Raw genomic sequence first — 114,892 nt, forward strand, 5'->3', positions numbered from 1 at the left:
TAGAGAATAATCACGTTGGGTGCGTTTGAACTCAGTCATCATCACGTTCTCCGGATTTAAGTCAGGAACGTGTCAACGCTATTCAGGACGGGTCACCTGAAATAATAAAGCCCGCCGAAGCGAGCCTTAAGAGACACAGTCCCGTTAGATGGGCCATGTGCTATTAAGCGTTATTGATGTGTTACGTGAATCTGTTCGCGTATTAATCTATTTGATAGATCGATTGAGTGTAATCGATCGGTAAAATCGACCATGCCAGGCTCGGACACAACAAAACCCCAGGTTGGTTTACTTCTTTGCAGTCTTTTCTCTCCATCGCTTCCAAAATCCATACTCTTGTCTGATACTGCTCTCCCTGGCAGCCATTCCGTGCTTAGTCGTCGGAGGGTTAGCAATAATGCTATCCAGTGATTCTCCAGCATCAAGACGTGCATAAATCTTGTAATCCGCAGCATCCGGATTATTTGGCTCTTTTTTTCCAACACTCATAGATACTCCTGCATTACATCCTCTCGTTCTGCGATGCCATGTCGAATTTCCTTCGACTGAGGATCAGATCGGTATGCTAAACGACAAAATTCCGACCACACTGCCCCCCTGACCAATACAAAGAGACGAAAAGCCGCTTAGTTACATATAGATATAGGCATCATTTATAATTAATGCATTGATTTAATCGGTTTCTCGACTTTCTTTGAAGCAAACGCTTAGAGGATAATCAGGGGGTTAGGAAAAGTGCCCTATGGACATTAAGGGACTATAAAGGACTTTTTAACGCCCCCAAATACGCCATCACGTCAAAACGCCCTCGATATTGGCTCACGCGCAAAACGTGCTGACATTCGTCTCCGTAATCCGTACCATACACGCCACACATTCGCTGATTCGCTATTGACCGGTCAGCGCGAGACAGGTCTTTTATCGCAAATCAAATGGACGGGAAGACGCTGTGTTTGGCCTGAACTTCCATTTAGATTTTTGAGTAACCATTAAATGCAACAAAATCAAGAAATTAGCCAAAAAGAAAAATACAATCTGAACAAGTTACAGAAGCGTCTGCGTCGCAACGTGGGCGAAGCCATCGCTGACTTCAACATGATTGAAGACGGCGACCGTATTATGGTTTGTCTGTCCGGTGGTAAAGACAGCTACACCATGCTGGAAATTTTGCGCAACCTGCAGCAGAGCGCCCCTATCAGCTTCAGCCTGGTAGCGGTAAACCTCGACCAGAAACAGCCGGGTTTCCCGGAGCACATTCTGCCAGAGTATCTGGAAAAGCTGGGCGTCGAGTACAAGATTGTCGAAGAGAACACCTACGGCATCGTTAAAGAGAAGATCCCGGAAGGGAAAACCACCTGCTCACTCTGCTCGCGTCTGCGCCGCGGTATTCTGTATCGTACCGCCACGGAGCTGGGTGCAACCAAGATAGCGCTCGGCCACCACCGTGACGATATACTGCAGACGCTGTTCCTGAACATGTTCTACGGCGGCAAAATGAAAGGCATGCCGCCGAAGCTGATGAGCGACGACGGCAAGCATATCGTTATTCGCCCGCTGGCCTACTGCCGTGAAAAAGATATCGAACGTTTTTCTGAAGCGAAAGGCTTCCCAATAATCCCATGCAACCTGTGTGGCTCACAGCCAAACCTGCAGCGTCAGGTGATTGCGGATATGCTGCGCGACTGGGATAAACGCTACCCGGGCCGCATCGAGACCATGTTTAGCGCTATGCAGAACGTGGTGCCATCACACCTGAGCGATATCAACCTGTTCGATTTCAAAGGGCTGACTCACGGTGGTGAAGTGATTGACGGTGGCGATCTGGCGTTTGACCGGGAAGAGATTCCGTTACAGCCAGTAGGCTGGCAGCCGGAAGAAGAAGATGGTCAGTTGGATGAGCTGCGTCTGAACGTAGTCGAAGTGAAGTAATTAGCTTGTCGCGTCTCAGGCCCGCACCTGAGACGCGTTATTCTGCGGTTATTTCAGCAGACGCACTCGGCACGCCTTGCCTTTGATTTTCCCTTTCTGCAGCAGTTTCCACGCCTGATGCGCTACGCCTTCGCGTACTGCCACGTAAACGTGCGCCGGATGAACATCGATTTTACCGATATCCGCCCCGACCAGCCCGACATCACCGGTTAACGCACCCAGCACGTCGCCCGCACGCATTTTGGCTTTCTTACCGCCGTCGATGCAAAGGGTCATCATTTCTGGCTCCAGCGGCACAACACGGGCTTTGCCCGGCTCCGCTACCCAGTTGAGTTTAATTTGCAGCATTTCGGCGAGAATATTGGCGCGCTGCGCCTCTTCCGGTGCGCAGAAGCTGATGGCCAGGCCGCTGTTCCCGGCGCGTGCGGTACGACCGATGCGGTGTACGTGCACTTCCGGATCCCACGCCAGTTCGTAGTTCACCACCATCGCCAGCGATTTAATATCCAGACCACGAGCGGCAACGTCGGTCGCCACCAGAATACGCGCGCTGCCGTTAGCAAAGCGCACCAGCGTCTGGTCGCGGTCGCGCTGTTCGAGGTCGCCGTGCAGCACAATAGTGCTCTGACCAGCCGCATTCAGTTCCTCAAAGACCGCCTGGCAATCTTTTTTGGTGTTACAGAACACCACGCAGGACGCGGGCTGATGCTGGCTCAGCAGTTGCTGCAACAGGGCGATTTTACCGTGACGCGGCACGTCGAAGAACTGCTGCTCAACGGCCGGCAGTGCGTCGACTGAGTCAATTTCGATGGTTTCCGGCGAGCGCTGTACACGACCGCTAATGGCGGCGATTGCCTCCGGCCAGGTGGCGGAGAACAGCAGCGTCTGGCGAGAGGCAGGCGCAAAGCGAATGACTTCGTCGATGGCGTCGCTGAAGCCCATATCGAGCATCCGGTCCGCTTCGTCCATCACCAGCGTTTGCAGCGCATCCAGAGAGATGGTGCCCTTTTGCAGGTGGTCAAGCAGACGACCCGGCGTCGCCACAATAATATGCGGCGCATGCTGCAAAGAGTCACGTTGAGCGCCAAACGGTTGGCCGCCACACAGCGTCAGCACTTTAATGTTCGGCAGGTAACGGGCCAGGCGGCGAATCTCACCGGCGACCTGGTCAGCCAACTCACGAGTGGGGCACAGCACCAGCGATTGCGTCTGATACAGGCCAGCATCCACGTGCTGAAGCAGGCCAAGGCCAAATGCTGCTGTTTTACCGCTGCCGGTTTTTGCCTGCACCCGCACGTCCTTGCCCGCAAGGATGGCCGGCAGCGATGCCGCCTGTACCGGAGTCATAGAGAGATAGCCCAGATCGTTGAGGTTTTCGAGCTGGGAGGCGGGCAGGATGTTCAGGGAGGCAAAAGCGGTCACGGTGTAGTTCTCACGAATTAGGGGCTGACGTTCAGCAGGCGCGTATCCTCGCAGATCTCGCCGCGGGATGCGACAACTAATCAACGAGTGTAGTCAGGGTAGCGGAAAAAAAGACAAAAAAAAGCCGACTATTCTCAGCCGGCGTCGTACGAATCAATTGTGCTATGCAGTAATTCAAAAAAAGGAAGTAAGACAATATGGAGCGCAACGCCCATCGCTTGACGTTGCATTCACCTGCAGGGACGATATTGCCTCGATTGGGGTGCTGGTTTATTGACCTCGCTCAAGTTAAGTCGCGTTATTGGCGCTGAATGGAATAAAAAAGATGACTTTTTACAACCATTTACTGCGATGTAACCACCACGTAACACCACCAATGAGTACCACCAGCATAATACAGAAGAGGGAGAAGCCCAGATGCGATCCGCCGCCGGGAATACCTCCAAGGTTTACCCCAAACAGCCCGGTCAGGAAAGTGCTGGGTAAAAATACCATCGCCATCAGCGACATGGTGTAGGTGCGCCGCGAGAGCGACTCCTGCATCATCTGCGCAATTTCATCGGTCATTACCGCCGTCCGCGCAATGCAGCCATCGATCTCATCCAACCCACGACCCAGGCGATCGGCAATATCCTGCATCCGGCGGCGCTGGTCATCGGTCATCCACGATAAGCGTTCGCTGGAGAGCCGGGCATAGACATCCCGTTGCGGTGCCATATAGCGACGCATCACAATCAGCTGTTTACGCAGTAGCGCCAGGAAGCCACGCGGCGGCACCTCCTGCTCAAGCAGGCTATCTTCCAGATCGATAATCTTGTCGTGCAGTTGTTCGATAAATTCACTGGCGTGGTCGGTCAGCGCGTCGCAAACATCTACCAGCCAGGAACCGCAGTCCGTCGGCCCACTGCCGTCCTGAAGATCGCTGACCACATCATCCAGTGCCAGCACTTTTCTCTGCCGCGTGGAGACGATCATGCGTTCATCTATATAGAGCCGCATTGCTACCAATTGATCGGGGCGTTCGTCGGTGCTGCCATTGATGCAGCGCAGCGTGATTAGCGTCCCTTCGCCTAAGCGGCTGACGCGCGGGCGCAGACTTTCGCCGGATAGCGCGTCGCGGACCGTGTTAGGCAACAACGGCGTGGTTGCCAACCATTGCGCGCTGTCGGGGTGGGTGTAGTTCATGTGTAGCCAGCACGGGTTCTCTTTGCTGACGGTTTCATCATCGGTCAGGGGCCTTACGCCGCCCTGCCCGTCAAGCATCCACGCGAATACCGCATCAGGTACGTTGAGATCAGATCCCTTTATGGCTTCCACTTCGCCTCCGGTAAGAACGATTTATCCTGTTAGTCTAGCCATCTCCTTTTGTTAAGCAATATATGGGTGTGGCATCGCGCTGAAATCGTTCAGAAAAGGAACAACTTCAGCGGCAAACGGTTTAGTAAAACATCAGGGTAACCGATAGCCCTAGCGATGTGGTGAGTCGGTAATCTTTTTTCACGATGCGAATGGTCAAGATGAAAGTATGCGAACTTGCCCAGCGAGTGACAGCAGGAAATAACAAGCCGATCACATTTTAATTATTTGATTAATAATGAAAATATATAACAATCATGACTATTCGACTTGCCTTATACATTCCACCTGCTATTTAAATGTTTCAACAGCAATCCTCTCCCTTACAGCTCATTCGCTAGCAGCATTGTTCAAATATAATAAAGACCATATTGCGCAGTAACGTCACCATCAATCGCCTTAAGCGAGTAAATACCGCACCGAGTCATTTAATATTGGTCAATTAAATGGCACATTCTCCCTCCCTTATTTTCAATTTTATTTACGAATAACATCAAAATTGACATAAATATCAGATTTGTAAAAAATGAGACAACCAACGTTCAAGCCGCATATTAAATCAATTTAATTACATAAAAATACAATTTAAAGCGAAGTATCGCAATACTCCGTCAAAAAATGTAATCCATTGGCAGGATTAAAATTTACACCAAAATAATAAAATGTTGGTTCCGTATCACCTTTTGCTACGCCTTCTCGGCATGCAAAATGCAACCAATTATTTTTAATAACCTTCCGTTACTAGCATTCCTCTCCTTAATATGAATAGGCCGCACCTTTTAGGGACGGCTTTTTAACGATTTCAATACAAACTCCGTCGTTTTTTCGAATATTGACTTGTCATTTTGCCGAACTCATGTTTCACAAAACGAAATAACTACACGGTTTACCAGGCAGCCGATGGGGCCGATCAGAACACTGCACGCAACGTTCTATCGCCCTTCATCAGCAGTCGCATCAAGCAGTCACTAAAAGCGCCATTAAGAGCGCAACTTTTAAGTTAATGAATGGCAATGAGAAATGAAAAAGTTTCGCCCAGAATAACTTGGGGTAAACTTACACCCTCAGATTTCATGGCTTCCGAGGCAATACGCGCCTCATAGAAATCCTGGCAAGTCAGCGTGGCCATATTAGCGTTCTGATATTGACAAAGCGCGACCGTATCATTGGTGAACTCCTGATTTCTACGCGATGTATCTTCCAGAATAACAATACGAGCAGCAATCATATCATCGTAAGAATCAACGCCTGGGGTAACCTGCATGTGTTGTGCGGGTTGGCTGTCGAACGCGTTTTTAATACTTTTATCATCGTTATAATCTTTAATGCCATTATATACGGAGAACCCCGTGAGTAATGCCAACGCAATATAGCGCTTTTCTACCTTCATCATTTTTCCTGTTTCCCGGTCACGCCGGGGCAGTTTATTTATTACTGCCGTTTTTTTCTTCTTCGTCGTCAGAAAAATATTCAGCCGCTGCGTTATAAATAGCCTTGCCACCGTAATAGCCAGCGATCCCAGCAACGCCTATAGCGCCAACCCCGACAAACATAGCACCTGCGCCCAGCGCGGCGATTCCCGTGGTGAGGCCAACGGCGCTCACCCCGACTTCACCCGCCACGTACACCAGCGCCATTGGCGTGGCAGCTGCGCCAGCGATGCCGCTTACCTTCTCACCTGCACGTTTCAGAAAGTCGTTCATCATTAATGTGCCGCCTTATCTAAAAAGCCGATAATGGTAGAACCGCAGAAAAAACATTTTCTTAAAAAAACCATTACATTAACCCTTCAATAGTTGCCAAAGACATTTAATAATTGTTCAACACTTTCCAGATGCTCGATTTTATATAAAAACACTATCTGCCTATTGGCAAGAGCCATAAAAACCTCACCATCGTTATAATATGGATTTTCACTCTACGTTGCCAAGAATATTAAATGTAAACATTTGATTGCAGAGCAATCTTAATTACGCCAATAATCAAATTACTCATGCTTATTAAAAATTGATTAGCAAGCGCTTCCGTAATTAAAAGCACTCAAACCATTTGCTTTCTAAAAATAACGCGGGTGATGATATTTTCACCCACCCGAAGCGGCACAAACTATAAGGTCTGCATTGCGCAGAAGAGAATGGTTTTTGGTGCGCGGATACTGGCCCGGGACAGCAAACGAAACCATCGTATTACCCGGGCCAATTGAGACAAAGGCAAACCTTCGTCAAACGCTAAAATGACTGCCAAAAATCCTTATCATGGCTCCCGGCCACCGCTGGCTTAAGCACCGTCGCTCCCGGCGCCGCCTCCACCTTCCTCGGTTCATCCCCGATACGGAAGTTCTGCGTCCGCGACTGCAGATCGATAACCTGATTTTTCAGAATATCAGATGACCGCGCCAGTTCCTCCACCACCATTCCGTTACTCTGCGTCACGGTTTCCAGCTCCGTCAGCGCCAGGGTTATCTGATCGATACCTTTCTCCTGCTCGGCGGTCGACACTGCAATCTGCTCCATCAGACCGTTCAGCTCGCCTGAACCGCTCACGATATCCTGCATATTCCGCTCGGCCTCGGCGACAATATTCGCCCCCTGCGTCACGTTATCGCTGGTGACGCTAATTAAGGTCTTAATGCTCTTCGCTGCCTCGGCGCTGCGATGCGCCAGATTTCGCACCTCACCGGCCACTACCGAGAACCCTTTGCCGTGATCGCCCGCCCTGGCTGCTTCAACCGCTGCGTTCAGCGCCAGAATATTCGTCTGGAAAGCAATCCCATCGATCATGGCGATGATTTCCGTCATCTGCCGCGCGCAGTCGGTGATCGACTGCATATTGGTCGCCACCTCTCCCATCAACTCCCCGCCTTTACGGGCGCATCGGGTAGCTTCCCCCGCCCGCTCGCTTGCCAGCCGGGTGTGCTCGGCGTTGTTTTTGGTCCCAGCCCCAATCTCCTCCATGCTGGATGCGGTATGCATCAACGTGGCGGACTGCTGCTCGGTCTTCACCGCCAGTTCTGCGCTGCGGTTCGCCAGTTGTTCAGACAACGTCATCGCCGTATCGGACGAAGAACGAATCTCCGCCACCAGCGTAGAGATATTATTCGATAAGCTATTGATACCCGGAATTAAGCGCCCGGCACAGTTATTACCAAATATCGGAATACGCACCGATAAATTGCCATCATTAACTTCATCAATGCTGCGCTTTACGGCGTTAATCGGCGTAACCAGATACTTGGTCATATAAAGCCAGAGCGAAGCCAGCGCCACCACCCAAACCAGGTTAATGGCTAAATGCAAGAATATATTCTTTGATAATATTAAGCAGATCACATCTACAATAAGGAAAACCGCCAGAATAAACACCAGGATAAACGTTCGGACGCTAATGTTTTTAAACATAATCTTTTCCCCAACACTTGTTGTGTCATTTTGTTATATCACCACAAGGGGTATTTTTCAGATTATTTCCATGTTTATAAGGAGTTTAATTGTTAGCAGTGCCAGTTTCACTTTTACCAAACAATTACGCTACCCAAAGTAAAATCAACAACCTTAACGACCGATGAAATACTTAAGCAGCGATAAAATAAGAATTATATAAAAAAGCAATGCTTAACATTTATTGGCATTTCATTAAGATTTAGCCGTGCTTAATCGAGTTCAATTCAGTAAAAAGAGTCGCAGGTTATTGCTATTTCGCTGTGTAAAATTCGGAATTTACTGATAGATTAATTAAACCCCCTTTATGAAAAGGTATGGATTACATGATGCTGCATGCTTCGTGGGACCCGATACTAGTCGGTATTTCATTTTTGGTGGCCTTCATTGCGTCTTTCGTTGCGCTTGATAGTGCTGCAAAAATTGCTGCGTCTAATAAAAAAGCCGCTATCTTCTGGCGCATTACCGGCGGCGCGACGCTGGGTATTGGTATTTGGTCGATGCACTTTATCGGCATGCTGGCGATGAAAATGCCAATGCCGATGAGCTATCACCTTGAGCTCACGCTTATTTCCCTGCTGGCAGCCATTATTGCCTCCTCATTAGCAATCAATATTGCGGTTGCAGGAAATACGTTGTCACTAAAACGCCTCTGCATCGCCACCGCCCTGCTCAGCTCCGGCGTCGTCACCATGCACTACGTCGGCATGGCTGCGTTGATGGCCCACGATGATATTGTCTGGAGCATTCCGCTGATTATCGCCTCGGTGGTCATTGCTATCGTGGCTTCCTGCGTCGGCCTGTGGCTGGCCTTCAGCCTGCGGCTCAACAGCAAAGGCGTGCTGCTGACCCGCGTCGGCGCGGCGTTCGCCATGGGTATTGCCATTGCCGCCATGCACTACACCGGCATGGGCGCCGCCACCTTTACCGGCCACGGTCATATGATGATGGGCCACGACGCGATGGTCAGCGAAGAAGGGCTCTCTATCTGGGTGTCGGTGACGACCCTGCTGCTGCTCGGGCTGATGTTGATGATCTCAATGGTTGACTCGCAGGTGCGTACCACCCGCCTGACGGAGAATCTACAGCGCCTTAACCAACAGCTGGAACAGCAGGCCCGCTTTGACGGCCTGACCGGGCTGGCAAACCGCAGCCAGATTGATATGCGGCTGCTGGCCTGCCTGCATCAATCCCGCCTGGCGGGCAGCACGTTTGCGCTGGTGCTGATGGATCTCGACCGCTTTAAGCTAATCAACGACGCCTGGGGCCATCACGTTGGCGATAATCTACTGGTCTCCGTCGCCAACCGAATGAGCGCCTGTCTCAATCCTAAAATGACCCTCGCACGTATCGGCGGTGACGAGTTTATCCTGCTCGCGCCAAACTGCACCGAAGCGGAAATCACCGATATTTGTACCCGACTGGTAGAGAGCGTCCGTCGGCCGTTCTACCACTCCGGGCAGATCCTACAGATTTCATTCAGCGTGGGGATAAGCCTCTATCCAGGGCACGGCGAAACCCCGCAGGAGCTGAAGCTGTCGGCAGACACCGCGATGTATCACGTAAAACACAATGGTCGTAACGGCTGGGTGTTCTACCATGAATCAATGCTCGATAGCACCTGGCAAGGAGCGCATTTCCTGCAGGATCTAACCCAGGCGCTGGATCGCGGCCAGTTTGAGCTGTGGTATCAGCCTAAGTATCACGTCAAAGAACAGCGCATTTACGGCTTTGAAGCGCTGCTACGCTGGCGACATCCGAAAAAAGGTATCCTGCTGCCCGACGTGTTCCTGCCTACGCTGCAAAACACCGGGCTCATTGTTCCGGTGGGCAACTGGATAGTCGAACAGGCCAGCCAGCAACTGCATAAGTGGAGCATTGCCGGGCACGACGACTGGACGGTATCGCTGAATATCTCCCCGGTGCAGTTCGAGCAGCAGAACTTTTATGAACGGGTATGCGAAGTGCTGGTACGCCACCGCGTCTCCCCAACTCGCTTGACCATCGAGCTGGCGGAAACCACCGCGCTGCACGGCTTTGACCGTAGCGTGCAGATTTTCAACGACTTCTGCCGCATCGGCATCACCATCTCCATCGATAACTTCGGCGTGGGCTACTCCAATATGCTGGCGCTTCAGGACCTTCCCGCCGGGGAGCTGAAAATCGATAAGAGCTTTATGAAGGATATGCGGGAAAACAGTAAGCACGTCAAAATCGTCTCGACCATCATTAACATCGCCCATTCGATGAATATGGACGTCGTTGCCGAAGGCGTGGAAACGCAGGAACAACAGCGCATTCTTAGCGGGCTCGGCTGTGACGCTTTGCAGGGTTTCTGGTTCTCCGACCCGGTTCCGGCTGAGGATATTGAGGTTATGCTGAATAACCTGCCGCTAACCGGCGACCCGAATGCGCCAGCCGCGCTGAGACGGGATATTTCGTCCGGGAAGAAACGGCAGGCCTGACGTCTGAGGATCGGCATGACGCAGCCCCCTTTCATTAATGAATTTTGTTCATTACCGTTAGAGAATTCCCTCCTCTAATCAAATTAATCCCCACGCGCTATCCTTCTTCTACTCAGAAGAAGGATAACCCCATGCAAACAGTACAACTGAACAACGGTATTGCGATGCCGCTTCAAGGCTTCGGCGTCTACCAGATGACCGATGCCGCCGAATGCGAACGCGCGGTGCTCGATGCCCTCGAGACCGGCTACCGTTTAATTGATACCGCCGCCTCCTACCAGAATGAAACCCAGGTGGGCAACGCCCTGAAGCAGAGCGGTATTGCCCGTGATGAGCTGTTTATCACCACCAAACTATGGTTGCAGGGCAGCAGCTATGAAGGGGCGAAAGCGCAGTTCGAGCGCTCGCTGAACCGCCTGCAGCTTGACTATGTCGACCTCTATCTAATCCATCAGCCCTTTGGCGACGTGCACGGCGCGTGGCGAGCCATGGAGGAACTGCATGAGGCGGGAAAAATCCGCGCCATTGGGGTCAGTAACTTCCAGCCGGACCGCCTGGCCGACCTGATGGCCTTCAACCGCATTGCGCCAGCGGTGAACCAGGTCGAAGTGAACCCGTTCAACCAGCAGTTGCACGCCGCGCCGTGGATGCAAAGCCGCGGCATTCAGCCAGAAGCCTGGGCTCCGTTTGCCGAGGGGCGCAACGGTCTGTTTGAACACCCGGTACTGACCGCTATCGGCAATAAATATGGCAAAAGCGTGGGCCAGGTCGTCCTGCGCTGGCTGCTCCAGCGTGGCATCGTATCGCTCGCTAAATCAGTGCGTAAGGAACGAATGGCCGAAAATTTTGCCATCAACGACTTTGCGCTAAGCGATGACGACATGCTGCACATTGCCGCGCTGGATACCGCCACCAGCGCCTTTTTCTCCCATCGCGACCCGGCCATCGTTGAGTGGCTGGCGGCCCGTAAACTCGACGTTTAACGTTATTAAGGAACCTGCAATGCAACAGAGAACGCTTGGCCAGTCTGGCCTGAAAGTGTCCGCACTCGGTCTGGGCTGCATGGGCCTGAGCTACGGCTACGGCCCGGCAACCGATACTCGCCAGGCCATTGAGCTTATCCGTGCCGCCGTTGAACGCGGCGTGACTTTTTTTGATACCGCGGAAGTGTACGGCCCTTACCTGAATGAAGACGTGGTCGGCGAAGCGCTGAAGCCGTTTCGCGATCGCGTGGTGATCGCCACCAAATTCGGCTTTACCTTTGGCGATGACAACAAACAGCAGATTTTAAACAGCCGCCCGGAACATATTCGCCAGGCGGTTGAAGGTTCGCTTAAGCGCTTAAAAACCGACGTTATTGATCTGCTCTACCAACACCGCGTTGACCCGGAAGTGCCGATTGAAGACGTCGCTGGCGTGGTGAAAGACCTGATTGCCGAAGGCAAGGTGAAACACTTTGGTCTGTCTGAAGCCGGCGCGCAAACCATTCGCCGCGCCCATGCCGTTCAGCCCGTTGCCGCGCTGCAAAGCGAATACTCCATGTGGTGGCGTGAGCCAGAACGGGAAATTATTCCGCTGCTGGAAGAGTTGGGTATCGGTTTTGTGCCGTTCAGCCCGCTGGGTAAAGGCTTCCTTACCGGAGCCATCACCACCGACACCGCCTTTGGCAACGATGATTTTCGCAGTAAAGTGCCGCGCTTCCAGGCGGAGGCTCGCGAAGCAAACGCCCAACTGCTGACCGTGCTGGCTAACCTGGCTGCCGAACGCGGGATTACCCCGGCACAAATTGCCCTCGCCTGGCTGCTGGCGCAGAAACCATGGCTTGCGCCAATTCCTGGCACCACCAGGTTGCACCGCCTGGAAGAAAATCTGGGTGCGGCAGAGATTGTGCTCGCAGCAAGCGACCTGCAGAAAGTCACCCAGGCGCTGGATGCGATTAAGATTGTAGGTGACCGTTATCCGGCGTCCATTCAGGCTCGCGTTGGCCGGTAAAAAAACACAATGGCCTGTGACTGTCACAGGCCTTTTTTCACGCGCTAACCGCCGTTGTCTTACTGCTTGAATAGATAAAATAGAGCGCGATGCCTAAGCAAATCACCGCCGCCATACGGGTATAAGAGAAATGAATCGACGCGTTGTCCAACCAGCCAAAATGGTCAATCAACATACTCATCGCCAGTTGACCAAAAATGACAGCCACCGTCGCAACACCGGTACCAATTCGTTGTACCGCCACCACCATAATCACGATGTACGGCACGCCGAACATGGCCCCCATCAACTGCCATTTTGGCACATCCAGCAGCGTGACGGCCTGCACCGGCTCGAAATAGAGAATCATCAGCGCCGTGATAAGCGCCCCCACCGAAAAGGTCAGAAATGCGCTTTTCAGCACCCCAACCTGACTGCCAAGTCGCCCGTTGATTGCCGCCTGAATGCTCAGCATTGCGCCGCCCAAAATGGATAACAAGATCATGATAACTAACATTATTTACCCTCTTGCGACCAGCAACAGTGCCAGCAGAATAAACGCCAGCGCGTACAGTCGCCGTACGTTGATTTTACGATGCGGCGTGCCGAACAGACCGTAATGGTCAATCAGCAGGCTTTTGAAAACCTGCCCCGCCAGCACGCCAATCATGGTCATCGCCACGCCAATAATCGGTGCCGCTATGGTGAGAATCACCACGTACACCGGCCCAAGCACGCCGCCTAACAGCGTCCAACCCGGCTGGGCGAAAAATGAGGGTCCCGAACGCGGGCTGAAGAACAGCATCAGTAAAAACGTCAGTACCGCCCCGACGCCGAAGATGCTGAACGTCGCCCATAAATCCCCTACTTCCCCGCCGAGCGGCCCCAGAATACCGGCCTCGACCGATAATCCCATACCGCCAGCAATCACTAGCGCAATCAGTAACAGTTGCATCAATACACTCCCGTAGTTAACGGCGAGTGAAGATAGTCGATTTTGATTGACCTAAAAATGGTATAAGTGAAGAAACACTTTTTCAGGAATTGCATTAATGTTCGATTTCAGCGCGATGAATATCCGCACTCTAATGTTCTTTGTTGCGGTTTACGATGCCCAAAGTTTTTCAGTTGTTGCCCGCAAAGAAGGGGTATCGGCGTCAATGATTTCGCGCACGATGCAGCAGTTTGAAGAGGCCATTGGGCAGCAACTGTTTTATCGCAATACCCGTTCGGTCATACCGACTGAAGCCGCACGCCAGCTCATCGAACACGTCCGTGCGATTTCCGATGAGCTTGAGCGGGCGAAAGAGGCGCTGCAAAGTCGCGCTACCGCGCCGTCGGGTATCGTACGCATCAACGCGCCGGTCTTTTTTGGTCAACGACATATTGCCCCCGCCCTTATCGGGTTAACCGAACGCTATCCTGCATTGCAGGTTGAACTGACGCTGACCGACGACTTTGTCGACCCGCATCGGGAGGCGACCGACGTCATCTTTCGTATCGGCACACTCACTGACTCAGCCTTTCACGCCCGCGTGTTTGGCAATCAACATTACCATCTCGCTTCCTCACCCGCGTACCTGCAGCAGCACGGCGTGCCGCAATCACCTGACGACATCCGCCACCACGCCTGTCTGATTTATAGAGGCTCATCAGGCCCTAACCGCTGGCTATTGAGGCGAGGGGAATCTCCGTGGGTTCACTATCCGCTGTCGCCGCGACTGGTTTCCAATAACGCTGATGCACTGCTAACCGCAGCGCTAGGTGGCATGGGGCTGGTGTTATTTCCTGACTGGCTCATCGGTGACTGCCTGAAGAACGGTACGCTGGTTAAGCTGCTACCTGATTTTGATGCGGCGATCCGTACCGAGGCGCAGCAAATTGCCGCACTCTATCCGAACGCCCGCCATCCGCCGCTGAACGTACGCGCGGTCATTGATTATTACGTGGAAAGATTTGGTACCCCGCCGTACTGGCAAGTGAAGTAGAGCGCCCCGGCAGCGCAGCACTACATTCGCTGACGTAACGATTTGCACAGAACTATACTCCATGCTGGCAGTTTCGCCTGCCGGGGTGAAGTTCATCGTTTCGGTTCGAATATGAGGGGCGTAGTGATGACGGTTTTTCAGAACAAATCGGTACTGGTTCTCGGCGGCAGTCGCGGAATTGGCGCGGCGATTGTCCGGCGCTTTCGCACCGACGGTGCGTCGGTGGTATTCAGCTATTCCGGTTCGCAAGAGGCGGCAGAACGTCTGGCTACAGAAACGGGCAGCACCGCCGCGCGGGCAGATAGCGCCGATCGCGATGCGGTTATTGCACTGGTTAATCACAGCGGCCCGCTGGATATTCTGGTAATTAACGCCGGGATCATTCTCTTCGGCGATGCCCTCGAACAGGACAGCGATGCTGTCGACCGCCTGTTCCGTATCAATATCCACGCCCCCTACCACGCTGCCGTTGAGGCTGCGCGACAGATGCCCGACGGCGGGCGCATCATCGTGATTGGCTCGGTGAACGGCGACCGTATGCCGCTGCCAGGCCTTGCCGCCTATGCCGTCAGTAAATCAGCCTTACAGGGGCTGGCACGCGGCCTGGCACGTGATTTTGGCCCGTTGGGGATCACCGTAAACGTCGTCCAGCCCGGCCCCATTGATACCGATGCCAACCCCGAGGACGGGCCGCTGAAGGAGGTGATGCACAGCTTTATGGCGGTGAAACGGCACGGTCGCCCTGAAGGGGTGGCGAGTATGGTCGCCTGGCTAGCTGGGCCGGAAGCCGCTTTTGTTACAGGGGCGATGCACACCATCGACGGCGGATTCGGTGCCTGACCGACAATGGGCGGCTGGCGTCATGCCGCCCTTTTTTGACCGCCACATAACACATCGTCATATCCGTGACACAGCGCGCGCTTTGCGGTTCGCTATCCCCCCGTCGCCAGGCTATATCTTAGTCATCTTTACTCAACGAGGACGGGTTATGGCCGGCAAAAAGATTCTGATGTTGGTAGGCGATTATGCGGAAGATTATGAAACCATGGTGCCTTTTCAAGCGCTGCAGATGATTGGGCACCAGGTGGACGCGGTCTGCCCGGATAAGCCGAAAGGCGACTACATCATGACCGCTATTCATGATTTTGACGGCGCGCAGACCTACAGCGAAAAACCGGGGCACCGCTTTGTGCTTAACGCCGATTTTGCCAGCGTCAACGAAGCGGATTATGACGCGCTGCTGATCCCCGGCGGGCGTGCGCCTGAGTATCTGCGGCTGTATGAGGCGGTTATCAAGCTGGTGCAGGCTTTTGACGTGGCGAACAAACCTATTGCCGCCGTCTGCCACGGCCCGCAGCTGCTGGCAGCCGCTGGCGTGCTGAAGGGACGCACCTGTAGCGCCTATCCGGCATGTGCCCCGGAAGTGCGGCTAAGCGGCGGAGAATACGCGGAGATTGGTATCGATCAGGCGTATGTCGATGGTAATCTGGTCACCGCCCCGGCGTGGCCTGCGCATCCGCAGTGGCTGGCGAAGTTTGCCGAGCTTTTGCGATAACCCAACGGTTCACTAAACCCGTGCCTGATGTCGCTGCGCTTATCAGGCACTGAAATAGTCACTCATGCCCTGATGCAGTAAATAGAGTTCAAAATAGGCTAACTCTACTGGCAGGCTAAACACGTTTTAATGACCGAAACATCGCCAGATTAGCCTGTATTTTCTTTTTTATACACAAAACCCAACCCCCCCCGTATTCATACGCCTACCTCCTGATATTACAATGTATTTTTGAACTTCACTCACACTCTATAAATTGACATGAAATTATCTGCTACGCTTAATATTAGGTTTCATTCCACAACCGTATTTATATTTATCTTGCATTTGATGATGCTATCTAGCCCCATAGTTCACGACAAGGATTTTTGAAAGCATGTTTATGGCAATTAGTATTTTTAGGATTTTTCAATATACCTTACTCCGCTTAACAAAATACCATCTGATTCAGGATGCGATATTCACTAAAGGAAAATAGATATGACACATATTTATGACCAATCCATTAATAATCCTCAGGATCGTGTTATACCGCCACCACAAATCCCTATAAACACGAGTGCCGTATCATGGGGCGCAATTTTTGCTGGCGCCGCAGCGGCGACATCGTTGGCATTAATCATGCTGATGCTCGGAAGCGGATTAGGCCTCATGTCGGTTTCACCCTGGGAAAATCACGGTGTTGACGCGGGTACGATAGGTATCATTACGGTTGTCTGGCTGGCGTTCACACAGATAGTGGCATCAGGTATGGGAGGATATTTAGCAGGTCGACTACGTACCAAATGGGCTGATACACATATCGATGAAATTTACTTTCGCGATACTGCTCACGGTTTCTTAACCTGGGCAGTGGCGCTACTGGTCTCTACAGTACTGCTCACCACGACGGCAGGTTCTATCGTCGGAGGAAGTGTTAAAGCAGTGGGTTCGGTTACGGGTGGCGCGGCAAATTTAACGAGTGCTGCAACGTCATTACCGGCAACATCAATAACCTATTTCGTTAATTCGATGTTCCGCACAGCAGCCTCCTCCCAACCGGCGAACCAGCCTACCGCCGTAGATACTTCCTCAGTCTCTCCCGCTGGGAACGCTATGGATGCTCCTCATCATAACCTTTCTCCTGCTCAGTTAGCTGAGATTACCGGCATTTTTGCCAACAGCATAAGCACGGGGGCATTGCCTCAGGAGGACGTACAGTATGTAGCTCAGACCATTTCCCAAAGCACCGGTATCAATCAACAAGAGGCCGAGCAGCGGGTCAAAACAACCTATGACAAAGCACAAACCAAATTAAAAGAGGCGAAAGTCAAAGCTCAACAGGTTACGGATGCTGCACGTAAAACCACAAGCTATATCATGCTATGGACATTCATCTCCCTGTTGATTGGTGCTTTCACCGCAAGCCTGTGCGCCACTTTTGGCGGTCGTCAGCGTGATTTATAACACTATTTACGGAGGCTAAAATGCGCTCATTACTACTGTTCTTTTTAGGTGTCCCTATCCCTATTATTATTTTGATTGCGTTGTTTGTACATTAATCACATAAACCATACACATCGATTAATGGCATCACCGTAGCAACCCCTAAATGTCATTCTGATATTAGGGGTTGTTGCTTTATGAAACACATTTTTATTAACTATGGTGCCCCATTGCTTATATGACGAATTCCCTGGTGAAAGCGAAAAATCGCCAGAGTTAACTATCCGATATTTAAGGGAATGACAAAGCTAAGGGCGGCCGTTAGATTTTCATTGGGCAGGCTGAATTACAGCAGATAATAGTAAGACGTGGTCAGCAGAATGCTGACCACGTCTTAAGACTTAAACCTTTTAGCGACTTGCTTTACCGTGATTCTCTCTTTAGCCAGAACCCTGAGCTGGCAGGATTCTGGCTATGAAATAAGCGCACATTTTACAGCACATCCTCCATCACCCATACGCTGACGCTGCCCCCCTGGCAAGTAAAAGTCCCTGAACCTGCCGCATCGGTCACCACCGTTTCTTCCCGATTGTTGAGGAAATCTCTCCAGCTTTTGTTGCCGTAGTTTTCGCCCAGCGTAATATTTTTTTCGCCATCATCACCGTTGGACAGCACAACAACACAGCCCGGTGCCTCTTGGGTACCGCTGCGGCTAAATGCAATGCAGTTTGGATGATCGAAGAACAGCGTCTGGACCCCATGCGCAAAACGCTGACGTGCGTCAATCAGTTCATGTAACTGATGAATGGCCGGCATATCAATCTTGTAGGCATTGCCATCACGGCCGGTGTCTTCGTAAGAGGCGCCAAAAAGATCGGGATAAAACACCGAGGGAACCCCATTTTCGCGCAACAGAATTAAGGCATAAGCCAGCGGTTTAAACCAGGCTTCAACCGGCGCTTCCAGGGCCTGAAGAGGTTGGGTATCGTGATTTGCCACCAGGGTTACGGCATGAAAAGGATCGGCTTCAACAAGGGTACCTGTAAAAATCTGGCTCAGATCGTAGTCTTTTCCTTGACGGGACGCTTCGTGGAACTTCATCTGCAGAGGCGCATCAAACAAAAGCGTCTGGCCATCGACCTGGCTAATATAGTTCTGTAGTTTACCCACCTCGTGTGACCAGTATTCCGCCACAATAAACAGAGGTTGCGGCGCCACTTCCTGCACGTGCTCAATCCACTCTTTATAGAACCAGGCTGGAATGTGTTTGACCGCATCGAGACGAAAACCGTCACACTGCGTTTGTTCCAACATCCAACGGGCCCAGAACTTCAACTCCTCGGTCACGGCATGGTTACGAAAATCAGTGTTGGCGCCCATCAGATAGTCAAAGTTACCCATTTCGTCATCGACCTGATCGTTCCAGCCTTCACCGCTATAATCATTAACGATTTTAAAAACGCCGTTTTCATCAGGGTTCTCTATATGGTCGATACCGTTAAAACATTTATGATCCCAGATGAATTGAGAATATTGCCCAGCGCGAGCTGGATAGGTGTACTTAGACCACACATCACACTCAATCACTTCTTCGTCAATCTGCGTGCGGTCATGCTCATTAACGCGCTGGACCTGTATACGCTCTTTCTCATCAGCACCCATTTTGTGGTTCAGTACCACGTCCATCAGTACCGCGATATCATGCTTTTTTAAGGCGGAAATGGCGGAAAGGAGCTGCGCTTTATCACCGTATTTAGTAGGAACAGACCCTTTTTGATCGAATTCGCCAAGGTCGAACAAGTCGTAGCTATCGTACCCTACCGAGTAACCACCGGACGCGCCTTTGTAAGCCGGAGGCAACCAAACCATATTAATGCCAATCTCATTCAGGTGTGGAGCAAGCGCTTCAACTTCACGCCACAACTCACCACCCTCTGGGTAATACCAATGAAAGCATTGTAATAACGTGGGGTTGACCATTATCCTTTACTCCCAAAAACGTTAATAAATTATTGTAGAACGCAATGATTCATTCAGTATAACGAAGTAATCACATTCCACACGACATCCACTCCATCGGATATCGTGATAAAGGTTATTGATTGGGAATAAGCTAAAAATCAAGCGGTTACTATGCTGAAACCACCCATCGTTTGAATACATCGCTTTTCAGCGTTGTGAAGAAATTGACGAGATTGGTACAACCTAATTTTGTAATTAACTTTTGTCTGTTTTGATAGACTGTCTTGTAATGAAGTTTATTAAGCGTGGCAATTTCTTGCACGCTTTTCCCAGAACTAAACTGATCAATAAAAGCCTTGTCTCGATCAGTTAGCACTATTTTCTCAGTTCTTTTCCTGACTTTTTCTCCATCCGAGGCAATGTCTTTGATGCTACGTTGCAGGGTAGAGAGATCGCTGCGGGCATTAAGCCTGAACATTTTAAAATCGCTGAGAAAATAATACATATCGCCCTGCGTCAGCAATACCAGACGATGGGTAGATAAATCATAATTCTGTGCCTTAACTGCATAATAATTTTCGATAGTAAAAAAGACAAAGTGTTTAAGTGCTGGTGCTGAGAACGACTTTTCAAGCAGGGTCTCAAGCCCATACTGTAGGTAAACATCACTGACCCAGATATCTGCTGTTTTCACTCGCTTCATTTTAGGCTCCGGATATTTAATCATTTTATATTTTTGCTACGTACTTACTTTGTTGACAACGCGTTCAGGGGACTAAAAATCATCGACGGTATGGCTCACAACAATTTCCAGCGTTTTGCGAATAATATCAGCTTGAACAACCCCTTCAGCGCATTCGAGTGATTTAATAAGACAAATAATCAGGTTTTTATTCGTCAATGGCATACGTGCCTCAAGCATCTCCTGAGCCACATCACCTAACAGTTTAGTTTCCTCTGCCATCGCCTCACCGGAGCGGGAGAAAAAGTTTTCGAGCGTTTTGTCAGACAACGAAATAGTAAATGGTTGAGTCTGCATCGTTATTTTCCTGTAGAGGTAAGTTAATGTAATTTATTCATTTTGTGCAAAACTGTGCGCTGTCTCTTTTCATTACCGGGTTTCTCTTCACTGATATCCTCATCGTCTTCCCGGCGTATCATTCCTGTATCTGACGTGAATTTTTTGACGCTTATTGAGAGCTCAGCGATCAATTCCTGCAAAGCTTCATGGCGTGCTGGATCGGTCTCCACTTTTTGTATTTTGCGTAGTTGCATAAGCAGCGCGTATTCGGATATCGGACTTTTCTGACTCAGTAGCGCCAGTATGCCCTGTCCGATAAGCTCGTTACGGATCTGCGTTTTGATTAGCGTCTTCATAGCATGGGTGTCTTACTTATATTTCCGGTTTCACAGAAATGATTTAGTCAAACAACATTCCAATCAGACGATTGCAGTGTGCTTCCTCTTCGGTGTTTTGAACTTTATCAAGCCGGGAGAGCAGTTTTGTGCAAATCGCTTTACGATTCAGGCTGCGCCCATCATGTAAAATTTCAGCCACTATCTCACCAAGAATCAGGTGTTGTGTCGGTAACTCCGCCTTAGCAAAGTAGCGGGTAATCGCTGCGGCCGAATCGGCGCCTGGAAGTGATTTCTGCATTGTCTCTCCGGTTATTGGCAGGGGGTAATGCTTTCGTTAAATAAACTTAGCAAACTTATACAAAAAATGTGTACAAATTTATTGCGCAACAATTAGCAAAAAGTGCTTACACTTTAAAATCAACAAGATATATAGTTTTATTGTTTTTGAAATACATATGCATCTGTACGGTTAATCAACAACATAAAAAAAACCTGTACAAGAATGGGCAAACCACTTTCTTCTGGTTAACTAATTGTGAAAATAATGTTTATAAAATAAGCATTTGAAGAACTTATCTGTTAGCCTTTCCTTCCCCCCACTTTGTCATTGGACATGCTATGCTCACCACGCTTATCTACCGCAGTCGATTATGCGACTCCGTTCCTTTCAGGGACGTAGAGACGATGATCTCCGCGGCCAATCTCAAGAACGAGCATGAAAGCGTTACCGGAATTCTGCTGTTTAATGGACTTCATTTTTTACAGCTCTTAGAGGGCCCAGAGAATTCCGTCAAAACTATCTACCAACAAATCTGCAAAGATGTCAGACATTACAATGTTGTAGAGCTGATGTGTGACTACGCCCCGGCTCGGCGTTTTGGAAAAGCCGGGATGGAGCTATTTGATTTACGTAAACACGATCAGGATGATGTTTTGCAGGCAGTGTTAGATAAGGGGACCAGTCGGTACCAGCTGACCTTCAGCGATCGCGCGCTGCAATTCGTCAGAACCTTCGTGCTGACAGATGGTAAAGACAGCGTTTATGAGATCCCACCCGCCGACAGCTGGCATTTTGTACCCAACATCATCAGCGAACGTAATGCCTTAGCTGGTGTAGCCGAAGAGATATGCTTTCAGCCATTGATTGATCCGCTATCCAGGGAAATTGTGTCGCTAGAGGCACGAAAGCGTCACCCTGACCGGGCCGTATCTGCCCATGATTTGGCTGATAACGACATATATCAGACTGACCTGATGGCAAAAAAAGCTGCTTTCTACGCCGGTGCCCAACTTCTGGCTCGTTCCGGCGTACTGTCAGTCAGTCTGATGCCCATGACGCTGGTAAAAGAACCTGGCGCCGTAGATTTTCTACTTACCGAAATTGCCGCGAATGGCCTGGTTCCCGAGCAGATTGAGGTTCAGTTCACCGAAAGCGAAATCATCTCACGGTTTGATGAATTCGCCGGAGCTGTTAAAGGGCTTAAAGCCGCTGGGATAAGTGTGGCTATCGACCATTTCGGCTCAGGCTTTGCGGGTCTACAGCTATTGGCACGTTTTCAGCCTGACCGTATAAAAATCAGCCAGGACTTGATCACGGATGTCCACAAAAGTGGCCCTCGGCAGGCTATTATTCATGCCATTATCAAATGCTGTTCATCGCTTGAAATCCGGCTCTCCGTCGACGGCGTCGTAAACGCAGAAGAGTGGATGTGGCTTGAGTCCGCAGGAATTGAGCACTTCCAGGGGACGCTCTTTTCAACGCCCGAATGCAATAGAATTCCGGACATTGCGTGGCCAGAAAAGAGGTATAATGCCGAAATCTGACGGTTCAATAATCCATTGAGTCATGGACGAGATTCCGAAATATGCCCCAAGAGTTTGACCCCTCTTCGGGCATTGAGTAAATATTTAACTTAGTGCTGTATCTTAAATAGACTTAATAGTCGCTTAACACCGCCTTCATCAGGACAGTGCTAATAGGGGAAATATGTCGAGTTATAGCATTGGTGAAGTTGCCGAGAGATGCGGAATCAACCCGGTCACACTGCGAGCGTGGCAAAGACGTTATGATCTGCTCAAACCTCAGCGTACTGAGGGTGGGCACCGTCTTTTTGATGAAGAAGATATTCAGCGTATCGAAGAAATTAAGGCCCTGATTAAGAGCGGCACTTCGGTCGGGAAAATTAAAGCGTTGCTGGATGCAGAAAAATCCGTTCCAGCTGATAACAGCCATGCCTTGCAGGAGAATCTGATGACCGTACTCAGATTAGCCTCTCCAGCAAAACTCCGGGCAAAACTGGTGATGCTGACGCGCGAACATACCGTACCTGAATTGATCGATAACATTATCAATCCGGTCCGTCAGCGTCTGACGCTAGATAATCAGACCGGTAAAATGGTCTCGGGGATGCTGGAAGGCATTCTAGCTGAACTGGCGGCGGCATCACTGAGTGATTCTCGTCGTAAGCCAGGTAAGGAAGCGCTGATAATGGCATGGGACATCGAAGACAGAACCGGCCTCTGGCTTGAGGCATGGCGCCTGTCTCAGGAAGGCTGGCACCTCACTGTCATACCAGAATTTGTCTCATCGCCGCGCCCGGAACTGTTTCCGGGACAAACATTATATGTCTGGACCGGAAAAACAACGTCCATCAGACAGACTGAACTTCTTCAGTATTGGTCAGAACAGGGATATGTGGTCAAGGTGCACCAGGCGTGATGCTTCACTGAAGCATCACGTTGTAGGCAGGATAAGCGAAGCACCATCCAGCCTACCGTTTGTCGCATCAACGATGACAATGTTCAATCATGGATTTTCACCCCGAGACAGCCACGCACAAATTCCGGATTAAAATGCTTCACCGCCTCGCCGACGTAGCCTAAATCCAGCGCGCTGATTTGCGCCATTTCCCCCTCGGTCAGCGAGAAATCCCAGATTGCAAAATTCTCGGCAATACGTTCCCGGCGGGTAGATTTAGGGATCACCGTGACGCCACGCTGCACGTTCCAGCGCAGGACCACCTGGGCTACCGTTTTTTGATGCGCCTCGGCAATCCCCTGCAACATTTTATCTTCATGTGCCTGATGTCTGCCGCCGCCTAATGGTGCCCAGGCTTCTGCTTGAACGTTGTAGCGTTTCATAGTCTCAAGCGCTTCAGGCTGAGCAAAATAAGGGTGAAGCTCCACCTGGTTTACCATCGGCTTAACGCTGACGGTTTCACAGAAGTTGGTTAACACATGGGCATAGAAGTTCGATACGCCAATGGCCTTCAGTTTCCCGGCAGCATATGCCTCTTCCAGCGCACGCCAGGCGCTGAAATAGTCGCCCATCGCCTGATGCAGTAAATAGAGATCGAAATAAGCTAAGCCTGATTTCTTCAGTGACGCGTCAATACCAGCTTTTGCAGCATCATAGTTTGCCATGTCCTGTACCCACAGCTTGGAGGTGATAAACAGCTCTTCGCGGGTGCACAGGCCTTCGGCAATCGCTTCACGAACGGCATCACCCACGGCATCTTCGTTGCCGTAGACGGCGGCGGTATCAATCAAACGATAGCCCGTGCGAATAGCGGTTAGCACCGACTGTTTGCATTCTTCTTTATCGGTGACCTTAAAAACGCCAAAACCCAGCATCGGCATTTTGAGGTTGTTACTTAAAACGGAATATTCCACGGTATGGCTCCCGGCAGGTTAAAACATGATTTTAGGACAGAAACATCATGAGGATTAGTTGGCAATCCGTGATTTGACTTATGCAGTGAATTCATTAATAGCACTTCACCTGTTTTGCAGGTTGCCATTGATTAATGAAAAATTTGAGCGGTGATGATATGGGAAAGAACGAGGGATTGTAGAGGGAAAAAGCGCTAGTGAAGGCGTGTGGCGATGACGCAGAATGCATCCCACACGCCGAACAGGTAGCCTGTTATGGCATCAGAAACGCTACGCTTAGAATGCCGATCTCAATGATAATTCGAAAATAATCATTTCAGCCTGGCAAGAGAACGTCACCGAAGCGTTCAGCTTAATGTCGTTATCGGCTTTCACAACCTGATAAGTCACCACCGCGTCTTCATCCGATGACGCTGCTGCGGCCAGTTTCTTAATTTTCGCCGCGGCGAGCTCGGCTTCATTTTCCGATGAGAAGATACGCTCAATAACGCTGGTACAATTATCATTCTCAATGATGGTACCAATATCGATTGCACACCCTTTGGTACTGCATTTATCTACTACGTCTTTCATGATGATAACCTCGTATGTTTCTTACCACGATAAGACTCCACCGATGGAAAGTCCAACCATTAATAGGGTTAAAGATTACCGTTTTTGAGATTAAACGCTGTGTATTTGCCAGTAAGTCGATTTTATTACTTAACCTAAGCGAATGCCTGATGTTTTCAACCATTCGTGGTGGTCGCCTGACATTATCAGGCAACCGGTTCTTATCAGTGCTTAGTTACGTACTCATTCCATAACATCCTTTATCTTATCTAGGACTGAGATCGCAAAAATGGGGATAACACAGGTACTCGATCCAACATTTATAAACTGCGAGTCATCGGCACCGCCTACATCACGATCTAAGGAGATCATGGTCGCTCCGCTGCTTTTAACCAATCGGCTATCCCCTGACCCCCTAAGGAAAGTAACATATCTTGTATGGCTACAACGCGTTGTAGCATTGAGCCACAATCAGACTCCTCGCGTTCTTCTGCTTCCGTAAAAAGTCGGGTCATTAACTGAGTGAGATTATCACTATGGTCATACAAGCGTTGTTTGCTACGACCTGCGTAGGTTAAGTAGATTTCAGTTGCTGCTAAAGCATGCGATGGGTCCTGTAGAGAAATTACATTAAGCCATTCGTGAAACCCGAAGAAACGAGGGGGTTTCTTCTCACTATCGCTATCGTTTTCAAATACTGAAAAACAACGACTAATCAGCCCCGTCGGAACAAAAACTGCTTCGCCTTTATAGTGGAAAATGCGAACCATCTTACCCGCAACTTCCAGGGCATGGCGGCCGCCAGCATTTAAACCCGCACTAATACCCGCCAAGCACTGCTCCCGGTGCTGTCGTATATTTTCAGCGTTCGTCCAGACGGTGGTTGCACCGTGCCAGGCCTCTGTGTTGTCCAGGATATTTAAGTCGTTTAGAAATTCATCGAAGTAGATGTGTCGAGTCATGGCAGCTAAAGCCGAAATGCGCCCCCATGTTTCCAAATCTTTACCACATCCCTCTCTGCAAAGCCGCGCTAATAAAGGCTTCACTACCTCAAAATGTCTGTGGTACGCATAATAAAGGCATCGCTCAGCAATTTGCCAAAGTCCACCTGCATTCTGCATGACGAGGTAGAACAAATCCCAACCGAAATCGAAAGATTTGCTTTGTAAATATGGTAAGCGACGCAGGATCATAGCGCGAACCGCCGGATGATCGTCACGGGCGAAACGGTGCAATGTGGGTGCCAGCAACTCTGGAAATTCGTTGTTCTGCTCTCGAAAATTATCAGCAAGGATCATCAAGGCTTCGGCAACAGCACCTTTTGCCATGTTGAGTCCTAAACCAATCAAACCGACCGAGTCCCCCTTGATAGGGTCTTCTTCATGGAGTCCTGCAAAATCTATGGCTAAAAATATTAATTGCTCAGCATTTAGCGGGTCATGTATGACATGCGAGCATGCTTCAAGGGCTTTAGCCGCAGAACGGCGATGCCTCCAGTACATTGGATGTCTTTCCAGTTCATCAAGAATCTGGCTTGCCAGGAAGGAAGCATCTGGTTCTTGGAGCGGCTTCCATGTTTCGTCAGCCTTCAAGTTGCCATGACGATGGGCCAGATATGTGGAAACCCCACTCATGACGTCATCACGAAAACTTTCAGGTATCTCCGCCCAATGATTAGATAATAGGCCCAAAAATCGGGAAGGATGACGAGAAGAGGCCTCTCTTAATTGCCAGCCCACCTCACGTTCACCGCCGACCAGGAAATCAACATCATCCCAATGTGAGTGGCCCTCATAGTGGGCCAGTAATTTCAAAATCCCGCTATCACTGGCACTGAGAAATTCCTCAAATGAAAATGGCGCTCTAACAATACCACCATGAGAATGGATTTCAGGCTGGAGGAACAATACTCCTGCTTTTTTCTCATACTCATCCACCACCGCCTGCGCTTCGAATGAACGCAGATAGCAAGGAATCGGTAAGATCAATTTTGCTTGAGCCTTTAATTTCCAAAGTATGGATTCGTCGGAAACATATTCATTTCGCACAGTCAAAATATTCTCCATCACCCTATCTTGTACAGGGACTGAAAGAGACTTGAATGCGGATTGTATTAACTCACCTAATTCAAAAGAAAGTTCAAACTCCAGCAGATACCGGTCAGACAACATGTGGCCTATAAGGTCAATATTGGTTTCAGGCGATTCGGTACAGGCAAGTATGCCAAAGTAGAGCAATGCGCCTTCGTCATTGTAACAAATACGTTCGCAGTTTTTTTGCCACCAGTCTGAGTGTGTTTTTGCGTGGTGAAGAATGCCAGCTTCAACTGCATTAAACAGAACTTTCATGCTGTCCACATGGTGTATATCCCGCTGGCTATGACTATTTTCATATGAAGTCTCATCCAGGAAACCATGTCGATAGCCTGTACGGAGTTCGCCATATAGTGATTCTCTGATATGGCTCCAGTACTCTATTGAATCTAAGGCAAAACCCAGCAAAGTTGGGGATTGCACCATACGTTGCTGGAGGAAGTTTTCATTTCTACTCCCAAATTCATGGGGCTGGCAACGTATTTTATTATCGAGTCTATATTGCAGTATATCCTCATCAGTGAGGCCATCCGTAATATAACGCCAGAGTAAAGCATCCCCCATCACGCCGGTCGCCACACAATTAGCAATAACCTCACCAAGGGAACTGTACTCGGGAAGCGGCATATCAAGCAATCGCGCCAGCAATGGAACAACACGCGATAGATTTTCAGACTTAATTCCTGAAAGATGCATTGCCAGCTGATCCGCAACACTATTGCCATCAAACCAATCCAGCGTCAGCGCTTCCATCCAGAATGACACTACACCTTCAGTATCAGCATTACTCCATTGAGCGATACGATGAACATGTATCCCTACGCCTTCGGCATCCCGGGTCGCTTTTAAGCAGGGAATCAGGTTGTTAATCCAGAAACGATGCCACTCAATCGAACATCCCGCGGCATAAACCACCTGAAAAACTTCACGATTTTTTTCACGTAGTTCTCGTATCAATGACCAGTCGTCATCCTGAGGTTTTTGTTCGGCAAACGATTCGGCCACCAAGCGTCTGATATGGAAGGCCGCGTTACCCGTCAATACCGTCCTGAGTTGTTTCCTGAATTCGCGGCGCTCACCCAGCGCCAACTGAGCGATAAAACTCCGAATACTGGGACGTACAAATGGAACAGGTGGTAAGCTGTGTATGAACTCATTCAATGTGACGCCATGACGAATGGCTCCACTTATGACAAGCACATCCAGCAGGGTTTGATGACCAAAAGTTAGCTTCCCATCCTGTGTCTCCTGCAATACATTGAGACTACACAGTTTTCGCTGTATGCCCTGAGAGGCTGTGAAACGTTGATGCGGCGCGACTAAGCTTCGCATTTTCAGCATTTCTGACGCGATAGCTTCAATCGCTCGCATAGCATTATCCCCTAATTCGCTATCGGCAAGTACGATAGTATTGAGATAGCGTTGCGCCAGTGCCTGGCTGGTCACCACATTGAAACTACCGCCTCTTCGGGCCAACTCAACAAATAATGCCAACTCACGCGGATTGCGAATTAGCTCGCGAGTATCAGCATCAATAGCCGCTGTCGCTATCCCTAACGTACCAAGCAATGGGGAAATTTCGTTGTCCCAGTCCAGTGGCTGGCACTTTAATTCACAATCCCAATGTCGTTCGGCAATTCTTCTGTCGTAATGTTTGTCAAAATCGCGACACGCGGTAATAACGGTGAGGTTGGGGATAAGCAGCAGGCGGTCGATCTGAGCAAGAAAATACTGTAGTACACGATGTTCACGTGCGATGGACAATACATCCAAAGAATCAACAACAACTACCACATGGGTGTCTTCAGCCAGCCTTGCTGCTTCCTCAACCCATTGTTGCGACAGCCCCTGAGCCTGACGCTCTTCCGATGTAGTCAGGTCGGCAAACTCACGTGATTGAATAAAGAGAGGCACGATATCTGGATGGCTTTTTGCTCGCTCTTCCAACGCTTCCTGCAACGCCAGCATCACACAGGTTTTTCCTGAACCAGGGAGACCCGTAAGCAAGATGGATCTTTTTCGGGCATCAATGGCGGCAAGGAGTTCATCCACTATTGGGCTGACAATACGCTCCCCCGCGATATCCCGCCGCCAAGACCGACCAATAGCAGAAGTACTGATAAAAGAATGACGTATCTCTGCGAGGTCCATGGGGGGAACCAGTGTTGCCCCTGCCTGTTGGATAATGCTGCGAATATTGTGTTTAGTTAAGCGATGCTGAACCGCAGTAGATGACCTATTACCATTCATACGTGCGCCCAGTTGGTCGAGTTTCATCCAGAGAGCATTGAATGCAGAATCAGTATTGCTCACCAGGTTTCGTAAACGTTCGTGTAGCAATTCTTTCATCCGGTCTAAATCATCGCTGGTCACAAAATTGGTTCGACTCAGGAATTCAAACGTTGAAAGGCTGGGGGCAGTTCTCGCCAACTGTTCTGACAAATTGTCATCCAGCACCCGCTGCGCTTTCCCTAAGCTTTGTTGATAGCTGCTTTCGTCTGGTTGAGATGAACTGTGCTCTTTAAGTTTTGCAAGGTCACCAAAGTTATTGCGGGAATAGAAGCGAACATTCACCTTTGGATTATCGGCCAGTAGAAGGAAGGCTTTATCCAGCTCATCAGCAAGCTCAGCTATCGTCCAAGCCTTAAAATCGGTTTGATTTTTTTTGCATTGACAGGCGATCAAAGAGCCATCAACTTTACCAATGACGACATCATCAACGGAGTACCTTACCGAGTCGACCTCAAGCCATTGAAAATCCTGATCGGATAGGACTGTCAACGCCCAATCAAATGCTACCAGTGTCTGGTATCCATCACCACGATTGGAACGTATGCCTGCAATACTCATCAATTGTTCTCCCTTCGGAGGGCATTCATTCCCTCGTTCATACTAACGTCAGCAGCACCAATATTATTGATTATGTCTGCGCCCAATGTAGGCAGCTCTAGGGCGTTAAAACTCAGTAATTTCAGCTATTATCATTAAAGATTTGCTTCAGCAAAGATGTAGTCGTTCAGTACTTACCTGCTTCTTATTCTGAGGTAATCCGGTCGCCAAATAACATTAGTGCTGTGTAACCGTGTTATCGATATAGCCACTGCAACCCGTGCGTATCCAGGTGATGCGTTATAGATTGCTACAGAATATTCCTGAGTTAATGAATACTTATCTGCTAGAGAATCGAAAAATTCAGGCCGCTTTCCACAAAGCCAACACCATTCCACTACCAGCAGACTGCCGAACATTCGCTGACCAAATGAAGTCAACAGGGAATACCTAATTCCCCCGCTGGTTCGTTTACTCCACGTCAGGTTCTCCAGACTCCGTTATTTAACAGGACGGCACCGTTTCATCTCTGTGCTCTCTTTTGTATGGTAAGTTGCACACTGAAGATTTTCTGCAAATTTTTGCTCGTGTATCCACCATATTTTTCCCAGTCTTCATCATGCCCTCATCACACTCAATTAAGGTGGGATTGTACTCATACGCGTACAGCCAGGCTTACACTTTATCCCGGTTCCAGGCAACGGCCCGTGGCATCAGTGCGAAATGCGGTCGAAAAGAGAACTGGCGCTGTAAGTCGTGCCAGCTCCTATTTTAAATGAGGTTAACGAAGGCTATCAGGAGCCTGTATTCAACTAGTGCTTCACGATATACATCGTATGCGTATAGGCCACATCTTCAGGATTGGTGATCGGGTAGCCTTTGACCCACGGCTTGATCAAACGTCCGTTGGTGTATTGGTAAATAGGCGCGATAGGCGCTTTCTCAGCCAGAATTTTCTCGGCGGTGTTGTAATCAGCATTACGCGCTTCTGCGGTGTTCTCCAGCGTCGCCTGGCGGATCACCTTGTCATACGCCGGGTCGCTGAAACGGGAAATATTGCCGGTGTTGGTGGAGGTCAGCAGTGACAGGAAGGTTGACGGCTCGTTGTAATCCCCCACCCACGACGCGCGGATCACGTCGAAATTACCGGTGTTACGGCTATCGATATAGGTTTTCCACTCCTGGTTTTGCAGCTTCACGTCAACGCCGAGGTTTTTCTTCCACATCGATGCCACTGCGATGGCAATTTTCTGGTGGTTTTCCGAGGTGTTGTATAGCAGCGTCAGCTTCAGCGGGCGATTTGGGCCGTAGCCTGCTGCCTGCAGCAGCATCTTCGCCTGTGCGTTCAGTTCGGCCTGGCTGCTTTGTGCCATCTCAGAGGTCTGCGGCTTAAAACCAGCGGTCACATCAGGGGTAAAGCGCCATGCCGGTTTCTCACCGGTGCCTAAGACCTTCTCGGCGATAATCCGGCGGTCGATGGTCATGCTCAGCGCCAGGCGTACGCGCGCATCGGCGGTTGGCCCTTTCTGGGTGTTAAAGGCGTAGTAATAGGTGCCCAGCTGCGCCGGGGTATAGACCTGGCCCGGCAGTTCTTTGAGCAGCTTCTGATACTGGTTTTTCGGGAAGGATTCGGTGATATCGATATCGCCCGCCAGGTAACGTTTAGTGGCGGCGGACTCCTGGTTAATCGGGATGAAGGTTACCTTCTGGATAACCGTCTTCGCGTTATCCCAGTAGTACTTGTTCGGTACCGCTACCAGCTTCTCATTCACCACGCGGTCTGCCAACACGTAGGCACCGTTGCCAATAAGCTTACCTGGACGCGTCCAGTTTTTATCACTCTCGACGTTGGCTTTATTGACCGGATAGAGCGAGAAGTTGGCGGTCAGATTCACAAACCACGGCAGCGGTTTATCCAGCTGTACGCGCAGAGTATGGGCATCTACCGCGGTCACGCCCAGCGTTTCTGGTTTGGCTTTGCCGTCGATAATGTCCTGAGCATTAGTGATACCTGCCAGCGCGGCAAACCAGGCAAACGGCGAGGTGGTTTTCGGGTCAACCAGACGCTGCCAGCTGTAAACGAAGTCCTGCGCCGAGACCGGCGTACCGTCGGACCATTTCGCATCGTTGCGCAGGGTAAACGTCCAGATACGCTGGTCGTTCGTCTGCCAGCGGGTAGCGACGCCTGGAATGATATTGCCGTTGGCATCCTGGTTCACCAGCCCTTCAAAAAGATCGCGAATGACCTGAATCTCCGGCAGCCCCACCGCCTTTGCGGGATCTAATGAAGCGGGTTCATCTTTAATATGACGAACCAGCTCCTGCTGCTTCGCCAGCACCGTTCCGGCGGGAACGTCGGCCGCGACGGCGATAGAACTCAGACCTGAAAGCAAGACAGCGCAACAGGTCAAGGTGAACGGTAACTTCATGTCATCCCCTTAAAATTGGCAAACCCACACAACTTGATGAAAATATTATTTGTTTCAGTCGCGGTAATTGCAAACAACATGTCACATAAACTTGATATGTCACCAGCAATATCTATCAGGGAAACTATTTGATTCGCGGCGTATTTTGCACAACACTGCTCAATATCCCCATTGCATATCAGGACTCAGCGTATGTCAGCCACCCGCCCTCGCGCCCAACGCGGCGCGTTCCCGCCCGGAACACAACACTACGGCCGTTCTCTGCTTGGGGCTCCGCTCATCTGGTTCCCCGCCCCGCTGGCAGGCCCGCAGAGCGGTTTGATCATTGCCGGCACGCACGGCGACGAAAACTCCTCGGTCGTGACCCTCTCCTGCGCGCTGCGCACGCTGGCGACGGATCTTCGCCGTCATCACGTGGTGCTGGCGGTAAACCCGGACGGCTGCCAGTTGGGTCTGCGGGCGAACGCAAACGGTGTGGATCTTAACCGTAACTTCCCGTCGGCAAACTGGAAGGCGGGCGACACGGTGTACCGCTGGAACAGCACGGCGGAACATCGAGATGTGGTGCTGCAGACCGGCAGTCGTCCCGGCTCCGAACCGGAGAGCCGAGCGCTGTGTCAGCTGATTCATCAAATAAACCCGGCGTGGGTGGTGTCGTTCCACGATCCACTGGCCTGTATTGAGGACAGCCGTCACAGCGAGCTGGGGCAATGGCTTGCCGAGGCGTTCAGCCTGCCGCTGGTCAGCAGCGTCGGCTATGAAACGCCGGGGTCGTTTGGCAGTTGGTGCGCCGATATTGGCCTGCACTGCATCACCGCCGAGTTCCCTCCAGTCTCCTCAGACGAGGCCAGTGAGAAGTATCTGGCGGCGATGACGGCGCTGCTGCACTGGCAGTCAGCGCATCACAAATGAAGCTCACCGCAGGTAAAACGCAGCGCTGGCTCGGCATCGGCGGCAAGCCAGGTCGGGCCATCGAGGTCGGCGAAGCGCACCTGTGGTGCCAGCGGTAGCGCGGCTTCAATCGCGCGAGAGGTACAGAGCATACAGCCGAGCATGAGCGCAAAACCCTGCGCCCTGGCCTCGGCAGCCAACGCCAGCGCTTCCGTCAGGCCACCGGTTTTATCGAGCTTGATGTTGACCATCTCATAGCGTTCACGCAGTACCGGCAAATCTTCCCGGGTGTGGCAGCTTTCATCGGCACAAATCGGCAGCGGATGGATAAAGTGGCTGAGCGCGTCGTCTTCGCCCACCGGCAGCGGTTGTTCGAGCATGGCGACATTTAAATCGGCCAGCAGCTGACAACGCGCCGCTAAACCGTCACCGCGCCAGGATTCATTGGCATCCACAATCAGCGTCGCATCCGGCGCGGCAGCGCGAATCGCCACCATTCGTTCGCAGATAAAATGGTTATCAAGCTTCACTTTGAGTAACCGGGCACCGCTTTCATACAGCGCCTTTGCGCTAGCGGCCATTTGTTCTGGGGTACCGATGACCACCGTTTGGGCGGTCGTGATTGTTTCCGGCAAACGAACGCCCAACTGAGTGACAACGTCACTTTGTAATAAATGCGTTTCCAGGCTCCAGAGCGCGCAGTCGACGGCGTTACGCGCCGCCCCTGCCGGGAGTAGATTCGCCAGCTGTTCACGCGTTAATCCGCGTTCAAGCTGCTCGCCCAATGCCATAATTTGCGCCATCACCGACGCAATGCTCTCCCCATAGCGCGGATACGGCGTGCACTCACCCACCCCTTTTACGCCATCCTGTTCCAGTTCAACCACCACCACCTTCGCTTCACTGCGGCTTCCGCGAGCAATGACGAAGGGGGTATGCAGTGGCCAGGCTTCTTCAAAGACTCGCAGCTTTCTCATTTTTGCTCCTTATAATCAGGCGTAAATAGGGTTTGCCGTGTTAACACCTGTTGTCATACACTAGGGCAGACGTTAACTATATGTAAACAGGAAGATAATCATGTCGCAAACCGTACATTTCCAGGGCAATCCCGTTGCTGTTCAAGGTTCTATCCCACAGGCGGGCGATAAAGCTCAACCGTTTACGCTGGTGGCAAAAGATCTGTCAGACGTCACCCTCGGCCAGTTCGCGGGCAAACGTAAAGTTCTGAACATTTTCCCAAGCATCGATACCGGCGTCTGCGCGGCATCTGTGCGTAAATTCAACCAACTGGCTGGCGAACTGGCCAACACCGTTGTGCTGTGCGTTTCCGCTGACCTGCCGTTCGCGCAGTCTCGCTTCTGCGGCGCAGAAGGCCTGAGCAACGTGGTCACCCTGTCCACCCTGCGTGCGCCAGAATTCCTGCAGACCTACGGCGTAGGCATCGCAGACGGCGCGCTGAAAGGCCTGGCGGCACGTGCCGTTGTGGTTATCGATGAAAACGACAACGTGGTATACAGCGAGCTGGTGAACGAAATCACCAACGAGCCAGACTACGATGCGGCACTGGCTGCACTGAAAGCGTAACTACCGCACCGCAAAATACAAACAGCCTCTTTTCAGAGGCTGTTTTTTTTATGACTCTTCGCCCTTCTTGTTGCTCAAGCCATATTCCCGCAGTTTATTCGCAATCGCCGTGTGCGATACGCCCAGACGCTTGGCGAGTTTACGGGTGCTTGGATAGCTGCGATAAAGCTGCGTCAGCACCGAGCGTTCAAAGCGACGGGTAATATCGTCCAGTGAGCCTTCCATCGCCTCTTCCCCTACCGCCGCGCTCGATACATCGTGGTCCGGCAGCAGCACGTCCTGCGGACGCAGTTCATAGCCTTCAAGCTGGGTCAGCGCACGGTATACCGCATTCTTCAGCTGGCGAACGTTGCCCGGCCACCCGTAACGGGTGAGCACGGTGTTGAGATCGGCAGAAAGTTTGGGACGGGAGATCCCCTGCTCGTCGGCAAAGCGCGCCACAAACAGTTCGGTCAACGGCATGATGTCCTGTGGACGATCGCGCAGCGGCGGCAGGTTAAGGGTCAGCACGTTGAGGCGGTAATAGAGATCCTCGCGGAACAGCCCTTTTTGCACCAGCTCCACCAGGTTTTTCTGGGTCGCGCAGATAACGCGAACGTCAACATGCACTTCGTGATCTTCGCCTACCCGGCGGAAAGTGCCATCGTTGAGAAAACGCAGCAGTTTGGTTTGCATACGCGGCGACATTTCACCAATTTCGTCCAGCAGCACCGAGCCACCGTTGGCCTGTTCGAAGAACCCTTTTTTACCCTCGGCGGCATCGCCAAACAGCTCGCTCTCAACCGCATCTTCTGGAATGGAGCCGCAGTTCAGCGCCAGGTACGGTTTCGCCGCACGCGGGCTCGCCAGGTGGCAGGCGTGGGCCAGCAGGTCTTTACCGGTACCGGTTTCCCCGACGATCAGCAGCGGTGCGGTCAGCAGCGCCAGCTTGCGCGCCTGATCCACCACCTGACGCATACGTGGGCTAACGCCCACAATCTGGCTGAATGCGCTGACGTCCTGGGTGGTCATGGTTTGCAGCTGGCGGCCCATGCGCAGCGTGGAGCGCAGCATTATCACAGCCCCCCCCAGCACGCGGGCGTCATTTTCGCCGCTCAGGTAGACCGGCGTGGCTTCCAGCAGGAAATTCTGCCCGTGGATCACCACATGCTCGGCGTGAGACTCCACTTCGTCGCTCTCGAACCAGCGCGGGAAGTTAAAGCCGCTAATCAGCTGCGCCACGTTATGGTTGCGCATTTTATCCTGGCTCATGCCAAACAGCTGGCAGCTTGCCGGGTTAGCACGTTCGATTTTACTGCGCGTATCCAGCGACAGCACTGGCTCCGGCATCGCTTCCAGCAGCGCGCTCAGCGCCAGATGTTCACGTTCGGAAGGCATCCACGGGACGGTGCGAACGTCGGTCACGCCCGCAATGCGGCGGATTTCCGCCATCAGGCTGCTGAAGCTGGTGAAATCCAGCTCCGCAAAATTTAGGTAGATTCGGCCAACAGGGTCGATATCGATACCGCGCAGGTCAATGCCGCGCAGCACCAGAAGATCGAGCAGTTCACGGGTCAGACCGAGACGGTCTTCACAAAAGACTTCAAGACGCATGGGAGTGTTCACCCTTATAAGCCAAAGACGTATGAATAATAAGACACTTATTCGCTGGCGTGAAGATGAGTGTCAACAATTATTGACAGTATGGCGGAAAAATGGGCGTTGTGCCGTAAAGTTATGCGTTCAATTAATAAACTGCACTTAATGGCCCCCTCACCCTTAGGAAGGGAGAGGGGCCGATTGTGCTAAAGGTTAACTGGTTACCCCATCCGGTGCTCACCGCGTTCCAGCGCATTACGGTCAAAGAAGCGCTGAATCACGCCTCCGGCCATAAACGCCGCGCGGTCGGACATATGGGCAATCACATCGGCATCGTGACTCACCAGCAGGTAGGTCATGCCGTGGTCCTGCTTCAGGCGATTAAGCAGGTTCAGGATCTCCGCCTGCACCGACATATCCAGCGCCGAGGTGGGTTCGTCGAGTAGCAGGATTTTGGGCCGCAGCAGCAACGCGCGGGCAATCGCTACGCGTTGACGCTGGCCGCCGGAAAGCTGATGCGGATAGCGGCTGGCGGCGTCGACGGGCAACCCCACCTGCTCCAGCGCCGTCTGCACTCGTGCTTCAATGTCTCCTTCACCGTGGATACTCAGCGGTTCGGCCAGCGTACGCCACAGCGTATGGTTCGGATGTAACGAGGCGTACGGGTCCTGGAACACCATCTGCACGTTGCGACGCAGTTCACCCTGAAAGCGCACGCCGCGGGTAATCTGTTTATCGAATAGCGAAACATGCCCACCCCACTCGCGTTGCAGCCCGGCGATCACGCGCAAAATGGTCGATTTCCCGCAGCCGGACTCACCAATCAGGCTGAAGGTCTCGCCTGCGTTGACGTGGAAACTGGCCGCCGATACCGCCGTTTTCTCGCCAAACTTGACCTGTAAGGCCTGAATATCAACGATCGCCATGCGCCGTCTCCTCAAAGTTCTGGCTGCGATCCAGCGTCGGCAGCATCTGACCATAGGTCTGCGCGTTCGGGCGGCAGGTCCACAAGGTACGGGTGTAGGGGTGCGTGGCCTGCGGTAAATCACGGGCTGCCATCTCATCGACGCCGTTACCCTGATACATCACCAGTACCCGGTCGCAATGCTGAGCCACCAGCGGTAAATCGTGGCTAATCAGCAGCATCGCCATCTGCCGCTGCTCACATTGCGCCACCAGCAGTTCGAGGATCTGGTTACGCAGACGGGCGTCCAGCGCCGAAGTAGGTTCATCGGCTATCAGCACTTTAGGGTCGTTAATCAGCGCGATGGCAATCATCACCCGCTGGCCCATGCCGCCGGAGAGTTCGCCCGGATAGCGGTTCAGCACTGCTACGTCGAGTCCCATCGCCAGCACCGCGGATTCACACTTTTCCTGCCGCTCGCGGCGGTTCAGCCGCTGATGCAGGGTGAGTGCCTCTTCCAGTTGCTCTCGCACCGTTTTCACCGGGTTCAGCGCATAGCGAGGGTCTTGCAGCACCATCGCGATGTCGTTGCCCCGCAGCGCGCGCCAGCCGCGCGCATTCAGGGAAAGCACATCGTGGCCGAGCACGTTTAGACGGTCGGCGCTGACGATACCCGGCTTGCGCACCAGCCCCATCAACGCCCGCGCGGTCATCGACTTGCCTGAGCCGGATTCACCCACCAGCGCCAACCGCTCGTTACCGAGCGTGAAGCTCATATTGTTGACCACCCGTGCGCGGGGATAATCAATGTTCAGCCCCTGTACGGAAAGGCGTTGCTCAGTCATGTTGCGGCTCCAGAACGTCACGTAAACCATCGCCCAGCAGGTTAAACGCCAGGCTGGCAATCAGAATCGCCGCACCAGGCGCGGCGGCAATCCACCACTGGTCAAATATCACCTGCATGCCATCGGCAATCATCGCCCCCCACTCCGCCATCGGCGGACGCGCACCCAGGCCGAGGAAGCCTAACCCCGCGGCGGCCAGAATGATCCCCGCCAGATCCAGCGCCAGACGCACAATCGCCGACGGCAGACACAACGGCAGAATATGGCCGACCAGCAGGCGCAGGCCGCGAATCCCCATCATCTCGGCGGCGGCTAAATAGTCGCTGTGCCGTAGCCGTTGGATTTCACTACGCGCCTGACGTGCATAGGCAGGCCAGGTGGTTAACGCCAGCGCTAACGCGCCGTTAACCAGCCCTGGGCCCAGCATCGCCACAAAGGCAAAGGCCAGAATCAGGCGCGGCATCGACATCACCACGTCGGTAAAGCGCATCAGAATACGTTCCAGCCAGCCGCCGTAATAGCCGGAAAGAATGCCTATCAGCAGCCCGGCCGGCAGCGTAATCACCGTCACCAGCGCCACCAGACCCAGCGCCGGACGAGTACCGTAAATCAGCCTTGAAAGCAGGTCGCGCCCGTAGCTGTCGGTGCCGAGCCAGTGCTGCGCGTTGGGCATTTGCAAACGCGCGGCGGCGTCCTGCCAGTTTGGGTCCTGCGGCGCAAGCCATGGAGCCAACAGCGCCGTCAGTACCAGCACGGCAATAATAATCAGCCCGCAGCAGGCCGCAGGCGAGCGCAGTAATCGGCGCAAAAACAGAGATGATGGCATCAGCGAACCCTCGGGTCGGTCAGCCGCACCAGCACATCGGTGAGGTTATTAATCAACACAAAGCAAACGCCAATCAGCAGCGTCCCCCCCATAATCGCCGCCGTATCGCCAGCAAATAGCGCCGTCGTCAGGTAGCGGCCAATCCCCGGCCAGGAGAACACCGTCTCGGTTAGCACCGCGCCTTCAAGCATCGAGGTATAGGCCAGCGCGATAACCGTCAGCAGCGTGCCGCGGATGTTCGGCAGCACGTGACGCAGCAGAATACTCATCTCGCCCGCCCCTTTGGCGCGCGCCAGCAGGATGTACTCTTTGTTCATCTCGCTCAGACACGCCGAACGCGTGAGACGCGTGATGCTGGCCAGCGAATAGTAAGCCAGCAGCAGCACCGGCAGCACCAGGTGGCTAAAGGCGTTGCGAAAAGCCTCTTTGTCGCCGGAAAGCCAGGTATCAATCAGCACAAAGCCGGTTTTGGGTTCGATGGTGAACTGGTAGATATCGTCGAGGCGACCGGGGCCGGGGCTCCATTGCAGCTTCGCGTAGAACAGCGCCAGCATCAGCAGCCCGAGCCAGAAAATCGGCACCGAGTTGCCCAGAAGCGTCAGCGTTCGCACGGCAAAATCCCAGGGCGAACCGGCGTAACGGGCGCAGAGTACGCCAGCAATCACGCCGAACACCGCGCCGATAATCAGCGCCAGCGTGGCGAGTTCAAGCGTCGCGGGAAAGGCGGCCAGCAGATCGTGCAGCACCGGCTGCCCGGTGGCGCTGGCGGTGCCGAGATCGCCATGGAACAGATTAACCAGGTAGTGCCAGAACTGTACCGGTAGGGAACGATCAAGGCCCAACTGATGGCGAACCTGGTCGTAGGTCGATTGGCTGGCGTGATCGCCGACAATTTGCAGCACGCGGTCAACGGGTGAAAGCGCAGAGAGCGCAAAGGTGACGAGCAACAGCCCAAAGAGCGTGAGCAACAGAGTTAACAGACCCTGAAGCGCGCGTCTGGAAAAATTCGGCATGGGAAATCTCTTTTTGCCGGGTGGCGGCTACGCCTTACCCGGCCTACGTTCTCGAGTTTTGGAGGCCGTGTAAGCGAAGCGCCACCCGGCAACAGGCGTCAATCTATTTGGTCACGCGGTCGTACCAGACCATGTCGGCATTCAGCCCTTGCTGGTAGCCCTTCACGTTGTCGCGAACCACAATCTGCGTTTTGCCCTGGTCAATAAAGACGTACGGCGAATTACGCTGCAGCTCTTCCTGCATTTTTTTGTACAGGTCGAGACGTTTTGCGACGTCCGGTTCCGCGACGGCAGCCAGCGTGGCTTTATTCAGTTCAGGGATCTTCCAGCCGTTCAGGCCCGCTACGGTGCTGGATTTACCGTCGTTAAAGGCAAAGGCGCTGGCGTTAGAGTGGGCGTCAAAGTAGTCCGGGATCCACAGACGAATCGCCGCCTGATGCTGCTTCGCACGCACGCGAGCGTAAACCTGGCTACCCGCGGCAGGCAACAGATCCACCTTCACGCCGCCCTGAGCAAAGCTTGCCTGCATCGACTGAGCGATGGTGATAAACGGCGGTTTGTTTTCCACGTCGAGGGTAAAGTGAGCGTCTTTGATGCCCGCTTTCGCCAGGATTTCTTTGGCTTTGGCAGGGTCAAATTTAAACGGCGTGTTGTCCAGCGCGCCCGGGAAACCGACCGGCAGGAAGCTCTGATGGACAAAGTACTGCCCTTTCAGCAGATCTTTGGTGATGCCGTTGTAGTCCACCAGCCAGCGAGCCGCTTCCCAGAACGCCGGGTTAGCCAGCAGCGGGTTGGCGGTATTCGCGGTGTTGAACACCACGTAGTTTTGCTCGGCTGACGGAATGCTTAACACCTGTAAACCCGGTTTGCCCTGCAGCGCGTCAATCTGGTCTGCGCCGAGGTCGCGCGCCACATCGGCGTCGCCCTGCTGGATCAGCAGACGGCGGGAAGCCGGGTCGGGCACGTTTTTAATGATCACGCTTTTCAGCTTAGGCGCGCCGGTTGGCGAGGTGTCGTTGGCTTCCAGCACGATGGCCTGATGAGGCTGGTAGACGCGCATTTTGAACGCGCCGCTGCCCGCAGAGTGCATTTTCAGCCATTCGTTACCGAAGTCGTTGCCCTTCACGTTGGCTGCCACCAGCTTCTCATCCACAATCGAGGCAATCGGCGTAGAGAGAATGTTTAGCGCCACCGATGGGCTAACATCAGCCGTCCAGCTTAGCTGCAGCGTATGGTCGTCAATCTTCTTCAACTGGCTGGCAATATTGCCCGGCTCCCAACCGAGGACGTTAAGGATAAACGCCGGGGATTTGTTCAGGGTGACGGCTCGGGTGTAGGAGAAGATCACATCTTCCGGGCGCAGCGGGTTGCCGGAAGCAAATTTAGCGTCGCTCTTTAGCTTGATAGTCAGCGTTTTTTTCGCCGCATCCGCCTGCCAGCTTTCTGCCAGAATCGGCGTGATTTTAGCTGGGTCGTTACGGTCAGGCTGAACCAGACGCTGGTAGAGGCTTGGCACGGTCTGGATGCTGGAGAGCTCGTTGGCCTCCGCTGGGTCCAGACTGACAATATCGTCCAGACCCTGAGCCACTACCAGCGTGTTCGGTGGCGTAGCGGCATAAGCGGAGGCTGACAGCGCGGTCAGCACGAGTAACGGCAGCAGTTTTTTGGTCATCGGGAGTTCCTGAAAATGAACGTGTTGTGGACGATTTAGCTAAAGTAGCGCTGGTTGTCACTTTCAGTAAAGATAAGTATAGAAATAGGTTATACAATTTTTGCATAACCATATTTTATCTCGTTAGCTCTCCCGCTGCGCCGCCGATTTCCCTTTCTGCAGCGTCGCTTTCAGTTGGCCTATCAGCTCGCGACGGAAATCACCGAGGCGCGGCTTGTCGTTATCGATCCACGGCAGCGGTCGGCAAAGCTCCATCGCCTTGATCCCCAAACGCGCGGTCAGCAGCCCGGCACCAATCCCCTGCGCGGCCCGGGTTGACAGGCGCGCGGCAAGATCCTGCGACATCCAGTCCATACCGATTTCCCGTACCAGCTCACTGGCCCCGGCGAAAGCGATGTTGATAAGCACCAGACGGAACAGCCGCAGACGGCTGTAGTAGCCAAGCTCGATACCGTAGAGATTCGCGATACGGTTAATCAGCCGCAGGTTACGCCAGGCGATAAAGCCCATATCCACCAGCGCCAGCGGGCTGACGGCAATCATCAGCGTCGATTCCGCCGCCGAGCGGCTGATCTCGCGACGCGCCTGCGCGTCCAGCACCGGCTGCACCAGATGGGCATACAGGCTGACCACTTCGCGGTCGCTCTGGGTTTCGTGGATAGCCGCGTACCAGCGCTGTAGCGCCGGGTGCGACTGGTCCAGCCCCGCCTGACGCGCCAGCCCTTCACAGAATGCGCGCCCTTTGCCCACGCTGTGGCTGTGCATTAAGGTGCGCGCTTCATCGCGTTCTTCTGCGCGCTGGCGTAAGCGCCAGAGCCGTCGCCATTCGGTGACCACCGACCCCACGCCCGCGCCAACAATCAGCGCCCCGGCGGCACAGCCACCGAGCGCCGCCCAGTCGTTGGTTTGCCAGGCGGTCATCGTCCACTGCACGCCCTGGGCAACTACGCTGATACCAAACAGGCCAAGCCCGGCGGTGACCATTTTGCGCCACAGGCTGCGTTTCGGGCGCAGCGCCGCGTCGAGGGTGGCTTCTACCTGCCCTTCCTGCTCGGGTTCGTCGTCGAGCGTCACCGGGGCGAATTTCTCCGCCGTCGCGTCATCAAACGCCTGCGAAGTTTTAAACTGTTCCGGCTTCACTTCATCGAGCGGGCCGTCAAAATCAATGCGAGGTTTATAGGCATCGTTCATCGCAGCTTATCTCCAATCAAAAACTCCAGCGCGGCATCCAGACGGATATGCGGCAGCGGCTGGTCAACATCCATCGTCTGCGGGCGGAAGGCCTCAAACTGAAAACCTTGTTTGTCCCAGAAGGCCTGCCCGGGAAGACGCGCCGGTACTTCACCAGGGTAGACAGTGAGCGGCTGACCGTCGCTTAAGCGATGACCGCGCAGCGCTGGGATCTTCTCGCCGTTCACCTCAATCAGCCCGCTCTGCGTTGCCTGCACCGAAGCCAGCCCCAGACAGTCCATGGTGATGCCTTCAAAGGCCGCGTTCTGCCAGGCGTCCTGAATCAGCTGTTGCAGCAGCGATACCATATTGCCGTGCTGATCGACGGTGACGTGATCCGCTTTGGTAGCGGCAAACAGCAGCTTGTCGATAACCGGCGAAAACAGACGGCGGAACAGCGTGCGCTGCCCGTAATGGAAGCTGTGCATCAGCTGCGTCAGCGCCAGACGCATATCGTTAAACGCCTGCGGGCCGCTGTTGAGCGGTTGCAGACAGTCGACCAGCACAATCTGGCGGTCGAAGCGCAGGAAGTGATCCCGGTAGAACCCCTTCACCACTTTTTCACAGTAGTAATGGAAGCGCTCGCGCAGCATACCGGCATTGCTGTGTTTGTCCGCCTGCGCCAGCTTCGACTCACCGATGGCGTCCACATCCGGCCACGGGAAGAACTGCAAGGCCGGAGCACCGGCAAGATCGCCCGGCAGCACAAAGCGGCCCGGCTGAATAAAGTGCAGCCCTTCCTGCTTGCACTGGTGCAGGTAGTCGGTCCACGCCTGGGCGATTTCCGCCAGCCGGTTTTCATCGGCAGGTGCAAACGGGTCCAGCCCTTCGCACAGCTGTCGCCATTTTGCCGACCACTCGCCGCGCTGGCCGGTCAGCAGCCCGGTCATCTGGCGCGACCAGCCGAGGTAGTCCTGGTTGAGCATCGGTAAGTCGAGCAGCCACTCACCGGGATAGTCAACAATCTCCAGATAGAGCGTGGAGGTCTCTTTAAAGTGACGCAGCAGTGAGTCGTTCGATTTGTAGCGCAGCGCCAGGCGAATTTCGCTCACCCCTCGCGTCGGCGTCGGCCAGGACGGCGGCTGACCGTAGAGTTGAGCCAACCCTTCGTCGTAGGTGAATCGGGGGATACCAAGGTCGCGCTGGGGAATACGTTTAACGCCGAGCAAACGCTCTTCGCGCACCGCGCTCAACAGCGGCAGGCGTGCGCCGGTATGAATATTGAGTAGCTGATTCACCAGGCCGGTGATAAAGGCAGTCTTGCCGCTGCGGCTAAGGCCGGTCACGGCAAGACGAAGATGCCGGTCAACCCCACGGTTGACCAGCGCATTGAATTCATTTTTGAGTCGCTTCATTGCTTATTTGGCACTCCTCGCTACGCCGATAGCCCTATTTTGCCATGGGGAAATAACGTTTGGCGAGGCGGGACAACAGCGGTTCCAGCGCCACCGCCAGAAACATCTTCAGCGGGCGACGGGCGACGGACTTCACCGCCCATCCGGCTACGCCTGCCGGGCCGTAACGCAAGGCCGTCAGGAGCGCCAGCTTGCCAACGATTTTCAAACCGGGCTTCACCTTCTGGCCCGCCCGCTGCCATTTATTATTCATCAGTAACCTCTTACTCAGAGCTGACGGAACCTGCTGCGCAGGGTAAAAGTGTCAGATGTCACGTAACGTTCCATCTCGCGCAGTCGCTGCTCGCCAGCGGCTAATTCAGCATCTACCGCATCCAGCAGGTCGCGGCTGGTGGGCTGATGCGGGTTGTTCATCGCCCCTTCCGGCATTGGGTCGAGGGCGAAGGTCAAAATTACGTAGGCGACGACGACAAAGAAAAACAGACCAAACAGCATCGCCAGCACGGTAATAATACGAATCAGCTTCACCGGCACGTCGAGGTACTCGGCAATACCGGCGCAGACCCCTTTCACCATGCCTCGCTGCGGGATACGCCACAGCTTTTTGTTCAGATCCAGCGCCATTATTTGTCCCTCCAGTTTGGATGTTCTGCATCCAGAATGGCTTCCAGCGCCTGAATACGCTCGCGCATCCGCTTCGCGTCATCGGTCAACTGCATCAGCCGCTGCTGCTCGCCCTGTGAAAGCTCGCCGGAGCGGGAGCGATTGCTATAGTGGAGCCACAGCCAAATCGGCAATACAAACAGCACAAACAACGTCAGGGGAATGCCGAGGAAAAGCGCGCTCATAGAAACTCCTTATATATTATGAGCAGCGGCACGGTCAGTGCCGCCGGAATTATTATTCGTTGTCTTGCTTCATTTTGGCTTTCAGCGCCGCCAGTTGCTCGCTGATTTCGTCATCCGCTTTCAGCTCGGCAAACTGCTGGTCCAGCGATGGCTGTTTACCAAAACGATGGCTTTCGGCTTCCGCTTCCATATGGTCGATGCGGCGTTCAAAGGATTCAAAGCGGGCCATCGCTTCATCCAGTTTACCGCTGTCCAGCTGACGACGCACATCACGGGATGAACTCGCCGCCTGATGACGCAGCGCCAGAGACTGCTGACGAGCGCGGGTTTCGCTGAGTTTGTTCTCCAGCTCACCGATCTCTTTTTTCATCCGCGCCAGAGTTTCATCCACCAGCGTCACTTCATGTTCCAGCGTGCCGATAACGTCGGTCAGCTTCTGCTTTTCAATCAGCGCCGCACGCGCCAGATCGTCTTTCTCTTTACGCAGCGCCAGTTCGGCCTTCTCCTGCCATTCAACCTGCTGCGCCTGCGCACGTTCCACACGGCGGGACAGGTCTTTCTTTTCTGCGAGCGCGCGGGCAGAGGTGGAGCGCACTTCCACCAGGGTGTCTTCCATCTCCTGGATCATCAAACGGACCAGCTTCTGCGGGTCTTCCGCTTTTTCCAGCAGCGAGTTGATGTTGGCGTTCACGATGTCGGCAAAACGAGAAAAAATACCCATTGTTCAATCCTCTTAGTTCTGTGTATCGGGCTGAGCCCTGCGCAATGACTATTACAACTTCCGTGCCAACTTTTTATCTCATTGATTATCAAAGAGGTGATTGTATTTCAGCCGTTAAACGCCTACAGTGAAATGGCGAATTACACCAACATGTGGCGAATTTCATCATGGCAGATAACAAAGATACCCTCCTCGGCGAAGCGAACCGCTTTATCGAGGTGCTGGAGCAGGTTTCCCGACTGGCGCCGTTGAATAAGCCGGTGCTGATTATCGGCGAGCGCGGGACGGGCAAGGAGCTTATCGCCAACCGCCTGCACTACCTCTCCTCCTGCTGGCAGGGGCCGTTTATTTCGCTTAACTGCGCGGCGCTCAATGAAAACCTGCTGGATTCCGAGCTGTTCGGCCATGAAGCCGGGGCGTTTACCGGCGCGCAGAAACGTCATCCAGGGCGTTTTGAGCGCGCTGACGGCGGCACGCTATTCCTTGATGAACTGGCCACCGCGCCGATGCTGGTGCAGGAAAAACTGCTGCGGGTGATTGAATACGGGGAGCTGGAGCGCGTCGGCGGCAGCCAGCCGTTGCAGGTGAACGTGCGCCTGGTGTGCGCCACCAATGCGGATTTGCCGCAGCTGGTCGAGGAAGGCACTTTCCGCGCCGACCTGCTCGACCGGCTGGCCTTTGATGTGGTGCTGCTGCCGTCGCTGCGTGAGCGTCAGAGCGACATCATGCTGATGGCGGAACATTTCGCGATTCAGATGTGCCGTGAACTGGGTCTGCCGCTGTTTCCCGGCTTTACCGAACGCGCCCGCGAAACGCTGCTGCACTACCGCTGGCCGGGGAATATCCGCGAGCTGAAAAACGTGGTGGAGCGTTCAGTCTATCGGCACAGTTCCATCGAGGAGCCGCTGGACGACATTATTATCGACCCGTTCCGCCGCCAACTGACGGTTCACGCTGAGCCTGCAGGGGAGAAAGCCGGTCCATCCCTCCCGCTGGATCTGCGTCAGTTCCAATTGGAGCAAGAAAAAGGCCTGCTGCAGCAAAGTCTGCAACAGGCCCGGTTCAACCAAAAACAGGCCGCCGAACTGCTGGGGTTAACCTACCATCAGCTGCGCGCGCTATTGAAAAAGCATCAGCTTTGACGTCGACGCGGCAGCAGCAGCGCACTCACCACTATCGCCCCCAGGCACAGCGTGCAGTTAAACCACAGCGCATACTGTGCCGCCTTCGCCATCCCGTGCGGCAGGAATAGCGCATAGAGCGAGGCGGTCATCGCCAGGCCAAACGCTCCGCCCAGCGAGCTACCCATTTTGTAGACTCCGGAAGCCACGCCCACTTTATTCTCCGGTGCGCTGGTGACGGCGGTGTCCGTCGACGGCGTGGCGTAGCAACCCAGCCCCAGACCAAACAGCACATTGCTGAAAAAGACGGTCACGATATAGGTCCAGGTTTCCAGGAAAGTGCAGGAAATCAGGAAAATCCCCACCATCGCGATCGCCGGGCCGCCCATCATCGGCAGCCTTGCGCCGTAGCGCTGGAGCAGTTTTTCCCCTACCCGAATCATCAACAGCACGGTCACCAGATAGCCCAGCGTCATCATCCCGGTCTGGAACGGGCTCAGATGTCGCCCCTGCTGTAGCCAGATGCTGGTAATCATCATGGTGCCAATCGCGCCGTTAAGCATCAGGTTCGACAGCACCGCCGCGCTGTAGGAACGGTTGTTGAACAACGCGAAGTCGATAAGCGCGGCCTCCTTTTTGCGCAGACCGCTGCGGATGAACCACCCCATCGCCACCACGGCGCCTGCCAGCATCGACAGCGACAGGCCGCTGGTCCAGCCCCAGTGGTGCCCTTTGGAGATAAACAGGTTAAACAACACCAGGCCAGCCACCAGGCTCAGCAGCCCGCTAACGTCCAGCTTATGCTGCGCAGCGGTGGCGCTCCGGCTCTCTGGCGTGCCGCGAATAAGCAGGAATGCGGCCAGCGCGGCGGCGATGGAGAAGACAAAAATCCAGCGCCAGCCAAGCCCGGTGGCAATCGCCCCGCCGACAAAGGAGCACAGACCGCTGCCGCCCCATGAGCCAATCACCCAGAAACTGACCGCACGTTGCCGCGCCCGCCCCTCGTACCAGGTTTTGATCAGCGCCAGCGTCGCTGGCATGATGCAGGCGGCAGACAATCCCTGAACGACGCGCCCGGCCAAAAACAGCATCGGCCCCTGAGAAACCACCAGCAGCGCGCTGCCAACGATGCTCAGCGCCAGGCCGATAAGCGTCAGGCGTACCCGGCCAAACTTATCCGCCAGGCCGCCGCTGGCGACCACGAAACAGCCGCTGAACAACGCACTGAGACTGACCGCAAGGGTGAGCGTCTCCAGCGAAATATCGATACTGCTTTTTACGACAGGAACCACGTTGATAACCGACTGGGCAAACAGCCAGAAGGTCAATACGCTTAGCACAATGCCCGCCAGCAGTCGGTCGGTACCGACATACGGCGCTTCAGTCAACGAAACGGTACTCATGGCTCGCCCTCAGGTTGCGCGTCACTTAGGCCCGCAGATAGTCTTCCGTCAGGCCGCACCACAGCGCCGCCCCCGTCAGCAGGATATCGTCGTTAAAGTCATAGCCCGGGTTATGGACCATACAGCGTTCCGGTTCATCGCCCGCCCCGATGGTGAAATAGGCACCGTTAGGGTTCTGTTCTAGCATAAAGGCGAAATCTTCACTGCCCATAAACGGGTTAACCGTAGCGATGGACGCTTCACCAAATAGCGAGGTCGCCACCTCACGCACCATCTGATTCGCCTGCGGGTCGTTTCGTAACACCGGGCTGCCGTTGACGTGCGTAAGTGAGGCGGTAGCGTTGAAGCTCTCCGCCTGGGATACCGCGATATCGTGAATGCGCTGTAGCACGGTTTTCCGCACCGACTCGCTCAGGGTGCGCACCGTCAGTTTCATCTGCACTTTGTCGTTGATGATGTTTGGCGCCTGCCCCGCCTGGATACTGCCTACGGTCACCACCACCGGGTCGAATGGGCTGATATTTCGCGACACGATCGTTTGCAGCGCCAGCGTGATATGGCAGGCCACCACGGTGGCATCGACGGTATGTTCCGGCACCGCGCCGTGCCCGCCTACGCCCTGAACATCGATATGCAGCGTATCGGACGACGCCATCATGGCTCCGTCACGCAGGCCAATTTTGCCAAGTTTCTGCCCCGGCATGTTGTGCAGGCCGAAAATACGGTCGCAGGGGAATTTGGTGAACAGCCCGTCTTCCAGCATCACACGGCCGCCGTACAGCAACTCTTCCGCCGGCTGGAAAATCAGGTGCAGCGTGCCGTTAAACGCACGGGTGCGCGCCAGATATTCGGCCGCGTAAAGCAGCATGGTGGTGTGACCATCGTGACCACAGCCGTGGAAGCTGCCGTCGGTTTCGCTGGCCCACGGCTTACCGCTGCGCTCCTGCATCGGCAGTGCATCCATGTCCGCTCGCAGGCCTAGCGTTTTGCCGCCGTGGCCCACTCTTAAGGTTCCCACCACGCCGGTACCGCCGAGACCGTAGTCCACTTCATAACCCCAACCGGTCAATAATTTCGCCACCTCAGCGCTGGTTTTATGCTCCTGAAAACCGATCTCTGGCTGTTGGTGGAAGCGACGGCGTAGCGCAATAAATTCCGCCTCACGGCTCTGCAATGCTTCAACAATAGGATGTGTCATTTTTGTTATCCCTTTATGGCTCTACGGTGATAACGTCGAGTTTATGCCGCCGCCAGGGCTTTAAAGTGTCGGTTTTTGTTTTATATTGACGGGAAATGAAATGACTATTTTTCATACGGTTTGGTTATGACAAAAAACACACTGTTATTTTTTGTCTCAGGAGAGTGAGATGCCGACGCAGCAAATCAGTGACTTTTCCGTAGCCGTGCAGGATGTCCGTCATCAGGCTCATGAGGAGCAGCCAGCGCTGACGCTGCTGTGGAGTCTTCAGGGCGAGGTGACCCTGGAGACCACCGACGGTGTGCGCAAGCTGCAGGATGGCGCACTCGCCGTCATCAATCCCAATCAACGCTGGCAGCTGGCTAGCGAACAACCTAATACGCTGATGACGCTAACCATCACCAGCAATTGGCTGACCCGGCTAGATGCCCATTTTTTCGGTTTTGATTACCAGATAGCCGCTCAGCCGCATGCCAGGCAGGAACATGAAGCCCGGCTGTGCTCGCTGATGCGCCAGCTGCTGATAACCCATCTCATCAACCACCAAACGCACGCCCGGCTGGAAGCCAACCGCTGGCTGAGCGAAATTGCCCTGCTGCTGGCCACCCATTTTCAGCGGCCACGCCAGTCCGCCACGCCACACGGCTCAGCGGCCTGGAGTCATCGCATTCGCCAGGTCGTCGCCCGGATAGAATCGCAGTACACCCGGCGGCTATCGCTTACCGAAATTGCCCGCGCCGAGCGGGTGTCCGAGGCCTGGCTCTCCCGCCTGTTTCATAAAGAGGTGGGCGTCAGTTTCATGCAGTTCATCACCGCATTACGCCTGGAGAAAGCCGCCGAACAGTTGCTGACCACCGCCCTGCCAGTGCAGCGGATTGCCCAGCAGCAGGGTTTTGCCAGCGCCCGTGTGATGAGCGACTTATTTAAGCGACGCCACGGCATGACGCCCCGTCAGTATCGCCAGCAGCCCATGATGAAAAGCCGCCAGCGCGCACGGGAAAATCCGCCTGACCACGCGCTGCCGGTAGCCGCCGAAACGCTCTATGCGCTGCTGAACCACACGGGTACTCAGGAATGGGATAACCCACCGCCGCTCCAGCATCATCCGCAGTCACGACTGATAGCGTTGAATACGCTGCCCCTGCGCCGCGTGCCGCTGCGCCATAGCCAGATCATCATTACCCTGCGCGAGCTTGACGATCTGCTACGTGATGACGTGCGTCAGTCCCTGCAGGCGCTGCATGAGCAGATCCCCATTGCCGGGGTTGATATTCATGAACCGTTTCTCAGTAGCCGTCTGTTCAGCGACGGCTGGGACGACCCACAGATGGTTGGTTACGCCTGCTGGTACAACCTACAGCAGGTGTTCACGTTCCTGGCGCGCATGGGCTGGCGCGTGCTGCTGCATACCAGCCTGACGACGCGCCCGGACCTGCTCCGCGAGTTTCTCGCCCTCGCCGCCCAGCATTTTCCGCCGTCTACGCTTGCTAGCTGGCAGTTCGTCTGGCACTGGTCGCCGCAGGCCAGCGCAGAAGTCTGGGCGCAGCAAAAAGCCATCATCAGAAGTTTGTCTCCAGATTCGTTATTCGGGATTTGGCACCGCTTTACCTCAACCGAAGACGACACCGTTGACGATGCCATCCTCAGCTCGCCGCTAATAAAAGAGGCCGATTTTCTTGCTTGTTCGGCAAACGCTAATGAACGCTTTCAGCAACAGTCTTTTGATGGTGCCCGGTTGGCCGCCGCTGAGAGTTATCCAGTCGATAAAGTACGCCAGATACAGCGCGCGCTGCGCCAGCACCACCTTACGCTACCGCTGTGGCTGCTGTCGTGGAACACCCTGACCGGCTCAACCCGGCGCACCAACGGCGAGTTTTTCCGCGGCGCGCTGCTGATGAATAACCTGTTGGGCCTCGCCGATCAGGTGCAGCTTACCGGCTTCTGGCTCAACTCCAGCCAGCAAGGTGAAGCGCGCAGCAACGGCACCTTTGATACTTCAAGCCTGGCGTTGTACTACCATCATGGGCTGACACGACCTATTTTCTGGGTGCTCTGGCTGTGGCGCCGCTTACAGGGGGATGTGCTGGTCAACGATAAAAATATCCTGCTGCTGCATCATCGCAGGCGCTATCAGCTTTTGCTGCGTAATCCGGTGGTATTTAACCCGTGGCTCTCCAGCGAAGAAGCCTTTATTCAGCGCTTTCGCCAGCAGTATCCGGTCGCGCTTCAAGGGTTGAATGGCCGCTGGAAGATCAAGCGGCATCTGTTCGATCAGCTCAACGGGGCGCTGTTCCCTCACCTGCAAGCCATCGACAGCAGCAGCGGCCCGGATGAAGAAACCTGGAACTGGCTTGCGCACAAAACCCGACCGGCGCTTAGCGTGCGTGAAGAAGACGTGGTGGAAAATTGGCAGGTGGTTGACGCGCTGGAGAGCAATGCGCTGGTGTTATATGAGTTAACCCCACTGATTTGATGACTTTTAAAGCAGTTGCACGTAGAGATTTGTACCTGGTAGCCGTAAGTGCGATACACTTTGCAGATCAATCGAAAATATAACGAAACTATGCGCCTGAATTTGCCATCCTTCCTCGCCGCATTGGGGCTCTTTTGCGGCCAGGCGATTGCCGCACCGCAACCGCTAGCCCCCCCTCGCGCCGATATCCGCGACAGCGGATTTGTCTACTGCGTCAGCGGGCAGGTCAACACCTTCAACCCGCAAAAGGCGGGCAGCGGGCTGATTGTCGACACGCTGGCGGCTCAGCTTTACGACCGTCTGCTGGACGTTGACCCTTACACCTATCGTCTGGTGCCGGAACTTGCCGAAAGCTGGGAAGTGCTGGATAACGGCGCAACCTACCGCTTCCACCTGCGCAACAACGTGCAGTTCCAGACCACCCGCTGGTTTACGCCAACCCGCGCGCTGAACGCCGACGATGTGGTCTTTACTTTTGAGCGCATTTTCGACCGCAACCATCCGTGGCATAACGTCAACGGCGGCGCCTTCCCTTACTTCGACAGCCTGCAGTTTGCCGATAGCGTCCAGAGCGTGCGCAAGCTCGATAACCACACCGTGGAGTTCCGCCTGACTCGCCCGGATGCCTCGTTCCTCTGGCACCTGGCAACCCACTACGCCTCGGTGATGTCCGCCGAGTACGCCGACAAGCTGACCAAACAGGATCACCAGGAGCTGCTCGACCGCCAGCCGGTCGGCACCGGGCCGTTCCAGCTTGATGAGTATCGGGCCGGGCAGTACATCCGTTTACAGCGCCACCCGAAATTCTGGCGTGGCACGCCGCTGATGCCGCAGGTGGTGGTCGATTTAGGCTCCGGCGGTACCGGGCGTTTATCTAAGCTGCTGACCGGCGAGTGCGACGTGCTAGCCTGGCCTGCCGCCAGCCAGTTGACCATCCTGCGCGACGACCCGCGTCTGCGCCTGACGCTGCGTCCGGGGATGAATATCGCCTATCTGGCGTTTAACACCGACAAGCCGCCGCTGAATAACCCTGAAGTGCGTCACGCCCTGTCGCTGGCTATCAACAACCAGCGTCTGATGCAGTCGATCTACTACGGTACGGCGGAAACCGCGGCCTCTATTTTGCCGCGCGCCTCCTGGGCTTACGATAACGAAGCTAAAATTACCGAATACAATCCGAAGGAAGCGCGCCGTCGTCTTGAAGCGTTAGGTTTGCAGAAACTGACGCTGCACCTGTGGGTGCCAACCAGTTCGCAGGCCTGGAACCCTAGCCCGCTCAAAACCGCCGAGCTGATTCAGGCGGATATGGCACAGATTGGCGTGAAAGTGGTGATTGTGCCGGTGGAAGGCCGTTTCCAGGAAGCACGGCTGATGGACATGAACCATGACCTGACGCTCTCCGGTTGGGCTACCGACAGTAACGACCCGGACAGCTTCTTCCGTCCGTTGCTGAGCTGCGCGGCCATCACCTCACAGACCAATCTGACGCACTGGTGTAACCGTGAATTCGACAGCGTGCTGCGCAAAGCGTTGGACTCCCAGCAGCTGGCATCGCGTATTGATGCCTACGATGAGGCCCAGCAGATCCTTGCCCGCGAACTGCCGGTTCTGCCGCTGGCCTCGTCGCTGCGGTTGCAGGCCTATCGTTACGATATGAAAGGGCTGGTGCTGAGTCCGTTTGGTAACGCCTCGTTTGCTGGCGTGTCGCGGGAAAAAGAAGAGAAGGTGCAGAAACCATGATTATTTTCACCCTTCGTCGTCTGTTGCTGCTGCTGGTTACGCTCTTTTTCCTGACCTTTGTCGGCTTCAGCCTGAGCTATTTCACACCCCATGCGCCGCTGCAAGGTGCTTCACTGTGGAACGCATGGGTGTTCTGGTTTGAAAGCGTGCTGCATTGGGATTTCGGCGTCTCCAGCATCAACGGCCAGCCGATTTCCGAACAGCTGCGGGAAGTGTTCCCGGCAACCATGGAGCTTTGCCTCCTGGCGTTTGGCTTTGCCCTGCTGGTCGGTATTCCCGTCGGTATGCTGGCCGGGATCACCCGCAACAAATGGCAGGATAAAGTCATCAGCTTCTTCGCGCTGCTGGGCTTTTCTATTCCGGTGTTCTGGCTGGCGCTGCTGCTTACCCTGTTCTTCTCGCTGACGCTGGGCTGGCTGCCGGTGTCCGGCCGCTTTGACCTGCTGTACGAAGTGAAAAACGTCACCGGCTTCGCGCTGATTGACGCCTGGCTTTCCGACTCGCCGTGGCGACATGAAATGATCATCAGCGCCCTGCGCCATATGGTGCTGCCGGTGCTGACACTGGCAGTTGCGCCAACCACCGAGGTCGTGCGCCTGATGCGTATCAGCACCATCGCGGTGTATGACACCAACTACGTGAAAGCCGCCGCGACGCGCGGGGTTTCCCGTCTGACCATTCTGCGCCGCCACGTGCTGCACAACGCCCTACCTCCGGTCATTCCACGTCTGGGGCTACAGTTTTCTACCATGTTAACGCTGGCGATGATCACCGAAATGGTCTTTAGCTGGCCGGGCCTGGGGCGCTGGCTGATTAACGCCATTCGCCAGCAGGACTATGCGGCGATTTCCGCCGGTGTGATGGTGATTGGCGCGCTGGTGATCATCGTAAACGTGATCTCCGATATTTTGGGTGCTATGGCTAACCCGCTGAAACATAAGGAATGGTATGCCTTACGATAGCGTCTATCTCGAGAAACGTACGCCGGGTGCCCTGCGCACCGTGTGGCGTAAGTTCTACGGCGATACCACCGCGATGATTGGCTTTTACGGCTGCATCGGGCTGGTGCTGGTGTGCGTATTCGGCGGCTGGTTTGCACCATACGGCATCGACCAGCAGTTCCTCGGTTATCAACTGCTGCCGCCGTCATGGTCGCGCTACGGTGAAGTGTCGTTCTTCCTTGGCACCGATGACCTGGGCCGCGATGTGTTAAGCCGCCTGCTGAGCGGCGCGGCGCCCACCGTTGGCGGCGCGTTTGTGGTCACGCTGGGAGCAACGGTCTTCGGTCTGGGGCTCGGAGCCTTTGCCGGCTCCACCCGCGGCCTGCGCTCGGCGGTGCTGAACCATATTCTCGACACCCTGCTCTCCATTCCTTCGCTGTTGCTGGCAATTATCGTGGTGGCCTTTGCCGGCCCGCACCTGTCGCATGCGATGTTCGCCGTCTGGCTGGCGCTGCTGCCGCGCATGGTACGCTCGATTTACAGCATGGTGCACGACGAACTGGAGCGTGACTACGTTATCGCCGCCCGCCTCGACGGGGCTTCAACGCTGAACATTCTGTGGTTCGCGATTTTACCGAACATTGCCGCAGGGCTGGTGACCGAGATCACCCGCGCGCTGTCGATGGCGATTCTGGATATCGCCGCGCTGGGCTTCCTTGACCTGGGCGCGCAGCTGCCTTCCCCGGAATGGGGCGCGATGCTGGGCGACGCGCTGGAGCTTATCTACGTCGCACCGTGGACGGTGATGCTGCCGGGCGCGGCCATTATGGTCAGCGTCCTGCTGGTTAACCTGCTGGGCGACGGTATTCGCCGCGCCATCAACGCGGGGGTGGAATAATGCCGTTACTTGATATTCGCAACCTGACCATCGAATTTAAGACCAACGAAGGCTGGGTGAAGGCCGTGGACCGCGTCAGCATGACGCTGGCCGAAGGCGAGATTCGTGGACTGGTCGGTGAGTCCGGTTCGGGCAAAAGCCTGATCGCCAAAGCGATTTGCGGCGTGACCAAAGATAACTGGCGCGTAACCGCTGACCGTATGCGTTTTGATGATATTGACCTGCTGCGCCTGTCCAATCGTGAACGCCGCAAGCTGGTCGGCCACAACGTGTCGATGATTTTCCAGGAGCCGCAGTCCTGTCTCGATCCGTCTGAACGTATCGGCGAACAGCTGATGCAGAACATTCCCGGCTGGACCTTTAAAGGCCACTGGTGGCAGCGCCTGGGCTGGCGTAAACGCCGCGCCATCGAACTGCTGCACCGCGTGGGGATAAAAGACCACAAAGACGCGATGCGCAGCTTCCCCTATGAGCTGACCGAAGGGGAATGCCAGAAGGTGATGATCGCCATCGCGCTGGCCAACCAGCCGCGTTTGCTGATTGCCGATGAGCCGACCAACGCCATGGAGCCGACCACTCAGGCGCAGATTTTCCGCCTGCTCACCGGTCTTAACCAGAACAACAACACCACCATTCTGCTTATCTCCCACGATTTGCAGATGCTCACCCACTGGGCGGATAAGATTAACGTCATGTACTGCGGGCAGACGGTGGAGAGTGCGCCAAGCGAGGAGCTGGTAACCATTCCGCATCACCCGTATACCCAGGCGCTGATCCGCGCGATCCCTGACTTTGGCCGTTCCATGCCGCATAAAAGCCGCCTGAACACGCTATCCGGCGCGATCCCGCTGCTGGAACAGCTGCCGATGGGCTGCCGTCTGGGGCCGCGCTGCCCTTACGCCCAACGCAAATGTATTGAAACCCCGCGCCTGACGGGTGCGAAGAACCACCTGTTCGCCTGTCATTTCCCGCTGAACATGGAGAAAGAGTGAAATGGTCGAAACCTTGCTTGAAGTGCGTAATCTGAGTAAGACCTTTCGCTACCGCACCGGATGGTTCCACCGTCAGACGCTGCAGGCGGTTAAACCGCTGAGCTTTACCCTGCGTGAAAAGCAGACGCTGGCAATTATCGGCGAGAACGGCTCGGGCAAATCGACGCTGGCGAAAATGCTGGCGGGGATGGTGGAACCAACCACCGGCGAACTGTTGATTGACGACCATCCGCTGGAGTTTGGGGACTACTCGTTCCGCAGCCAGCGCATCCGCATGATCTTCCAGGATCCAAGTACCTCGCTGAACCCGCGTCAGCGTATCTCCCAGATCCTCGATTTCCCGCTGCGTCTCAACACCGATCTCGAGCCGGAAGCGCGCCAGAAGCAGATTATCGACACCCTGCGTCTGGTCGGCCTGCTGCCGGACCACGTTAGCTACTACCCGCATATGCTGGCGCCTGGGCAAAAACAGCGTCTGGGTCTGGCCCGTGCGCTGATCCTGCGTCCGAAGGTGATTATCTGCGACGAAGCGCTGGCTTCGCTGGATATGTCGATGCGCTCGCAGCTGGTGAACCTGATGCTGGAGCTGCAGGAAAAACAGGGGATCTCCTATATCTACGTGACCCAGCATTTGGGCATGATGAAGCACATTAGCGATCAGGTGCTGGTGATGCACCAGGGGGAAGTGGTGGAACGCGGCAGCACCGCCGACGTGCTGGCCTCCCCGCTGCATGATTTAACCAAGCGCCTGATTGCGGGCCACTTTGGCGAGGCGTTGACCGCCGACGCCTGGCGTAAAGACCGCTAACACTGAGATAGAAGGATCAAACACGATGGGTTTTCTTTCCGGTAAACGTATTCTGATCACGGGCGTCGCCAGCAAGCTCTCCATCGCCTACGGTATCGCCCAGGCGATGCAGCGCGAAGGGGCCGAACTGGCGTTTACTTACCAGAACGACAAACTGAAAGGCCGCGTAGAAGAGTTCGCCGCCTCTCTGAACTCCAGCATCGTCCTGCCATGCGACGTGGCGGAAGATGCAAGCATTGAATCTCTGTTCACCGAGCTGGCTAAGGCCTGGCCGACGTTTGACGGTTTCGTCCACTCCATCGGTTTTGCTCCGGCGGATCAGCTGGACGGCGATTACGTCAATGCGGTAACCCGCGAAGGGTTCAAAATCGCCCACGATATCAGCGCTTACAGCTTTGTGGCGATGGCGAAAGCCTGCCGCAGCATGCTGAACCCCGGCTCTGCCCTGCTAACGCTCTCCTATCTGGGTGCCGAACGTGCGATTCCAAACTACAACGTGATGGGGCTGGCAAAAGCGTCTCTGGAAGCTAACGTGCGCTATATGGCGAACGCGATGGGGCCAGAGGGCGTGCGCGTCAACGCGATTTCGGCAGGCCCGATTCGCACGCTGGCCGCCTCCGGCATCAAGGATTTCCGAAAAATGCTGGCGCACTGCGAAGCGGTAACCCCGATTCGCCGCACCGTGACCATTGAAGATGTTGGCAATTCAGCGGCGTTCCTGTGCTCTGACCTTTCCGCCGGGATCACCGGGGAAATAGTGCACGTCGACGGCGGTTTCAGCATTGCCGCGATGAACGAGCTGGAACTGTAGGCCGGATAAGGCAACGCCGCCATCAGGCAATGTGCTCCGCATTGCCTGATGGCGCTACGCTTATCAGGCCTACATTCCCCGCTTCTTACCCCTCTGTTATTCCAGTCAGTTATTAATTATCGCCGAACAATATTTTCTCCCTCGTCCCGCATGCGCCAGGATATTTACCTATAACGATCCGGCAACCTCTCTCAATACGCGCCGGCTCGCCACCTGTAGATCAAGGAATACCCATGGAGCCACGCCGCGTTTACGGCAAAAGTCACTGGTATCACGAAACCCAGTCGAGAGCCCAACACAGCGATGTGATGCCGCTGGTTCCCGAAGCCGCACACGTTGACGACCGTTTTTTACTGGACCTCACGTTACCTGACGCCCTCTACAGCGCCAATCAGCGCTGGCTGCGCGTTGCCCGTACGTTCGCCCAAACCCTGTTCCCGGATGTGGTCACCGTCAACCGCCTGCGCACCTTCAGTGCCTACGACCGTTTGAGCACTGCGCTAACCGTCGCACAGGTTTCCGGCGTTCAACGCCTGTGTAATCACTACGCCGCGCGTCTGGCACCGCTGCCGGGGCCGGACTCATCGCGCGAAAGCAACCATCGGCTGGCGCAAATAACCCAATACGCTCGTCAACTTGCCAGTTCGCCGTCGGTGATCACCCCGCGCGAACGTCAGCAACTGGACGCCGTAGGGCTTACCGCGCACGATATTATTCTGATTAACCAGGTGGTCGGCTTCGTCGGCTTCCAGGCGCGCGTTATCGCCATTTTCCAGGCGCATCTCGGTTTCCCGGTGCGCTGGATACCCGGCATGCCGGTGCAGGAAGATGCTGATGCTGAGCGCTTCCACAGTGAAAGCGCGCCGTGGCATACCGACTTTGTCAGTACCGCGACGCACCAGGCCAATACTCCGCAGGGTGACGCGCTGGCACGCTGGCAGCAACTTCCCGAACTCACGGATCTGGCCAACGCGCTGGTCGCCGAGGAGACGCTGCTGGAGGGACTGGGTGAGCTTATTGACGCCCTCGCCTTCGCGCATCCCCTTCAGCCGCTGGTGTCGCTTATCCCGGCACGCATCAACGGCAGCGCGAGCTGTTTTCATTACTACAGCAGCCAGTGGCAAGGCGCCAGCGGCCTGCCAGAGGCGGTACGCAACGGTGAACGCGCCATCCAGGCCTGGAGTCACCACTATCCGTGCGAGCGGGCGATGGCACAGGCAACGCAGCTTTTAACCCGCGCGCCGGACCGTTTTAGCGCCGCCCAATTGACGCCACTCATCGAGCAAGGTCTTTCGGTGCCGGATGCCATCACGCTGCTTGCCTGGTGCGCATTGAGCGGCTGGCTAAACCGCCTGCGCATCGCCCTTGGCAGCGCGCAACAAGTTACGTAAAAGGGTGAAAGAGCGCTTGCTGCAACCTATAGATTCGCGTAAAAATGTCAGCCGCTCTTTTGGCCACGAAAATAGATCAATATGCTTCAGGACAACCCGCTGCTCGCGCAGCTAAAACAGCAACTTCACTCCCAGACGCCACGTGCTGAAGGGGTCGTAAAAGCCACGGAAAAAGGTTTCGGTTTCCTCGAAGTCGACGCGCAGAAAAGCTATTTTATTCCGCCGCCGCAGATGAAAAAAGTGATGCACGGCGACCGTATTATCGCAGTCATCCACTCTGAAAAAGAGAAAGAGAGCGCCGAGCCGGAAGAATTGGTTGAGCCTTTCCTGACCCGTTTTGTCGGTAAGATTCACCGCAAGGATGACAGACTGTCTATCGTTCCTGATCATCCGCTGTTAAAAGATGCCATTCCATGCCGCGCTGAACGCGGTGTCACACATGATTTCAAAGAGGGTGACTGGGCCGTTGCTGAAATGCGCCGTCATCCGCTGAAAGGCGATCGTAGCTTCTACGCTGAGCTGACCAAATTCATCACCTTTGGTGACGACCACTTTGTGCCGTGGTGGGTTACCCTCGCCCGTCATAATCTGGAAAAAGAAGCGCCGAACGGCGTAGCAACTGAAATGCAGGATGAAGGTCTGGAGCGTCGCGATTTGACCGCCCTCGACTTCGTCACCATCGACAGCGCCAGCACCGAAGATATGGATGATGCGCTGTTTGTGGAAGAAGCTGCCGACGGTAAGCTGCTGCTGACCGTGGCTATCGCCGACCCGACCGCCTGGATTGTGGAAGGCAGCAAGCTGGACGACGCGGCGAAAATTCGCGCCTTCACCAACTACCTGCCGGGCTTCAACATCCCGATGCTGCCACGTGAGCTGTCCGACGATCTCTGCTCGCTGCGCGCGGAAGTGGTTCGCCCGGTACTGGCCTGTCGCATGACGCTGGCGGCCGACGGTACCATCGAAGACAACATTGAGTTCTTCGCCGCTAACATCGAATCAAAAGCCAAACTGGTTTATGACGACGTCTCCAACTGGCTGGAAAACACCGGCGACTGGAAGCCGCAGACCGACGCCATCGCGCGTCAGATCACTCTGCTGCAGCGCGTTTGCCAGATTCGTAGCGAATGGCGTAAAACTCACGCGCTGGTGTTCAAAGACCGTCCTGACTACCGCTTCGTGCTGGGTGAGAAAGGCGAAGTGCTGGATATCGTCGCTGAACCGCGCCGCATTGCTAACCGCATCGTTGAAGAGTCGATGATTGCGGCCAACATCTGCGCGGCTCGCGTGCTGCGCGACAAGCTGGGCTTTGGTATCTACAACGTCCACACCGGCTTTGCGCCAGACAACACCGAAGCGCTGGCTGCGCTGCTGAAAACCCACGACGTTCACGTCGACCCGGTTGAAGTGCTGACCCTGGACGGTTTCTGCAAGCTGCGCCGCGAGCTTGACGCTCAGCCTTCTGGCTTCCTCGACAGCCGTATTCGCCGCTTCCAGTCATTTGCGGAAATCAGCATCGACCCGGGCCCGCACTTTGGTTTAGGCCTGGAAGCATATGCGACCTGGACTTCACCGATTCGTAAGTACGGCGATATGGTGAACCATCGCCTGCTGAAAGCGATCATCAAAGGCGAGAGCGCTGCCCGTCCGCAAGACGATGTGACCGTGCAGATGGCCGAGCGCCGTCGCCTGAATCGCATGGCGGAACGTGATGTCGCTGACTGGCTGTACGCACGTTATCTGAATCCGCAGGCGGGTAAAGATACCCGCTTTGCAGCGGAAATCATCGACGTTAGCCGCGGCGGCATGCGCGTACGCCTGGTGGATAACGGCGCGGTTGCCTTTATCCCAGCGCCATTCCTGCACGCCGTGCGTGATGAGATGGTTTGCAGCCAGGAGAGCGGCACCGTGCAGATCAAAGGTGAAGTGGTCTACAAGGTCACTGACGTCATTGATGTCACCATTGCGGAAGTGCGCATGGAGACTCGCAGCGTGATTGCGCGCCCTGCGGCGTAAGCGTTATCCGCTGTATTAAGCGGCTCCTTCGGGGGCCGTTTTTTTTGCCCGCCTCTATACCTCTACCCTCTTTTTTCTACGCGAAATTTCAAAAAACGTTCACACTGAATACCATGGTATTGGATTCGGACACATTCGAATGCTGGTGTACGAGGAGCACACATGGTGAAGTCTCTGGCACAAAATCTGCTCGACCCAACCCCCAGTGAAACCAGTCTTTACTGGCGTTTGTCGCGTGCCGAACCCACTCTTTACCTGAGCATAGACCCTGATTCCGGCGCCGGTTCCGACCTCGCCATCCCCCTCAGCGAAGAAAATGCCCAGCGCATTCATACCATGAGCGTCACCACCTCAAGCCTGGCGGTCAATATTCAGGTCAACGGCCATGATGTGCCCATTCATCTTATTGGCCGCAAGGTCAGCTGTACGGAATGGGCCGGTACAGCGTCTTCCTGGTTTGATACCTCCTCCGTGGCCCGCGACCTGCTGCAGGGACTGCTGTTTGCCGAACAGGTGGTGTCCGAAGCGAACTCGGTGATTGTTATTCTCGACCGGGAAGGCAAAATTCAGCGCTTCAACCGATTGTGCGAAGAGTACACCGGGGTAAAAGAGCAGGACGTGATCGGTAAAACCGCGTTTGAGCTTTTTATGTCTGCGCCGGAAGCCGCCGCCGCGCGGGAGAACGTGAGCCGTTTTTTTAGTAACGGCGGGCCCTATGAAGTGGAACGTTGGATCAAAACCCGCAAAGGACCGCGTCTGTTTCTGTTTCGCAACCGCTTCGTCCATAGTGGTAGCGGTAAGAATGAGATCTACCTTATCTGTTCCGGCACCGACATTACCGAGGAGCGCAAAGCGCAGGAGCGTCTGCGAGTGCTGGCAAACACCGACACCATCACCGGCCTGCCCAACCGTCATGCCATCAATGAACTGATTGGCAGCGCCATCGAAAGCCGTCAGCCTGATGAACAAGTTGGCCTGGTCTATTTCGATCTTGATAACTTCAAGAAGGTGAACGACGCCTACGGGCACGTCTTTGGCGATCAGCTGTTGCAGTCGGTGGCGCTGTCGATTTTAAGCTGCCTGGAAGAGAACCAGACCCTCGCACGTCTGGGCGGCGATGAGTTTATCGTCCTTGCCACTCACACCTCACAGAGCGAACTGGAGGCGATGGCATCCAGGGTGCTGACCCGCTTGCGCGATCCGTTCCGCATCGGCCTGATTGAAGTCTATAGCGGCTGTTCGCTGGGCATCTCTGTCGCCCCGCAGCACGGCGAAGACCGAGAGAGCTTGATTCGCAACGCCGACACGGCGATGTACACCGCCAAAGAGAATGGACGCGGGCGTTTTAGCGTCTTTAAACCGGAGATGAACCTGCGGGTATTCGAGTATTTGTGGCTGGATACCAACCTGCGCAAAGCCCTGCAGTGCGACCAACTGGTTATCTATTATCAGCCTAAGGTGGACTTAAACGGCGAGGTACATAGCCTGGAGGCGCTGGTGCGCTGGAACTCTCCTGAGCGTGGGCTCATCCCGCCGATGGATTTTATCTCCTACGCCGAGGAGTCCGGGCTGATTGTGCCGCTGGGACGCTGGGTAATGCTGGAGGCGATTCGCCAGGTGGCGCAGTGGCGCGACCGGGGCATTCACCTGCGCGTGGCGGTTAACGTCTCTGCAAGGCAGCTGGTCGATCATGCGATTTTCAGCGATCTGAAACAGGCGATGGCCGCTCAGGGGTTCGAGCAGTGCCCGATCGACATTGAGCTGACCGAAAGCTGCCTTATCGATAACGCCGAACAGGCGCTGGCGGTGATGGAACAGTTTCGCGCGCTCGGGGCGCAGATCCATCTCGATGACTTCGGCACCGGCTATTCATCGCTGTCGCAGCTGGCCCGCTTCCCGATTGATACTATCAAGCTGGACCATATCTTTGTGCAGAGCGTGCACGACCATTCGGTCTCCCAATCGCTGGTAGTGGCGATTATTGCCGTGGCCCGAGCGTTGAATTTGCGCATTATTGCGGAAGGCGTCGAGGATGCGGCTGACGATGCGTTTTTGAAGCTGCACGGCGTAGATGAACGACAGGGTTACCTTTTTGCGCGCCCAATGCCCGTCACCGAACTGGAGCGCTGGCTGAGTGAGCATTCGGGGTTATAAGGTAAGCCATTTTTTCACTTCTCTTTTGCCAGTAAATTTTGCATCATTGATTTCAATCGAATTTCTCAACAGGATCCCACTATGTCCGAGCTCGATGCGCGCCAGGTAGCCCAACGTATTGATACCGTACTTGATATTCTCGTCGGTGGCGACACCCATTCCGCAATCAATAATCTTGAGATATTAAAAGCGGAATTACTGGCCTACGCGGCAGACGAACGCGACAGCAGAACAGGTCAGCCAAAATCCCCGTGGGAAATCTGACACCATTCGCCCTGCGAGCGGCGGGTTAATCACAACATCCGCCCTCGCCTTAAAAAATTGATGCATTGATTATGAATTCCCGACAGCAAACCATATTACAACTGGTGATCGATAAAGGCCGCATGAGCGTCGCCGATTTGGCGAAAATGACCGGCGTTTCCGAAGTCACCATTCGTCAGGATCTGAATCTGCTGGAAAAGCAGAGCTACCTGAGACGTACCCACGGTTTCGCCGTTCCTCTGGACAGCGAAGATGTGGAAACGCGCATGATGAACAACTTTGCGCTCAAGCGCGAACTGGCAGCCTTTGCGGCCTCGCTGGTGCGTCCGGGTGAAACGGTGTTTATTGAGAACGGCAGCAGCAATGCGCTGCTGGCGCGCGAACTGGCAAAGCAGCCGGACATTACCATCATCACCGTGAGCAGCTATATCGCGCACCTGCTGAAAGAGACTCCGGGTGAAGTTATTCTGCTTGGCGGGATCTACCAGAAGAAGAGCGAAAGCATGGTTGGCCCGCTGACGCGTCAGTACATCCAGCAGGTACATTTCAGCAAAGCGTTTATCGGTATTGACGGCTGGCAGCCGGAGACCGGCTTCACCGGTCGCGACATGATGCGAGCCGATATTGTTAACGCGGTGCTGGAGAAAGGCAGCGAAGCTATCGTTCTGACCGACAGCTCTAAGTTTGGTGCTACCCATCCGTATCCGCTCGGGCCAATGAGCCACTTCAATCGTTTGATTACCGACGACAATTTGTCCACGGAAAAGCAGCTGCAGCTTGAGCAAACCGGGCTTACCGTGAATATCGTCAAGCGCCCTTAATCGCCCGCCCGATGCCTTCTGGCGTCGGGTTTTTACCATTTTATCTCCCCCCCCCCCGTTTTTACCCCGCTTCGCTATGAGACTTTTCCTACGCCGGAATTAAGACTTTTTCCCTGGAACTTACATCACAAATTCGTAAAATTAATGTTAGCGATATAACAGGAAGTAACTATCACTTGCGTGACTTTTAGCAACAAAATTTACAACCTGCGCAACAAGTTTCACGGAATACGCACTGAGTACTGGTGGCAACTGCTATAGTTAAAGGGCTTTTTCCGTGAATAGAATATTCAGGAGAAAAAAATGACTTCAATGAAAAAAATGACTGCTGCTGTTTTAGCGGTAACGCTGGTAATGTCGCTGAGTGCATGTTCTAACTGGTCCAAACGTGACCGTAATACCGCGCTGGGTGCCGGTGCAGGTGCAATCGGTGGTGCAGTGTTAACGGACGGTAGCGCGCTGGGTACGCTGGGCGGCGCGGCGGTAGGTGGTATTATCGGCCACCAGGTCGGCAAATAAACCGCAATTCGAATATCAGGGCTCCGATGAGAATCGGGGCCCTTTTTATTTCACCGTGAGCAATGGTGAAATTCCCGGGGTCGCATGGACTTGCCGGGGCTACAGGATGGGGAGGCCAAATAAGGCATCGCCGCCATCCGGTAATTAACCGCCAGCCAGCTTGACCTTCATCCCTTTGGCTTCCAGCAGCGTTTTGAGCAAATCGCGCTTGTCGCCCTGAATTTCAATCACGCCGTCTTTCAGCGCGCCGCCGCAGCCGCATTTCTTTTTCAGCTCGGCGGCCAGTTTGGTCAACTCATCGTCGTTCAAATCGATGCCGGTGATAAGACAAACGCCCTTCCCTTTACGCCCGCTGGTCTGGCGCTGAATTCTGACCACGCCGTCGCCTTTCGGGCGCACCACGGCGGCTTTAGGCTCATCGATACGGCCGGTTTCCGTCGAGTAAACCAGACGACTGTTGTTGTCGCTCATTAGGCCCCCAGATTCAGTGATGCATTAATGTCGCGCAGAGTTTGCGCTGGGTCGGCAGACTGCGTGACTGGGCGACCGATAACCATATAGTCAACGCCTGCGGTCAGCGCTTGCTCTGGCGTCATGATGCGGCGCTGATCGCCGGCTTCGCTGCCGGTTGGGCGAATGCCCGGGGTCACCAGCTTAAACGCCTGGCCCAGTTCCTGCTTAAAGCGAACCGCTTCCTGTGCCGAGCACACCACGCCATCCAGACCACAGTTTTTGGTCAGCGTTGCCAGCTTCAAGGCGTACTCCGCCGGAGAGAGCGCAATGCCAAGATCCTGCAGATCGCTGGACTCCATGCTGGTCAGCACGGTAACCGCAATCAGCAGCGGCGCATCGGCGCCAAACGCCGTCAGCGCTTCACGCGCGGCGGTCATCATCCGTGCCCCGCCTGATGCGTGTACGTTTACCATCCAGACGCCCAGATCTGCCGCCGCGGCAACCGCATGGGCGGTGGTGTTAGGAATATCGTGGAATTTCAGGTCCAGGAAAATCTCAAAGCCACGCTGCTGCAGGTCACGCACAAACTGCGGGCCAAACAGCGTAAACATCTCTTTGCCCACTTTTAAGCGGCAGTCACGCGGGTCAATGCGGTCAACAAAGGCGAGCGCGTTGTCACGATTATTGTAGTCAAGGGCAACAACAACGGGAGAGGTGGTGACAACATGAGAAGAAGATGAAGCAACGGACATGACTGGACCTTCTTATTGATGGGCACGCGGGGTGCGGAAAAGGTAAACGGGCAGCATTCTACCTGCGAGACCGGACAGGCACAATGCCGAGGGATAAACGAAGGGGAAATTAAAGTATGTTGTAACTATACCCGTCATACTTCAAGTTGCAGGTGCGTTGGCTCACCCCAGTCACCTACTAGAGTAAGCTCCTGGGGATTCACTCCCTTGCCGCCTTCCTGCAACTCGAATTATTTAGGGTATAAGCGGGTTATTCTTTAGAAATTATTGGCCGTCCAGCCCGCGAATCGGCTTAATGGTCGACCAGGAGCGGCAGGATGGGCAGTGCCAGTAAAGCGTGTAGGCGGTAAAGCCGCACTTCTGGCAGCGGTAGCGCGGCTTGCTGCGCACCTGTTCGCCGACCATGTCACGCAGCACCATCAGGCTCTCTTTCGCGCGCCCTTCTTCCGCCTCGTTAAGGTGGTAGTCCATTAGCTTGTGGAACACGCGCATGGTAGGGTGACGCTGCAGTTGGCGCGTCACGTAGGTTTGCGCCGCTTCTCCGCCTTTGCTCTGCTCCATCACCTGCGCCAGCATCAGCTCCGCCGTGGCGCCGGTGTTCTCTTCCACGCAGCGCTGGAGGAAATGCTCCCACTCTTTGTCTTTGCCGAGCTGCTGATAGCAGGTTTGCAGCATTTCCAGCGTTTCGCTGACCAGCTCTTTGTCCTGGTCAATCACTCGCAGCAGGCTGTCCATCGCTTTGGTGTAGTCGCCTTTTGCCATCCACGCGCGCCCCATCATGATGGACACTCGCGCGCTCGACGGGTCGGCCGCCGCGCCGCGCTTGAGCAGCGACATGGCTTTATCGAGATCGTCATTACCCATTTGCTGTAGCGCCAGCTCGCACCAGAAGTGAGCGATGTCGCCGCGATGCTTATCTTTACCCAGCTTCACCAGGCGCTCGGCGGTATCGATAGCCTTTTGCCAGTCGCTGGTGGCCTGGTAGATTTGCAGCAACTGCTGCAGCGCGCTAATGCGGAAGTCGGTTTCGTCCACCAGTTGGTTGAACATATCTTCGGCGCGGTCATACAGCCCGGCGGCCATATAGTCGCGGCCCAGCTGCTGCACCGCCAGCAGGCGCTGGTCGTAGGTCAGTGAAGCGCTTTCCATCAGCGTCTGGTGAATACGGATAGCGCGGTCAACCTCGCCGCGCGAGCGGAACAGGTTGCCCAGCGTCAGGTGAGCTTCCACGGTGCCGGTATCCTCTTTGAGCATGTCGAGGAACAGGTCAACCGCTTTATCCTGCTGGTTGCTTAAAAGAAAGTTCACCCCTGCCACGTAGTCACGCGACAAGCGGTTCGCTTCGTCCTGTTTGGACTGTTGTGCACTTCTGCGGCCCATATACCAGCCATAGGCTGCTGCTACGGGTAAAAGCAGAAACAACAACTCCAGCATGTAATTATTCCTTCGCCGCCGGAACGGCCGGAGTTACCGGAGCCGTCGCGTCGGGCGTCATTTGATGTTCGAGTCTTTTGATTTTACGTTCAGCGCGCATCAGCGAGACGCGTACGCGCAGCCAGAACAGGCCACAGACCAGCCAGCCAATCGCGAAACCCACGGCAAACAGCACCGCCAGCAGCGTAGATATTCTGAATTCGCCCTGAGCAAGCAGGTAGTTAAAGGTGACCAGCTGATCGTTTTGTGCACCCAACGTCACCGAAATGACAAAAATCGCTAACACCAATAAGAAAATGAGTAGGTATTTCACATGACTTCCCGTTATGTGGCTTTGGCAGTGTCGACACCGCACCCAGCCTTATAAAATAACATCTTCACCGCGACGACGAAATGGAAAAGCGCACCGAGAGGTTTAGATCTGTGGTTAGCCACGATGGAAATCAACCCTTTTCCCTGAATTCTCTTCGCCGCGCCCGCGTTTATGCCGTTTTTTCCAGCGGCCCACACCAATAGCGCACTAGCCAACAGGCCACCGTTGCCAACAGCCACGACATCACCGTCGCCACCATCAGATCCAGCGGCCAGTGCATGCCCAACAGCAGACGACTGCCCATCACGCCTATCGCCCAGGCCATCGCCAGCGCCACCGTCAGCACCTGACGACGCGGCCATAGCAGCCCCACCATCAGCAGTGCCCAGGTCGCCGCAAACATGGTGTGACCAGAGGGAAAGGCAAATCCGGTCTCTTTTTGCCAGTGATGGCGTAAAAAGCCGGGAATATCATTTTGTTGCGCCAGCTGTTCTTTCACCAGCGCCGCCCTTTCTTTACGCTTTAAAGTGTAGAACTGTGCGACGGGAATTTGCTGCGTTTTTTCCAGCCAGACGACAAAAGGCCGCGGTTCCTGCACCTGCTCTTTCACCAGCGATTTCGCCCCCTGACCCAGCAGCACGGTCGCGCTGAGTACCAGAACCAGGATAATCGCATTGCGCCATCCAGGCCGCAACATTGTGATAACCAACGCGCACAGCAACAGATGGGTAAGAATACCCCACGGCTGGGTCACGGTTTCCGTTATCGCATACAGCGCATGTAGCCCCCATCCGCTCGGCGCTGGTAGCCACTGCCAGCCAGAAAGCCACACCGCCAGCGGCATCAGTAGCAATAGTGCTGCGGCAATGGTCGTTCGTCCCGCAATGGTGCGCATTTCTCTTCCTTCTTGCATCAATGTCATCGTCCAACCTAAGGATAAAGTGTCAAATTTGTGCGCTTTACGAGCGGTCACCCGCGCACAATTAGGTGAAGTAAAGCACGTTGTGGCAAAATAAGGAAAACAGAAGGCGCTGATCGCGCTGAGATAATCTGGAGAATCACATGCAGCTTAAACGAGTGGCAGAAGCCAAACTGCCAACCCCTTGGGGCGATTTCCTGATGGTGGGCTTTGAAGAACTGGCAACCGGGCACGACCACGTCGCGCTGGTTTTTGGTGATATTACCGGGCAAACGCCGGTGCTGTCGCGGGTTCACTCTGAGTGTCTGACCGGCGATGCGCTTTTCAGCCTGCGCTGTGATTGTGGTTTCCAGCTTGAAGCCGCGCTGTCGCACATTGCGGAAGAAGGTCGTGGGATCCTGCTGTACCATCGTCAGGAAGGCCGTAACATCGGTCTGCTCAATAAAATCCGCGCCTACGCGCTGCAGGATCAGGGCTATGACACCGTTGAGGCAAACCATCAGCTCGGTTTCGCCGCCGACGAGCGTGATTTCACCCTGTGCGCCGATATGTTTAAACTGCTGGGCGTAGACGCCGTGCGTCTGCTGACCAACAACCCGAAAAAGGTCGAGATCCTGACCGAAGCGGGCATCAATATCGTTGAACGTGTGCCGCTGATCGTGGGCCGTAACCCGAAAAATGCCCACTATCTCGATACCAAAGCGGCCAAAATGGGACATCTGCTCAATAAATAAGGCCGTAGTCGCCGTTTATCACTAAACGGCGACCTCTTTATTCCCTCTGCTTAAAGTGAAATATTCAGCTCGCTCCCGGCATCAAAAATATGGCATTTCGCCATCTCAAAGCGGAACCACACCTGGCTATTCAGCCCGGCATCCAGAATCGGCTTCACCTGATCGGAAGGCATCCGCGCCGTCAGTTCAAACTCACCCACCTGCATGTAAAGAAAGAACTCGTGGCCCATATTCTCAACGCGGATAAGCGTACCCCGACCACCGCCTTCAGCAAACGGCTGCGTTGAGACGTGAACGTACTCGGGGCGAATTCCGAAGCAGACCGCTTTATCGACGTAGTGCGCCACCTTCTCCTGCTGCTGCGCGTTAAGCGGCAGCGTGTCGTGGCCGACGGTGATGTGCAGCCCATCGTCTTTACGCACGAGGCTGGCCGGTTTGATGTTCATCTCCGGCGCGCCAATAAACCCGGCCACGAACATATTTTGCGGATAGTGATAGAGATTATCCGGCGTATCGACCTGCATAATATGGCCAAGTTTCATCACGCAGATACGGTCGCCCATGGTCATCGCTTCGGTCTGGTCGTGGGTAACGTAGACGGTAGTCGCCGGTTTCCCGGAACGTTTGAGCGATTTATGCAGATCGGAGATACGAATACGCATTGAAGCGCGCAGCTTGGCATCGAGGTTCGACAGCGGTTCATCGAACAGGAACACGTCCGGCTTTTTTACAATCGCGCGGCCCACCGCCACGCGCTGCGCCTGGCCGCCGGAGAGCTGGCGCGGCAGACGGTCGAGTAAATCCTCCAGTTCAAGAATTTTCGCTGCTTCGTTCACCTGTGCGGCAATCTGCGCTTTCGGCAGCTTGCTCAGCTTCAGGCCAAACGCCAGGTTTTCGCGCACCGTCATGTGCGGATAAAGCGCATAGTTCTGGAACACCATCGCAATCCCGCGCTCTTTTGGCGGCAGGTTGTTGACTATCTTCTCGCCAATGCGCACCTCCCCACCGCTGATGGTTTCCAGCCCCGCCAGCATGCGTAGGGTGGTCGATTTGGCGCAGCCGGACGGGCCGACAATCACCATAAACTCCCCTTCCGCAATCTTGAGGTCGATACCATGTACCGCTTTGAAGCCGTTGGAGTACACTTTTTCCAGTTTGTTGAAAATCACTTCAGCCATGATAGTTCCCTCTTAACCTTTAATTCCGCTGCTGGAGACACCCTGGACGAAGTAGCGCTGCGCCAGGAAGAAGACAATGATTGACGGCAGAATCGAGATGCTCGCCATTGCCAGAATTTCGTTCCACGGCGCACCTTCGGTCACGTCGATGGACATTTTGAGCGCCAGGGCAATTGGATATTTGTCCACGCTGTAGACGTAGATCAACGGGCCGATAAAGTCGTTCATCGACCACATAAACTGGAACAGTGCTACCGAAATAATCGCCGGTTTGAGGATCGGCACCACCACGTACCACAGCACCTGCCAGGAGTTACAGCCGTCAATCTGCGCCGCCTCTTCCATGTCACGCGGCACGCCGCGCAGGAACTGAATCAGCATAAAGACGAAGAAGCCTTGGGTAGCAAACGCCGTCGGCAGATACAGTGGCAGATAGCTGTTGAGCATGCCCATTTCGCGGAACATCAGGTACTGCGGGATCAGCAGCACGGTGCTCGGCAGCAGCATGGTGGCAATCAGCGTCGCAAACCAGAATGTCTTCCATGGGATCTCGAAGCGGGCAAAGCCGTAGGCCACGATGGTCGAAGAGACAATGGTCAGAATCACCTTCGGAATCACATATTTGAAGGTGTTAATCATGTAATGACCGAAGTCGTATTCCGTTCCCGTTTTCCAGCCGTTGATAAACCCATCCCAGGTGGCATGGACCGGCCAGAGATTGAGGGTGGTGAAGATTTCATGGTTCGGCTTAAACGATGCTGAGAACATCCACGCCAGCGGGTAGAGCATCATCAGCCCGACCACCAGCAGAATGGTATAACGCAGCGACCGACTCACTTTTTCGCGGCGCAGCGTGCGCGCCACTTCACGTGCGGCCTCCTGCTCGGTCACGGACATGGTGTGCAGATCAGCCATTTTTGCCTCCCTTATCGGCGGAGTAGAAAACCCAGTATTTCGATGATTTGAAAGCCACGGCGGCAAAGGCAGCCACCACCAGGAACAGAACCCACGCCAGCGCAGCGCCGTAACCCATATCAAAATATTTAAATGCGGTATCGTAGATGTAGAGCGAGAACAGGTAGGTGTAGTAAGTCGGCCCCCCGCCGGTAATCACGTACGGCCCGGTAAATTCCTGGAAAGTGCCGCTGGTTTGCATGATGAAGTTAAAGAAGATTACCGGCGTAATCAGCGGTACCGTCACCTTAAGGAACATCTGCCATTTCGACGCGCCGTCAATCATCGCCGCTTCATACTGCGACTGCGGGACGTTTTGCAGCGCCGCGAGGAAGATGACCATCGCCGAGCCAAATTGCCAGACGCGCAGCAGCGTAACGGAAATCAGCGCCAGCGAGGGTTCACCCAGCCAGTTGATCGGATCGACACCGATCGCCCCCAGCATGCTGTTGAACAGGCCGTCGATGGCAAACAGCGCTCGCCATAAAACCGCAATGGCTACCGAACTGCCGAGAATCGACGGGATGTAGTACGCGGTGCGAAAGAAACCGATGCCCCGCAGTTTGAAATTGAGTACGAAGGCAATGCCCAGCGCAAACGCTAGCTTGACGGGAATGGTCAGGAATACGTAGACAAAGGTCACCGCCATGGATTTCCAGAATAGAGGGTCTTCCGTCAGCATGTAGCGATAGTTTTCAATGCCGTTAAATTCCGGCGGACTCATTAAATCGTATTGAGTAAAACTCAATAAAAAAGATGAAATAAAGGGAAAGGCGGTAAACACCACCAACCCTATTATGTACGGTGAGATCCATGCCAGCCCTAATAACTTATTCTCGTTCATAGATTCCTCTAATATAATAAAGACATCTTACGCAACGATGCCGCGTTAACGGTTCGCACAGTGATCTTTATCACATTTAATATTATTTGATTAATTTTAGCTGTGAACTCCAGCAGAATAATGAAAAAACATTTCATTTTTTAAAGATTAAAACCTATAGTCGGAAAATAATCTCTCTTCTGAAGGCAATTGTTATGGCTTTACGTCGTCATGCCACCTATTTCCCTGAAAATGCGTCACTGATGATTAAGCACATCGCTGACCAGGATGTCTGTCCGCTGCATGCCCATGATTTTTACGAAATGGTCTGCGTCTCATCCGGCAGTGGGATGCACGTCATTGACGGGATCTCGTGGCCTATCAGCTGTGGCTCGGTATTTATCGTCTCGCCGAATGAAGAGCATTATTTTGAGAAGGTTGAAAAACTGTCGCTGCTCAATATTCTCATTCATCCGGATTTTCTCACCGAGACGCTGCTGACGTTGATAGCTGACTTCGCGCCAAATAAACAATTTATGGCCACCCATCAAACCATCGTACATAGTGCATTTTATACCAACCTATTAAACGAAGAATTAAACAAAGATTTAGCCTGGCGTTCCATTATGCTGGAAACGTTATTTACGCAACTCGCTGTATTTTTACAGCGTGGTCATGTGAGTCAAACCGCGCATCGCTGTGCCAAGGAAGATTCAATTATCTATTTGCTAAATTATTTGCATCACAATTATGCAAATGATCAATTGAGCATTGATTATCTGGCACAAAAATTTAATATCCAAAAACGGATGCTGGAGCGAAAAGTTCAATCGATTACCGCCCTGACGCCCAATGATTACATCACCCACGTCCGCTTATGCCATGCGATGAATCTGTTAGTCACTTCGGAGCAGTCCATTACCGATATCGCCTACCTGTGCGGTTTTAACGACAGCAACTACTTCTCCCATCGCTTCAAACTCTTTTTCGGCATGCCGCCGCGCACGGTACGCAAGTACGGGCTGTTCCCGCTGATAAACCACCGTACGGCTCTCCAGTCCTGAGACCAGGAGCCGTTGCGGCTTAGATAAACAGATTCTGATACTCGATCAGCGCCAGCATCGCCATTGCCTGCCCGTATGGCATAGAGGTGCGTTCGATATTGCGGTAGTAGTCAAGATCTTTGCCCATTCCGGTACCGAAGGAGACGTTTGCCAACTCGCCCTGCGGGGTAATCTGGCGCATAACCCCTTCTGCCGCCGCCACCCCGGTCGCCAGGAAGCGTTTATCGATATAACGCTTACGCACGGCCTTCAGAATGCCGTAGGCAAAACCTGCTGAGGCGGAAGATTCCAGGTAGGAGGTAGGATCGTCCAGCAGCGTATGCCAAAGCCCGCTCTCTTTATCCTGACGCTCCGCCAGCGCGGCGACCTGACGCGAAAGCTGCCCTAACAAGAACTCGCGCACCGGGTCGCCCTGCGGGAGGTCAAGCATCTCGATAAAGTCAGGGATCGCCACCGTCACCCAGCTATTGCCGCGCCCCCACAGCGCTTTGGCATAGTGATGTCGGCCTTCGAAATTCCAGCCGTGGTACCACAGCCCCGTTGGCGCATCGCACAGATACTGCGAGTGCAGCAGGAACTGCCGTTTGGCCTCCTCAACCCATTCCGGGCGATTCAGCACCAGGCCCGCTTTCGCCAGCGGCATCACGCTCATCATCAGCGTGTCATCCCACAGCTGCTGATGGTGCGCATAGTTAAAGGTCATATGCTGCAGCCCACCCAGCTCGGTGCGCGGCATCTCGTACATCACCCAGTTAGCCCAGCATTCGATATAGCGCTTCCACGGCGTGTAGCCGTTCTCTTCATACACTGAGGCCAGCGTCAGCATTGGCGCCATGGTATTGACGTTTTTGGTTGGCGTACCTTCACGGAAACGGTCCGTAAACCACTGTTCGATAATCGCCAGCCAGCGCGGGTCGCGGGTTTGCTGCCAGTACTGCCAGAGCCCGTACAGCCCCACGCCGTGGGTCCATTCCCAGCCGCCCCAGCCTTTGGTGTCAACCACGCGCCCGTCGGCCAGCGTCATCAGGAATGCGCCGTTTTCGTCGCGAATATTCACCAGCGCATCGATCAGCTTTTCGGTCATCAGCACCGTTTCATCAGCGCTAAACTGCAGTTGTTTCCTCTCCATGAACTCCCCTTACTTCGTCGGTGCATGTTTACGCAGCGCGCGCTTCGCCGTGCGTTCAAACTCTTTTGCTGCATCTTCAGCGCTGATTTTGCCGTAGTCGATCCGCTGGGTGAGATCCAGCCAATACTGTTCGATCTCCGGGTTTTTGAAGTACGGCGAGACGTAGACGTTATCCGACGGCATGCTTTCCACCAGCTTCAGGCCGGTGATCACCGGGTCGTTTGGCTGCGCCATATTGGTTTTCACCACGAAGTCCGCCGCCGCTTTGCTGACCGGGAAGCCCCGTTCCAGCCCCATTAGCTGCACCCCTTCCGGCTGGTTGACCATAAAATCAAGCAGCATCGCCGCCTCTTTCGGGTGCTGCGTGTTACGGCTGATGGCAAAGATCATCGATGGCTTGATAAATAAGCCTGCGTCTTTTGCTCCCGGTAGCAGCGGATAGGGCCCCACTTCCAGCTTCGCCGGCGGCGTCAGGGTATCTTCATATTTGGCAACCGCTGAGCTCATCAGGTTCGAGCCGCCAAATTCGCCGTTGATCCACGGTTTCATCTCAAACGGCTGTGCTTTGCCAAAAGATTGAATGTACTTCTGGCTTGGCAGAACATGCTCGGCAACCAGTTTCTGGTAGAGCTGCACAAACTCCAGCCACTGGGCTTCGCTGTAGGTGAACTCGCCTTTTTCATTAAGCATCGGCTGGTTGTACTTCTGCACCATCCACGAGTTAATAAGTTCCATTGAGGTGGTAACGATCGCCGGGTAGTAGTTATCGCCGAGCTTCTGTTTAAACACGTGTCCGGCGGCAAAGAGTTCATCCCAGGTTTTTGGGTAAGCCAACCCAGCCTTCTTCCAGGTTTCCGTGTTGTAGTAAAGAATGGGCGCCACCAGCGACACCGGCAGCCCCTGCACTTTGCCATTGACGGTTACGGTGCCGAGCTTGCCCGCATAGTTATCCAGCCCCACCTCTTTGCTCAGCTGGTTGAGGTCGTAAAAGCCGTTGCCCGAGCGTGAGAACACCTGAATCCAGCTCCAGTCGAGTTGCATCACATCCGGTTCATTCTTTCCGGCAATCTGCGTGGAAAGACGTGATACAAAACCATCCCAGCCGGTGTACTCCGCTTTCACCTTGATATTCGGATGCGCCTGCTCAAAGGCGCGAATGGTTTTCAGGGTGTTCTGGTGGCGGGAGTTTGCGCCCCACCAGGCCACGCGCAACGTCACCGTGTCGCTGTCGTCCGCAAACGCCGGGGCCGTGCACAGCATGCCGCTACAGGCGAGCATTAACGAGAAGGCAATCTTTTTCATTTCGAGCTTCCTTTCAGTAAAGGGGCAATATCCGCCAGATAGACGGCGGGCAGGCCATCGCGGTCAGAGGTGTAGAGCACGTGGCTTAAATCCGGGCTAAAAGAGGGGTGCGGGTGGCTCGCCTGGCACTGGCCGTCGATGACGCGCCAGGAGGTGTCGTGACGGGTAATTTTTCGCGTCTGCTTTTGGTCAGGCTCAAACAGGTAGAGCCACGGGTCGGTTAACGCCGTGTAGCCGCCCTCATCGGTTAAATCAACCGGCGTACCGCAGCCGTCGCCAACCAGTAGCGATCCGTCGTAGTTACTCATCAGGTGCGAACAGGCAGGCATTTCCATCACCTTCTCGCTCTGCGCGCTGCCGGCCGGCGTCTGGCAGATATGGCGCTGATGCGTCTCTTTATTCAGCGAGACGAAAACAATGCGCGAACCGTCAGGCACCCAGAATTCATGGGTAAAGGTTTCGGCTTCAGGCTGGCTAACCGGTGCCGGGAGGCCGGTCTGGCGATCGTACAGCCAGATGCGGTTGCGAATCAGGTCATGCGGCCCTTCATGACAGTACATGATGGTATTGGTGTCATTCGGACGAAAACCGGGGTGGCCTAGCCAGCGCGGCTCTTCAAACAGCACCTCCGAATGCCCGGTGGCAAGATCGATAACCTCGCAGCGGGTGGCCGGGTTCAGGTGATACTGCCGTTGGAAATCATTCCAGTCGTTCAGCGGGATCCAGGTATCCGCTGACAGCGACATGCCGATCATCTTGCTGCCAGTGCTGTCCGGTGCCCAGGCGCTGGTGCTGACCCACTGTGCGGGCAACTCGTAGAGCACCTCTTCACGTAGAGTGTCCAACTCAACCCTCACAATATGGCGGTTGTGACGCATAAAGATCAGGGCACTGTCATCTTCGGTGATAAAGCCATCAAAGCTGTTGTCACCCGGCCCTTCCGTCAGTTGACGCAGGGTATGCTGTTGCAGATCCAGCAGCCAGTAGTTCCAGTTGCCATCATCGACGCCGCCAATCAGCAGCTGCGTGCCCCTCTGCAGGAAGCACTTCTGATAGAAGTAGTTGCGGTGAAAAATACGACCCCGCGGGGTTAGCCGGACCACGCGAACGTGTGTGACGGGGTCAATTTCAGATGTAAACGTCAGTGGAGTGACATCACCCTTTGCCATAGTGTCCTCAATGTCAGGAGTTGTCGGGTCAGTTCAAAGGCATCTCAGGATGCAAATTCCCCCATCAGTGTGAGCTGACAGGTTCAGCTCACAGCATGCCGAGGCGTACCGGTAATAACCTTTGAAATAATGACAAAGCCCGTTACCGGATGACGCAATAACGAAGGTTTCAGCGTTATCATGAATAATTTCAGCCATGCTCACATTCTTAACACGACAAATATCTTTCTTAGCTTTCCCGACAAAAAATAATAATAGTTGGTGATTTTATAAAGGTTTTAACGTCGCAGCGGATGCTTAACTACGTGCGTTTATTTAGCGAAAACTTGCCAGCAGTGGCAATTAACACATAGAAAGACTCTCGCAGGATAAACCGAGTGCATTGTGCAATGCATTATTCAAACAATAATGAGGGAAGAATTGTTATGTTATCTGGTAAATACCTTATAGCAGGTTGCGTCTTATTAACCAGCAACGTTGTGCTGGCTGAAGAATATACCTCTCCGATCCGCTCACTCAGCCTTGATTACCGGCATGAGTATCGCGTCCGCGACCGTACCCACTACGACAAGCTGAACATGTCTGCAGCGCTGCCGGACAATTACAATTTTGCGATTGAAACCAAATACAAAACCGGTGGCGATGATCCACAGGATAAATGGTATAACGACCCGGTTATTAACGCCGTAGAATTAACGCTATCGAAATCATTTACCTTCGGTAATTTCAAGATTGCGCCATTAATTCAGCCAGAATTTAACAATGAAAGAACGGAATGGAAATTTGGTTTTGTACCATGGTATACGTTTAATGAAAATTGGGCAGTCGGCGGGATGTACCGTTTTGAAATGACCGATTATGCCAACGACCCTGACTGCGGATATAACGGGGATAAATCCTGTAGCACCAATAAACACCGTACCGTAAACCGTGGCGATCTCTATCTTCGCTACACCCTCGACCGTTTCTCCACGACCTACAAATTTATCTATAAGCATGGCGACGAGGTACTGTGGGGAAACCAACATTATGACTACGAACAGGAGTGGCAGTTCGACTACACCCTCGGGGACAAAAAAGAGTGGAAACCGTACGTCACCTTTGGCGACATTGGCCGTTCATCCCGCTCTACCGAACGTCAGTTCCGTCTGCGTATGGGGGTGGTCTACACCTTTAAATAAGCATAAAACCTCTCACACCTGATGGGGGTGAGAGGCGGGTTTCTGTTCAACGTGCCACTCTCGTTATCTTTGCTTCTGTTATTGCCGTCGTCCGTTTTGGGGCCAGAAATCGGCCCCTTTTTTTAGCCCAGCATGTTACGAATGACGTAGTGCAGAATGCCATCGTTTTGGTAGTAGGTTAGCTCCGTTGCCGTATCAATACGGCAACGACACGCCAGCGTTTGCTGCTGCCCGTCTGGTCGGGTGATCAGCACCGGAATGGTCGCCCCCGGCTTCAACTGCTGCAGCCCGGCGATATCAATCAACTCTTCACCGGTTAGCTTCAGCGTTTTACGATCTTCCCCCTGCGGAAACTCCAGCGGCAGAATGCCCATGCCAATCAGGTTCGATCGGTGAATACGTTCGAACGATTCGGCGATGACCACCCTAACGCCCAGCAGGCGTGGCCCTTTTGCCGCCCAGTCGCGACTGGAGCCGGAACCGTACTCTTTCCCGGCGATCACCGCCAGTGGCGTCCCCTGCTGCTGATAGGCCATCGCGGCATCGTAAATCGACATCACCTTATCGCCCGGGAGCTGGCGCGTCATGCCCCCTTCCACGCCGGGTACCATTTCATTGCGAATACGGATATTGGCAAAGGTGCCGCGCATCATCACCAGGTGGTTACCGCGACGGGAACCGTAGGAGTTAAAATCTCGGCTGGCAACGCCATTGTCCTGCAGGTAGCGGCCTGCCGGGCTGTCGGCCTTAATACTGCCAGCCGGCGAGATATGGTCGGTGGTGACGGAGTCCCCCAGCATCGCCAGCACGCGTGCGCCATGGATATCCTGCACCGGATCGGGCGTCACGCCCATTTCATCAAAGAACGGCGACTGTCGGATATAGGTGGAATCATCCTGCCATTGGTAAGTGTCGGAAGCGGGAATATCGATCGCCTGCCATTCCGGCGTTCCGGCAAAGACCGCCGCGTATTCTTTGTGGAACATCCCGGTAGAGACCTGCTGCACCGCTTCGGCTATCTCGGCGCTGCTCGGCCAGATATCTTTCAGGTAAATCGGGTTCCCCTTGCTGTCCTGACCCAGCGGATCGTGGGTAAGATCCACCCGCATATTCCCGGCCAGCGCGTAGGCCACCACCAGCGGCGGCGAGGCCAGCCAGTTGGTTTTCACCAGTGGGTGAATACGGCCCTCAAAGTTACGGTTACCGGAGAGCACCGCGCCAACCGTCAGATCGCCCTGTTTGATGGCATTCTCAATCGGATCCGGCAGCGGGCCGGAGTTACCGATACAGGTGGTACAGCCATAGCCGACGAGGTTAAAACCAAGCTGGTCGAGATAAGGAGTGAGGCCCGCGTGGGCCAGATAGTCAGAGACCACCTTCGAGCCCGGAGCCAGCGAGGCTTTGACCCACGCTTTTGGCTGCAAGCCCAGCGCTACGGCTTTTTTCGCCAGCAGGCCGGCGGCCATCAGCACGCTGGGGTTCGAGGTGTTGGTACAAGAGGTAATCGCGGCGATCACTACCGCCCCTTCAGGTAGCGCATGCGTTTCGCCGTTCAGCGTAAAGTCGACGGCATTTTTCCCCGACGAGCCCTGATTTACCGCCAGCTCGGTGGTGGCATTAAACGCCTGCGGCACCTGAGCCAACGCAACGCGATCCTGCGGGCGTTTCGGCCCAGCAAGGCTGGCTTCAACGTCGTTCATATCCAGCGCCAGCGTCTGGCTAAAGACCGGTTCATCGCCCTTGCGTCGCCACATCCCCTGCGCTTTCGCATAGGCCTCAACCAGCGCTACCTGTTCGTCGCTGCGCCCGCTGAGGCGCATATACGACAGGGTAATGTCATCAATCGGGAAGAAGCCGCAGGTTGCGCCGTATTCCGGCGCCATATTGGCAATCGTGGCTCGGTCAGCCAGCGGGAGAGAATCCAGCCCGTCACCGTAAAACTCGACAAATTTACCCACCACGCCAAGCTTACGCAGCATCTGCGTGACCGTCAGCACCAGGTCAGTGGCGGTGATCCCTTCACGCAACTTGCCGCTGAGCTTAAAGCCAACCACGTCAGGAATGAGCATGGATACCGGCTGCCCCAGCATTGCGGCTTCCGCCTCAATACCGCCCACGCCCCAGCCCAGCACGCCGAGGCCATTAATCATCGTCGTATGCGAATCGGTCCCGACCAGGGTGTCGGGATAGGCCACCCATTCATCGCCCTGCTGCTCGCTCCATACTGCGCGCCCCAGATATTCCAGGTTTACCTGGTGGCAGATCCCGGTTCCCGGCGGCACCACGCGGAACTGGCTGAAAGCCTGCTGGCCCCAGCGCAAAAAGGTGTAACGCTCGTGGTTGCGGGACATCTCCAGACGCACGTTCTCATCAAACGCCTCGTCATCGCCAAAACGGTCCACCGTTACCGAGTGGTCAATGACCAGGTCAACGGGCGACAGCGGGTTCACTTTGCGGGTATCCCCGCCGAGGCGTTTTACCGCTTCGCGCATGGCAGCAAGATCGACCACCGCCGGAACGCCGGTAAAGTCCTGCATCAGGACGCGGGCGGGACGATAGGCAATTTCACGATCGGCGTGGGCCTGTTCAAGCCACCCCGCCAGCGCCTGAATATCCTCAGCGGTGACCGAATCGCCATCCTGCCAACGAAGCAGGTTTTCCAGGAGAACTTTAAGTGATTTAGGCAGGCGGGTGATGTCACCCAGGGTCTTAGCAGCCAGCGGCAGGCTGTAGTAACGGTAGGTTTTATTATCGACCTGTAGTGTATCCTTGCAGGTCTTTCGTAGTGTTGACGACATAGCTCCTCCTTAAATGGCGGGAATTGCAGTACTCTGACACTCCTCATGGTCCTTACACTAAATCATTCGAGTTGCATCAAGGCGGCCCTCAGGAGCGTACACAAGTACGTGACTGAGGTGAGTGAACGCAGCCAACGCAGACGCAACTCGAAGGATGACGTGTATATAAAAGATAACACAATCAGGGGAAAACGCTGGAAAAGGGCTCGGATTGATAAATCCAATCAATGGGTTATTAAGAATAACATCCGAATGGAATTAATAGCAGGAAAAGGATTTATTTCGTTTGGTGGCGTGAAAATGAAAGTAAAAAACAACCATAAGGTTATTGTTTCTTATTCTCATTCTGATTGAAGAGATCGATAAACTCTTTTTGGTCGCGGGTCAGATTCCATTCATCAGGAATATTGACCTTACTATTTTTGTCATCTTGCGGTTTTTTTTCTACCGGCACTGTAGGCTTAACCGGCTTGACGCGTTCAGACGTGAGCACGGTTAGCCCCAGATTTTCCAGACCAGCAGCGCTACCGCGACCCAGAACAGCGCAGAGCCCAGGAATACGCTCAGCCAGGCTTTGCGTTTCACACCAGAACCGTTATTTTCTGACACCATTACTGCCCTCTCACAATCGATATTACTTATCATTTTCACACCAATCAATTGTTACAACTAATCATCGTTGAGATAAATCCTAAGTAAATTTTAAGCAAAAATCCAGAGGTTTTACGAATATTACATGGAGATTAATTTAATCTTTTGAGCTCAATGAGATATTTGAAAAGAGAAGTTTGCCTAACCCTAAATTTATTTCTACTTTTGCTACGTCATTAGTAATAGAAACAATTCTTAGTCAGGATATTGCGGGATGAGGAGTGGTGGAGCAAGGATATAAGCGCTTCCGCCTCTTTCGGGAAGAGGCGGAAAATTAAATCAGGCTTATTTTTCCGGCAGCTTAATATCTTTAAACATAGCTTCAATGTCTTCATTCGAGCGCAGCGCTACGGCGGTATCGACCACATCACGCGTCAGATGTGGGGCAAATCGCTGAATAAAATCATACATATAGCTACGCAGGAAGGTGCTGCGGCGGAAGCCAATTTTGGTGGTGCTGTGGCTGAAAATACCTTCGGCATCCAGCTTAACCAGATCCGGGTCAGAGACAGGATCGACGGCCATGCTGGCGATCACCCCTACCCCTAATCCCAGACGCACGTAGGTTTTAATCACATCGGCGTCGGTAGCAGTAAAGACGATACGCGGCGTCAGACCGGCGCGGTTAAAAGCGGTGTCCAGTTCAGAGCGCCCGGTAAAACCAAAGGTGTAGGTGACCAGCGGATACTGCGCCAGTTCTTCAATAGTCACGGAAGTTTTGGAGGCCAGCGGATGCTCCGGCGTGACGACAATCGAGCGGTTCCAGTGATAGCACGGCAGCATCACCAGATCGTCATACAGATGCAGCGCTTCGGTCGCGATGGCAAAGTCGGCATTCCCTTTAGAGACCGCTTCGGCAATTTGCGTAGGCGACCCTTGATGCATATGCAGCGATACGCGCGGGTAACGCTCAATAAAGCCTTTAATCACGCCCGGCAGCGCATAGCGTGCCTGGGTGTGGGTCGTCGCCACGTACAGCGAGCCTTTATCAGGCCAGGTATGCTCACCGGCAACGGACTTAATCGCATCCACTTTCGACAACACTTCACGCGCGATACGGATGATTTCCTGGCCCGCTGGCGTAACCTGCGTCAGATGCTTACCGCTACGGGCAAAAATCTGAATCCCCAGCTCATCCTCCAGCATTCTGACCTGCTTACTGATACCCGGCTGCGAGGTATACAGACCTTCAGCGGTGGAGGAGACGTTAAGGTTATGATTGACCACCTCAACGATATAGCGGAGTTGCTGTAATTTCATGCGGTTGTATCCAGTCTGCGCTCAGGAATCGGTCATAAAGACGATTTAATCATAAGAAATGCATTGGCTATAACCACTATATCATTTATAGCAAGTGTGTATAGATGGAAACAAAAAATAATAACGAGGTTATAAAAAAGGGCCGCAAATGCGGCCCTTTGTGATGCTATTGGCAAAAAACGCTACTTTTTCGCTTCAACCCATTTACCGTCAACGAAGAACGCTGACCAGCCGGTCGCCTTGCCTTCTTTCTCAGAAGCGACGTACTGCTGTTTGGTTTTACGGCTAAAACGAACCATCGTTTTGTTGCCCGCCGGGTCCTGCTGAGGCGCGTCGGCCAGATAACGCAGTTTTTCCGGCAGACGGTCACGGAAGCGGAACAGTTCTTCTACCAGCGGTGCGCGAGTTTCACGTGATTTCGGGAAGGTGTTGGCCGCCAGGAATACCCCAGCTGCACCGTCACGCAGCACGAAATAGGCGTCAGACTTCTCGCACGGCAACTCCGGCAGCGGAACCGGATCTTCCTTCGGCGGCGCCACTTCACCGCTACGCAGGATCTTACGCGTGTTCTTACACTCTTCGTTGGTACAGGCCATGTATTTACCAAAACGCCCCATCTTCAGGTGCATTTCAGAACCACATTTTTCGCACTCAACGATTGGGCCGTCATAGCCCTTGATGCGGAACTCGCCCTCTTCAATCTCGTAGCCGTCGCAGGTCGGGTTATTACCACAAACGTGCAGCTTACGCTTTGGATCGATCAGGTAGCTGTCCATCGCCGTGCCGCATTTCTGGCAACGACGTTTGGCGCGCAGCGCGTTGGTTTCCGCGTCATCGCCTTCCAGCACGTTCAGCACTTCGTTTTCCGGCACCAGGTTAATGGTGGTTTTGCAGCGTTCTTTCGGCGACAGCGCATAGCCGGAACAGCCGAGGAACACGCCGGTGCTGGCGGTACGGATACCCATTTTACGACCGCAGGTCGGGCAGTCGATGCTGGTCAACACCATCTGGTTCGGCTGCATGCCGCCCTCTTCTGGCGCTTTCTCAGCGGTTTCCAGCTGCTTGGTGAAATCACCAAAGAACAGATCCAGCACCTGCTTCCACTCGGCTTCGTGGTTTGCCACGCGGTCGAGGTGATCTTCCATCTGCGCGGTAAAGTCGTAGTTCATCAGCTCGCGGAAGTTTTCTTCCAGACGATCGGTGACGATCTCGCCCATTTTTTCCGCGTAGAAACGACGGTTTTCGGTACGCACATAGCCACGGTCCTGAATGGTCGAGATGATCGACGCATAGGTGGACGGGCGACCGATGCCGCGTTTTTCCAGCTCTTTAACCAGCGAGGCTTCGCTAAAGCGAGCTGGCGGTTTGGTGAAGTGCTGTGCCGGGGTCAGTTCAACCAGGCTCAGCTTATCGCCCTGGTTAACCATCGGCAACGTGCGGTCTTCATCGCCTTTACGCAGCGCAGGCATCACTTTTGTCCAGCCGTCAAAACGCAGGGTACGACCACGCGCTTTGAGTTTGAAATCACCCGCTTTCACGGTCAGCGTGGTGGAATCGTACTGCGCTGGCGTCATCTGACAGGCCACGAACTGACGCCAGATCAGCTGATACAGCTTCTGCGCGTCCGCTTCCATATCTTTCAGCGCTTCCGCCTGAACGGAAACATCGGAAGGACGAATCGCTTCGTGCGCTTCCTGCGAGTTTTCTTTGCTGGTGTACTGATTCGGGTTCTCCGGCAGGTATTTTTTGCCGAAGTTATCGCCGATATAGTCGCGAACCATGTTTACCGCATCCTGACTCAGGTTGGTGGAGTCGGTACGCATGTAGGTGATGTAGCCCGCTTCATACAGACGCTGCGCCATCATCATGGTTTTCTTCACGCCAAAGCCCAGACGGGTGCTTGCCGCCTGCTGCAGCGTGGAGGTAATAAACGGCGCGCCAGGCTTGCTGCTGGTTGGCTTATCTTCACGCTCAAGGACGCTGTAGCTGGCTTTTTCCAGCAGACTGACCGCCGCCATCGTTTCGTCACGGCTAACCGGACGGAACGGCTTGTCACCCTGGTGGGTCACTTCCAGCGGCAGCGCATCGCCACCCGGCGTGGTCGTGCTGGCGTCAATTTCCCAGAACTCTTCCGGCACAAACGCTTTAATCTCGCGTTCGCGTTCTACCACCAGACGAACCGCTACGGACTGAACGCGACCGGCGGACAAACCGCGGGCGATCTTTTTCCACAGCAGCGGCGAGACCATGTAGCCCACCACGCGGTCCATAAAGCGTCGCGCCTGCTGAGCGTTAACACGGTCGATATTCAGCTCACCCGGCTTTTCGAACGCCTGACGGATCGCATTTTTCGTAATTTCGTTAAACACCACGCGGCTATAGCGTGATTCATCACCACCGATCACTTCCCGCAGGTGCCATGCAATGGCCTCCCCTTCGCGGTCAAGGTCAGTTGCGAGATAGATGTGGTCGGCTTTTTCTGCCAACTGTTTGAGTTCCGATACTACCTTTTCTTTGCCAGGCAGCACTTCATAGTGTGCCGCCCAGTCATGCCATGGGTCGACGCCCATGCGGTTAACCAGCGCGCCTCGTTCATCCTTTTTAGGCTTTTTGGCCGTTTTGGTGGAGGTAGAGTCAGCGCTCTTTTTGGCGGCTGAGCCACTTGTCGGCAAATCGCGGATATGACCGACGCTGGACTTAACCACGTAGTCATTACCCAGATACTTATTGATCGTTTTGGCTTTTGCCGGGGACTCAACGATAACGAGAGCTTTACCCATATTCACCTTACCTAATTTGATTCTTCCAGGAATACATCGCACATGTTCCACATTCCACTGGCGACAAGCCTTGTATGTTGCGGCAATCCCAATGAATATCAACCCTTTACCGACTGGCTTTTGAGACAAGTAGCCAGGTAGCTGAGTTTACAGACTTTTTTTCGCCAGGGTCTATAGCACGAAGAATATTTGGTCGAATGTCAAGCAAATCTGTTGCCAGATCGCCGAAAGCGTCACACTGTACCTGATAAAATTCGTTACGCAACTTTATTAGCATGCAAACACCAATCATGCCAACTCTGAGGTAAAATGCTTGTCCCTGGTAAACGTCGGGAATATTTGCCCGAAGACGGCGCCCGGCGTAGACTAGCGCAGGAATTTTGAGGAGTTGAATATGTCAAATAATAGCCAACCTATCGATCGTCAGACACTGCTTATTGAAGCAAACCGCCTCATTCGTGAGCATGAAGATACTATGGCGGGTATTGAAGCCACCGGCGTGGAACAGCGCAACGGCGTGCTGGTCTTCAGCGGTGAATATTACCTGGATGAACAGGGCCTGCCGACGCCGAAAAGCACGGCGGTGTTTAATATGTTCAAGTATCTCGCCCACCAGCTGTCTGAAAAGTATCACCTGGTTGACTGAACGTAGGGCTCGCGCCTGAGCAGTCTGATATGGCCCGGTAAACCTGGTTTACCGGGCCATAGAGTAGAAAGGTATAGAGTAGAAAGGAACCGTTACAGCAGTGGTTTCTGACCGCGCTGCCACCAGCGCATCATCAGTTTGTCGGCGCTTTCTGCCGCACTTCCGGTAAACCGGTCCATCATCTTCTTACGCTGTGCATAGCGCACGCCGAAAACGTCACGCCCTTCCATCAGGCCGAGCAGCAGTTCATCACTGGTGCCCACTTCATCAACCAGCCCTTTTTCCTGCGCCTGTGTGCCGTACCAGTGCTCACCGGTAGCAACCTGATCGATGTCCAGAGACGGACGCATCCGCTTCACAAAATCTTTAAACAGGTGGTGCGTTTCGTTCAGCTCTTCACGAAACTTCTGGCGCCCCTCTTCGGTGTTTTCACCAAGCAGCGTCAGCGTACGTTTGTACTGGCCCGCGGTGTGCAACTCAACGTCGATATCTTTATTTTTCAGGAAGCGGTTAAGGTTCGGGATCTGCGCCACCACGCCAATCGACCCGAGAATCGCAAACGGCGCTGCCACAATTTTGTCAGCCACGCAGGCCATCATATAGCCGCCGCTGGCCGCCACTTTATCGACCGCTACCGTCAGCGGGATCTGTTTATCGCGGATACGCTGCAGCTGCGATGCCGCCAGGCCGTAGCCGTGAACCACGCCACCAGGGCTTTCCAGACGCACGACCACCTGATCCTGTGGCGTGGCGACGGTCAGCACAGCGGTAATCTCTTCACGCAGAGAGGAGACTTCATGCGCATCCATACTGCCTTTAAAGTCAATAACCCAAACGCGCGGTTTGGTTGCCGCCGTGGTGTCACCCTGCTTCGCTTTGGCTTTGGCCGCTTTCGCTTCCAGCTTCAGCTTCTTCTTTTGTGTCTTATGCCAGAGCTTTTGCTGCGGCGCGTCGAGCAGCGACACGGCTAAATCTTCCTGCATATCCTTGTGCTGCTCGCTTAAGTTGGTGATTCGCAGCTCACCGCGCTGACGTTTGCGCTGCGTGACGTTGACAATCAACACCGCAATCACCGCAATGGCAACAACAACGGTGACGATTTTCGCCAGAAAAAGACCATATTGAAAAAGTAATTCCACACATCCACCTTGTACAAAAATCACAGAATCTACCGCTCAGTGTACAACACCGCGCTCACTACGTCTCGACTGCAGTATCAGGCCACGAGGCGCATTCCAGATTACTTTTTTGCTGATGAAATCATTGCAAATTGTTAATTACTCGTTGTCTCTCCCGTGCGCCGATTGAAATAGGGCGAAGATTCAGGCATAAAGCCCAAAAGCCATGAAAAGTACATGAAATATGGCGGGCAAATGCCATAGAGGAGTCACCGTGCACTATCAACCCCAGCTCGATTTGTTGCAAAACCGTATCATTCTGGTCACCGGTGCCAGCGATGGTATCGGCCGTGAAGCGGCTATCACCTACGCCCGTTACGGCGCCAGCGTTATTTTGCTTGGCCGCAGCGATGAGAAACTGCGTGCAGTTGCGCAAGAAATAGACCTCGCAGGTCTACGGCCTGCCCGCTGGTTTACCCTCGACCTGCTTACCTGTACGCCACAGGATTGCCAGCATATTGCTCAGCAAGTTAGCCTCCATTACCCGCATCTTGACGGCGTGTTGCACAACGCCGGACTTCTGGGCGACGTGGTACCGATGGAGCAGCAGGACCCCGCCGTCTGGCAGCAGGTGATGCAAGTCAACGTCAACGGCACCTTTATGCTCACCCAGGCGCTGCTGCCGCTGCTGTTAAAAGCAGAATCCGGTTCGCTGGTCTTTACCTCATCAAGCGTTGGTCGTGAGGGGCGCGCCAACTGGGGCGCCTATGCGGTATCGAAATTTGCCACCGAAGGGATGATGCAGGTGCTGGCAGAAGAGTATAAAAATCGCCATCTGCGGGTAAACTGTATTAACCCCGGCGGGACCCGCACCAAAATGCGCGCCAGCGCCTTCCCAACGGAAGACGCGTTAAAGCTAAAAACCCCTGCCGATATTATGCCGCTCTATCTGTGGCTGATGGGTGACGATAGCCGCCGTAAAACCGGCATGACTTTTGATGCCCAGCCAGGGCGTAAACCAGGAATTGCACAATGAGTGAAGAACGTTACCGCGAGCGCCAGCAACGGGTAAAAGAGCGCGTTGCCGCCCGCGTGGCCGCCGCCCAGGATACCCGTGGCATCGTTATCGTGTTTACCGGCAACGGTAAAGGCAAGACCACCGCCGCCTTCGGTACCGCCACTCGCGCGGTTGGCCACGGTCATAACGTTGGGGTGATCCAGTTTATTAAAGGCACCTGGCCTAACGGCGAGCGTAACCTGCTCGAACCGCTCGGCGTCGAGTTTCAGGTGATGGCTACCGGTTTTACCTGGGACACCCAGAATCGGGAAAGCGATACCGAAGCCTGTCTCGCCGTCTGGGAGCATGCCAGGCGAATGCTGGCCGACGACACGCTGGATATGGTGCTGCTCGATGAGCTGACCTATATGGTGGCGTATGACTATCTGCCGTTAGAAGAGGTATTAACCGCGCTGAAAAACCGTCCGCATCATCAGACGGTGATCATTACCGGCCGCGGTTGCCACCGGGATATTCTTGAGTACGCCGATACGGTCAGCGAACTGCGTCCGGTGAAGCACGCGTTTGAAGCCGGTATTAAAGCGCAGATTGGGATCGATTACTGACCGCGAGCCGGTCAAGCAGCAGGTGATTGAGCGGCAGGCACAGGCAGTCTTCACCCTGTGCCAGTGCCACCTCCGTCAGATTCTGACGCGAGATAAAGCGTTTGCGATACTCGGTCGGCGTCAGCCCGCAGTACTTATTAAAAGCGGCAATCAGCAGCTTGTGCTCCTGAAAACCGCAGCTGTGGCTGATGTCGGTAATCGGCGTGCGCGTGTCGCGCAGCAGCGTGCGGGCTTTGTTCAGCCTGACCAGCGTCAGATACTCTTTAAAATTGTGCCGGCTGACTTTTTTAAACAGTCGGGAGAACCACGAATAGCTCATCCCGCAATGCTCAGCAACATCAGTGAGCGTTAGCGGTTGATCAAAGTGTTGATTAATATATTCAATCCCCGCTTTGATCATCGCTTCTTCCCGCAGCGTACTTTCACCTCGCTCTATAGGCTGCCCGGCAGCCACCAGTGCATCCAGGAGCAGATAGATAGCGGCGATACGCTGAAATGGCGCATGGTTGTCGATAATGCGTTCCAGCAGCGCCGTCAGCCGCTGGAAAACCACGCGGTCGGCAGCACTCATGGCTAGTTGATGTGTGCGCCATTCCAGCAGCGGCGCGGGATGCAGCTCATCAAAAAGTCCAGGAGAGAACTGCACCGTGACCAGTTGGCTCCCCTCTTCCTCCACGTTCAGTTCATGCACTTCTTCGGCATTGATATAGAGCATCTCGCCCTGTTGCAGCATCACGTTTTGCTGGCCGACGGTCAGAGAAAAACGCCCGTTCAGCACCGTAATCAGCTCCGGTGCCGGATGCCAGTGCGGCTCGCAGTAGCGAACCTCAGCGGCAAACACATTCAGCTTTTCCGCGTCAAAAGCAATCAGCTCATAGCCGCTATTCGCCGTCTGCCGCCCGGTATGCGTCGCCGGATGGGGATGCGTCACTGAAAATGGGAACACGCGCTCTCTCCTGTTGTGGGCCGTTATTGGGGTTCAGCCAACACGGCGTTTAGCTCATCGCGGTCGATGTCCAGCGCCAGAAACTCGGTCAGCGCAATCAGCAGGCCGCAGAACAGATCCGGGGCCAGCCGAATCAGCTTTTCTCGTACCTGTTCCGGTGGCAGCTGGCTTTTATCGGCAATCAACTGCACTACGCGAGCAAAGGCTTTCGGCTGCTGGATCAGCTGCTGCAACGAGTTATCGTCACGCAGCGGCACGTAGCGGGCCGGGCAATCCACCATAAACGTCGCGTTCAGCGGCAGGTCACGGGAGGAACCACCAATATGGACCTGCCAGTTCCCCGGTGTTATCACCCAATCCGCAAGGCCAGGATGGTAGGAGGCCAGTTCAGCAATCGGTAACTGCAGGCTGACGCGTTTGGTCTCACCCGCCGCGAGGGCTATTTTATCAAACCCTTTCAGTGCGCGGACTTCACGGATCAGTTCGCCCTCTGGGGCAGAAACGTACAGCTGTACAATCTCTTTGCCGTCTACCGCGCCAATGTTACTCAGATCAAAGGTAAGCGTGAGCGTGTCGTCCGCACCAAGAGTCTCCACCGATAGCGACAGATTGTTGTAGCTAAATTGGGTATAGCTTAAGCCAAATCCAAACGGGAAGCGCGGCGTCAGGCAGCGTTTATCATAGTAGCGATAGCCAACAAACAGTCCTTCACCGTAGTGATGGCGCAGGTTTTCGCCAGGGTAGTTCAACCAGGCCGGCGTCTCTTCCAGGGTGTTAGGTACGGTTACCGTCAGCTTGCCGCTTGGGTTACGCTGACCGAACAGAATTTCCGCCACCGCGCGCCCCATCCCCTGCCCGGCAAAGAAGGTTTCCAGCAGCGCTTTACATTCACCGAGCCATGGCATAACCACCGCGTCGCTGTTCGCCAGCACCACCACCACATTGGGCTGCACCGACGCCACTTCGCGGATCAGCCGCTCATGTACCGCCAGAATATTCAGGTCGTGACGGTCGCCGTTCTCACCGTCTTCACCCACCGCCGTGCTAACAAAGATCACCGCCACGTCGGACTCCTGGGCCACCGCTTTCGCCTGTGCCAGCGCGGCTTCATCGCTCTGCAGATCGTCCGGTGCGCCGACGGCCCAGCTAACGCTGAATGCTTCGCCAGCGAGGTCGAAAATCTCATCCAGAGGACGGTCAAGCAGATACGGCACCGTGGTCGCACAGCCGGACCCCTGAATCACCGGCTCCTGCGCCGGTTTACCCAGCACGGCGATACGCGGCGTTTTTTCCGGACGCAGCGGCAGAAGATTGTCGTCATTTTTCAGCAGAACGATTGATTCTACCGCCAACTGCTGTGAAAGTCGGTGATGCGCGGAAAAATCGGCCTGAGTCTCTGGGCGGCGATTGCGCTGCACTTTGTCCAGCAACGCCAACATCCGCAGGCAGGCGCTATCGACTACCGCCATTGGCACTTCACCGGCGTTGATGGCCGCCAGCAGCGTCTGCTTATCGCGGCGAGTTTCCGGCATCGCCAGATCGTTCCCCGCCAGCAGTGACGCAGGTCTATCTTTAATACCATACCAGTCGGACATCACCAGGCCGTCATAGCCCCACTCATCGCGCAGCACCTGCGTTAACAGGAACGGGTCCTGTGAAGTCTGCACACCGTTGAGGCGGTTATAGGAGGACATCACCGTCCACGGCTGCGATTTGGCAATCGCCCGCTGGAATCCCGCCAGATAGATTTCCCGCAGCGCGCGCTCTTCAATAATGGAGTCCATTTCGGTGCGGCGGTATTCTGAGTTGTTGGCCGCAAAGTGCTTCAGGCTGGCGCCCACGCCTTCATCCTGTAAGCCATTGATAAGCGCGGCGGCAATGTCGCCGCTCACCACTGGATCTTCGGCGTAGTATTCGTAACCGCGTCCCGCCAGCGGCGTGCGGCGAATGTTAATCCCCGGCCCCAGTAAAATTCCCACGCCCATATGCTGGCATTCACGCCCCAGCGCCTGGCCCATCTGATAAACCAGATCAATATCCCAGCTACAGGCAAGGCTTGAGCCGTTAGGGAAGCAGGTGGCCGGCAGCGAGGCGCTGAACAGTGCTTCACTGCCCCCTTTCGCCGCAGGTTCTTCAGCGTTAGCCTTGTCGGCGGTTTGGGTGATCACCGAGATGAAATCATCCATGCTCCATTTTTCGTTACCGTCTATCTGCGCACTGCTGTAACGCACGCCGTAGGTACCGTCGGTCATCACAATATCGTCGATGCCGTGCTGCGGTAGACTCGCCGTACGCCACAGCCCGCTGCCGGTCAGCAGCGCCACTTTCTCTTCTGCATTCATCGCCGCAATAAGCGTTTTAAAATCACGATTCATTTCTCTGGCTCCCTGAGGTTAAAGCGCGTTCTGCTTGCGCAGGCTGATTTTCTGCACGATGTCGCGGTAGGTTTTTTCATCCAGCGAATAGCTGGCAACGAAGATGGCGCTAATTGCAAACATCGCACCGGGGAATAACGTCATCAGAATATTGATACCGCTCAGCGCGTTGGCGCTAATATTGGCAGCATCATAGTGGTAATAATCCAGCATCCACCCGGAACAGCCGCCGCCGATGGCCATCGCTATTTTGGTAATAAAGTTAAAGAAACCGTAAATAGCCCCCTCGGAGCGCACGCCATGGTGCCATTCGGCATATTCCACGGTGTCGGCAATCATTGACCACATGGCGACAAAGCCCATGCCCAACGTAATACTGAACAGGCATACCCCGGTCATAATCAGCCAGATATTATTACCGGCCACGAAATACTGCATCAGCACGCCCAGCACGCCAATTAACAGCGCCACCAGCGTCATTTTCTTTTTGCCGATGACGGCAATCACTTTCTCCGAAACCACCGTTCCCGAAATATAGGCGGCGGACTGAATCATAAAGAACGAGGCGGTAAAACCTTCATTGCCGATGATGTATTTAATAAAGTAAATCGCGATCGCCATCCACACGGTGTAGGCGATATAGAAGAAGACGGTAAATAACGATAGGTTAATCAGCGGCGCATTGCCCATCACCGCGCGGAACATTTCACGCAGCGTCGGCGCAGGCGTATCTTCCTCTTCCCCCACGCGCTCTTTGGTCATGCCAAAGCAGGCGAGGAACAGGAACGTCGCCAGCAGCGCAAAGCAGGAGACGGCAAAGACGTAGCCCAGCTGTTTGTCATCAAATGGCGATATCAGAATATCCGCAGTGGTAGAGACAATCAGGTAGCCGACAATCGCCATCACAAAACGATAGACCGACAGCGACGAGCGTGAGGCCTCGTGCTGGGTTAAACGGTTGGTCAAGGCCGAATACGGCGTATTGACCGCGGTGTAAGCCAGGCAGTAGATGGTGTAGGAACAAAGCGCGAACCAGAATTTGGCCTCGCCGCCAAACGGCAGGAAGCACAGCACGGTCAGTATACCCAGCGGCACTGAGCCATATAATAACCACGGGCGCAGCTTACCGTAGCGGCTGTGGGTTTTATCAATGGCAAAGCCAATCAGGATATTAAAAATTGCATCAACGACTCGCGCAATAACAAAGATCAGGCTCGCCTGAACCGCGCTAATACCGTAGATGTTGGTATAGAAGAATAATAAAAAGAGTGAAACAAAACCGAAGGATAAATTAGAGGCAAAGTCGCCGAAGCCATAACCAATCTTTTCTTTAACGCCGATAACCACATAGCTTGCCGAGAGTTTTTGAGTTGTATCCATTTCGGGCTACCTGTTTGAGTAATCTATGGCAACAGTATATGGCGAGGGTTATTTTATCACTTTGCGTTCTTTGTCCGGGGAATTCCTGTTTTTTGTCTTTATAAAGAAGTGTGAATGGCATCACAGGAGGAGATTAACACGGGGGAAGTATTCCGGCGGAAGCCCGCCGGAACTGACGTCGTTAGCCTTTCGGTTTATTACGGGTGCTGGAACGACGGTTAGTATTATTATTGTTACCGGTATTACCCCCGGTGGTGGTGTGACGCTTCACGGCGCGACGAATCTGATTCGCCTTCATGCGACGGCGGTCTTTTTCTACCGCCACTTTCGACGTGGTTTCGGCTGGCAGTTCTACCAGCTCACGCAGGTAGTTGGTCTGCGCCAGATCCAGCTCGGTATAGCCACCGCGCGGCAGGCCTTTTGGCAGCGGGATGTCGCCGTAGCGAACGCGGATAAGACGGCTCACCTGCACGCCTACCGCTTCCCACAGACGACGAACTTCACGGTTACGACCTTCGGTCAGGGTCACGTTGTACCACTGGTTGATGCCTTCGCCGCCGCTGAATTTGATGGTTTTGAATGCCGCAGGGCCATCTTCCAGCTGAACGCCACGGGAGAGCTGACGCACTTTCGTATCATCCACTTCACCGAACACGCGCACCGCGTATTCACGTTCAACTTCACGGCTTGGGTGCATCAGGCGGTTTGCCAGCTCACCATCGGTGGTGAACAGCAGCAGACCACAGGTGTTCACGTCCAGACGGCCAACGGCAATCCAGCGCGCGCCACGCAGCTTCGGAAGACGGTCAAATACGGTCGGGCGACCTTCCGGGTCGTTACGCGTACACAGCTCGCCTTCCGGCTTGTAGTACGCCAACACGCGACAGATTTGTTCTACGGATTCTTTAACGGAGATGAGGTGCCCGTCGATACGAATTTTGAGGCCTGGGATCACTTCAACGCGATCGCCCAATTTGGCGATTTTTCCGTCCACACTAACGCGGCCCGCTTCAATAATCGTTTCAATTTCACGACGGGAGCCGTGGCCGGCGCGTGCCAGCACTTTTTGCAGTTTTTCGCTTTTATCGCTTTTAACGATTTTATCGCTCATAGAGCTTCCTTCCGGTGTCGCCTTCACAGGCGTCTTAGAGACTTCATCAGCAACGCGGGAAATCAGCACCGGGTTGCATAAGGAGGCAGGCAGCGGCGTTTTTTCGTGACGCAGGCTACCCACCCAAAATGGTGACCGCACATACTACACGAATTTTAGGAGAAAAGGGCAGCTTGTTCCTGCCCTTTTGTTTCACTTTATCGGCCGTCGCGGCGAAAAGAAGTCTGATGCCGGGATAAAACGCTAAATCACCTGCATCATTTCGAACCACTCCTCCCCACCATGCGTCGAGTCAGATTTTTTCAGGAACTGATAGCCAAAGCGTTTATACATCTCAAGATACTGTGCTTTACACATCAGATAGATAGCAGTTTTTCCCTGCTGACGCAGATGCTCGATAAACGCCTGCATCATGACGGTGGAGAGACCTTTGCCCTGATAATCCGGGTGCAGTACCACCGACATAATCACCACGTTTGGCGCTTTAGGATCATGGCCCACCAGCTCTTTAAACTCTTCATCGGACATCACCACATCCCAAGCGCAGCCAGCGTTGATAAAGCCGATAATATCGCCATCCTGCTCCATGCACATAAAGCCCTGCGGGTAGCGGCCGATGCGGATAGCAATTTTCTCCCGCGTTGCCGCTTCGTCTGCCGGGTAGGCTGCGGATTCAATTTCATAACAACGGTCGATGTCGGACGGAGTGGCCTGACGGAAAATAGCGTGTGACACAGTACCTCCAGAGATACGCTTTCAGTTGATGTTCGCTATTCTAGCGCCAGCATGATATGAATACGCTGCATTCTTTTCACCGGTAAACTGAATATCATGCATCGTAATCTTCGCCTGTTGGACCTTAACCTGCTGCTGGTCTTCGACGCCCTCTATCGCCATCGTCGCGTGGCCGAAGCCGCCAGTGAACTCGCCATGAGCCCTTCGGCATTCAGCCACGCATTAAGTCGCCTGCGTAGCTCGCTCAACGATCCGTTATTCAGCCGTCAGGGTAGTCAGATGCAGCCGACCCTACGCGCCGAATCGCTGTTCCCCGCCATTGCCGGAGCATTATCGGCGCTGAACGGCGAGCTGGGTCAGGCCGACCATTTTCAGCCTGAAACCAGCAACCAGATCTTCACCTTTGCCGCCACCGATTACACCGCCGCGGTATTTTTCCCCGAGCTGATATCCCGTCTTCAGGCCTGTGCGCCCGGCATTCGTACGCGGATTGTCTACTCCCGCGAATATGACGCACTGGAAGAACTGCTGACTGGTAGAGTCAATTTTGCCATCGGTTTTGAGGAAGAGAACGTGCAGCCCCGCCATGGCCTGGCGTCACTGGAGCTGTTTACCGACGACTACGTGGTGGCGGTGCGCAAAGGGCATCCGTTGGTTAACGAGATACTGACAGCAGAAACTTACCTGCAGCTGGGCCACGTGGTGGTCAGCCCGTGGAACGAGCACCATCGTCCTATCGACAGCTATCTTGCCTCGCGCCACGTAAGCCGCCGCACGGTGGTGGAATTGCCGAGCGTAATGTCCGCGCCGTTTATCGTCAGCCGCACGGATCTGGCGATCACCCTGCCGCGCCGTGGTGTGCACCAGCTTTTTGATACCCGCCAGCTCACCCTGCACACGCCGCCGTTCCCTATTCCGCCCTACACCCTGAAAGTGTATTACCGCCCGGCGAGCGGACAGGCGAAAGCGCAGCAGTGGATGCTGGAGCAGATAAGTCAGCTGGAATAGATGAAGTACCCGGCGAGGGGATCGCCGGGTCAGGAAGGATCAGAGGAACGGTTTTACGTCGCCGACGCCTTCACGCACCACGACCGGAGAATCTTCAGTCAGGTCAATAACAGTGGTGGGTTGCTGGCCGAGATAGCCGCCGTGGATAATCAGATCCACCTGCTTCTCCAGACGATCTTTGATCTCTTCCGGGTCGGATTCAGTGAAATCACTGCCCGGCAGCATCAGGGAGGTCGACAGCATCGGCTCGCCCAATGTTTCCAGCAGCGCCTGAGCAATCGGGTTCGACGGTACGCGCATGCCGATGGTTTTACGCTTTTCCTGCAGCAGACGACGCGGCACTTCTTTGGTGCCCTTGAGGATGAAGGTGTAGTTGCCCGGCGTGTTGTTTTTGATTAAGCGAAACGCCACGTTATCGACGTAGGAGTAGGTCGACAGTTCGGACAAGTCGCGGCACATCAGCGTAAAGTTGTGGCCGTCCGGCAGATGACGGATGCGGCAGATACGCTCCATCGCGCCTTTGTCTTCAATTTTGCAGCCCAGCGCGTAGCCGGAGTCGGTTGGGTAGACGATGACGCCGCCCTTACGCACAATCTCGACCGCCTGGTTAATCAGACGCGCCTGCGGGTTATCCGGATGGATATAAAAAAACTGACTCATGCTTCCCTCTCAATTGGATTCTGCGGCTGCTCCCAGCGCTGCCAGACACCCTCGACGCCTGCGGGTAACCACAGTTTGCGGCCCAGTTCAATCCACGGGCAGGGCTGATGGAAATCCGACCCTTGTGACGCCAGTAAACCGTATTCGCGGGCATAGGTGGCAAGCTGAGCGCGCTCGTGAGGCGCTTGCTGACACTGGGCGACTTCCATCGCGTCGCCGCCGTGTTCGCTAAAGTGTGCCAGCAATCTTTTCAGCCACTTGGCGGACAAATTGTACCGCCCCGGGTGGGCCAATACCGCTACCCCACCCGAATGATGAATGACATCAATAGCTTCCTTTATTGTACACCACTGTGGCGGAACGTATCCGGTTTTCCCACGCGCGAGGTACTTTTTAAAAACATCGCCAATATTATTCGCTTTCCCCTGCTCGACGAGGAATCGTGCAAAGTGCGCACGCGTCACTGCCCCACCCTCAGCGTACTTCTGCGCCGCTTCCCAGGCTCCCGGAATATGCGCTTTTTCCAGCCGCTCGGCGATCATCACGCCACGCTGCTCACGGCGTGTTATCTGCGCGCTTAAAAACGCGGTGAGCGCCGGATTAGCAATATCAATATTCAGGCCAACAATATGAATCTCGTGATTTTCCCACAGGGTCGAGATCTCTACGCCGCTAATCAGCGTCAGCGGCAAACCCGCACGAGCAATTTCCGCTCGCGCGGCAGGAATGGCAGCGACAGAATCATGGTCGGTGATAGCCAGCGTGCCTACACGGTTTTCCAGCGCACGATGCACCAGCGCTTCCGGCGTCAGTCGTCCGTCGGAGGCGACCGTGTGGCTATGCAGGTCATAAATGATGGCGTACTCGTTGTCGCTCAAAACAGCTCCCATTGGACTACCTATAAGGATTCGCGGCCTATCATAACGGCATTGCATGAAATTCTAAAATCAGGGGTTGACTTTGCCCTCTCGAACTAGTTAACTAGTACGCAAGTTCACTTAGTAAAAGGTATCTAAAAATGATGCGTAAAATCATTGCTCTGCACGGCGGTTGGTGGCGTACTTCCCAGTAGGGCGGAGCCAACACGTCTGCGTTATGCATACAGATACCCGGCCCGCCAATGAGCGGGCTTTTTATTAAGTAAAAATCATTCAGAACAGGCGAGAACAACGATGCAAACACAAAAACCTATGCTCGAGCTTCTGACCAGCGATGCGATTTACCGTGAGAATCCGACCGCGCTGTTCCATCAGCTGTGCGGTGCACGCCCGGCGACGCTGCTGCTTGAATCAGCCGACATTGATAGCAAAAACGATTTAAAGAGCCTGCTGCTGGTCGATAGCGCGCTGCGCATCACCGCGCTGGGTGATACCGTCACCATTCAGGCGTTGTCCGATAACGGTGCCTCTCTGCTGCCGCTGCTGGATGCCGCGCTGCCAGCGGGCGTTGAAAACAACCGCCAGCCAACCTGCCGCGTGCTGCGCTTCCCGGCGGTGAGTACGCTGCTGGATGAAGATGCTCGCCTGTGTTCACTGTCAGTGTTCGACGCCTTCCGCCTGTTACAAGAGCTGGTGACCGTTCCGCAAAACGAACGTGAAGCGATGTTCTTCGGCGGCCTGTTTGCCTACGACCTGGTCGCTGGTTTTGAAGACCTGCCGCAGCTGGAAAGCGATACCAGTTGCCCGGACTATTGCTTCTATCTGGCCGAAACGCTGCTGGTCATTGACCACCAGACCAAAAACACCCGCATTCAGGCGAGCCTGTTTACGCCATCCGAATCGGAGAAAGACCGTCTGCTGCAACGCATTGCCCAGGTTCGCCAGCAGTTGAACGAACCGCCGTCAGCGCTGCCGGTGCATGAAATCAGCACCATGCGCTGCGAAACCAACCAAAGTGACGAAGAATACGGCGATGTGGTGCGTAAGATGCAAAAAGCGATTCGCGCCGGGGAAATTTTCCAGGTGGTGCCGTCTCGTCGCTTCTCGCTGCCTTGCCCTTCTCCGCTCGCCGCCTACGACGTGCTGAAAAAGAGCAACCCAAGCCCGTATATGTTCTTTATGCAGGACAACGACTTCTCGCTGTTCGGCGCTTCACCGGAAAGCTCGCTGAAGTATGACGCGACCAACCGCCAGATTGAGATCTACCCGATTGCCGGTACCCGCCCACGCGGCCGCCGCGCCGACGGCTCGCTGGACCGCGACCTCGACAGCCGCATTGAGCTTGAAATGCGTACCGACCATAAAGAGCTCTCCGAGCATCTGATGCTGGTCGACCTGGCACGTAACGATCTGGCGCGTATCTGTACGCCGGGCAGCCGCTACGTGGCAGACCTGACCAAAGTTGACCGTTACTCCTTTGTGATGCACCTCGTCTCACGCGTAGTCGGTGAGTTGCGTAAAGACCTCGACGTGCTGCACGCCTACCGTGCCTGCATGAACATGGGCACCCTGAGCGGCGCACCTAAAGTACGTGCGATGCAGCTGATTGCTGCCGCTGAAGGCAAGCGTCGCGGCAGCTACGGCGGCGCGGTGGGCTACTTTACCGCCCACGGCGACCTCGATACCTGCATCGTTATCCGCTCCGCGTTCGTCGAAAACGGCATTGCGACCGTTCAGGCAGGCGCTGGGGTGGTTCTGGATTCCGTTCCGCAGTCTGAAGCCGACGAAACCCGTAATAAAGCTCGTGCGGTTCTGCGCGCCATCGCCACCGCTCATCATGCACAGGAGATTTTCTGATGGCTGACATTCTGCTGCTCGATAACATCGACTCCTTTACTTACAACCTGGCAGATCAGCTGCGCGCAAACGGCCACAACGTGGTGATTTACCGTAACCACGTTCCAGCACAGACCTTAATTGAGCGTCTGGGTACCATGGATAACCCGGTGCTGATGCTCTCCCCAGGCCCCGGCGCACCGTCTGAAGCGGGCTGTATGCCGGAGTTGCTGACCCGCATGCGCGGTAAGCTGCCGATCATCGGTATCTGCCTCGGTCATCAGGCGATTGTTGAAGCCTACGGCGGATACGTTGGTCAGGCAGGCGAAATCCTGCACGGTAAAGCCTCCAGCATTGAACACGACGGCCAGGCGATGTTTGCCGGCTTAAGCAACCCGCTGCCGGTGGCGCGCTACCACTCTTTGGTAGGCAGCAACATTCCGGCCGGTTTAACCATCAACGCCCATTTCAACGGCATGGTGATGGCGGTACGTCATGACGCGGATCGCGTCTGCGGCTTCCAGTTCCACCCGGAATCTATTCTGACCACGCAGGGCGCTCGCCTGTTGGAACAAACGCTGGCGTGGGCGTTGCAGAAGCTGGAGCAGAGCAACACCCTGCAGCCGATTCTGGAAAAACTGTACCAGGCCGAAACCCTGAGTCAGCAGGAAAGCCATCAGCTCTTCTCGGCCGTGGTGCGCGGTGAAGTGAAGCCGGAACAGCTGGCCGCCGCGCTGGTGAGCATGAAAATTCGTGGTGAAAGCCCGAATGAGATTGCCGGTGCCGCCACCGCCCTGCTGGAAAACGCCGCGCCGTTCCCACGTCCGGACTACCCGTTTGCCGATATCGTCGGTACCGGTGGCGACGGCAGCAACAGCATCAACATTTCTACCGCCAGCGCCTTCGTTGCCGCGGCGTGTGGTCTGAAGGTCGCCAAGCACGGCAACCGCAGCGTCTCCAGTAAGTCTGGCTCTTCCGACCTGCTGGCCGCCTTCGGCATTAATCTCGATATGAACGCCGACAAATCGCGCCAGGCGCTGGATGAACTCGGGGTGTGCTTCCTGTTTGCACCGAAGTATCACACCGGTTTCCGCCATGCGATGCCGGTTCGCCAGCAGCTAAAAACCCGCACCCTGTTCAACGTGCTGGGGCCGCTGATTAACCCGGCGCACCCGCCGCTGGCGCTGATTGGCGTCTACAGCCCGGAACTGGTGCTGCCGATTGCTGAAACCCTGCGTGTACTGGGCTACCAGCGTGCCGCAGTGGTTCATAGCGGCGGAATGGACGAAGTGTCGCTGCATGCCCCAACGGTAGTAGCGGAGCTGAATAACGGCGAAATTAAGAGCTATCAGCTGACCGCCGATGACTTTGGCCTCAAGCCGTATCATCAGGCTGAACTGGCCGGTGGCACGCCGGAAGAAAACCGTGACATTCTGACGCGCTTGCTACAAGGTAAAGGTGAAGCGGCCCATGAGTCCGCGGTGGCGGTCAACGTCGCCATGCTGATGCGCCTGTACGGTCATGAAGACCTGAAAGCCAACGTACAACAAGTGCTGGATGTTCTGCACAGTGGTGCAGCCTACGACCGCGTCACCGCATTAGCGGCAAGAGGATAAGAAATGCAGACCGTATTAGCAAAAATCGTTGCCGATAAAGCGATTTGGGTAGAAGCCCGCAAGCAGCAACAACCGTTAGCCTCGTTCCAGAACGATGTACAGCCAAGCCAGCGCAGCTTCTATGATGCGCTGCGCGGCACCCGCACCGCCTTTATTCTGGAGTGCAAAAAAGCCTCTCCGTCGAAAGGGGTGATCCGCGATGATTTCGACCCGGCGCGCATTGCTAACGTTTATAAGCACTACGCCTCGGCAATTTCCGTACTGACCGATGAGAAGTATTTTCAGGGCAGCTTCGACTTCCTGCCTATCGTCAGCGGCATCGCGCCGCAGCCGATTCTGTGCAAAGACTTTATTATCGATGCCTATCAGATCTACCTGGCGCGTTTCTACCAGGCAGACGCCTGCCTGCTGATGCTCTCGGTGCTGGACGACGAGCAGTATCGTCAACTCGCGGCGGTAGCGCATAGCCTGAATATGGGCGTGCTGACCGAAGTCAGTAATGAAGAAGAGCTGGAACGCGCGATTGCGCTGAAGGCAAAAGTTGTGGGTATCAACAACCGCGATCTGCGCGACCTCTCTATCGATTTGAACCGCACTCGCCAGCTGGCGCCGCGTCTGGGCCATGATGTCACGGTGATCAGCGAATCCGGCATCAATACCAATGCGCAGGTTCGTGACCTGAGCCACTTCGCCAACGGCTTCCTGATTGGCTCGGCGATGATGGCTTACGATGACCTGAACGCCGCGGTGCGCCGCGTGCTGCTAGGCGAAAACAAAGTCTGCGGGCTGACCCGTCCACAGGATGCGCAGGCGGCCTATGAAGCCGGTGCTATCTACGGCGGCCTGATTTTTGTGCCTACCTCACCGCGTGCGGTGAACGACACGCAGGCGCGTAACGTGATGAATGGCGCACCGCTTGCCTACGTGGGCGTGTTCCGTAATACCCCAACGGCCGAGGTTGTGGAACGTGCAACCACGCTACAGCTTAAAGCCGTTCAACTGCACGGCAGCGAAGACCAGTCTTATATCGACGCGCTACGTGCCGAACTGCCTGCCAACGTGCAAATCTGGAAAGCGCTGAGCGTCGCCGACTCACTGCCACCTCGTGACCTCAACCACGTCGATAAATACGTGTTCGACAACGGTCAGGGCGGTTCCGGGCAGCGTTTCGACTGGGCACTGTTACAAGGTCAGGATCTGAGCAATGTGATTCTGGCCGGTGGTTTAAGCGCAGATAACTGCGTAGAAGCGGCCAAAAGCGGCTGCGTCGGGCTGGATTTCAATTCAGGCGTAGAGTCACAGCCGGGTATTAAAGATGCCAGCAAACTGGCCTCGGCATTTCAAACGCTGCGCGCATATTAAGGAGCAATAATGAGCACTTTACTGAACCCCTATTTTGGTGAATTTGGCGGAATGTACGTTCCACAGATTCTGATGCCCGCCCTGCGCCAGCTGGAAGAGGCTTTCGTCAGCGCCCAGAAAGACCCTGCGTTTCAGGCAGAGTTTACTGACCTGCTGAAAAACTATGCCGGTCGTCCAACGGCCCTGACCAAGTGCCGCAACCTGACCGCAGGCACCAAAACCACGCTGTACCTCAAGCGTGAAGATTTACTACACGGTGGCGCGCACAAAACCAACCAGGTGCTGGGCCAGGCGCTGCTGGCGAAACGGATGGGCAAAACCGAGATCATCGCCGAAACCGGTGCCGGTCAGCACGGTGTAGCTTCCGCACTCGCCTGCGCCCTGCTCGGCCTGAAGTGCCGCATCTATATGGGCGCGAAAGATATCGAGCGTCAGTCGCCGAACGTCTTCCGTATGCGCTTGATGGGTGCAGAAGTTATCGCGGTACACAGCGGCTCCGCTACCCTGAAAGATGCTTGTAACGAAGCGCTGCGCGACTGGTCTGGCAGCTATGAAACCGCGCACTACATGCTCGGTACCGCCGCAGGCCCGCACCCGTTCCCAACCATCGTACGTGAGTTCCAGCGCATGATTGGTGAAGAGACCAAAGTGCAGATCCGCGAAAAAGAAGGTCGCCTGCCGGATGCAGTGATTGCCTGTGTCGGCGGCGGTTCTAATGCCATCGGCATGTTCGCCGACTTTATCGAAGAAACCAGCGTCGGCCTGATTGGCGTTGAGCCTGCCGGTCACGGTATCGAAACTGGCGAACACGGCGCGCCGCTGAAGCACGGTCGCGTTGGCATCTACTTCGGTATGAAATCACCGATGATGCAGACGGATGAAGGCCAGATTGAAGAATCTTACTCTATCTCTGCCGGTCTGGATTTCCCATCCGTTGGGCCACAGCACGCCTTCCTGAACAGCATTGGTCGCGCCGAATACGTATCGATTACCGATAACGAAGCGCTGGACGCGTTCAAAGAGCTCAGCCGCCACGAAGGGATCATTCCGGCGCTGGAGTCTTCCCACGCTCTGGCCCACGCGCTGAAAATGATGCGTGAAAACCCAGAAAAAGAGCAGCTGCTGGTCGTGAACCTGTCCGGTCGCGGCGACAAAGACATCTTTACCGTACACGATATTCTGAAAGCGCGAGGGGAAATCTGATGGAACGCTATGACAACCTGTTTGCTCAACTGAAGGCCCGCAAGGAAGGCGCATTTGTTCCCTTCGTCACCCTGGGTGACCCGAACCCAGAGCAGTCGCTGAAGATTATCGACACGCTGATTTCCGCGGGTGCTGACGCGCTGGAGCTGGGGATCCCGTTCTCTGACCCGCTGGCCGATGGCCCAACGATTCAGAACGCTACCCTGCGCGCCTTTGCATCGGGCGTTACGCCGACCCAGTGCTTTGAGATGCTGGCGGCAATCCGCCAGAAGTACCCGACGATTCCGATTGGCCTGCTGATGTACGCCAACCTGGTCTTCAACCGCGGTATCGATGAATTCTACGCCGAGTGCGCTCGCGTGGGCGTCGATTCGGTGCTGGTTGCCGACGTGCCGGTGGAAGAGTCCGCACCGTTCCGTCAGGCTGCAATGCGCCATAACGTCGCGCCTATCTTCATCTGCCCGCCAAACGCCGACGATGAACTGCTGCGCCAGATTGCCGAGCACGGCCGGGGCTATACCTACCTGCTCTCCCGTGCAGGCGTAACCGGTACCGAAACCCGCGCTGCGCTGCCGCTGCATCATCTGGTGGAAAAACTGGCTGAGTACAATGCGGCACCGCCGCTACAGGGCTTTGGTATCTCCGCGCCGGATCAGGTGACGGCGACCATCGACGCTGGCTCTGCCGGTGCTATCTCGGGCTCTGCGATTGTCAAAATCATTGAGCGTAACGTCGAGAACCCGCAGGCAATGCTGGATGAGCTTTCAAGCTTTGTCACCAGTATGAAAGCGGCAACCAAATCGGCGTAATGTCTCAGGCCGCCTGACGCTCGTCAGGCGGCTGATTGCTGCTTCAGGCTATCGGCGTATTTACGCGTTAGCGTGAACAGCGCCTGCACCTCTTCCGGCGACCAGTTCGCCAGCACCCGATTCATCAGCGTTTGTCTCGCTAACGCTATCTGCGCAAAAATCGCCAGCCCCTGTTCGCTCAGCGTCACTTCGCTAATCCGCCTATCACTTGCATTCGGTTGCTTATGTGCCAACCCCTGCGCTTCAAGCTTCTTCACCTGGCGGCTAACGGTGGTGTAATCCCGTCCGAGGTTATCGGCTAACTCCACCACCCCTATCGGCCCGCAGCGGCCAATCGCCACCAGCAGTGGAAACAGCAGCTGTTCCAGCTGCACGCCTGCCGCCTGTAACAGCTGCTCATCGCGTGCGGGCTGGTTCATTACGCCGATGATATCCAGCAGCGCGCCGTGGAAATCCGTGATGTCATAATTATTATGTGCATATTGCATATATTTGCCAACCGAGTATAGTGCCGTTATCTGATATGTGCATTTTACACATAAAAACCCTATGGAGACAGAATTATGAAAGCAGCCGTGGTCTTTGACCTCGCCCAGGGCCCGGTATGGGCTGATTTTGATGAACCGCAGGTGGGAGAGCAGCAGACGCTGATTCGCGTCCGTGCCGCCGCCATCAGCCACGTGGTGAAAAGCCGTGCCTCCGGCAAACACTACAGCTTTGACGGCACGCTGCCGTTTGTGGTGGGTATCGACGGTACTGGCACGCTCCCTACCGGCGAGCGAGTCTATTTCGCCTTCCCGACCGCGCCATGGGGCAGCATGGCGCAGTACGCCCCCGTCGCTCGCCAGAACTGCTTTACGCTGCCGGATGGTTTAGATGATGTCACCGCCGCCGCAATGGCCAACCCAGGCATGTCCGCATGGGCGGCGCTGGTAAAGCGGGCGAATTTCCAGGCTGGTGAAACCGTCCTGATAAACGGCGCTACCGGCAGCGCCGGGCAACTAGCAGTGCAGATTGCCCGCTATCTCGGCGCCAAAAAGGTGATCGCCACCGGGCGTAACGCCAACGCGCTGGCGACGCTGGGCGCTGATGCCACCATTCTGCTCACCGGTGATGACACCACTCTCAGCGCGGAATTCGCCGTTCAGGCCAACCAGGGCATTGATGTCGTCGTCGATTATCTCTGGGGACACAGCGCGGAACTGATGCTGCCTGCGCTGGCGAAATACAGTCCAGGCAACACACCGATTCGCTACGTACAGGTCGGGTCGCTCGCGGGAAACGATATTGCCCTTAACGGCGCGGTGCTGCGTTCTGCCCCGCTGCAACTAATGGGTAGCGGGATTGGCAGCCTGCCGATGGCGCATCTGTTGCAGGCTACCGGTGAGATGCTGAATGCGGCGGTCGCAGGTGGTTTTACCATCGCGACCACGCCCGTGGCGCTGCAAAACGTTGCCACCGCCTGGCCGCTGGATGACAGTCAGAAACGTACGGTTTTCACCCTTGAATAAAAAAATCGCTTTTACACAAAAGATAGGGTTGATATCTTAAATGAGAAATATTATCTTTCTCATTACCGAATAGTTGAGCAAATCACTCAGGTATTCGGTACGACATTGCTCACATTGCTTCCAGTATTTTTGCCCGCATCCGATGCGGGCTTTTTTTTGGATGCGTGGAGGCCCCGGGGTCGGCGTAAACGCCTCGCCCGGGCTACAAAATGTGTAGACCGGCCAAGCGAAGCGCCGCCGGGAACGACTCCCTACCAACAATTGTCTCGCCCGCTTTCATCAGACATCGTAGTATAAAAACTCCTCGCCCCGCTGGAGTTACCCATGTCAGAGTCCCACAACATTCTCGCTTTCGCCCTCGTCTCACTCGGTATGGCCCTTACCCCAGGCCCCAATATGATCTACCTGATTTCACGTTCCATTTCGCAAGGGCGCACTGCGGGGCTGGTCTCGCTCGGCGGCGTAGCGCTGGGCTTTATCTTCTATATGGTCAGCGCCGCTTTTGGCTTAACCGCACTGATGATGGCCGTGCCCTACGCCTATGATGCTCTGCGCATCGCTGGGGTTATTTACCTACTGTGGATGGCGTGGCAATCGGTACGCCCCGGCGGACGCTCGCCGTTTCAGCTTAAAGAGTTGCCGAAGCACAGCTCACGCAAGCTTTTCCTGATGGGCTTTCTGACCAATCTGCTGAACCCTAAAATTGCCATCGTCTATCTTTCACTACTGCCGCAATTTATCAACCCTGCAAGCGGCAGCGTGCTGACGCAGTCGTTGATGCTCGGTATGACGCAGATTGTGATTAGCGTGTCGATCAACGCGCTGGTGGCGCTTTCCGCCGGGACCATTGCGCTGTTTCTGGTGCGTCGCCCCTCGTTTGGCACCATTCAGCGCTGGCTGATGGGCGGCGTTTTGACGGGGCTGGCGATCAAGATTGCCACCGAATCACGCCGCTAGCGGTCTGCGCTATTCAACAACCACCCTGACCTTGGGTTTCGACAGAAGAATTTTGACTAGCTCAGGCAGGGATACGGGTTTGAAAAAATAGAATCCCTGCAGGTAGGTGATGTTATTTCGGCTGAGGTAATCGAGCTGCGCCTGAGTCTCGACCCCTTCAGCAACAATGCTGATTGAGAGTTTACGCGCGAGTTCGAGCACGGAATCCAGAATCAGCGTCGAGTCCTCATAGGCGTTTACCCGGCTGACAAAGCTCTGATCGATTTTGATGTAGTCAATATGCAGGTCGTGCAGGTAAGAGAGCCCAGAGTAGCCGGTGCCGAAATCATCCAGCGCAATAGCAAAGCCATTTTCATGCAGCACGTTTAGCGTCTGAATCAGATGCTCATCAACATGCAGGGGTTCCCGCTCCGTGACTTCAATCACCAGATTCAAATCCGGACGGGAAAAATTCTGCTTGTACGCCAGACACTCGGCCACAAAACCTGGTGCCACAATGTGCGACGCGCTGAAATTAATCCCGATGTGAAAACCTTCCGGTAGCTTACTCTCAATGGCATTCATATGCGCCACCACCTGCGCCATCAGGCAGCGGGTTAACGGTACAATCAAGCCCGATTTTTCGGCAGCCGGAATAAAGACCGAGGGCGAGATAAATCCTGCTTTGGGGTGCTTCCAACGGGCCAGTACCTCCACGCCGCGCAGCGTCCCTTCCCGGCCGTTTACGATGGGCTGGTAGTAAGGCACAATTTCCCCTTTCGCAATTGCTTTGCGCAGCGTCTCTTCCGGCGTCGTGCTTTTATTGAGGTATTTAAACAGCGTATAGGCGGCAACGCCGGAGAGCAGTAGCAGGAAAATGAGAATCCCGCCTCCTTGATGAATCAGCCGCCCGGCGCTGAACAACACGGGGAGGTTGTACTGGATACCAAAAGGATAGCGCTCTGCACTCACCATGCTGTGACCGGGCAGATTCTCTGCCCGAGGATAGATATCGCCGTGCAGGCCCATCACCTGGTTATCAACCACCAGTGAATAATTTGCATCGCGAAGCGGCGTATTGAGTACGTCACGAATGTGACGATCGCTAATGGTGATGATGATTCGTTTACCGGCAAAACGGCTCTGGAACAGGAGCACCGGGCGGTCGTCAACCGTACTCGCCTTTGACAATAGCAGCAGCGACATCTCTGGGATCTCTGCCACATGCAGCAGCAGTATATGATTACCCGGCAAGGAGGAACACCACACCCTGCCATCATTAAAGATAAGGAGTGTGCGTAAATGCGGCTGTAACGCTGCTTGCGTACCCAACTGATATTGACCCTTCTCATCACAACCTTTGACAATAACCCCACCCGCCTCCCGACTGGCCTCCCGCGCTTCATCCAGCATGGTGGCAATATTCCGCGCCGCATAGTGTGCCCCCGCCAGGCGTTCAGAGCGCAGCGAATACCAGAGTTGGGCATTGAGGATAAAGATACCGGAAATCAGCAGAAGCGCCGCGGCGATGGTGGGAATAAGAACATTGCGCATTAACGCTACCTGGCTATAAGTGAGTGCGGCGACGCGATAAGCTTTATACCTTGAGCATGGTAGAAAATCTGCAGAAATGCCATGCAGGCTGTGACATGAATGAAAAACATGGGTTCCCCTCCATGAATATTATCGCTTTCTACGCTAATGATTAATTTTAAAACTATTTTTTTGGCATCGTCCGGCCATTTTAAGTATTACGGGTGCTTTTCTATTCTTGATATTAATCAAATACCGATCATTTTTCCTATGCCCATAAAGCGATATACCTCCGCTTTTTTTTAAAAAACTGTTGCGAGAAAATTGACCATTCTCGTACTAGTAACCGGGTTACAAAACCACTAATTTCCCATTAAATAATGAATAACGGCGCAATGGAGATCAATAAATCATACAAACCTCGGGGAGCACTCCCCTACTCCTTAAGATAACGTAATGCATTGCCCAGACTGAATTTTCTTCTGTTCAATAGCCTGACAAGGTCTACCGCACATTTTTCCTGCGTTCATTCCCACTTCAAAATGTAACAGCAAACATCAAAAAATAACTGAAGCTTCATTACGCACAACCTGGCCTTTCATTCGAAATCAACGTCGGATAATTCCCTTCATACTTAACGTTTTTAATACAATATCTAAGCCATTATTCGTGCGTTGACATGTCATTTACGCGCATTCATATTTCATGCAGAAAAATAATGTCTCGGGTGACGTGGAGAATCGCATGAAACACGCCAGAACCTATCCTGCTCAGCGCCGACGTCGTGGCGAAAGCCTGAATGCGGGGCTGACGATGCTGAGCGCGCGCGTCGCAGATGACCTATGTGAATACGTTCGTGAAGTCGCCAGCCAAACGCGAAAAAGTAAGCAGCAGATTATTACCGAAGCGCTCATGCTGTATCGGGAAAACAATCCGGAAACAACCGAATAAATAGATTCTTTTATTTATACCGATTGTCGATAGGCCAACGTAATTACTTTTACGTAAAAATGAAAAAAACGCTGATGTTTTTAGGCTTAACCGTGCGAGGAATATTCAGTTTATTAGATACGTAATTAAATCACGGCGGTTAAACGGTATTATTCACGATATTTTTATTTTCGCCACAACTGACTAAAGCACAGTAGCGTGTTTGATGTAGGGGATTTTCAAAATGGTATTACTACGCGCTTGCTGTTCTCTAGGTTGGATTATGGGCATTACGTTCGCATTGACGATGGCAGTGATTACCGTATCGCTAACGACGTTAAACCTGACCCTGACGCTATCTCAGGGACTGGTGGCTATGCCGATGAAGGCGCTAGTTCACTCCCTCATCGTCGCCTTAGTAGCTCTGTTGCACTATGTGCCTCAAACGTATGTAAGCTGTTCATCATTCTTTTTTAGTCTGTGGTAGACAACCCCCCTGGTGATGGGGGGGATTTTTTGTGAGGTCATACGATGTGCGTCAATCTGTACGATAATGCTCGCCGCTATCGCGATGAGAAAAAGTAGTCATCAATAGAATACCGTTGCAGGTGCTATTTTACGACGGACTGATTGGTACGATCCCTCTTCAGTTTTTAGTATATAAAAACGGCAATGGATATAATGAAACACACAACACAGGTATCATCCTTAATGAAAAAAATCATGCTTTCCGCGCTGGCCTTCGCCGTCGTGGCCTCCGCTCCGGCTCACGCGATTAATGCCAAATACCGTGAGCAGCTCATCCGTTCCGGCTGTACACAGATGACAGAAGGCGTCACCTGCGACATCAACAAAACCAAGGCGCAGAACGCTGCTAATGCAGGCAAACCGCTTGCCAAAACAACGCCTAAACCCGCAACTGCTGCGAGTAAAAAGTATGGTCAGATCGTAGGCGAGGCAGAAACCATCCTGGGTATGAAAGGCATTGCCGCTAAAGAGTTCCTGGTGGAAAAGGGCTGGCGCCAGCAGTCTAACGGCGACTGGGGAAAAGCAGGCCACCTGCTGAGGATTATGGAAGACAAAGGCGTCGTACTCAACGCCCAAATCGTTAAATAATAATAAGGCTCCTAAGGGAGCTTTATTATTATTAGCGGTAGCACATCTCTGATTACGCTACTTTGGTCACGCGTAAAAACCGCTGCGGTAATTCCCCTTCCACCACCAACAGCACGGATTTTAACTCGATCTTCATACTCTGCTTAATGGCGGCGGCCTTTAAACTGGTCGACTCCCGCTGAAAGCCACTATCGTTATAGGGTACCACCAGAATACTGTCCCCCGGTTCTTTTAACTGTCGAAGTGCTTCCGTTCGCGTGTTGTAATTGAGATATTTGTTTGCCATTCCTGTTCTCTTTATAGCACCTGCCGTCAAAGCCGACTTAATTGATATAATAGTGCGCCATCAATAATAAGGGCTTTTATTTCAAGTGACTAAGGAAAAGGAATGTATACTTTAAATGCGGAACATTCCTGGCAATGAAATATGCTGGCCATCTGATGACCAGCATTGCCAGGAGCGTTAGAACCGATAGCCCGCCGAGAACATAAATACCCATGGGTCAAGACGCGTACTCACGCTCTGGTTGACTCCGCCCGCTTTAAATTTAACGTTAGTATCAATATCCATATACCACACCGACATGTTCAGCAGCCAGTCGCGGTTGATCAGATAATCTAGCCCTACCTGCCCCGCCGCTCCCCAGGAGTCATCAAGACTCAGATCGGAAAGCCCCGCCTCTTTGCCGTTATCGTTAAAATCGTTATCAAAGAAGGTGGTGTAGTTGATACCTGCGCCAATGTAAGGGCGCACCTTGCTTTGCGAATCACCAAAGTACCACTGCGCCATCAGCGTCGGCGGTAAATGGTGCACGGTGGCGATATCACCGGTTGGGCCCGTCCCAACTTTATGACGGAACGGTGTTGCAGCCAGCAGCTCAATACCGATATTTTCCGTCGCCATATAGGTAAACGTCAGACCCAGTTGGGTGTTGTTACTGACTTCAAAACCACCCAGTTGACCTAACACATTGTCAGACCCTTCCGTCGGTCTAACCGTCGCGGAACCCGCACGAATGAAGAACTCACCTGCTTCGTGCGCCCAGACGCCGCTTGAAAAGGTACTCATAACTAATGCAGCCATTGCTAACTTCTTCATATCCATTTCCTCATTATGGTTTTTTCTGGCGCGGAGAATATACCTATAACGGGGTGCATTTTGATCGAGAGAAGTCACATCAAATGATTAGATTTAACATTTATTGATCTAGATTAATTTTCACCCCTTTTTGGATTCACAAAATCAATATCCACATCAATTTTATAAATTTCAAAGGAATGAATTAACATGATTGATTCTCAAAACCGATGAAGCTGGATGTTTTACCGGCTAATCTTTCTCTCCCGAGTCGTTACCCAACCCCGTCTTCTCTGCTGCGTAGGTGAGATTACCGATGGGATTGCTAACCCAATGAAGCCTGTCATCAGGCACGGGCGCACTACGGCCGATCGCCATGAGTTCCTCTTTACAAAGATATACTTAGCGTAACCTGCGCGGAACGTGCTACGACAGCACGATTTGCGGTACAATTGCCGGCTAATCAACACCTGCCATACTCAAGGAGAGTGCATGTCTATCACGGCGCAGTCTGTATACCGTGACACGGGTAATTTTTTCCGTAATCAGTTTGTTACCATCTTACTGATTGCTTTGCTCTGTTCATTTATCACCGTAGTGCTCGGCCATGCCTTCTCACCTAGCGACGATCAACTGGCAACGCTGACCGTTGGGGATAACCTGACAGGCAGCACCGGTCTGTTTGACCTGGTACAGAACATGACGCCGGAGCAGCAGCAAATTCTGCTGCGCTCCTCTGCGGCTTCAACTTTTTCGGGGCTCATCGGTAACGCGGTTCTCGCGGGCGGAATTTTGCTGCTTATCCAGCTTATCTCCGCAGGGCACCGCGTCAGCGCCCTGCGCGCTATCGGCGCAAGCGCGCCGGTGCTGCCAAAGCTGTTTGTGCTTATCTTTATCAGTACCTTCCTGATCCAGATGGGTATGATGCTGGTTATCGTCCCGGGCATTCTGCTGGCTATCGTGCTGGCCTTCGCGCCGATCATCATGGTGCAGGATAAGCTTGGCGTGTTCTCTGCCGTTCGCGTCAGTACGCGTCTGGGCTGGGCGAATATCCGTCTTATCGCACCGGCGGTAATCGGCTGGATGCTGGCAAAAACATTGCTGTTGCTGATGGCTTCCAGCTTTGCCGTGCTAACGCCTTACCTCGGCGCTGTGGTGGTAAATACCCTTAGCAACCTTGTTTCCGCGCTGTTGCTGATCTATTTATTCCGCCTGTATATGCTTATTCGTCAATAAACTGATGCTGCCCATCGGTGGGCAGCGCTGAACTACGGAATCGAAGTATGAAGCAGTTTCTGGATTTCTTACCGCTGGTTGTCTTCTTCGCCTTTTACAAGATTTACGACATCTATGCGGCCACCAGCGCCCTGATCGTTGCCACCGCCGTGGTGCTGATTTACACCTGGGTACGCTATCGCAAAGTTGAAAAAATGGCGCTGATCACCTTTGTTCTGGTGGCGGTGTTTGGTGGCCTGACTATCTTCTTCCATAACGATGAGTTTATTAAATGGAAGGTGACGGTGATTTATGCCCTCTTTGCCGGCGCGCTGCTGGTAAGCCAATGGGTGATGAAAAAGCCGCTGATCCAGCGCATGCTGGGCAAAGAGCTCACCCTACCGGAAACCGTGTGGTCACGGTTGAATCTGGCCTGGGCGGTGTTCTTTATCCTCTGCGGCCTGGCCAATATCTATATCGCTTTCTGGTTACCACAGGAAATTTGGGTAAACTTTAAGGTGTTTGGCTTAACCGCCCTGACGCTAGTATTCACCGTGCTGAGCGGCGTATACATCTATCGCCATATGCCGCAAGACGATCATAAGTAAGTACAGAGAAGAACCATGACACAACAAAATGACGCGCCTCAGGGTGAGCTGGTATTACGCACGTTAGCTATGCCTGCGGATACCAATGCCAACGGTGATATTTTCGGCGGTTGGTTAATGTCGCAAATGGATATTGGCGGCGCCATTATGGCGAAGGAAGTGGCTCACGGTCGCGTGGTGACCGTCCGGGTCGATGGCATGACATTCCTGCGTCCCGTTGCGGTAGGCGATGTGGTGTGTTGCTATGCGCGCTGCGTAAAGCGTGGTAATACATCGGTCACTATCAATATTGAAGTGTGGGTGA

At 54.3% G+C, this 114,892-nt stretch carries 104 protein-coding genes, 1 pseudogene and 1 other annotated feature (1 of these 106 cut by a window edge); of the genes and pseudogenes, 45 read left to right on the forward strand and 60 right to left on the reverse strand.

The annotated features are described in order from the left end of the window. Window positions 1-288: 288 nt before the first annotated feature. Window positions 289-489 carry a hypothetical protein gene (locus tag ACLGE8_RS12305; protein WP_410998806.1) on the reverse strand — a complete coding sequence of 67 codons (201 nt, stop codon included), beginning with the start codon at window positions 487-489 and terminating at the stop codon, window positions 289-291. Window positions 490-993: 504 nt separating this feature from the next. On the opposite strand from ACLGE8_RS12305, the gene ttcA reads away from it, so the two are divergent. Beyond that, complete coding sequence (ttcA, locus tag ACLGE8_RS12310) at window positions 994-1,929, forward strand: tRNA 2-thiocytidine(32) synthetase TtcA (RefSeq protein WP_185666085.1); 936 nt, start codon at window positions 994-996, stop codon at window positions 1,927-1,929. 48 nt (window positions 1,930-1,977) lie between these two features. On the opposite strand, the gene dbpA is transcribed toward ttcA, so the two are convergent. The 5 genes from dbpA to ACLGE8_RS12335 form a co-directional block, all read right to left on the reverse strand. Then, the gene (gene dbpA, locus ACLGE8_RS12315) at window positions 1,978-3,351 is read right to left on the reverse strand and encodes an ATP-dependent RNA helicase DbpA (RefSeq protein ID WP_410998808.1); all 1,374 of its coding nucleotides are present in this window, start codon (window positions 3,349-3,351) and stop codon (window positions 1,978-1,980) included. Window positions 3,352-3,684: 333 nt separating this feature from the next. Continuing rightward, complete coding sequence (gene zntB, locus ACLGE8_RS12320) at window positions 3,685-4,668, reverse strand: zinc transporter ZntB (protein WP_220439796.1); 984 nt, start codon at window positions 4,666-4,668, stop codon at window positions 3,685-3,687. 1,039 nt (window positions 4,669-5,707) lie between these two features. Continuing rightward, entirely contained in the window at window positions 5,708-6,100 is a 393-nt protein-coding gene (locus tag ACLGE8_RS12325; RefSeq protein ID WP_410998810.1) for a hypothetical protein, read from the reverse strand. A gap of 31 nt (window positions 6,101-6,131) precedes the next feature. Continuing rightward, on the reverse strand, window positions 6,132-6,413 hold the full coding sequence (locus ACLGE8_RS12330) for a hypothetical protein (protein WP_410998812.1): 282 nt from the start codon (window positions 6,411-6,413) through the stop codon (window positions 6,132-6,134). 522 nt (window positions 6,414-6,935) lie between these two features. Continuing rightward, entirely contained in the window at window positions 6,936-8,105 is a 1,170-nt protein-coding gene (locus ACLGE8_RS12335; RefSeq protein ID WP_410998814.1) for a methyl-accepting chemotaxis protein, read from the reverse strand. 365 nt (window positions 8,106-8,470) lie between these two features. Between ACLGE8_RS12335 and ACLGE8_RS12340 the strand changes: the two genes are divergently transcribed. The 3 genes from ACLGE8_RS12340 (at window position 8,471) to ACLGE8_RS12350 (ending at window position 12,601) form a co-directional block, all read left to right on the forward strand. Next, window positions 8,471-10,609 carry a putative bifunctional diguanylate cyclase/phosphodiesterase gene (locus ACLGE8_RS12340; protein ID WP_410998816.1) on the forward strand — a complete coding sequence of 713 codons (2,139 nt, stop codon included), beginning with the start codon at window positions 8,471-8,473 and terminating at the stop codon, window positions 10,607-10,609. 131 nt (window positions 10,610-10,740) lie between these two features. Continuing rightward, window positions 10,741-11,592, forward strand: a complete 852-nt coding sequence (locus tag ACLGE8_RS12345; RefSeq protein ID WP_410998818.1) for an aldo/keto reductase — start codon at window positions 10,741-10,743, stop codon at window positions 11,590-11,592. Window positions 11,593-11,611: 19 nt separating this feature from the next. Further along, window positions 11,612-12,601 (forward strand): aldo/keto reductase, encoded by a 990-nt coding sequence (locus ACLGE8_RS12350; RefSeq protein ID WP_410998820.1) that lies wholly within the window; start codon window positions 11,612-11,614, stop codon window positions 12,599-12,601. Between the two features lie 37 nt (window positions 12,602-12,638). Here the strand turns inward: ACLGE8_RS12350 and ACLGE8_RS12355 are convergent, their stop codons facing one another. Both ACLGE8_RS12355 and ACLGE8_RS12360 read right to left on the reverse strand, forming a co-directional pair. Next, window positions 12,639-13,097, reverse strand: coding sequence for a DMT family transporter (locus ACLGE8_RS12355; RefSeq protein ID WP_410998822.1), 459 nt, complete (start codon window positions 13,095-13,097; stop codon window positions 12,639-12,641). A 3-nt stretch (window positions 13,098-13,100) separates the two neighbouring features. After that, window positions 13,101-13,535, reverse strand: coding sequence for a DMT family transporter (locus ACLGE8_RS12360; protein ID WP_410998824.1), 435 nt, complete (start codon window positions 13,533-13,535; stop codon window positions 13,101-13,103). Window positions 13,536-13,632: 97 nt separating this feature from the next. On the opposite strand from ACLGE8_RS12360, the gene ACLGE8_RS12365 reads away from it, so the two are divergent. The 4 genes from ACLGE8_RS12365 to ACLGE8_RS12380 all read left to right on the forward strand — a co-directional run bounded on the left by ACLGE8_RS12365 (window position 13,633) and on the right by ACLGE8_RS12380 (window position 17,569). Next, on the forward strand, window positions 13,633-14,568 hold the full coding sequence (locus ACLGE8_RS12365; RefSeq protein WP_410998826.1) for a LysR substrate-binding domain-containing protein: 936 nt from the start codon (window positions 13,633-13,635) through the stop codon (window positions 14,566-14,568). 126 nt (window positions 14,569-14,694) lie between these two features. Next, window positions 14,695-15,408 (forward strand): SDR family oxidoreductase, encoded by a 714-nt coding sequence (bdcA, locus tag ACLGE8_RS12370; protein WP_410999071.1) that lies wholly within the window; start codon window positions 14,695-14,697, stop codon window positions 15,406-15,408. A gap of 148 nt (window positions 15,409-15,556) precedes the next feature. Further along, entirely contained in the window at window positions 15,557-16,123 is a 567-nt protein-coding gene (locus ACLGE8_RS12375) for a DJ-1/PfpI family protein (RefSeq protein ID WP_185666079.1), read from the forward strand. A 480-nt stretch (window positions 16,124-16,603) separates the two neighbouring features. Further along, entirely contained in the window at window positions 16,604-17,569 is a 966-nt protein-coding gene (locus tag ACLGE8_RS12380; protein WP_410998828.1) for a hypothetical protein, read from the forward strand. A gap of 471 nt (window positions 17,570-18,040) precedes the next feature. Here the strand turns inward: ACLGE8_RS12380 and amyA are convergent, their stop codons facing one another. The 5 genes from amyA to ycgZ all read right to left on the reverse strand — a co-directional run bounded on the left by amyA (window position 18,041) and on the right by ycgZ (window position 21,167). After that, the gene (amyA, locus tag ACLGE8_RS12385) at window positions 18,041-19,528 is read right to left on the reverse strand and encodes an alpha-amylase (RefSeq protein ID WP_410998830.1); all 1,488 of its coding nucleotides are present in this window, start codon (window positions 19,526-19,528) and stop codon (window positions 18,041-18,043) included. Between the two features lie 151 nt (window positions 19,529-19,679). Next, entirely contained in the window at window positions 19,680-20,213 is a 534-nt protein-coding gene (locus ACLGE8_RS12390) for a LuxR family transcriptional regulator (RefSeq protein WP_410998832.1), read from the reverse strand. A gap of 72 nt (window positions 20,214-20,285) precedes the next feature. After that, on the reverse strand, window positions 20,286-20,549 hold the full coding sequence (locus ACLGE8_RS12395) for a biofilm development regulator YmgB/AriR family protein (protein ID WP_410998834.1): 264 nt from the start codon (window positions 20,547-20,549) through the stop codon (window positions 20,286-20,288). Between the two features lie 23 nt (window positions 20,550-20,572). Then, on the reverse strand, window positions 20,573-20,887 hold the full coding sequence (locus tag ACLGE8_RS12400; protein WP_410998836.1) for a hypothetical protein: 315 nt from the start codon (window positions 20,885-20,887) through the stop codon (window positions 20,573-20,575). Window positions 20,888-20,930: 43 nt separating this feature from the next. Further along, window positions 20,931-21,167: a regulatory protein YcgZ gene (ycgZ, locus tag ACLGE8_RS12405; protein WP_333496415.1), complete on the reverse strand. Its 237-nt coding sequence runs from the start codon at window positions 21,165-21,167 to the stop codon at window positions 20,931-20,933. Between the two features lie 320 nt (window positions 21,168-21,487). On the opposite strand from ycgZ, the gene ACLGE8_RS12410 reads away from it, so the two are divergent. Next, window positions 21,488-22,693 (forward strand): diguanylate phosphodiesterase, encoded by a 1,206-nt coding sequence (locus tag ACLGE8_RS12410; RefSeq protein WP_410998838.1) that lies wholly within the window; start codon window positions 21,488-21,490, stop codon window positions 22,691-22,693. 163 nt (window positions 22,694-22,856) lie between these two features. After that, window positions 22,857-23,588, forward strand: a complete 732-nt coding sequence (locus ACLGE8_RS12415; RefSeq protein WP_410998840.1) for a MerR family transcriptional regulator — start codon at window positions 22,857-22,859, stop codon at window positions 23,586-23,588. Between the two features lie 83 nt (window positions 23,589-23,671). Here the strand turns inward: ACLGE8_RS12415 and ACLGE8_RS12420 are convergent, their stop codons facing one another. From ACLGE8_RS12420 to ACLGE8_RS12435, 4 genes are all read right to left on the reverse strand, one after another. Beyond that, window positions 23,672-24,541, reverse strand: a complete 870-nt coding sequence (locus tag ACLGE8_RS12420) for an aldo/keto reductase (RefSeq protein WP_410998842.1) — start codon at window positions 24,539-24,541, stop codon at window positions 23,672-23,674. Between the two features lie 276 nt (window positions 24,542-24,817). Beyond that, entirely contained in the window at window positions 24,818-25,114 is a 297-nt protein-coding gene (locus ACLGE8_RS12425; protein ID WP_410998844.1) for a DUF406 domain-containing protein, read from the reverse strand. Between the two features lie 347 nt (window positions 25,115-25,461). Next, window positions 25,462-30,036, reverse strand: a complete 4,575-nt coding sequence (locus ACLGE8_RS12430; RefSeq protein ID WP_410998846.1) for an AAA family ATPase — start codon at window positions 30,034-30,036, stop codon at window positions 25,462-25,464. 791 nt (window positions 30,037-30,827) lie between these two features. Further along, window positions 30,828-32,444: an ABC transporter substrate-binding protein gene (locus tag ACLGE8_RS12435; protein ID WP_410998848.1), complete on the reverse strand. Its 1,617-nt coding sequence runs from the start codon at window positions 32,442-32,444 to the stop codon at window positions 30,828-30,830. A 192-nt stretch (window positions 32,445-32,636) separates the two neighbouring features. Here ACLGE8_RS12435 and mpaA point away from each other — a divergent pair, with 192 nt between their 5' ends. Further along, a complete protein-coding gene (mpaA, locus tag ACLGE8_RS12440; RefSeq protein ID WP_410998850.1) occupies window positions 32,637-33,356 on the forward strand; it encodes a murein tripeptide amidase MpaA in 720 nt (239 codons plus the stop codon). On the opposite strand, the gene ycjG is transcribed toward mpaA, so the two are convergent. After that, window positions 33,347-34,312, reverse strand: coding sequence for an L-Ala-D/L-Glu epimerase (ycjG, locus tag ACLGE8_RS12445; RefSeq protein ID WP_410998852.1), 966 nt, complete (start codon window positions 34,310-34,312; stop codon window positions 33,347-33,349). The genes mpaA and ycjG overlap by 10 nt on opposite strands. 100 nt (window positions 34,313-34,412) lie before the next feature. Here ycjG and tpx point away from each other — a divergent pair, with 100 nt between their 5' ends. Beyond that, window positions 34,413-34,919, forward strand: coding sequence for a thiol peroxidase (gene tpx, locus ACLGE8_RS12450; protein ID WP_064545896.1), 507 nt, complete (start codon window positions 34,413-34,415; stop codon window positions 34,917-34,919). A gap of 48 nt (window positions 34,920-34,967) precedes the next feature. On the opposite strand, the gene tyrR is transcribed toward tpx, so the two are convergent. The 12 genes from tyrR to pspA form a co-directional block, all read right to left on the reverse strand. Further along, window positions 34,968-36,512 carry a transcriptional regulator TyrR gene (gene tyrR / locus ACLGE8_RS12455; RefSeq protein ID WP_410998853.1) on the reverse strand — a complete coding sequence of 515 codons (1,545 nt, stop codon included), beginning with the start codon at window positions 36,510-36,512 and terminating at the stop codon, window positions 34,968-34,970. Window positions 36,513-36,718: 206 nt separating this feature from the next. Then, entirely contained in the window at window positions 36,719-37,423 is a 705-nt protein-coding gene (locus ACLGE8_RS12460) for an ABC transporter ATP-binding protein (RefSeq protein ID WP_410998855.1), read from the reverse strand. Further along, complete coding sequence (locus ACLGE8_RS12465; protein ID WP_185666066.1) at window positions 37,410-38,246, reverse strand: ABC transporter ATP-binding protein; 837 nt, start codon at window positions 38,244-38,246, stop codon at window positions 37,410-37,412. Before ACLGE8_RS12465 ends, ACLGE8_RS12460 begins: the two co-directional genes overlap by 14 nt. Further along, window positions 38,239-39,072, reverse strand: coding sequence for an ABC transporter permease (locus ACLGE8_RS12470; protein WP_410998857.1), 834 nt, complete (start codon window positions 39,070-39,072; stop codon window positions 38,239-38,241). The genes ACLGE8_RS12465 and ACLGE8_RS12470 overlap by 8 nt, the downstream gene beginning before the upstream one ends. Then, window positions 39,072-40,085: an ABC transporter permease gene (locus ACLGE8_RS12475; protein ID WP_410998859.1), complete on the reverse strand. Its 1,014-nt coding sequence runs from the start codon at window positions 40,083-40,085 to the stop codon at window positions 39,072-39,074. Before ACLGE8_RS12475 ends, ACLGE8_RS12470 begins: the two co-directional genes overlap by 1 nt. A gap of 103 nt (window positions 40,086-40,188) precedes the next feature. Next, complete coding sequence (locus ACLGE8_RS12480; protein WP_185666064.1) at window positions 40,189-41,757, reverse strand: ABC transporter substrate-binding protein; 1,569 nt, start codon at window positions 41,755-41,757, stop codon at window positions 40,189-40,191. 123 nt (window positions 41,758-41,880) lie between these two features. Continuing rightward, the gene (locus ACLGE8_RS12485) at window positions 41,881-42,948 is read right to left on the reverse strand and encodes a TIGR01620 family protein (RefSeq protein ID WP_410998861.1); all 1,068 of its coding nucleotides are present in this window, start codon (window positions 42,946-42,948) and stop codon (window positions 41,881-41,883) included. Beyond that, window positions 42,945-44,342 (reverse strand): YcjX family protein, encoded by a 1,398-nt coding sequence (locus ACLGE8_RS12490; protein ID WP_410998863.1) that lies wholly within the window; start codon window positions 44,340-44,342, stop codon window positions 42,945-42,947. Before ACLGE8_RS12490 ends, ACLGE8_RS12485 begins: the two co-directional genes overlap by 4 nt. A 34-nt stretch (window positions 44,343-44,376) precedes the next feature. Then, window positions 44,377-44,595 (reverse strand): phage shock protein PspD, encoded by a 219-nt coding sequence (pspD, locus tag ACLGE8_RS12495; RefSeq protein WP_185666061.1) that lies wholly within the window; start codon window positions 44,593-44,595, stop codon window positions 44,377-44,379. A 14-nt stretch (window positions 44,596-44,609) separates the two neighbouring features. Beyond that, window positions 44,610-44,969 carry an envelope stress response membrane protein PspC gene (pspC, locus tag ACLGE8_RS12500; RefSeq protein ID WP_410999073.1) on the reverse strand — a complete coding sequence of 120 codons (360 nt, stop codon included), beginning with the start codon at window positions 44,967-44,969 and terminating at the stop codon, window positions 44,610-44,612. After that, window positions 44,966-45,190, reverse strand: coding sequence for an envelope stress response membrane protein PspB (gene pspB / locus ACLGE8_RS12505; protein ID WP_035894063.1), 225 nt, complete (start codon window positions 45,188-45,190; stop codon window positions 44,966-44,968). The genes pspC and pspB overlap by 4 nt, the downstream gene beginning before the upstream one ends. A gap of 52 nt (window positions 45,191-45,242) precedes the next feature. Next, complete coding sequence (gene pspA / locus ACLGE8_RS12510; protein WP_395594899.1) at window positions 45,243-45,911, reverse strand: phage shock protein PspA; 669 nt, start codon at window positions 45,909-45,911, stop codon at window positions 45,243-45,245. A 167-nt stretch (window positions 45,912-46,078) separates the two neighbouring features. Between pspA and pspF the strand changes: the two genes are divergently transcribed. Then, window positions 46,079-47,053, forward strand: a complete 975-nt coding sequence (pspF, locus tag ACLGE8_RS12515; RefSeq protein WP_410998866.1) for a phage shock protein operon transcriptional activator — start codon at window positions 46,079-46,081, stop codon at window positions 47,051-47,053. On the opposite strand, the gene ACLGE8_RS12520 is transcribed toward pspF, so the two are convergent. Then, window positions 47,044-48,435 carry an MFS transporter gene (locus ACLGE8_RS12520; protein ID WP_410998868.1) on the reverse strand — a complete coding sequence of 464 codons (1,392 nt, stop codon included), beginning with the start codon at window positions 48,433-48,435 and terminating at the stop codon, window positions 47,044-47,046. The genes pspF and ACLGE8_RS12520 overlap by 10 nt on opposite strands. Before the next feature lie 25 nt (window positions 48,436-48,460). Further along, on the reverse strand, window positions 48,461-49,633 hold the full coding sequence (locus tag ACLGE8_RS12525; RefSeq protein WP_410998870.1) for a M20 aminoacylase family protein: 1,173 nt from the start codon (window positions 49,631-49,633) through the stop codon (window positions 48,461-48,463). Window positions 49,634-49,802: 169 nt separating this feature from the next. Here ACLGE8_RS12525 and ACLGE8_RS12530 point away from each other — a divergent pair, with 169 nt between their 5' ends. The 13 genes from ACLGE8_RS12530 to osmB all read left to right on the forward strand — a co-directional run bounded on the left by ACLGE8_RS12530 (window position 49,803) and on the right by osmB (window position 65,461). Further along, entirely contained in the window at window positions 49,803-52,106 is a 2,304-nt protein-coding gene (locus ACLGE8_RS12530) for a helix-turn-helix domain-containing protein (RefSeq protein WP_410998872.1), read from the forward strand. Window positions 52,107-52,196: 90 nt separating this feature from the next. Beyond that, the gene (sapA, locus tag ACLGE8_RS12535; protein ID WP_410998874.1) at window positions 52,197-53,846 is read left to right on the forward strand and encodes an ABC transporter substrate-binding protein SapA; all 1,650 of its coding nucleotides are present in this window, start codon (window positions 52,197-52,199) and stop codon (window positions 53,844-53,846) included. After that, on the forward strand, window positions 53,843-54,808 hold the full coding sequence (gene sapB / locus ACLGE8_RS12540; RefSeq protein ID WP_410998876.1) for a putrescine export ABC transporter permease SapB: 966 nt from the start codon (window positions 53,843-53,845) through the stop codon (window positions 54,806-54,808). Before sapA ends, sapB begins: the two co-directional genes overlap by 4 nt. After that, window positions 54,795-55,685 carry a putrescine export ABC transporter permease SapC gene (gene sapC / locus ACLGE8_RS12545; protein ID WP_185666054.1) on the forward strand — a complete coding sequence of 297 codons (891 nt, stop codon included), beginning with the start codon at window positions 54,795-54,797 and terminating at the stop codon, window positions 55,683-55,685. The genes sapB and sapC overlap by 14 nt, the downstream gene beginning before the upstream one ends. Beyond that, window positions 55,685-56,677, forward strand: coding sequence for a putrescine export ABC transporter ATP-binding protein SapD (gene sapD, locus ACLGE8_RS12550; protein WP_185666053.1), 993 nt, complete (start codon window positions 55,685-55,687; stop codon window positions 56,675-56,677). The genes sapC and sapD overlap by 1 nt, the downstream gene beginning before the upstream one ends. Window position 56,678: 1 nt before the next feature. Then, window positions 56,679-57,485: a putrescine export ABC transporter ATP-binding protein SapF gene (gene sapF / locus ACLGE8_RS12555; protein WP_106928998.1), complete on the forward strand. Its 807-nt coding sequence runs from the start codon at window positions 56,679-56,681 to the stop codon at window positions 57,483-57,485. Between the two features lie 25 nt (window positions 57,486-57,510). Continuing rightward, window positions 57,511-58,296 carry an enoyl-ACP reductase FabI gene (gene fabI / locus ACLGE8_RS12560; RefSeq protein ID WP_410998878.1) on the forward strand — a complete coding sequence of 262 codons (786 nt, stop codon included), beginning with the start codon at window positions 57,511-57,513 and terminating at the stop codon, window positions 58,294-58,296. 233 nt (window positions 58,297-58,529) lie between these two features. Next, a complete protein-coding gene (locus ACLGE8_RS12565; RefSeq protein WP_410998880.1) occupies window positions 58,530-59,687 on the forward strand; it encodes a CMD domain-containing protein in 1,158 nt (385 codons plus the stop codon). A gap of 81 nt (window positions 59,688-59,768) precedes the next feature. Beyond that, complete coding sequence (locus tag ACLGE8_RS12570) at window positions 59,769-61,703, forward strand: exoribonuclease II (protein WP_410998882.1); 1,935 nt, start codon at window positions 59,769-59,771, stop codon at window positions 61,701-61,703. A gap of 162 nt (window positions 61,704-61,865) precedes the next feature. Beyond that, complete coding sequence (gene pdeR, locus ACLGE8_RS12575) at window positions 61,866-63,857, forward strand: cyclic di-GMP phosphodiesterase (RefSeq protein ID WP_410998884.1); 1,992 nt, start codon at window positions 61,866-61,868, stop codon at window positions 63,855-63,857. Between the two features lie 81 nt (window positions 63,858-63,938). Continuing rightward, the gene (locus ACLGE8_RS12580; protein ID WP_035896315.1) at window positions 63,939-64,121 is read left to right on the forward strand and encodes a hypothetical protein; all 183 of its coding nucleotides are present in this window, start codon (window positions 63,939-63,941) and stop codon (window positions 64,119-64,121) included. Between the two features lie 71 nt (window positions 64,122-64,192). Next, complete coding sequence (locus ACLGE8_RS12585) at window positions 64,193-64,942, forward strand: DNA-binding transcriptional regulator YciT (RefSeq protein ID WP_185666048.1); 750 nt, start codon at window positions 64,193-64,195, stop codon at window positions 64,940-64,942. A 303-nt stretch (window positions 64,943-65,245) separates the two neighbouring features. Further along, a complete protein-coding gene (osmB, locus tag ACLGE8_RS12590) occupies window positions 65,246-65,461 on the forward strand; it encodes an osmotically-inducible lipoprotein OsmB (protein ID WP_035896313.1) in 216 nt (71 codons plus the stop codon). Between the two features lie 144 nt (window positions 65,462-65,605). Here the strand turns inward: osmB and yciH are convergent, their stop codons facing one another. From yciH to pgpB, 5 genes are all read right to left on the reverse strand, one after another. Beyond that, entirely contained in the window at window positions 65,606-65,932 is a 327-nt protein-coding gene (gene yciH, locus ACLGE8_RS12595; RefSeq protein ID WP_185666047.1) for a stress response translation initiation inhibitor YciH, read from the reverse strand. Then, the gene (gene pyrF, locus ACLGE8_RS12600) at window positions 65,932-66,666 is read right to left on the reverse strand and encodes an orotidine-5'-phosphate decarboxylase (protein WP_410998887.1); all 735 of its coding nucleotides are present in this window, start codon (window positions 66,664-66,666) and stop codon (window positions 65,932-65,934) included. Before pyrF ends, yciH begins: the two co-directional genes overlap by 1 nt. Before the next feature lie 264 nt (window positions 66,667-66,930). Next, complete coding sequence (lapB, locus tag ACLGE8_RS12605) at window positions 66,931-68,100, reverse strand: lipopolysaccharide assembly protein LapB (RefSeq protein ID WP_410998889.1); 1,170 nt, start codon at window positions 68,098-68,100, stop codon at window positions 66,931-66,933. A 4-nt stretch (window positions 68,101-68,104) separates the two neighbouring features. Then, window positions 68,105-68,413, reverse strand: a complete 309-nt coding sequence (locus ACLGE8_RS12610) for a LapA family protein (protein ID WP_410998891.1) — start codon at window positions 68,411-68,413, stop codon at window positions 68,105-68,107. A 169-nt stretch (window positions 68,414-68,582) separates the two neighbouring features. After that, window positions 68,583-69,308: a phosphatidylglycerophosphatase B gene (pgpB, locus tag ACLGE8_RS12615; RefSeq protein ID WP_410998893.1), complete on the reverse strand. Its 726-nt coding sequence runs from the start codon at window positions 69,306-69,308 to the stop codon at window positions 68,583-68,585. A 167-nt stretch (window positions 69,309-69,475) separates the two neighbouring features. On the opposite strand from pgpB, the gene ribA reads away from it, so the two are divergent. Beyond that, window positions 69,476-70,066 (forward strand): GTP cyclohydrolase II, encoded by a 591-nt coding sequence (gene ribA, locus ACLGE8_RS12620; protein WP_185666043.1) that lies wholly within the window; start codon window positions 69,476-69,478, stop codon window positions 70,064-70,066. 50 nt (window positions 70,067-70,116) lie between these two features. On the opposite strand, the gene ACLGE8_RS12625 is transcribed toward ribA, so the two are convergent. The 3 genes from ACLGE8_RS12625 to ACLGE8_RS12635 are packed head-to-tail and all read right to left on the reverse strand — an operon-like array spanning window position 70,117 to window position 73,042. Beyond that, entirely contained in the window at window positions 70,117-71,244 is a 1,128-nt protein-coding gene (locus ACLGE8_RS12625) for an ABC transporter ATP-binding protein (RefSeq protein ID WP_410998895.1), read from the reverse strand. Window positions 71,245-71,256: 12 nt separating this feature from the next. Continuing rightward, window positions 71,257-72,159 (reverse strand): carbohydrate ABC transporter permease, encoded by a 903-nt coding sequence (locus tag ACLGE8_RS12630; RefSeq protein WP_410998897.1) that lies wholly within the window; start codon window positions 72,157-72,159, stop codon window positions 71,257-71,259. Further along, window positions 72,152-73,042 (reverse strand): carbohydrate ABC transporter permease, encoded by an 891-nt coding sequence (locus ACLGE8_RS12635; protein WP_035892909.1) that lies wholly within the window; start codon window positions 73,040-73,042, stop codon window positions 72,152-72,154. Before ACLGE8_RS12635 ends, ACLGE8_RS12630 begins: the two co-directional genes overlap by 8 nt. 194 nt (window positions 73,043-73,236) lie before the next feature. Here ACLGE8_RS12635 and ACLGE8_RS12640 point away from each other — a divergent pair, with 194 nt between their 5' ends. Further along, window positions 73,237-74,085 (forward strand): helix-turn-helix domain-containing protein, encoded by an 849-nt coding sequence (locus tag ACLGE8_RS12640; protein ID WP_410998899.1) that lies wholly within the window; start codon window positions 73,237-73,239, stop codon window positions 74,083-74,085. 19 nt (window positions 74,086-74,104) lie between these two features. On the opposite strand, the gene ACLGE8_RS12645 is transcribed toward ACLGE8_RS12640, so the two are convergent. The 3 genes from ACLGE8_RS12645 to ACLGE8_RS12655 are packed head-to-tail and all read right to left on the reverse strand — an operon-like array spanning window position 74,105 to window position 77,685. Then, entirely contained in the window at window positions 74,105-75,214 is a 1,110-nt protein-coding gene (locus ACLGE8_RS12645; RefSeq protein WP_410998901.1) for a glycoside hydrolase family 105 protein, read from the reverse strand. A gap of 9 nt (window positions 75,215-75,223) precedes the next feature. Beyond that, window positions 75,224-76,516, reverse strand: coding sequence for an ABC transporter substrate-binding protein (locus ACLGE8_RS12650; RefSeq protein ID WP_410998903.1), 1,293 nt, complete (start codon window positions 76,514-76,516; stop codon window positions 75,224-75,226). Further along, window positions 76,513-77,685 carry an oligogalacturonate lyase family protein gene (locus ACLGE8_RS12655; protein ID WP_410998905.1) on the reverse strand — a complete coding sequence of 391 codons (1,173 nt, stop codon included), beginning with the start codon at window positions 77,683-77,685 and terminating at the stop codon, window positions 76,513-76,515. The genes ACLGE8_RS12650 and ACLGE8_RS12655 overlap by 4 nt, the downstream gene beginning before the upstream one ends. A 425-nt stretch (window positions 77,686-78,110) precedes the next feature. On the opposite strand from ACLGE8_RS12655, the gene ACLGE8_RS12660 reads away from it, so the two are divergent. Beyond that, on the forward strand, window positions 78,111-78,866 hold the full coding sequence (locus ACLGE8_RS12660) for an oligogalacturonate-specific porin KdgM family protein (RefSeq protein WP_410998907.1): 756 nt from the start codon (window positions 78,111-78,113) through the stop codon (window positions 78,864-78,866). A gap of 122 nt (window positions 78,867-78,988) precedes the next feature. Here the strand turns inward: ACLGE8_RS12660 and acnA are convergent, their stop codons facing one another. From acnA to topA, 5 genes are all read right to left on the reverse strand, one after another. After that, a complete protein-coding gene (acnA, locus tag ACLGE8_RS12665) occupies window positions 78,989-81,664 on the reverse strand; it encodes an aconitate hydratase AcnA (RefSeq protein WP_410998909.1) in 2,676 nt (891 codons plus the stop codon). A 325-nt stretch (window positions 81,665-81,989) separates the two neighbouring features. Then, on the reverse strand, window positions 81,990-82,157 hold the full coding sequence (locus ACLGE8_RS12670; protein WP_410998911.1) for a hypothetical protein: 168 nt from the start codon (window positions 82,155-82,157) through the stop codon (window positions 81,990-81,992). A gap of 2 nt (window positions 82,158-82,159) precedes the next feature. After that, entirely contained in the window at window positions 82,160-82,276 is a 117-nt protein-coding gene (locus ACLGE8_RS12675) for a YmiA family putative membrane protein (RefSeq protein ID WP_410998913.1), read from the reverse strand. A 324-nt stretch (window positions 82,277-82,600) separates the two neighbouring features. Beyond that, the gene (gene cysB / locus ACLGE8_RS12680; RefSeq protein ID WP_185666032.1) at window positions 82,601-83,575 is read right to left on the reverse strand and encodes an HTH-type transcriptional regulator CysB; all 975 of its coding nucleotides are present in this window, start codon (window positions 83,573-83,575) and stop codon (window positions 82,601-82,603) included. A gap of 182 nt (window positions 83,576-83,757) precedes the next feature. Next, the gene (gene topA, locus ACLGE8_RS12685) at window positions 83,758-86,355 is read right to left on the reverse strand and encodes a type I DNA topoisomerase (RefSeq protein ID WP_410998915.1); all 2,598 of its coding nucleotides are present in this window, start codon (window positions 86,353-86,355) and stop codon (window positions 83,758-83,760) included. A 394-nt stretch (window positions 86,356-86,749) separates the two neighbouring features. Between topA and ACLGE8_RS12690 the strand changes: the two genes are divergently transcribed. Next, window positions 86,750-87,001 (forward strand): YciN family protein, encoded by a 252-nt coding sequence (locus ACLGE8_RS12690; RefSeq protein ID WP_035892923.1) that lies wholly within the window; start codon window positions 86,750-86,752, stop codon window positions 86,999-87,001. Window positions 87,002-87,093: 92 nt separating this feature from the next. Here the strand turns inward: ACLGE8_RS12690 and sohB are convergent, their stop codons facing one another. Further along, window positions 87,094-88,140, reverse strand: coding sequence for a protease SohB (sohB, locus tag ACLGE8_RS12695; RefSeq protein ID WP_410998917.1), 1,047 nt, complete (start codon window positions 88,138-88,140; stop codon window positions 87,094-87,096). A gap of 253 nt (window positions 88,141-88,393) precedes the next feature. On the opposite strand from sohB, the gene ACLGE8_RS12700 reads away from it, so the two are divergent. Together ACLGE8_RS12700 and cobO are read left to right on the forward strand one after the other, a co-directional pair. Further along, window positions 88,394-89,155, forward strand: a complete 762-nt coding sequence (locus tag ACLGE8_RS12700; RefSeq protein ID WP_410998919.1) for a YciK family oxidoreductase — start codon at window positions 88,394-88,396, stop codon at window positions 89,153-89,155. Further along, the gene (gene cobO, locus ACLGE8_RS12705; protein ID WP_410998921.1) at window positions 89,152-89,742 is read left to right on the forward strand and encodes a cob(I)yrinic acid a,c-diamide adenosyltransferase; all 591 of its coding nucleotides are present in this window, start codon (window positions 89,152-89,154) and stop codon (window positions 89,740-89,742) included. The genes ACLGE8_RS12700 and cobO overlap by 4 nt, the downstream gene beginning before the upstream one ends. On the opposite strand, the gene ACLGE8_RS12710 is transcribed toward cobO, so the two are convergent. The 5 genes from ACLGE8_RS12710 to ACLGE8_RS12730 form a co-directional block, all read right to left on the reverse strand. Further along, the gene (locus ACLGE8_RS12710; RefSeq protein WP_410998923.1) at window positions 89,714-90,688 is read right to left on the reverse strand and encodes an AraC family transcriptional regulator; all 975 of its coding nucleotides are present in this window, start codon (window positions 90,686-90,688) and stop codon (window positions 89,714-89,716) included. The genes cobO and ACLGE8_RS12710 overlap by 29 nt on opposite strands. 23 nt (window positions 90,689-90,711) lie before the next feature. Beyond that, window positions 90,712-93,063 (reverse strand): beta-glucosidase, encoded by a 2,352-nt coding sequence (locus tag ACLGE8_RS12715; protein WP_410998925.1) that lies wholly within the window; start codon window positions 93,061-93,063, stop codon window positions 90,712-90,714. 18 nt (window positions 93,064-93,081) lie between these two features. Beyond that, window positions 93,082-94,443: an MFS transporter gene (locus ACLGE8_RS12720; protein ID WP_410998927.1), complete on the reverse strand. Its 1,362-nt coding sequence runs from the start codon at window positions 94,441-94,443 to the stop codon at window positions 93,082-93,084. A gap of 181 nt (window positions 94,444-94,624) precedes the next feature. Further along, on the reverse strand, window positions 94,625-95,554 hold the full coding sequence (rluB, locus tag ACLGE8_RS12725) for a 23S rRNA pseudouridine(2605) synthase RluB (protein ID WP_410998929.1): 930 nt from the start codon (window positions 95,552-95,554) through the stop codon (window positions 94,625-94,627). 243 nt (window positions 95,555-95,797) lie between these two features. Continuing rightward, window positions 95,798-96,289 carry a GNAT family N-acetyltransferase gene (locus tag ACLGE8_RS12730; RefSeq protein ID WP_410998931.1) on the reverse strand — a complete coding sequence of 164 codons (492 nt, stop codon included), beginning with the start codon at window positions 96,287-96,289 and terminating at the stop codon, window positions 95,798-95,800. 96 nt (window positions 96,290-96,385) lie between these two features. Between ACLGE8_RS12730 and ACLGE8_RS12735 the strand changes: the two genes are divergently transcribed. Continuing rightward, window positions 96,386-97,297, forward strand: a complete 912-nt coding sequence (locus tag ACLGE8_RS12735) for a LysR family transcriptional regulator (protein WP_410998933.1) — start codon at window positions 96,386-96,388, stop codon at window positions 97,295-97,297. A 39-nt stretch (window positions 97,298-97,336) separates the two neighbouring features. Here the strand turns inward: ACLGE8_RS12735 and ACLGE8_RS12740 are convergent, their stop codons facing one another. Then, a complete protein-coding gene (locus ACLGE8_RS12740) occupies window positions 97,337-97,957 on the reverse strand; it encodes an L-threonylcarbamoyladenylate synthase (RefSeq protein ID WP_368300866.1) in 621 nt (206 codons plus the stop codon). Further along, window positions 97,954-98,835, reverse strand: coding sequence for an RNase RNM (rnm, locus tag ACLGE8_RS12745; RefSeq protein ID WP_410999075.1), 882 nt, complete (start codon window positions 98,833-98,835; stop codon window positions 97,954-97,956). The genes ACLGE8_RS12740 and rnm overlap by 4 nt, the downstream gene beginning before the upstream one ends. Before the next feature lie 167 nt (window positions 98,836-99,002). Then, window positions 99,003-99,095, forward strand: a sequence feature (Trp leader region). A 34-nt stretch (window positions 99,096-99,129) separates the two neighbouring features. Here rnm and ACLGE8_RS12750 point away from each other — a divergent pair. Genes ACLGE8_RS12750 through trpA form a run of 5 tightly spaced genes read left to right on the forward strand, consistent with a single transcriptional unit; the run spans window position 99,130 to window position 105,661 of the window. Then, entirely contained in the window at window positions 99,130-100,692 is a 1,563-nt protein-coding gene (locus ACLGE8_RS12750; protein WP_410998935.1) for an anthranilate synthase component 1, read from the forward strand. Continuing rightward, complete coding sequence (trpD, locus tag ACLGE8_RS12755; RefSeq protein ID WP_410998937.1) at window positions 100,692-102,287, forward strand: bifunctional anthranilate synthase glutamate amidotransferase component TrpG/anthranilate phosphoribosyltransferase TrpD; 1,596 nt, start codon at window positions 100,692-100,694, stop codon at window positions 102,285-102,287. Before ACLGE8_RS12750 ends, trpD begins: the two co-directional genes overlap by 1 nt. 3 nt (window positions 102,288-102,290) lie before the next feature. Further along, window positions 102,291-103,649 (forward strand): bifunctional indole-3-glycerol-phosphate synthase TrpC/phosphoribosylanthranilate isomerase TrpF, encoded by a 1,359-nt coding sequence (gene trpCF / locus ACLGE8_RS12760; protein ID WP_410998939.1) that lies wholly within the window; start codon window positions 102,291-102,293, stop codon window positions 103,647-103,649. A 9-nt stretch (window positions 103,650-103,658) separates the two neighbouring features. Continuing rightward, entirely contained in the window at window positions 103,659-104,852 is a 1,194-nt protein-coding gene (gene trpB / locus ACLGE8_RS12765) for a tryptophan synthase subunit beta (protein WP_395594939.1), read from the forward strand. Beyond that, on the forward strand, window positions 104,852-105,661 hold the full coding sequence (gene trpA, locus ACLGE8_RS12770) for a tryptophan synthase subunit alpha (protein ID WP_410998941.1): 810 nt from the start codon (window positions 104,852-104,854) through the stop codon (window positions 105,659-105,661). The genes trpB and trpA overlap by 1 nt, the downstream gene beginning before the upstream one ends. 23 nt (window positions 105,662-105,684) lie before the next feature. Here trpA and ACLGE8_RS12775 read toward each other — a convergent pair whose 3' ends face one another. Next, entirely contained in the window at window positions 105,685-106,149 is a 465-nt protein-coding gene (locus ACLGE8_RS12775; RefSeq protein ID WP_410998943.1) for a MarR family winged helix-turn-helix transcriptional regulator, read from the reverse strand. A gap of 75 nt (window positions 106,150-106,224) precedes the next feature. Here ACLGE8_RS12775 and ACLGE8_RS12780 point away from each other — a divergent pair, with 75 nt between their 5' ends. Both ACLGE8_RS12780 and ACLGE8_RS12785 read left to right on the forward strand, forming a co-directional pair. After that, a complete protein-coding gene (locus tag ACLGE8_RS12780) occupies window positions 106,225-107,172 on the forward strand; it encodes a quinone oxidoreductase family protein (protein ID WP_410998945.1) in 948 nt (315 codons plus the stop codon). A 324-nt stretch (window positions 107,173-107,496) separates the two neighbouring features. Next, window positions 107,497-108,129 (forward strand): LysE family translocator, encoded by a 633-nt coding sequence (locus ACLGE8_RS12785; RefSeq protein WP_410998947.1) that lies wholly within the window; start codon window positions 107,497-107,499, stop codon window positions 108,127-108,129. A 9-nt stretch (window positions 108,130-108,138) separates the two neighbouring features. Here ACLGE8_RS12785 and ACLGE8_RS12790 read toward each other — a convergent pair whose 3' ends face one another. Then, window positions 108,139-109,662: an EAL domain-containing protein gene (locus ACLGE8_RS12790; protein WP_410998949.1), complete on the reverse strand. Its 1,524-nt coding sequence runs from the start codon at window positions 109,660-109,662 to the stop codon at window positions 108,139-108,141. A 723-nt stretch (window positions 109,663-110,385) separates the two neighbouring features. On the opposite strand from ACLGE8_RS12790, the gene ACLGE8_RS12795 reads away from it, so the two are divergent. Beyond that, window positions 110,386-110,592: a hypothetical protein gene (locus tag ACLGE8_RS12795; protein WP_410998951.1), complete on the forward strand. Its 207-nt coding sequence runs from the start codon at window positions 110,386-110,388 to the stop codon at window positions 110,590-110,592. Between the two features lie 690 nt (window positions 110,593-111,282). Further along, window positions 111,283-111,453: pseudogene (locus ACLGE8_RS12800) on the forward strand (hypothetical protein); the annotation flags it as partial. 286 nt (window positions 111,454-111,739) lie between these two features. On the opposite strand, the gene ACLGE8_RS12805 reads toward ACLGE8_RS12800, so the two are convergent. Together ACLGE8_RS12805 and ompW are read right to left on the reverse strand one after the other, a co-directional pair. Further along, the gene (locus ACLGE8_RS12805; protein ID WP_410998953.1) at window positions 111,740-111,973 is read right to left on the reverse strand and encodes a hypothetical protein; all 234 of its coding nucleotides are present in this window, start codon (window positions 111,971-111,973) and stop codon (window positions 111,740-111,742) included. A gap of 177 nt (window positions 111,974-112,150) precedes the next feature. Continuing rightward, window positions 112,151-112,786: an outer membrane protein OmpW gene (ompW, locus tag ACLGE8_RS12810; protein WP_410998955.1), complete on the reverse strand. Its 636-nt coding sequence runs from the start codon at window positions 112,784-112,786 to the stop codon at window positions 112,151-112,153. 471 nt (window positions 112,787-113,257) lie between these two features. Between ompW and ACLGE8_RS12815 the strand changes: the two genes are divergently transcribed. The 3 genes in view from ACLGE8_RS12815 to yciA are tightly spaced (at most 47 nt apart) and all read left to right on the forward strand, a layout consistent with a single transcriptional unit that may run on beyond the window. Beyond that, entirely contained in the window at window positions 113,258-114,001 is a 744-nt protein-coding gene (locus tag ACLGE8_RS12815) for a YciC family protein (protein WP_410998957.1), read from the forward strand. A 47-nt stretch (window positions 114,002-114,048) separates the two neighbouring features. Then, window positions 114,049-114,588: a septation protein A gene (locus ACLGE8_RS12820; RefSeq protein WP_410998959.1), complete on the forward strand. Its 540-nt coding sequence runs from the start codon at window positions 114,049-114,051 to the stop codon at window positions 114,586-114,588. Between the two features lie 15 nt (window positions 114,589-114,603). Next, a protein-coding gene (yciA, locus tag ACLGE8_RS12825) for an acyl-CoA thioester hydrolase YciA (protein ID WP_333496359.1) crosses the window boundary here: on the forward strand, window positions 114,604-114,892 show its 5' portion. It continues 110 nt past the right edge of the window; the window shows 289 of its 399 coding nt (coding positions 1-289); it begins with the start codon at window positions 114,604-114,606; the stop codon falls past the right edge of the window.

The organism is Kluyvera sp. 142486 (genome assembly GCF_046569695.1).
GTDB lineage: Bacteria > Pseudomonadota > Gammaproteobacteria > Enterobacterales > Enterobacteriaceae > Kluyvera.

What these genes read in the sequence shown, in the direction of transcription:
- ACLGE8_RS12305 (WP_410998806.1), bottom strand. Translation starts at nt 489, where the DNA reads ATGAGTGTTGGAAAAAAAGAGCCAAATAATCCGGATGCTGCGGATTAC.
- ttcA (WP_185666085.1), top strand. Translation starts at nt 994, where the DNA reads ATGCAACAAAATCAAGAAATTAGCCAAAAAGAAAAATACAATCTGAAC.
- ACLGE8_RS12325 (WP_410998810.1), bottom strand. Translation starts at nt 6,100, where the DNA reads ATGATGAAGGTAGAAAAGCGCTATATTGCGTTGGCATTACTCACGGGG.
- ACLGE8_RS12330 (WP_410998812.1), bottom strand. Translation starts at nt 6,413, where the DNA reads ATGATGAACGACTTTCTGAAACGTGCAGGTGAGAAGGTAAGCGGCATC.
- ACLGE8_RS12335 (WP_410998814.1), bottom strand. Translation starts at nt 8,105, where the DNA reads ATGTTTAAAAACATTAGCGTCCGAACGTTTATCCTGGTGTTTATTCTG.
- ACLGE8_RS12340 (WP_410998816.1), top strand. Translation starts at nt 8,471, where the DNA reads ATGATGCTGCATGCTTCGTGGGACCCGATACTAGTCGGTATTTCATTT.
- ACLGE8_RS12345 (WP_410998818.1), top strand. Translation starts at nt 10,741, where the DNA reads ATGCAAACAGTACAACTGAACAACGGTATTGCGATGCCGCTTCAAGGC.
- ACLGE8_RS12350 (WP_410998820.1), top strand. Translation starts at nt 11,612, where the DNA reads ATGCAACAGAGAACGCTTGGCCAGTCTGGCCTGAAAGTGTCCGCACTC.
- ACLGE8_RS12355 (WP_410998822.1), bottom strand. Translation starts at nt 13,097, where the DNA reads ATGTTAGTTATCATGATCTTGTTATCCATTTTGGGCGGCGCAATGCTG.
- ACLGE8_RS12360 (WP_410998824.1), bottom strand. Translation starts at nt 13,535, where the DNA reads ATGCAACTGTTACTGATTGCGCTAGTGATTGCTGGCGGTATGGGATTA.
- ACLGE8_RS12365 (WP_410998826.1), top strand. Translation starts at nt 13,633, where the DNA reads ATGTTCGATTTCAGCGCGATGAATATCCGCACTCTAATGTTCTTTGTT.
- bdcA (WP_410999071.1), top strand. Translation starts at nt 14,695, where the DNA reads ATGACGGTTTTTCAGAACAAATCGGTACTGGTTCTCGGCGGCAGTCGC.
- ACLGE8_RS12375 (WP_185666079.1), top strand. Translation starts at nt 15,557, where the DNA reads ATGGCCGGCAAAAAGATTCTGATGTTGGTAGGCGATTATGCGGAAGAT.
- ACLGE8_RS12380 (WP_410998828.1), top strand. Translation starts at nt 16,604, where the DNA reads ATGACACATATTTATGACCAATCCATTAATAATCCTCAGGATCGTGTT.
- amyA (WP_410998830.1), bottom strand. Translation starts at nt 19,528, where the DNA reads ATGGTCAACCCCACGTTATTACAATGCTTTCATTGGTATTACCCAGAG.
- ACLGE8_RS12390 (WP_410998832.1), bottom strand. Translation starts at nt 20,213, where the DNA reads ATGAAGCGAGTGAAAACAGCAGATATCTGGGTCAGTGATGTTTACCTA.
- ACLGE8_RS12395 (WP_410998834.1), bottom strand. Translation starts at nt 20,549, where the DNA reads ATGCAGACTCAACCATTTACTATTTCGTTGTCTGACAAAACGCTCGAA.
- ACLGE8_RS12400 (WP_410998836.1), bottom strand. Translation starts at nt 20,887, where the DNA reads ATGAAGACGCTAATCAAAACGCAGATCCGTAACGAGCTTATCGGACAG.
- ycgZ (WP_333496415.1), bottom strand. Translation starts at nt 21,167, where the DNA reads ATGCAGAAATCACTTCCAGGCGCCGATTCGGCCGCAGCGATTACCCGC.
- ACLGE8_RS12410 (WP_410998838.1), top strand. Translation starts at nt 21,488, where the DNA reads ATGCTCACCACGCTTATCTACCGCAGTCGATTATGCGACTCCGTTCCT.
- ACLGE8_RS12415 (WP_410998840.1), top strand. Translation starts at nt 22,857, where the DNA reads ATGTCGAGTTATAGCATTGGTGAAGTTGCCGAGAGATGCGGAATCAAC.
- ACLGE8_RS12425 (WP_410998844.1), bottom strand. Translation starts at nt 25,114, where the DNA reads ATGAAAGACGTAGTAGATAAATGCAGTACCAAAGGGTGTGCAATCGAT.
- ACLGE8_RS12430 (WP_410998846.1), bottom strand. Translation starts at nt 30,036, where the DNA reads ATGAGTATTGCAGGCATACGTTCCAATCGTGGTGATGGATACCAGACA.
- ACLGE8_RS12435 (WP_410998848.1), bottom strand. Translation starts at nt 32,444, where the DNA reads ATGAAGTTACCGTTCACCTTGACCTGTTGCGCTGTCTTGCTTTCAGGT.
- mpaA (WP_410998850.1), top strand. Translation starts at nt 32,637, where the DNA reads ATGTCAGCCACCCGCCCTCGCGCCCAACGCGGCGCGTTCCCGCCCGGA.
- ycjG (WP_410998852.1), bottom strand. Translation starts at nt 34,312, where the DNA reads ATGAGAAAGCTGCGAGTCTTTGAAGAAGCCTGGCCACTGCATACCCCC.
- tpx (WP_064545896.1), top strand. Translation starts at nt 34,413, where the DNA reads ATGTCGCAAACCGTACATTTCCAGGGCAATCCCGTTGCTGTTCAAGGT.
- tyrR (WP_410998853.1), bottom strand. Translation starts at nt 36,512, where the DNA reads ATGCGTCTTGAAGTCTTTTGTGAAGACCGTCTCGGTCTGACCCGTGAA.
- ACLGE8_RS12460 (WP_410998855.1), bottom strand. Translation starts at nt 37,423, where the DNA reads ATGGCGATCGTTGATATTCAGGCCTTACAGGTCAAGTTTGGCGAGAAA.
- ACLGE8_RS12465 (WP_185666066.1), bottom strand. Translation starts at nt 38,246, where the DNA reads ATGACTGAGCAACGCCTTTCCGTACAGGGGCTGAACATTGATTATCCC.
- ACLGE8_RS12470 (WP_410998857.1), bottom strand. Translation starts at nt 39,072, where the DNA reads ATGCCATCATCTCTGTTTTTGCGCCGATTACTGCGCTCGCCTGCGGCC.
- ACLGE8_RS12475 (WP_410998859.1), bottom strand. Translation starts at nt 40,085, where the DNA reads ATGCCGAATTTTTCCAGACGCGCGCTTCAGGGTCTGTTAACTCTGTTG.
- ACLGE8_RS12480 (WP_185666064.1), bottom strand. Translation starts at nt 41,757, where the DNA reads ATGACCAAAAAACTGCTGCCGTTACTCGTGCTGACCGCGCTGTCAGCC.
- ACLGE8_RS12485 (WP_410998861.1), bottom strand. Translation starts at nt 42,948, where the DNA reads ATGAACGATGCCTATAAACCTCGCATTGATTTTGACGGCCCGCTCGAT.
- ACLGE8_RS12490 (WP_410998863.1), bottom strand. Translation starts at nt 44,342, where the DNA reads ATGAAGCGACTCAAAAATGAATTCAATGCGCTGGTCAACCGTGGGGTT.
- pspD (WP_185666061.1), bottom strand. Translation starts at nt 44,595, where the DNA reads ATGAATAATAAATGGCAGCGGGCGGGCCAGAAGGTGAAGCCCGGTTTG.
- pspB (WP_035894063.1), bottom strand. Translation starts at nt 45,190, where the DNA reads ATGAGCGCGCTTTTCCTCGGCATTCCCCTGACGTTGTTTGTGCTGTTT.
- pspA (WP_395594899.1), bottom strand. Translation starts at nt 45,911, where the DNA reads ATGGGTATTTTTTCTCGTTTTGCCGACATCGTGAACGCCAACATCAAC.
- pspF (WP_410998866.1), top strand. Translation starts at nt 46,079, where the DNA reads ATGGCAGATAACAAAGATACCCTCCTCGGCGAAGCGAACCGCTTTATC.
- ACLGE8_RS12520 (WP_410998868.1), bottom strand. Translation starts at nt 48,435, where the DNA reads ATGAGTACCGTTTCGTTGACTGAAGCGCCGTATGTCGGTACCGACCGA.
- ACLGE8_RS12525 (WP_410998870.1), bottom strand. Translation starts at nt 49,633, where the DNA reads ATGACACATCCTATTGTTGAAGCATTGCAGAGCCGTGAGGCGGAATTT.
- ACLGE8_RS12530 (WP_410998872.1), top strand. Translation starts at nt 49,803, where the DNA reads ATGCCGACGCAGCAAATCAGTGACTTTTCCGTAGCCGTGCAGGATGTC.
- sapA (WP_410998874.1), top strand. Translation starts at nt 52,197, where the DNA reads ATGCGCCTGAATTTGCCATCCTTCCTCGCCGCATTGGGGCTCTTTTGC.
- sapB (WP_410998876.1), top strand. Translation starts at nt 53,843, where the DNA reads ATGATTATTTTCACCCTTCGTCGTCTGTTGCTGCTGCTGGTTACGCTC.
- sapC (WP_185666054.1), top strand. Translation starts at nt 54,795, where the DNA reads ATGCCTTACGATAGCGTCTATCTCGAGAAACGTACGCCGGGTGCCCTG.
- sapD (WP_185666053.1), top strand. Translation starts at nt 55,685, where the DNA reads ATGCCGTTACTTGATATTCGCAACCTGACCATCGAATTTAAGACCAAC.
- sapF (WP_106928998.1), top strand. Translation starts at nt 56,679, where the DNA reads ATGGTCGAAACCTTGCTTGAAGTGCGTAATCTGAGTAAGACCTTTCGC.
- fabI (WP_410998878.1), top strand. Translation starts at nt 57,511, where the DNA reads ATGGGTTTTCTTTCCGGTAAACGTATTCTGATCACGGGCGTCGCCAGC.
- ACLGE8_RS12565 (WP_410998880.1), top strand. Translation starts at nt 58,530, where the DNA reads ATGGAGCCACGCCGCGTTTACGGCAAAAGTCACTGGTATCACGAAACC.
- ACLGE8_RS12570 (WP_410998882.1), top strand. Translation starts at nt 59,769, where the DNA reads ATGCTTCAGGACAACCCGCTGCTCGCGCAGCTAAAACAGCAACTTCAC.
- pdeR (WP_410998884.1), top strand. Translation starts at nt 61,866, where the DNA reads ATGGTGAAGTCTCTGGCACAAAATCTGCTCGACCCAACCCCCAGTGAA.
- ACLGE8_RS12580 (WP_035896315.1), top strand. Translation starts at nt 63,939, where the DNA reads ATGTCCGAGCTCGATGCGCGCCAGGTAGCCCAACGTATTGATACCGTA.
- ACLGE8_RS12585 (WP_185666048.1), top strand. Translation starts at nt 64,193, where the DNA reads ATGAATTCCCGACAGCAAACCATATTACAACTGGTGATCGATAAAGGC.
- osmB (WP_035896313.1), top strand. Translation starts at nt 65,246, where the DNA reads ATGACTTCAATGAAAAAAATGACTGCTGCTGTTTTAGCGGTAACGCTG.
- yciH (WP_185666047.1), bottom strand. Translation starts at nt 65,932, where the DNA reads ATGAGCGACAACAACAGTCGTCTGGTTTACTCGACGGAAACCGGCCGT.
- pyrF (WP_410998887.1), bottom strand. Translation starts at nt 66,666, where the DNA reads ATGTCCGTTGCTTCATCTTCTTCTCATGTTGTCACCACCTCTCCCGTT.
- lapB (WP_410998889.1), bottom strand. Translation starts at nt 68,100, where the DNA reads ATGCTGGAGTTGTTGTTTCTGCTTTTACCCGTAGCAGCAGCCTATGGC.
- pgpB (WP_410998893.1), bottom strand. Translation starts at nt 69,308, where the DNA reads ATGCGCACCATTGCGGGACGAACGACCATTGCCGCAGCACTATTGCTA.
- ribA (WP_185666043.1), top strand. Translation starts at nt 69,476, where the DNA reads ATGCAGCTTAAACGAGTGGCAGAAGCCAAACTGCCAACCCCTTGGGGC.
- ACLGE8_RS12625 (WP_410998895.1), bottom strand. Translation starts at nt 71,244, where the DNA reads ATGGCTGAAGTGATTTTCAACAAACTGGAAAAAGTGTACTCCAACGGC.
- ACLGE8_RS12630 (WP_410998897.1), bottom strand. Translation starts at nt 72,159, where the DNA reads ATGGCTGATCTGCACACCATGTCCGTGACCGAGCAGGAGGCCGCACGT.
- ACLGE8_RS12635 (WP_035892909.1), bottom strand. Translation starts at nt 73,042, where the DNA reads ATGAACGAGAATAAGTTATTAGGGCTGGCATGGATCTCACCGTACATA.
- ACLGE8_RS12640 (WP_410998899.1), top strand. Translation starts at nt 73,237, where the DNA reads ATGGCTTTACGTCGTCATGCCACCTATTTCCCTGAAAATGCGTCACTG.
- ACLGE8_RS12645 (WP_410998901.1), bottom strand. Translation starts at nt 75,214, where the DNA reads ATGGAGAGGAAACAACTGCAGTTTAGCGCTGATGAAACGGTGCTGATG.
- ACLGE8_RS12650 (WP_410998903.1), bottom strand. Translation starts at nt 76,516, where the DNA reads ATGAAAAAGATTGCCTTCTCGTTAATGCTCGCCTGTAGCGGCATGCTG.
- ACLGE8_RS12655 (WP_410998905.1), bottom strand. Translation starts at nt 77,685, where the DNA reads ATGGCAAAGGGTGATGTCACTCCACTGACGTTTACATCTGAAATTGAC.
- ACLGE8_RS12660 (WP_410998907.1), top strand. Translation starts at nt 78,111, where the DNA reads ATGTTATCTGGTAAATACCTTATAGCAGGTTGCGTCTTATTAACCAGC.
- acnA (WP_410998909.1), bottom strand. Translation starts at nt 81,664, where the DNA reads ATGTCGTCAACACTACGAAAGACCTGCAAGGATACACTACAGGTCGAT.
- ACLGE8_RS12675 (WP_410998913.1), bottom strand. Translation starts at nt 82,276, where the DNA reads ATGGTGTCAGAAAATAACGGTTCTGGTGTGAAACGCAAAGCCTGGCTG.
- cysB (WP_185666032.1), bottom strand. Translation starts at nt 83,575, where the DNA reads ATGAAATTACAGCAACTCCGCTATATCGTTGAGGTGGTCAATCATAAC.
- topA (WP_410998915.1), bottom strand. Translation starts at nt 86,355, where the DNA reads ATGGGTAAAGCTCTCGTTATCGTTGAGTCCCCGGCAAAAGCCAAAACG.
- ACLGE8_RS12690 (WP_035892923.1), top strand. Translation starts at nt 86,750, where the DNA reads ATGTCAAATAATAGCCAACCTATCGATCGTCAGACACTGCTTATTGAA.
- cobO (WP_410998921.1), top strand. Translation starts at nt 89,152, where the DNA reads ATGAGTGAAGAACGTTACCGCGAGCGCCAGCAACGGGTAAAAGAGCGC.
- ACLGE8_RS12715 (WP_410998925.1), bottom strand. Translation starts at nt 93,063, where the DNA reads ATGAATCGTGATTTTAAAACGCTTATTGCGGCGATGAATGCAGAAGAG.
- ACLGE8_RS12720 (WP_410998927.1), bottom strand. Translation starts at nt 94,443, where the DNA reads ATGGATACAACTCAAAAACTCTCGGCAAGCTATGTGGTTATCGGCGTT.
- rluB (WP_410998929.1), bottom strand. Translation starts at nt 95,554, where the DNA reads ATGAGCGATAAAATCGTTAAAAGCGATAAAAGCGAAAAACTGCAAAAA.
- ACLGE8_RS12735 (WP_410998933.1), top strand. Translation starts at nt 96,386, where the DNA reads ATGCATCGTAATCTTCGCCTGTTGGACCTTAACCTGCTGCTGGTCTTC.
- ACLGE8_RS12740 (WP_368300866.1), bottom strand. Translation starts at nt 97,957, where the DNA reads ATGAGTCAGTTTTTTTATATCCATCCGGATAACCCGCAGGCGCGTCTG.
- ACLGE8_RS12750 (WP_410998935.1), top strand. Translation starts at nt 99,130, where the DNA reads ATGCAAACACAAAAACCTATGCTCGAGCTTCTGACCAGCGATGCGATT.
- trpD (WP_410998937.1), top strand. Translation starts at nt 100,692, where the DNA reads ATGGCTGACATTCTGCTGCTCGATAACATCGACTCCTTTACTTACAAC.
- trpCF (WP_410998939.1), top strand. Translation starts at nt 102,291, where the DNA reads ATGCAGACCGTATTAGCAAAAATCGTTGCCGATAAAGCGATTTGGGTA.
- trpB (WP_395594939.1), top strand. Translation starts at nt 103,659, where the DNA reads ATGAGCACTTTACTGAACCCCTATTTTGGTGAATTTGGCGGAATGTAC.
- trpA (WP_410998941.1), top strand. Translation starts at nt 104,852, where the DNA reads ATGGAACGCTATGACAACCTGTTTGCTCAACTGAAGGCCCGCAAGGAA.
- ACLGE8_RS12775 (WP_410998943.1), bottom strand. Translation starts at nt 106,149, where the DNA reads ATGCAATATGCACATAATAATTATGACATCACGGATTTCCACGGCGCG.
- ACLGE8_RS12780 (WP_410998945.1), top strand. Translation starts at nt 106,225, where the DNA reads ATGAAAGCAGCCGTGGTCTTTGACCTCGCCCAGGGCCCGGTATGGGCT.
- ACLGE8_RS12785 (WP_410998947.1), top strand. Translation starts at nt 107,497, where the DNA reads ATGTCAGAGTCCCACAACATTCTCGCTTTCGCCCTCGTCTCACTCGGT.
- ACLGE8_RS12790 (WP_410998949.1), bottom strand. Translation starts at nt 109,662, where the DNA reads ATGCGCAATGTTCTTATTCCCACCATCGCCGCGGCGCTTCTGCTGATT.
- ACLGE8_RS12795 (WP_410998951.1), top strand. Translation starts at nt 110,386, where the DNA reads ATGAAACACGCCAGAACCTATCCTGCTCAGCGCCGACGTCGTGGCGAA.
- ACLGE8_RS12805 (WP_410998953.1), bottom strand. Translation starts at nt 111,973, where the DNA reads ATGGCAAACAAATATCTCAATTACAACACGCGAACGGAAGCACTTCGA.
- ompW (WP_410998955.1), bottom strand. Translation starts at nt 112,786, where the DNA reads ATGAAGAAGTTAGCAATGGCTGCATTAGTTATGAGTACCTTTTCAAGC.
- ACLGE8_RS12815 (WP_410998957.1), top strand. Translation starts at nt 113,258, where the DNA reads ATGTCTATCACGGCGCAGTCTGTATACCGTGACACGGGTAATTTTTTC.
- ACLGE8_RS12820 (WP_410998959.1), top strand. Translation starts at nt 114,049, where the DNA reads ATGAAGCAGTTTCTGGATTTCTTACCGCTGGTTGTCTTCTTCGCCTTT.